Consider the following 109097-nt stretch of genomic DNA (forward strand, 5'->3'; position numbering starts at 1 on the left):
TGCATGAATTGAATTAATTGAAGAGTTTAGCTTAATGAAAATACAGCTTTAAAATCAGATTTGCATATCAAGCATGTTCTATGAATATAATAACGCTGAATTTTCTTATTTTTAGGTATTTACGTGAAAATTAATTCTTTCTCTTCATTACCTGAAGATAATGAAGAACTCTCTCTTCCTGAATTAGTCTATTGGGCTTCTTTGGGGGACTTAGATCAGGTAGAGCAATTGCTTTTAGAAGGGCAAGATCCCAATCAGGCAGATGATGAAGGCTATAGTGCTTTGCAAGCAGCTGCTGAAAATGATCATTTAGAGATAGTTAAACTCTTGGTAGAAAAAGGTGCTCAAGTCGCTTATAAAAGCGAATATACAGCGCTACAGCTTGCAGAAATGGCTGGTAATATAGACGTAGTAAATTATTTAAAAAGCTTATAAAAATAAAACGCCTCTATTTTGTTTGTAGAGGCCTTTTTTAAATTTAAGATAAGTGATATTTCTGTAGTTTCTCAACAATTGATTGAAGCCCTTTTACTTCAAACTCATTAGCTTCGAATTTTTCATCTTTATTGCGTTTAAAGATATCTCGTATCTCTATTACAGCATTGGGATCAATGATACTTAAACTTGAGGTGACTTGACGTATTTGGCTAATAGATCGAGAACCATTCGTTGAGCCATAACCAATAAATGCAGCTGGTTTACCACTCCATTCTTTGCCTACATAGTCCAGAGCATTTTTTAGAGCTGGACTGTAACCATGGTTGTATTCTGGGCTAATAAAGATAAAAGCATCTGCTTGAGCAATTTTGTCTGCCCATTCTTGTTGTTTAGGTTGATCATAAATTCCGGTAGCAGGTGGATGAGATCCTGAAAATAGAGGTAAATCCCATTCTTTTAAATCGACTACTTCGGTTTGGAAATCGTTTAGACCCAATGTTGGAATTGTTGATTCTACCCAATTGGCAATTTTAATTGCTGTACGTCCTTCACGAACACTTCCCACGACAATATAGACCAGCATGTATTTTTCCCAAGGATTTTTATACTTATAACTTAATTCATTACATGGGGAGCTGAGAATATAGAATTTGTAAGGATTCTTATGTTATGAAAAAAATTGGATAATAAAAAAGCCCTCATTGAGAGGGCTTTTTTATTTACATGAGTTTAATGCCTTGTTGGCCTTCAGGAGTAACCTTGAATATTTCTACTTCAAAGGTAATGTTTTTCCCAGCTAACGGGTGATTAAAATCAATTTCTGTAATGTCATCATTAACTGACTTCACTACGCCGAATAAAGTTGTTTTTGCCTTATCTTCAAACTCAATCATATGACCAGGAATAGGGCGTTGTTCAAACTTAACTGTATCGAAAGTTTGAATATTTTCTGGATTCCATGGGCCAAATGCATCTTCTGGTGGAAGATGCACTGTACGGCGGTCTCCAGCACGTAAACCAAATAATGCTTTTTCAAAGCCAGGTAAAAGATTTCCGTCACCAATAGTCAAGGTAACAGGTTCTTCACGGTTACGTGTATTATCGATTTCTACACCATTTTCAATAGCGACAGAAAAGTGTAGATCGACTTTAGAGCCGTCTGTAATACGAATTTCTTCGTTAGGTTGGATAATTTCGGTCATATTATGCATCCGAATTTTGGTTGCGTTGCTTCTCAAGGAAGAATGTATCGATGAGTAGCAAGATGGTACCTAAGGTAATAGCACTGTCCGCAATGTTAAAAGCTGGAAAGTGATGATTTTGGTAATAAACATGAATGAAATCGACTACATAACCTAGGGTAATACGGTCAATTAAATTGCCTAAAGCTCCACCTAAAATTAAAGCGATGGCTACAGGTAGCACCACTATTTTTTTAGGCATACGAAGCAACCAAAATACAAAAAGGATTGAAACTAAGCCTGCTAAAGATGTGAAGAAATAGCGCTGCCATCCTCCTGCATCTGATAAAAAGCTAAAGGCTGCACCATAGTTATGTAATAGTGTCCAGTTTAAAAATGGAAGCACAGGCACTGGATCTGCGTAGTTCAGATGTGTACTTGCAATCCATTTTGTCCATTGATCCAAAACAATGGCAAGGACAGAGAGTCCAAGCCAAATGAGATTGTGTGGATAAAACTGGAATAAGCCTTTTTTAGCTTGTGAATTAGGCATATTTTCTCACTTCGCCACGACCAGTGACGTTCACAATACAACGACCACATAAACCAGGATGATCGGCATGTGTATTTACATCTGGAAGGACGTGCCAGCAACGTGCACATTTTTCACCTTCAGCTGCAGATATTTGTACACGTAAGCCTTCCATTTCAGTTGCTTCACCTTGCTCAGCAAATGGATGTACTACTACTTGAGAAGTAATAAGAACAAAACGGAGTTCATCAGCCAGTTGGTTTAAAACTGTTTGTAATGATTCATTTGCCCAAAGTTCAACTTTGGCTGAAAGATTACTGCCGACAAGTTTAGCGTTACGAGCTGCTTCAATCTGTTTATTTACTGCAGATTTTACGCTAATCAATGTTTGCCAATCTTCTTCAGAAAGTAAGTTTGCTTTTGATGAAACAGGCAAGTCATACCATTCTGAAGTAAATACATACTTTTCAGTTTGTTCTGGAATCAGTGGCCAAGCTTCTTGAGCGGTAAAGCTTAAGATTGGGCTCATCCAACGGATAAATGCTTGGACAATATGATAAAGCGCTGTTTGTGCAGAGCGACGTGCTTGTGAGTCAGCCTTAGTCGTATATTGGCGATCTTTGATAATGTCTAGGTAGAAACCACCTAAGTCATTAATACAGAAGCTTGTTAACGCGCTACACACTACATGGAAGTTCATTTCTTCGTAAGCAGTGATAATGGTTTGTTGTACTTCATTCGCGCGTTGCAAGATGTATTGATCTAGAGCGATGAGGTCATCTACTGCTAAAGCATCTGTACTTGGTTTGAAACCATTTAGATTCGCAAGCAAGAAACGTAGCGTATTACGAATACGGCGGTAGCTATCACTTACACGGTTAAAGATTTCTTTAGACGCTGCAATTTCATAGCGATAGTCGCTAGAAGCTACATATAGACGTAAACCATCAGCACCAAGCTGTTTGATGATTTCTTCAAGCGGAATGTAGTTGCCTAAAGATTTTGACAACTTACGACCATTTTCATCCACTGTAAAACCATGTGTTAACAAGGCTTTATATGGTGCGCGATTGTGGATTGCCATAGACGTTAATAAAGAAGATTGGAACCAACCACGGTGTTGGTCTGAACCCTCTAAATATAAATCAGCAGGGCTTTCTAATTCTTCACGTTGCTCAAGTACAGCGTAATGTGTTGTACCAGAGTCGAACCATACATCGAGTGTATCGCGGACGGCGTTGTACTGTTCAGCATCTTCACCTATGAAGTCTTTTGCTTCACGTTTGAACCATGCTTCGATGCCTTCTTGTTCGATCAGTTGAGCAACTTCTTCGATGAGTTCAGGTGTACGGGGATGTAATTCATTCGTATCTTTATGAACGAAGAAAGGAATTGGAACACCCCAAGTACGTTGACGTGAGATACACCAGTCCGGACGACCTTCAATCATTGATTCAATACGGTTTTTACCCCAGTTCGGTACAAACTCGATATCGTTTTCAATCGCGTTAAGCGCGCCTTCACGTAAGCCTTTTTGATCCATGCTAATGAACCATTGTGGTGTAGCACGGAAAATAATAGGAGTCTTATGGCGCCAGCAGTGTGGGTAACTGTGTTTAATTGGTTGATGAGCCCATAAACGGCCTACAGCACCCAAAGCTTCAATAATCTTTGGATTGGCTTTATAGATGTGTTCACCAGCATAGATTGGAGCAGTTGGTAAATAAACACCGTTACCACCGACTGGATTATCTACTTTAAGGTTGTATTGAAGACCTACTTTATAGTCGTCTGCACCATGGCCAGGCGCTGTATGTACTGCACCTGTACCGCTTGTTGCAATAACGTGTTCGCCCAAAATCACTGGAACTTGACGATCAGTAAGTAGAGGGTGTTGTAAAGTAAGGTTTTCAAGAGCTGAACCTGTAAAGTCAGCTAAAACACCTGGGTTTTCAAGCTTGTAACGTTCAATTGCTGAAGCAACTAAGTCTTTAGCAAGAATGAAGTTTTGCTTACCGCGCTCAGTAGATACTTGTACCAATTGATATTCAATTTCGGCATGCAATGCAACCGCTTGGTTAGCTGGTAATGTCCACGGCGTAGTCGTCCAGATCACAATATCAGTTGGATCTTGAACTTCTACGTTTAAACGGGCACTTAAATCTTTAAGATCTACAACGCCAAAACCAACGTCAATTGCATCAGATTTTTTATCTTCATATTCAACTTCAGCTTCAGCAAGTGCTGAACCACAGTCCATACACCAGTTCACTGGCTTTAAGCCCGGCTGGATATGACCATTTTTCTGGATTAAGCCTAAAGTACGAACAATATCGGCTTCTTGTTTATAGTTCATGGTGAGATAAGGATTATCCCAATCACCTAAAATACCAAGACGTTTAAAGTCAGTACGCTGTAAATCAATTTGTTTTAGAGCATATTCACGGCAAAGTTTACGGAAGGTCGCTGCATCAACTTTTTCGCCAACTTTACCTACTTTTTCTTCAACTTTTAGCTCAATTGGCAAGCCATGACAGTCCCAACCTGGAACATAAGGTGCATCAAAACCTGCCAAAGTACGGCTTTTTACAATCACGTCTTTGAGTACTTTATTGACTGCGTGACCTAAGTGAATTGTACCGTTCGCATATGGAGGGCCATCGTGCAAAATATATTTTTTCTTGCCAATACGCGATGCACGAATCTGCTGATAAATGTTGTCGGTATACCACTCTTCTAACCATTTCACTTCACGTACTGCCAAATTTGCTTTCATTGCAAATTGAGTATCCGGCAGGTTTAGCGTGGCTTTGTAGTCCACTGCATTCTCAGGAGTTTGCTTATCGCTCATGCAAGTTTTCATCCAGTTTAATCAGCTAGGGAGCCGACATGTTTTACAATCAAAATTCGAATTAAAAAGGAAATTGTGTCGTGTCGTTACGGTATTGTCGTAACTGCTGCACGTCATTATCAATTCCTGCCTTAAGTGCCTCAAGCGAAGGGTAGTTCAATTCACCATGAAGATAGTGAAGGAAAGTCACCCGCATAAATAAGCCATACAGATTAGCAGAAACATCAGGGAAATGTACTTCTAATCTCCACTCTGGATGTTCTTGCTGAATGGCTGGACGTGTACCGACATGTCCTGCGCCATAGAGGCTGTTATCATGATATCCGGCAATTCCTGGTTTTTCGGGTGTATCTTGACGCACTTTTTGAGTAAGTGAGGTTGTTTCACAAATGACTTCAACACCATAAATCCCATTTAAACATGGCTTATGGCGGTTGAGGCGAACATTAATCGTTGGAAAATCGAGAGTTCGGCCAATCTGGTCGCCATATTGAACTCGTCCAGTAATACTGTAAGGACGACCTAATAATTTAGCAGCTAAGGCAAGATTTCCTACCTGAAGCACTTGGCGAATACGAGTTGAACTTACGCGTTCACCTTCAAGTTCAATCGTATGTAAATTTGTGACCCCAAATCCGTAATCTTTTAAAAATTCGCTGTTGCCTTGACGGTCCTTACCGAAATGAAAATCATCTCCTAAAACTAAAGACTGCGCGTTTAATTTATCTTTTAATAAGTCTGCAAAGGCAGACGCGCTCATACTACGGAAATGCTGATCAAATTTAGCAACTGCAATGTAATCAACCCCAAGCTCAGTTAGGTATTCAACTTTTTCTCGTAGTGAATTAATACGAGGAGGCGCATCGTAGCCTTTAAAGAATTCAAGAGGTTGTGGCTCAAAAATCATAACCAATGTTTTTAAGCCTTGTGCTGCAGCAATTTTTTTGAGTTGAGCAATCATCGCTTGGTGACCTAAATGGACACCATCAAAATTACCAATAGTTACCGCTGTTTGAGGTAACTGAAAATTGGGCGATAACGCATTAAGACGAAGCAGTTTCATGAACTTAAAATATGGCTATTTTTGCAAGGGCTATATATTGCCATAATCTCACAGATTCGTCTTGTTGTTGTGTTTTTACTCAGTTATTTTTCAACATGAATATTTGTATATCTAAAATATTGATGAATTAAATAAAAATAAATCAATTTTTCTTATTAATGGTTTGCTCTACTATATCTTTATCCACTCTTTGATTAGAGAACTAAAATGAAAAAACCCTTTTACCAATTAAATCATAGCAAAGATGTTATACGACATTTTACTCCAAATTGGTTTACAGCGACTATGGGTACTGGCGTGGTCAGTATGATTTTAATTCAGCTTCCATTTGCTCAATCATTTTTATTCACGTTAGCAACTTTGTTATGGCAATTTAATATTGTTTTATTCAGCGTTTTTTCAGTTCTTTATTTATTGCGGTGGTTTCTTTTCCCTCATGAAGCGAAGCAAATATTTAACCATCCCAATATGAGCTTGTTTTTAGGCGCTATTCCAATGGGGCTCGCTACAATACTAAATGGCTTTTTAAGCTTCGGTGTGGGGCTTTACGGTGAAGTTGCGATACATATTGCTCAAGCTTTATGGTACATGGATGTCTTTTTAGCACTAGCAATTGCGTGGATCGTACCGTTTTGTATGTTTAGCCGTCAGAACCATCAGCTACATACCATGACTGCAATCTGGCTTTTACCTGTGGTTGCATGTGAAGTAGCAGCAAGTTCTGCGGGCATGTTAGTAGCTCATTTACCAGCAGATTTGCATAGCTTTCATTTATTAATGGCGGGCTACGTACTTTGGGGGATTTCTGTTTTACCCGCATTCGCTATTTTGACAATTTTAATGCTGCGTATGGCTTTACATCAGTTACCGGAAAAAGAAGTCGCAATTTCTAGCTGGTTGTCTTTAGGACCGATTGGTACAGGTGCTTTAGGTCTCTTGTTGTTAGGAGAGCAGGCCCAAAGAGTGGCGCCAAACGTAGGATTTGAACAATTTGCGAATGTCTTTCAAGCTTTAGGAATTGTGGGCAGTCTCGTGCTTTTAGGCTTTGGGTTATGGTGGCTGGGTCTTGCAATTTTAACAACGCTTCGTCACGCAAAGACAGGTATCCCATTCAATTTGGGTTGGTGGGGCTTAACCTTTCCATTAGGCGTATTTATTCTTGCACTGTTTAATTTAGGGTATCAGGTTGAAATTGTATTTTTACAATACGTTGCTGTGGCATTGAGTCTTTTATTATTGACAATGTGGGGCGTGGTAATGAAGAAAACGCTAGCAGGCGCATATAGCGGCCAACTGTTCTTTTCTCCGTGTTTAATCGCCTTACAACAAAAAATGCAGTAATGATGAAAAGGTGCAAAAAGCTTTTGCACCTGATTTATACTTATTTTCTAATTTATTTAATTTTGATTTGAGCTTTTTGAATGAACACTGATATTGCTTTAATTATGGCACTTCCTAATGAATCTAAAGGTTTGTTTGAGCAGGCAGGTGTTGAAGTCCATTACAGTGGTATTGGTAAGATTAATGCTGCCTTTAAAGCATTTGAGGTTATTCAAAAAACTGGCTGTAAAACTTTAATTAATCTAGGTACAGCTGGAAGCTCTGCGTTTAATCGACATGATTTGGTCGAAGTAAAAACTTTTGTACAACGTGATATGGATGTTTCACCGTTAGGATTTGAAGTAGGTGTAACGCCGTTAGATGATCACTTGCCAGCTGAAATTCATCTTCAATCACATTTTGCTGATTTGCCAAAAGCAATTTGTGGAACTGGAGATTCATTTGAAACGGGGCAGCCAAAAGTAGCTTGTGATGTGGTAGATATGGAAGGGTATGCCTTAGCCAAAGTCTGCCATAAGTTAGGTGTACGACTGATTTCGGTGAAATATATTACTGATGGTGCAGATGACACTGCACATGTAGATTGGGAAGAAAATTTATTATTAGGTGCCCAAAAACTTTTAGCGCTTTATCAAAATCATTTCTAAAAAAGATCGGCAAATTTGCCGATCTTTTTTTGGTTTTAACGAGGCAATACGCCGTAGAGCATTAGGTGGACTGTATGCTCAATTGAGCGTTGGAACATGCTTCGGTTACGCAGTGTTTTTCCGGTCACCATTTCCATTTGGGTTGCAAAATCTGCATAGTTTTGCGTAAGGCCCCAAATATTTAAGATCAATAATTCTGGGTCGATATCTGGTGAAATCTTTCCTTCTTCTTGCCAAGTCTGAATGACTTTAGCTTTGCGCTTAAATAGTTTTTTTAATGGTCCTTTGAGTATAGGTAAAATATGCGGAGCGCCTTGAATGATTTCTAATGCAAACAATCTAGATGCTTTCGGTTGGCTACGAGACAGTTCGATTTTTTGTATTAAATAGTGAGATAAGGCTTCAGCTGGTTCTAATTCAGCTTCTAGAGTTTGTAAGGGAGCTAACCATTTTTGTAAAACGGTCGTGAGCACTTCTACGTATAAAGACTCTTTATTTTCGTAGTAATAGAAAATATTCGACTTATGCATGTCGGCGAGTTGGGCAATTTCATCCAGACTTGCGCCAGTGAACCCATAGACTGAAAATACGTCAAGGGCGGCAGCAAGAAGCTGATTGCGCTTTTGGGTACTCTTTTTTTGTTCCATCTGCTGCATAATTAAAAAAATAATACTCCCATTGTAAGGGAAATTGTTTGATTTGTGCACAGGTGTCTTGCTTTTTTAATCAAAAAACGGCTAGTTATTTGCGTAATAGATATACTATTGTGCAAAAAATAGAGAGATTCACTAGTTTATTGTTATTATTAAAAATATTTTTTAAATTTCGCCCTAAAAAAGAGCAATAAAACAGCAGTTTTATTGCTCGTAAATTGGGCATTTTTCGGCTGAGCATTTCTGATTACTCATCGCAATCTTAAGTTGCCAAAACTGCATCGAGTACTTGTTGTTCAAGTTGGGCAAAAGTAATGCTCTTTTTACGCGGGCGTGGAAGATTAACTTGGAAACTTTGAGCAATCTGGCCCTTATCTAATAAGATAATACGGTCAGCTAATTGCACTGCTTCACTTACATCGTGTGTGACTAAAATGGCAGTAAAACCTTGTTCTTTCCACAAGCGCTCAATCAAACTTTGCATCTCAAGCCGAGTTAGAGCATCTAATGCACCTAAAGGCTCATCAAGCAATAAAATGCGTGGCGTATGCGATAGTGCACGTGCTAAGGCTGTACGCTGACGTTGGCCACCTGAGAGTTGAGAAGGCCATTGTCCTGATTTTTCTTTTAAACCCACCTTTTCCAGTAATTCTTCTGCTAAAGCATGTTGGGCTTTAGGTAAACCCAGTTGAACATTTTGAAGGATATTCCTCCAAGGAAGTAGGCGTGGGTCTTGGAACATTACTCGAATATCATCGTTAGTAATCCCTTCACGCAAATGTCGAGCAGATTTGAATTTGATTTCTCCAAAACTGGCTTTTTCAAGTTGAGCAATTAAACGTAGTAACGTACTTTTGCCACAACCACTTCGACCAACAATTGCTAAAAACTCACCAGGCTGGATGTGTAGGTCAAGATCTTCAAGAACCTTTACCTCGCCATAGAATTTATAAAGTTGCTCAATCAGAATCTCTGCACCTAATACAGGTTCTTGAGATTCTGTTGGTTCTTCCGGAATGAACTGCACTTCATTCTGATTAATATTTAAATTCAGATTTGTCATGTTCTAAGCTCCCTTATTTCTGATATCCAGAGTGCCAACGTAGTAAATAGCGTTCTAAAAGCTGGGCTAAAACATCGGCTAGTTTGCCTAGTAAGGCATAAAGAAGAATACCGACCAGAACTACATCTGTTTGTAAAAACTCACGTGCATTCATGGTCATATAACCAATACCTGCTTGAGCTGAAATGGTTTCAGCGACAATGAGCAATACCCAAACCAAACCTAAAGCAAAACGTAGACCTACTAAAATAGAAGGCATTGCACCTGGCAGAATAATTTCTTTGTAAAGCTGCCAGCGAGAAAGGCCGTAACTTTTACCCATTTCGATCAATTGAGGGTCAACTGACCGAATACCGTGATAGGTATTAATATAAATCGGGAAGAAAACGCCTACTGCGACCAAGAATAATTTCGCTGTTTCATCAATACCGAACCACAAGATTACGAGTGGAATAAGTGCTAATGCTGGGATGTTACGAATCATTTGCAGAGTCGTATCGAGCAGGGTAGAGGCGAAGCGTGAAGAGCCATTAAGTAAACCTAAGAGCAGACCTAAGCCACCACCAACCAAAAGACCAATCAAAGCGCGACCAGCACTTACTTTAACGTGATGCCATAATTCTCCACTAACGAGAAGATGCCAAAAAGCGGAGACTACAGCAGTCGGTGCAGGCAAAATACGGTTCTCTAAAAGACCTGAGCTTGAGGCAATTTGCCAAACAACCAATAGAACAATTGGGAAAATCCAAGGCAGCAAACGCTGCCCGATTTGTTTTGTTCCACGTGAAACAATACTTTCGTCTTTGCTCATGCAGGCTCCTTGACGGAACTATTTTGCTTCTTCTCGTCTGGAACATAGTTATTGGCAATGATCTCACCGAATGGACCGGTTAAATTTGGCTGAGCAAGTTTGGCGCGAGTTTCGATTGGTAATAACGGGAAGACCAACTCTGCAAAACGGATTGACTCTTCAAGATGTGGATAGCCTGAGAAAATAAAAGTATCGATACCTAAATCAGCATATTCCTGAATGCGGGCAGCAACTGTTTCTGGGTCACCTACAAGTGCTGTACCAGCACCGCCACGGACTAAACCAATACCTGCCCAAAGGTTTGGAGATACTTCAAGTTTGTCTCGGTTACCGCCGTGGAGAGCTGCCATACGTTGTTGGCCTACAGAGTCCATTTGTGCAAATTTTTTCTGTGCTGCAGCAATAGTTGCATCATCAAGATATTGGATAAGCTCGTTCGCTGCTGCCCAAGCTTGTTCGTTGGTTTCACGAACAATCACATGCAAGCGAATGCCGTAAGTTAACTTACGACCTTTAGCCTCAGCTTTAGCACGAACATGTTCGATCTTTTGTTTTACGGCTTCAGGTGGTTCACCCCACGTAAGGTAAGTATCGACTTGCTCAGCTGCAAGATCGACAGCGACGTCTGAAGAGCCACCGAACCAAAGTGGTGGATAAGGCTTTTGCACAGGTGGGTAAAGTAGTTTTGCATCATCTACTTGTAGGCGTTCACCGTGGAATGTAAAAGCTTCACCCGTATGTGAACGCGTCAAAATTTCACGCCAGATTTTTACATATTCATTGGCAGTTTGATAACGCGTTGAGTGATCTTCATATAAACCATCGCCGCGTAGTTCGGCCTCATCACCACCAGTCACTAGGTTGAGTAACACTCGACCATTCGACAAGCGGTCAAATGTTGCAGCCATACGCGCTGCCAATGCTGGTGTTGTTACTCCTGGACGTAACGCAACTAAAAATTTAAGGTGTTGAGTTGCATCAATCAGGCTAGCTGCCGTAATCCAAGGATCTTCACATGAACGACCTGTTGGAATAAGTACACCTTCGTAACCTAAATTATCTACCGCCACAGCAATTTGCTTCATATAGGCATGGTCAACCTGACGAGCGCCTTTACTTGTACCTAAATAGCGACTATCACCGTGGGTAGGAATAAACCAGAAAATTTTCATGTGCATTACCTATATGTCTATTGAAATTACTTGGCAATCCAAACAGCTTGTTTGATGCTGATTGGTTTTGGAATGATGCCTTGTTGAGTAAAGATGTCTGCGAGTTGCTGCTGCTCAGCAATCACTTTGCTGTTCAGCGGAGCGGCTGATGAAGGACGAGGACGGCGTTTAATAAATAAGTCACTGGTTGCAGGCTTCAGTCCTGTGCTTTGGCCAATGGCTGTTGCCGTTTCTGCTTGATGGCTTTGAACCCATTTGTCAGCTTGATTAATTTGTTTGATGAGTCCAGAAACAGCTTTCGGATGTTGTTTAACAAAATCTGGAGCTGCTAAATAAAATGTATAGTTCGGGCTTAAGCCTTTACCTGATGCAAGAACACGAGCTTGATCTTCTAGTTGTGCTGAAGCGAAGTAAGGATCCCAAATGGCCCATGCATCAACAGCACCTTTTTGAAATGCTGCGCGAGCATCGGCAGGTGTAAGCCAGATCGGAGTAATATCACTCCAGTTTAGGCCTGCTTTACGTACAGCTTGTACAAGTAAGTAATGTGAACTCGAACCTTTTTGCAGCGCAATACGTTTACCTTTAAGATCTTTAAGTTGTTTGAGCTGCGAGTTTTTAGGAACTAAAATTGCTGATGCTAGCGGTTTAGCTGCTTCATAAGCAATGTAATATAAAGGCTTTCCAGCTGCTTGTGCGTAGACTGGAGGAGTGTCCCCAGTAACTCCGACATCAAGGGAACCGACAGCCAAAGCTTCTAAAATTTGTGGTCCAGCAGGGAACTCATTCCAAGTCACTTTGGCATTTGGAAATTCTTGTTCAAATAGTTTTTGCTGTTTGGCAATCGCAAAGTTAATCGAGCTTTTTTGAAAACCAATACGAAGTTCTTTTACAGTTGGATCAATTGCCCAAGCTGGCGCTGCGATTGTTAAACCTAATACAGCGACTGCACTGATGCGTTTAGCTAATTGTGCCCACTGACTCGTATTAAATAATGACTGATGTTGCATATTGATATCCTTGTTCCCCTTGAGGTCAGGCACAGCATTTATAGGATTATTTAAGCCGTGCCCAAGCTGGGTTTATTTCAGTTTTAAAATGGCGTCTTGAATGGTGAGCTTGTTAGGAATGAGCTTTTGCACATAAAAGGCATCAGCTACTTGTTGTTGTTCTTGTGCCACCTTGTCAGAGATTGGCTGAACTCCAAAACCCATACGTGAAATGGAAGTTTTGAGTACATCAAACTCAAGCGCTGTAGGTTTTTCGAGTAATTTGGCAGCTTCATCCTGATGTGAACTCACCCATTCAGTTGTCTGGTTAAGAGTTTGAACAACTGTATTGAGAACTTTTGGATTATTTTCTGCAAATTTACGGTCAGCTAGATAGAACTGATGATTGCTTACTAAATTTTCACCAGTCGCTAAAACTCGAGCTTGAATTTGATGTTCAGCTGCTGCAAAGAACGGATCCCAAATGACCCATGCATCTACTGCACCTTTTTCAAAGGCAGCACGAGCGTCTGATGGCGGTAAATAAACTGGTTGAATATCACTTAAGCTTAAGTTGTTGGCCTCTAGAACTTTTAATAATAGGTAATGAACATTCGAACCTTTATTAAGAGCAACACGTTTGCCTTTTAAATCTTTAATAGAGTGGATAGGAGAGTCTTTTTGTACCAATAATGCTTCGGCTTTTGGCGCAGCAGGTTGGTTTGCGACATAGACTAAATTTGGATTGGCCGCTTGAGCAAAAATAGGTGGTGCTTCACCTGCTTCACCGAGTGAAACGCTCCCTACATTTAAGCCTTCAAGCAATTGAGGGCCAGCAGGAAACTCAACCCATTTTACTTGCACGCCTTGTTCTTTTAGTACTTTTTCTAGGTCACCACGAGCCTTTAAGATAGGAAGAATGCCATATTTTTGATAGCCAATATTTAAAGTTGTAGTGGCCTGTTCCTCTTTTTTGGCACAACCACTTAACATCATCACTCCTGCAAGGCTGGCTGCGATGACTGAATATTTTGCCCATGAAGTGGTGTTGAAAAGTGCCATGAGATTTCGTGCTCCCCGAAAGAGAAAAAGAAAAAATAATTGGATGAGCAGATACCCTAAAGGGATTTTTATTTCAGAAAAAATAAGTATTCGGTCTTTATTTATGCAAAAAAAAGCTAAAAACAATAGGCTATAAACTTATGCAAAAAAGTGATTTATCTAATAGAAATATATTTAATAAATTAGGAGTAAGTTGATGTAAATAAAATAAAAAATATTAAAACATTAAAAATAGAGATTTAAAAAAAGTACAACCATAAATTAATAGCGTTTATGGTTGTACTTTTTTAACTAAGCTTATCTGAAATAAGAATATCTTAAAAAGAGCAAAGGCTAGGGAAGCAGTTTCTTAAAGACTAAAGAATTCCTTTGATAGTTATAGAGTGCCTGACGGGCATTAGGTAATTCATCAACGCTGACCTGATGAAAACCATGTTCCAAAAACCAGTGGGCGGTACGCGTTGTTAAAACGAATAACTGACGAATACCTTGTTCTTTGGCTTTTTCTTCAAGAAATTGCAGAATTTGGCTACCACGGTTTGATTTACGATAACTTGGATGTACTGCAACACAGGCAATTTCTGCAGAACGAGTTTCGTTAAATTCGGTTGGAATTGGATAAAGCGCAGCACACGCTAGAATCATACCGTCGCGTTCAATAACAGCGAACTGGCTGATTTCTTGTTCCAGACGTTCACGTGAACGATAAACCAAGATGCCTTCTTCTTCCAACGGACGCAATAAATTCATTAAACCACCCACATCTTTAATATGGGCGGTACGAACTTCTTCATAATGCGCATCTGTAATCATGGTGCCTATACCATCTCGAGTAAATAACTCTTCGAGAAGGGCGCCATCATAGGCATAGGAAATGAGATGAACGCGGTGTACACCTGATAAAGACGCTTTTTTTGCTTGTTGCAAATGCAGGGTTAGTGTTGGACTAATAGTTTGATATTGTTGAATATAGTAGTCTAGTTGATGTGGGCTTAATTCACGTAATATTTGTTCATCTTCATTCAGAAGACCTTGTTGCTCCCCAAGAAAAATCAGTTTATCTGCTTTTAAATAAGTTGCAGTTTTGGTCGCAACTTCTTCTGCTCGCAAGTTAAAGACTTCGCCTGTAGTGGAATAACCTGTTGGCCCCAGTAGCACAATATTATGATTATCAAGGTGTCGTTCAATTGCATCGGTGTCTATTGAACGAACCTCACCTGTAAGCTGGAAATCCATGCCATCACGAATGCCATAAGGTTTAGCAGTCACAAAATTACCTGATACGACATCGATTCGAGCACCGTACATGGGGGAGTTTGCTAAGCCCATAGAAAGCAATGCTTCAATTTCTAGGCGAATAGAGCCTACCGCACTCATGACACAGCTTAAAGATTCACGTGTGGTAATACGGCTGTTGTCATAAAAAGGGGTTTCAATTCCTTTCTCTTTAAGATTTTGATTAATTTGCGGACGTGCACCGTGCACAAGAATTAAGCGAATACCAAGAGAATGAAGTAACGCAATATCATGAATGATATGTTCGAAATTAGGATGACGAACTGCTTCACCACCGAACATCAGTACGAATGTTTTATCACGGTGAGCATTAATGTAGGGTGCTGAATGTCGAAACCAGTGTACATAATGCTGGGGGTTATTATGCGACTTTTCTAAAGACTTGCTTGGCATACCGATCTCGAATCAACAGCAAAAAGATATAAAGATGATTCTAAACAAAAAAGATTAAAGCCGCATGTTTTAGATAAAAAAACACCCAAATCTAAGTTTGGGTGTTTAAATTTTTTTTTAAATTAGTGAACCACTCTAATGATTTTATGGCTTTGTTCATTTACCAGCACATAATTTCCGTTCACCTTGTACCATTTTTGGTAGCGACCTGGTTTCGTTAATTTTTGATGCTGACGATAGTCAATCACGTAACGTGAGTGTTGATATTCACGGGGTACAACCTGACCTGCTCGCCAAACATTACGATGGTCGTCTTTTTTAATTACTTTAACGGTTTTTACTTCATGGTTTTGATAGTTGCCATGATGGTTATGATCGTTTGGTGCTGCCATTGCTGTTGTTGCAACTAAACCACTAAGTGAAAGAACAATCGCTGTTGTTAATTTTTTCATTGTAAACCTCGAGTGATGAATTAAATTTCAATAACTAAAGATTAGTGAACAATTACAGATAAATCGTGGAGGCTACGAAGAATAAATGTGAAAACTAATGATGAAATAAGAAGAAATTAAGAAAATACGAAATATTAAAATATAAAAATCTATTTATTTTTTAAATATATAAGTAATAAAAAAAGGATAAAACCATAAGGCTTTATCCTTTTTGCTCAGCGATAGCGAGGTTCTATCGCTTTAAAAACCACGAATACTCACAATACTATTAGAATCAGTGTCGACTAAAATATAGTCATTGTTGATTTTGTACCATTGCTGATTACGGTCTGGTTTTGGCAAGTTACTATCTTTATAGTCAACTTTATAGCCATTGCCACGATAGTGCTGTGGCATAACATAACCAGGCTGCCAGCGATGCTGTTTAAGCCGTTCAAAACCACGTTCTTCGCGCATACGGCGCTCGTCACGGACACGATCTTCATCATGATCACGTCCAAATCCTGGCCCACGATCGTTCCATTCACCGCGTGGTCCTCCACCTTTAGGACCTTTCGGGCCATGGCCTCGGTCAAAAGGAGGATCAGCAAAGCTTGCCATACTTGTGGTGAGTACAGCTATGGAAAGGGTTAAGATTGTGAACAACTTTTTCATGATGCATCCTCGTTTACATCTGATGTCTCTCATGTTGAATACTCTACGCGCAAAATGCAGAGAAACTGTGAAGATCATTTAATGGTTCAATTAAAATTACGGATAGATCAAGAGTTTTTATCAATAATAAAAAAGGCTTGAATATATCTTTTCAGGTATAGGCAAGCCAGATTTGATGATCGGCTGTAATTTTCTTTAGCTTTTCATCTTTAACTTTTAATCCTGTGCATCAATACTTTGACCATTGAGCGCCAAGCTATCTTCACCCATTAAATAGAGATAAGCAGGCAAGATCGACTCTGGTGTAGGTAGTGTTTTCGGATCTTCTTGTGGATAGGCTTTAGCACGCATTGCAGTACGTGTTGCACCTGGATTAATGCAGTTAAAACGGATATTCGGATAAGTATGTTCCGCTGCAAAAATTTTGCTCACCGCTTCAATTGCAATTTTTGAAACAGAATATGCGCCCCATAAAGCACGTGCTTCACGGCCTACACCTGAACTGGTAAATACAACAGAGGCATTTTCTGATTTTTGCAAAAGTGGTAATAATGCTTGAGTTAAAGCAAAAGGCGCGCGTAGGTTAACTGCCATGACATCATCCCAAGTTTCGGTTGGATAATGTGCGAGCTCTACGCGTTCACCTAAAATACCTGCATTATGTAAAATGCCGTCTAGACGCCCAAACTGCTTTTCGAGCGTATCGACTAAAAAGTCATAATCACGGTCAGAAGCACTTGAAAGTTGTAATGGTAAAATCGCTGGTTGCGGTGCACCTAGGCTTTCAATTTCATCATAAATAACTTCAAGTTTATTTAAGGTTCTACCATGCAGTACAACGGTTGCACCATGTAGGGCATAAGTCAGAGCGGCAGCTCGCCCAATTCCATCGCCAGCACCGGTAATTAAAATAATTCGATCTTTGAGTAGATCCGGACGAGGTTGGTATTCTGAATATTTCATTGGTAAACCTCCTTCTTTTTATATTGATAAAACAAACAACTGTTAAAAAAGCCTATAAAACTCTTATGTTAACTTATCATACGCTGATTTTCCTGTAGAGCAGGAAGCTTTTGACGTAACATATGGTGTAATTCTGTCACTGTATTTACAATCGAGTCGGCCTGCCATGCAGCGAGATCATCACGATGTTCGATTGGTAAATAGCCATATGCAGCCAAAATAGTATACATATCGGCATTGCGACCAGCATCAATATCACGTGGATGGTCACCCACATAGATAATTTCATTTGCTGGGATATTTAACTGTTTAGCCGCCAAATACATTGGTTCTGGATCTGGCTTGGTTTTACTGACATCTTCAGGACATACCAAAACCGCACAGCGTTCGGTCAGATTTAACTTTTCTAAAAGAGATTCACTTAATCCGCGTGGTTTATTGGTCACAATACCCCACGGAATTTGCTGAGCTTCTAACTCTTCTAAAAGTGGATACATACCTTCAAACAGGTCTGTATCAACCACAATATTATTGCCGTAAATATCTAAAAAGTTTTGACGATGCGCCAAGAAAATTGGATTGGCCACATCCAGCTCTGGATAGACCAATTTAACCATCGCACGTGCACCTTCAGAAACCTGAGTGCGAATGAGATCTGCATCAACAACTGGGCGTCTTTCATCACGGCACATTTGCTGAATAATACGAATGAAGTCGGCAGCCGTATCGATAAGAGTACCGTCTAAATCAAATAAAACAGCTTTCATCATGCACCTGTATTTATCGTGTGAACCATATAATTAACGTCAACATTTGGCGCTAACCAGTAATGCTTGGTCAGTGGGTTGTAGTGCAGTCCTGTCATTTCTTTTAGAGTAAGACCTGCATTACGAATGTCATGTGCCATTTCAGATGGTCGAATAAATTTATGATAATCATGTGTACCTTTTGGCAACATGCGTAGTACGTATTCTGCGCCAATAATGGCAAATAAATAAGATTTTGGGTTACGGTTAATGGTTGAGAAGAACACATGTCCACCTGGTTTAACCAAAGCCTGACAAGCTCTTACAATAGATGCTGGATCTGGAACGTGTTCCATCATTTCCATGCAAGTGACCACATCGTATTGACCGGCTTGTTCTTGTGCTAATTCTTCTACAGGAATTTGGCGATATTCAATATTTTGAACATTGTCTTGCTGAGCATGCAAACGGCCAACAGCTAGCGGTGCTTCACCCATATCAATACCAAGTACATCTGCGCCACGACGTGCCATGCTCTCTGCCAAAATACCGCCACCACAACCGACATCAAGTACTTTTTTACCAGCAAGGCCGCCTACACGTTCATCAATCCAGTTTAAACGTAGTGGATTAATTTGATGAAGTGGGCGAAATTCAGAATGTTGATCCCACCATTTGGCAGCAAGTGCTTCAAACTTTGCGATTTCTTGTAAATCAACATTCAATTGCGACATGGTGCTACCTCTAAACTTGGGTTATCTTTTTGGATATAGTTCGCCGTTAGTGTAGCGATTATTGGGAAAAAAGCGATAAACCCAATAAAAAACTTCACAGAAGCAAAACGAATTTAGCATATTTGTTTTATATTTAGAGCATAAGCTAATGCATAACAACTTAGAGGAAAAGCTGTAGCAATGAAAAAATTGGTTTTGGGTGGTTTAAGCGCAGCAATTATGGCCGTATCGGGTAGTGCAATGGCAGCAGATTTTGTTGCTGGTAAAGACTACACCGTGATTGCCAATCCAGGCAAAGTGGAAGTTCCGGGGAAAATCGAAGTTCGAGAGTTCTTTTGGTATGGATGTCCACACTGTTTTAAACTTGAACCGCATATGCAAACGTGGTTAAAACAGATTCCTAACGATGTGCGTTTTGTACGTACACCAGCTGCTATGAACAAAGTATGGGAACAAGGGGCGCGTACTTATTATACATCTGAGGCATTAGGTGTACGTAAACGCACGCATTTACCGTTGTTCCATGCGATTCAGGTGAATGGTCAGCAAATTTTTGATCAGGCTTCTGCGGCGAAGTTCTTTACTCGTTATGGCGTTCCTGAACAGAAATTTAATAGCACTTACAACTCATTTGCCGTGACTGCAAAAGTTGCCGAGTCAAATAAACTTGCTCAACAGTACCAATTAACAGGTGTTCCTGCGGTTGTCGTTAATGGTAAATATGTTGTACAGGGTGAAGATGGTAAAGTTACTCAAGTTCTTAATTATTTAATTGAGAAAGAACGTAAAGCAAAATAAGTTGTTTAGGCTTTACTTCAAAAATGGGCTTCATATGAAGCCCATTTTTATTTAATTAAAATTTATATTGATGTTCAATTTTTTGTTAATTATCACGAAATATTTCAATTAATTTTTGGGGTTTTCATCTTCAATTTGAAAATTTAAAACATCAAAATTAACAGTTTGAGTTGGCAGCGATAATGCCTGATTAATATATAAATTAATTAATTTTTGGCGAGAACCAATAGAGCGCTGGTAATACGTAGAATTTAAAAGCAGTGATGCTCCATAAGTCAGTGACCAGATATAAGACAAATAATCACGAATCGACATGTCATAATTTAATGATTTTAAATAATTTTCTGTAATATCTTTAATTGCTAAAATACGCTGTTGGCGGATTTCATAAAGCTCTTCGAAAAGATGCTTCAACTTAGACTCTGTCATTGTCAGATTTTCTTCAAGTTGATGCAATAAAATGGTTTTTCCAGGTGTAAGCAAATGGTGAAGCATGTAATGAGGGGCATACTCTTTGAAATCTGTATTATATTTCTTAGAAATTTCTAAAATTTGCTTTTCATTTTGAATAATGAGCTCAAGTAGAAGCTCATTTTTGCTTCTAAAATGCTTATAAAGAGTGCCTTTCGCAATATCTAGCTCGGCCACTAACTCATCTAGAGTAATTTCCTGATTGTTTTCTAGTAACAACTTTTCTGCCACGCTTAGAATTTTTTCTTTGCGCATCAAAAACTGTGTATGACGATCAAGATTCATAGGTATTCCCACACCAGTTTGGCCTAACTAATAATTTACTTCCTGTAAAAAGAAAAAGACTTTTCTCGAAATTTTTAGCCTTTTTCTTTCTCTCTTTACGTATTACCACATAACCTGTTTTTTGTCATTTGCCGCTTCTACCGTTCCCAGTTTGCAATCCCTCTAAACAGTAAGCGAACTTGTGTAGAAGCATTTTCAATAAAGGCAGTTTGTTGCAGCTTGAGCTGTTCACCTTGATATTGTTTTGATAGGTTGAGCCACGTCATTGCCCATGTAAATGACATGTTGGTCAAAATAGTGGATAGAACATTTAAGTCTTGAGGTTGTTGAATATGTTTAAAATTTTCAAGTTTAGTCAGATCAGTTGTTAGATCTTCAATTAGAAATTCGATTTCTCTAGCAATGGCTGCACGGACCGTTTCTGAACCGCCCCAACGCTCGGAAATCATAAATTGCCACTGCTTAGGGCTATGATTTACCGCCTGAACAAATAGCTCAATGCTGGTCTGTGTTTTGGTCGATTTATGTTGTAAATAACTTTGACCCAATTGATGTAAAACACTTTTTAAATGTAGGGCAACTTGGTCAACCAATTCCTTACCAAGTTCATCCATGTCTTGAAAATGACGATAGAACGCTGTCGGTACTAAACCAACTTCACGTGCAACTTCACGCAAACTGATACTACTGAACGAACGCCCAGACGTGCTCAGATGCAAGGCTGCATCTAGAAGTGCCTGACGACTTTGCTGTTTTCGTTCATCCCGTATCGACATTAAAAGAACCTATTTAAACCGTGAGCCAGAGTCTAACAAAAAAGAGCAAACTTTCATAAAAAAAATAGTGAACAAGTGTTGACTGAGTGAACAGTTATAAATATAGTGTACATATGTTCACTATACGAACATGTGTTCACTCAAATAAATAGCCAGATACAAAAGAGGAACGTATGAACGCAACACTCAGTTATCAGCCACATTTGGTTCGAGAAGATTTCGTTGATTTTGTTTTGCAGAAAATTAACGTGACTTGGGCTTGGAAACGTGTACTTGCAGAAGTTATCGCAGTTCAGTCTCTACATACTGATATGGTGCTTATTAAGCTTAAACCGAATCGTAATTTTAAGTTCGATCAGGTACGTGCTGGGCAAAGCATTCTATTAACGCTACTTATTGATGGAGTTTACCAACAGCGCAGTTATTCAATTATTAAAGTAACTCCTCAAGGTGAAATCTGTTTAGGTATTAAAGTACAAGGCTTGGTGTCTAGTGCAGCTCAACGATTGCATGTTGGGGAGTGCATTGAGATTTCACAGCCACAAGGTGAGTTTACTTTGCACCAAGGCCAGCAACCCGCGATTTTAATTGCGTCAGGTAGTGGTATTACTGCAATTTATTCACTTTTGCAGCAAGCTTTGAAGCAGCAGCTTAAACAGATTCATGTCATTTATTTTAATCGTGCAGAAATTTTTCATGCTGAACTAAAAGCTTTGGCAGAAAAGCATCCAGAGCTTCACTATCATTTTTTTAATACCGCCGAGCAAAAGCAGCATTTAACTGAAGACCTATTGCAAAAGTTGGTTCCTGATTACGCGCAGACCGCAACGTATGTGTGTGGACACCATGGCATGATGGAACAGGCAAATGAAATTTATGCGCAGCAAAGTGCTCAGTCGCAGCTTCATCAAGAGTTTTTCATGCCTGTTCAAGTCGAACAGTCTAATGAAGCACAACCCATCGTATTTCGTCGCTCGCAACAAAACTTTATTGCCACGACAACATTATTAAGCAGTGCAGAGCAAGCTGGCTTACGTCCACAGCATGGTTGCCGTATGGGTGTATGCAACCAATGTACGTGTACCAAAGTCAGTGGTGTCACCCAGAATATATTAACAGGTGAAATTGACGATCAACCAAATCGTGCAATTAAGTTATGTGTGAATCAGGCATTAAGCCCAGTCACTATTGATCTATAAAAACAAACATAAAAGAGATTTGAGGATACCATTATGAATATGGCAGTAGAACTTAAAGCAACATCAAAATCGGTACATTTAACCCCAGAGCAAACAGAAGCTTTTGGTCGCCGTATTGAAGAAATTCGTCTTGAAGTGATGAAAGATCTCGGTGAAAAAGATTCAAAATATATTTATAAAGTACGTAATTTTGTACGCTACACCGAAATTGCATCACGTGGCATGTTGATGTTTGGTGGTTGGATTCCACCAGTATGGTTGTTAGGTACGGCTATGCTAGGTGTATCTAAAATCGTTGAAAACATGGAACTCGGTCATAATGTGATGCATGGTCAGTTTGATTGGTTAAATGACCCGACGCTTAACGGTGCAACCTATGACTGGGATACGGTGTGTACTGGTGAAGACTGGAAATATACCCATAACTATAAGCATCATACTTATACCAATGTGTTTGGCATGGATCATGATATTAGCGGTTATGGTGTGATGCGCATGAGCCGTGAGCAAAAGTGGGAAACCCGTTTTTTATTCAACGTGCCAATGGGTTTTGTATTGTCAACGGGTTTTGAATGGCTATTAGCTTTGCAACGTCTAGAGATGGAAAAAGTGTTGTTTGATGGCACCAAAACTTGGAAAGAAGTATATGTAGAATCTAAAAATCTACGTAAAAAAATGGTACGTCAGTTTGGTAAAGATTATGTGCTGTTCCCACTAATTGCAGGACCAATGTTTCTGCCAGTATTGGCTGGTAACTTTTTTGCTAACTTGATCCGTAATTACTGGGCATCGACCGTGATTTATTGTGGCCATTTCACAGAAGACTCTGAAATTATCACTGACAATATTGATAATGAAACTAAAGCAGAGTGGTACTTACGTCAGATTCGTGGTTCAGCAAACTTTACTGGCGGTAAGATTATGCATTTCTTGAGTGGTAACTTGAGTCATCAAATCGAACATCATTTGTTTCCCGATGTACCTGCCAACCGCTATCAAGAGATGGCACCTAAAGTACGTGAAGTTTGTGCAGAGTTCGGTCAACAATACAATACCGCGCCCTTTGGATCTCAAATTGTGAGTGTGTATAAACGTCTGGCTGTTCACTCTTTGCCTGACAATGTGGTTGATCGTTTGGTGGCGACTAAGCGGACCTTTGTTGAGGCAGTGAAAGGCATGTTTGGCAAAGCTGCTTAATAAAGATAGAGCATTGTTTGAGTCATTAAGCGATGCTCTTTACCAATAAGTAAAAGGGAAAGTACGTGTAATTGAGATATACTACGGTGCAATTATATTTGTGCCATTGTTTTAAGGAATCATTATGCGTATTGACCAAAGAGCATTAGACCAGTTACGTGAAGTGAAAATCACACGTAACTATACCCGTTACGCAGAAGGTTCAGTTCTGGTTGAATTTGGTCATACCAAAGTATTGTGTACTGCAAGTATCGATAATTCGGTTCCACGGTTTTTAAAAGGAAAAGGACAGGGCTGGGTCACTGCTGAATATGGCATGTTACCGCGTTCAACACATTCACGTTGCGACCGTGAAGCAGCGCGTGGTAAACAGTCAGGCCGGACACAGGAAATCCAGCGCCTAATTGGACGTAGCTTACGTGCTATGGTCGATTTGAAAAAGCTTGGCGAAAACACAATTACCATCGACTGTGATGTGATCCAAGCTGATGGTGGTACGCGTACCGCTTCAATCACTGGCGCGGCTGTAGCGTTAGTTGATGCGATGAATGTTTTATTGTCTCAAAAGAAAATTAAGCATGATCCACTTAAAGGGTTAGTTGCTGCAATTTCTGTAGGTATGTATCAAGACGAAGTATTGCTTGATCTTTGCTATGAAGAAGATTCGAACTGTCAAACTGACTTAAACGTGGTAATGACACAAGCAGGCGAATTTATTGAAATTCAAGGTACAGCTGAAGATAAACCATTTACTCGTGCACAAAGCAATGACATGTTAGAAATGGCTGAAAAGGGAATTGCCGAGCTCATTAAAAAGCAACAAGAAGCTTTAGGCTGGTAATTTTACGCTGTCTAAAAACGCATCTTCGGATGCGTTTTTTTATGCCTTCATCAAATCGACATAAAAACATCACTTGCCTGTCACTTTTTCACTTTATTAGTAGTTCGCATTTAAACCGTTTGGAAAAAACCAATGCGAAAACTTTCACTTCTATTAATTACGTCTTTAGCACTTTTGCTCAGTGCTTGTAACGATGATAACGACTCAGATAATTCATCGCCAACAACACCGCCAACCAGCAATTGCAAAATGCACTGTGCACCATAATAAAAATTAAGGATGAAAAAATGAATCGTCGCGAATTTCTTTTAAATTCTACAAAAACTATGTTTGGGACCGCTGCTCTGGCGAGTTTCCCGCTGAGTATTCAAAAAGCGCTGGCTATTGATGCCAAAGTTGAAAGTGGAACTATTCAAGATGTTAAGCACATCGTGATTTTGACTCAGGAAAACCGCTCTTTCGATAATTATTTTGGAACGTTAAAAGGTGTACGTGGTTTTGGTGACCGCTTTACCATTCCAATGACCGAAGGCCGAAAGGTTTGGGAACAATATGATGCTAAGAAAAATAAAATATTGCCTTACCATTTGGATAGCCGCTTAGGAAATGCACAGCGCGTTTCAGGTACGCCTCATTCATGGTCGGATGGTCAAGCCGCTTGGGACAATGGTCGTATGAGTGATTGGGTGGCGCATAAAAAGCCGCAATCGATGGGTTACTACAAAAAACAGGAAGTGGAATATCAGTTTGCTTTAGCCAATGCTTTTACGATTTGTGATGCTTACCACTGCGCCATGCATGCGGGAACTAACCCAAATCGCAAGTTTATTTGGACTGGAACGAATGGCCCTACAGGCGCAGGTGTTGCAAGTGTAGTAAATGAATTTGATGGGATTGGACCATCAACAGAAGGTTATGAATGGACGACTTATCCTGAACGCTTACAGCAGGCTGGCGTGATATGGAAAGTTTATCAAAACATGCCAGATAACTTTACTGATAACCCGCTTGCAGGCTTTAAACAATATCGCCGTGCAAATGAACAATCGGGTCAGCCTGTCAGTAACGACACGCCAACATGCCCAGCATACGATGAAAAAATCGATGCGACTCAACCACTTTATAAAGGTATTGCCAATACCATGCCAGACGGTGGTTTTTTAGGAACTTTTAAAGCTGATATTGCGCAAGGTAAATTGCCGCAAGTGAGTTGGTTAGTCGCTCCTGCAACTTACAGTGAACATCCTGGACCATCTAGTCCTGTGCAGGGGGCGTGGTATATTCAGGAAGTATTAAATGCATTAACTGAAAATCCTGAGTTGTGGAGCCAAACCGTTTTATTGGTGAACTTTGATGAGAATGATGGTTTCTTCGACCATGTTCCTTCACCGAGTGCACCCTTTAAAGATATAAACGGTGTCGTATATGGAAAAACTACATTAAGTGATCAGCAAATATCTTATGAATACTTTAACCATCCAGCAGTAGCGACTTCAAAATCTCAACCCGCTGCAGACGGGCGGGTGTATGGGCCGGGGGTACGCGTTCCTATGTATGTGATTTCACCGTGGAGCCGTGGAGGATGGGTGAATTCACAAGTCTTTGACCATACCTCTATTTTACAATTCTTAGAAAAACGCTTTGGTGTGCAAGAACCGAATATCAGCCCATATCGCCGTGCCGTATGTGGTGACTTAACGACGGCTTTTAACTTCAAAACACCAAACCTCATGCCTATAGCCCAATTAGATGGGAAGAAAACAAAAGCTGAAGCCGATGCGATTCGTGTTGCTCAAGCCTTATTGCCACAAGTTCCTGTTCCGAGTCAGCAACAATTTCCTCAGCAGGAAATGGGAATTCGACCATCGCGCGCTTTACCTTATATTTTGCACACCAGTGCCAAAGTCGATGCAGCACAAAAGACTGTAAAACTGATGTTCTCAAACACAGGCAAACAAGCAGCCGTTTTTCATGTGTATAACCGATTAGATCTTACAGTAGCTCCTCGTCGTTATATGGTTGAGGTGGGTAAACAGCTTGATGACGTATGGACTACTATAAATGGACAGTACGATTTATGGGTACTCGGTCCAAATGGTTTCCACCGCGCGTTTAAAGGTAATTTGATCCAAGCCAATCAAACTCAAGCATTACCAGAAATTAGAGTCTGTGTGGAAGAGTGTGATGCGAATTTGTATTTAAAAGTTCGTCACGATGGTAATAAGTCAGTCAAGCTCACAGTCAAAGCAAATGCTTATCTTCCAAATAAGACGTGGACTATAGAAACGAATAGTTCTGAAAAAGAACTGATTTGGGATATGTCTGAATTTGGTGGTTGGTACGACTTCACTGTGACTTTAGCTGATGATGCTACTTTCAGTCGCCGTTTTGCAGGACGTATTGAAACTCAAGAAGATTCAATTTCTGATCCGTATATGGGTTATGTAGAGTCTTAAGTTGCTCTAATGGATGAATGATTAAGATCAAGTTTTAGGTTAATCATTATTTTAAATTAGCTAGCATGACGGAGTCTTATCGTTTATTTATCCAGTGGAAGTAGCTAATTTGTTACTTTGGTTTCGCCCAAAGTAACCAAATGCATTTGTCATCTACAAAACCTGTTCTCTTTCTGCATATATTTGATTTATTGCAAAAACAATATATTTATAGATTTTGGGCAGGTTGTAGATGACATCTAGCACAAGCTAAATTTGGGAAATATAACTAAAGGATGGCACCTGTGACTGCCATAAATATTAGGTTTGACCATTCTATAAAATTTTTAAAGGTCACATTCTGCTTTATAGATGAATAATAAAAATAAAGACTTACCTTTTGTAACAGAATCTCCTAAGCCTCGTCATATTTATCTTTTACCTTGAAACCCTGATTTTTTTAAAGTAATGGGGAAGATTTATGCTACAAGGTTTTATTGTATTATTAGCAGTAGTTACATTTGTTTTAATGGCTGCTGACCCACGTGATAGTGGAGCACAAGCGACTCAGTCAGCATGGCAAAAAACACAAGCAGCAGACATGACCAAGTCGCAAAAAAATACGAATAACGATGTGGACTTTATTTAAGCATTAAAACGCATTGATAAATCAACAGCTCTAACGTCTTTAGTCAGTACACCCATAGAAATATAGTCAACACCAGTAGTGGCAACTTCGCGCAAGTTTTCAATGGTGATATTGCCTGATGCTTCGAGTTTACAACGGCCTGCAACATGTTTTACAGCATCAATCATTTGCTGTTGACTGAAGTTATCGAGCATAACAATATCTGCACCAGCTTCAAGCGCTTGATTTAGCTCATCCCAAGTTTCAACTTCGACTTCAACAGGTTTACCCGGTGCAATTTCATGTGCTTTTTCAATTGCCTGAGCAATACCACCTGCCGCCATAATATGATTTTCTTTAATTAAGAATGCATCAAATAAACCAAGACGATGGTTCTGTCCGCCACCAATAGCCACAGCATATTTCTGTGCAATACGTAAGCCTGGTAAGGTTTTACGCGTATCGAGAAGTTTTGTCTTTAAACCTTCAAGATGTTGAACATATTCAGCAGTTTTTGTTGCAACAGCAGATAAAGTTTGAATAAAGTTTAAAGCAGGGCGCTCTACAGTAAGTAAGCTACGTGCAGAGCCTGCAAGTTTTAAAAAGGCTTCATTTGCGGCAACACGGTCACCTTCTTGTTTTAACCAAGTTACCTGTACAGTATTGTCATAAGCTGAGATGAGTGCATTTACCCAAGGCTGGCCAGCTAAAACCATATCTTCACGGCTAATAATGGTCGCGGTTGCCTGCTCATCTTCAGGTGTGAGCATCGCGGTAATGTCACCGTCCCCAATATCTTCTTGTAATGCTTGTTGAATATTGATTTGAATTGATTGTTCAAGCAAAGACTGAGGTATGCTCATACGGTTTCCATTTTGTAGATGACCCTAAAACTTGCGATATATTAGCACCGTCGACTTTAAAAATAAGCTGTTTTATGAGATTAATCGCGATAAACAATCGCATTTACTGCTTTGAAAAGTAGATAACTGCTTTAAACTAAAACAATTGGCAAGCAATTTATTGGCATCTCAATGAAGCAAATCACACCGTATGAAGTTATAGATGGACAATTAAAAGGGGCGAGACAAATCCCTTCTCCAAATTTTAACCAGCGGCCGACTGGTACCGAAATTCAAATGATCGTCGTTCATAATATTAGCTTGCCACCGTCTCAATTCGGAGGTGGATATATTGAGCAGTTTTTTCAAAATAAATTAGATTGGTCAGTGCATCCTTATTTCCAGACCATTGAAGGCATGCAAGTTTCTACACATCTGTTAATTTTACGAACAGGTGAAGTCCTACAGTTTGTTAATTTTAATGATCGGGCATGGCATGCAGGACGTTCGAGCTATTTAGCCAAAGTAGAATGCAATGATTATTCAATTGGGATAGAGCTTGAAGGAAGTGATGATTTACCATTTGACGAAGTACAATACGAAGTATTAACCGATGTGGTTAAGGCTATTCGTCAGGCTTATCCCGAAATTAAAAAACATATAGCAGGGCATTCAGACATTGCACCTGGCCGAAAAACTGATCCGGGACCTTATTTTAAATGGCAGCACTTTAGACAACTGTTAGTTCAGAAAAAAAGTTGAGTTCATTCATCATTTCACAACGAAAAGATTTTCTAGTTTCATTACAATAGCGTCTTTCGAATATAGCTGTAGGTGAGTACGATGGCATTGTGGCGATCGACTTTTATTGTCAGTGCAATGACGATGTTGTCACGAGTGTTAGGGCTTGTGCGTGACGTCGTATTGCTCAACGTGTTTGGTGCGGGTAAAGATTTTGATACCTTCGTCGTCGCTTTTCGTATTCCCAACTTTTTTCGACGATTGTTTGCCGAAGGGGCCTTTTCTCAGGCCTTTATTCCAGTATTAACTGAATATAAAACAGGTCGAGCCCACGCTGAAGTACAGATCTTGATTAGTCGAGTATTTGGTTGCTTGCTAACAGTGATGACCTTACTGACTTTTGTGGCTATGGTTTTAGCACCCGCGATCATTTATATGTACGCACCGGGTTTTCATAGTGATCCTGAAAAGTTCGATTTAGCAGTCAGCATGTTCCGCCTGACCATCCCTTATTTATTATTTATGTCACTAACTGCTTTTGCTAGCAGTATTTTAAATAGTTATGGTTCGTTTGCTTCACCAGCTTTTTCACCTGTTTTACTAAATGTCGCGATGATCGCAGGTGCATGGTGGCTTACGCCGTATATGGCTGAACCCATCAAAGCCTTAGGTTGGTCAGTGGTCGTGGCAGGAATATTACAGTTAGCTATACAAATTCCTGAATTGTGGCGTAAAAACCTACTGATTCCACCTAAAGTTGATTTTAAACATGAAGGTGTAGAACGCATTTTAAAATTAATGCTTCCAGCATTGTTTGGGGTATCTGTTACCCAGATTAACCTGTTATTAAATACGATTTGGGCCTCTTTCATGCAAGATGGTTCAGTATCTTGGCTCTATAGTGCAGAACGTATGACTGAGTTGCCGTTAGGTTTAATTGGCGTTGCGATTGGTACAGTGATTTTACCTTCACTTTCTGCCCGTCATGCAGAACAAGATCAAGCAAAGTTCCGCGGTATGATCGACTGGGCTGCAAAAATTATTGTATTAGTTGGCTTACCAGCAAGTATTGCTTTATTTATGCTTTCTACACCAATTATTCAGGCATTATTCCAGCGTGGAGAGTTTGACCTACGTGATACACAAATGACAGCGCTTGCACTGCAATGTATGAGTGCAGGCGTGATTGCGTTTATGCTGATTAAAGTCTTTGCACCTGGTTTTTATGCACAGCAAGATACTAAAACACCAGTACGTGTCGGTTTAATGTCGGTTGCAGCCAATGCTATTTTAAACGTTGTATTTATTGGTTTCTTTAAGCTGATTGATTGGCATGCAGAACATATGGCACTGGCACTGGCATCTTCAGGCTCGGCTTTGGTAAATGCGGGTCTACTCTACTTCTATTTACATAAACGTAATATTTTCCGATTTGATTCGCATTGGAAAAAATTAGGGCTTCAATATGGTTTGGCAAACCTTGCCATGATTGCAGCACTTTGGTTTGCATTAAATTGGTATAACGGCGAGCTTTCACAGTGGTTGCGTATTGCCGAAGTAGTGGGATTGTGTGTTGTTGGCGTAGTTGCTTATCTGGTCGTTTTAATCATTACCGGTTTTCGTCCTAGAGACTTAAAACACTAAAATAAAAAAAGCGATCTTAAATGATCGCTTTTTTTATATCTAATGAATTTATTTTGGTAAAACTTGTAGTAATTCAATATCAAAAATTAAAGTACTATTTGGACCAATCGTGTCACCAGCACCGACTTCACCATAAGCAAGATTGGCAGGAATAAAGAAACGCGTTTTTCCGCCTTCTTTCATGGTTTGTAGACCTTCTGTCCAACCTGCAATGACTTGGCTGAGCTGAAACTCAACTGGATGATTACGAGCAATAGAACTATCAAATACAGTTCCATCTAGTAAACGACCTTCATAATTCACTTTAACGCGAGAGGTAGCTTTCGGTTTTTGTCCATTACCTTCTTTTAAGACTTGGTATTGGAGACCAGATTTAGTCGTTATCACACCAGATTTTTTTGCATTGTCAGCAAGAAATGCCGCGCCTGCTTGAGCGTTTAATTGACCTGTTTTTTGAAATTCGACGAGTTGTTTGGCTTCTAATGTTTTCTTATAGTCATTAATCGCTTTCGCCATTTCTTCATCAGTTAAGCGTGCTGTTTTACTTTGAGCACCTTCTTGGAGACCTTGGTAAAAAATATCAAGATTCAGATCTGTTAGCGCATCCGTATTATTACGACCCATTAAATAGCCATAACTATAACTAAATTGTTCTTTTGCTGGACTTTTATTCGTTATAGGAGTTGCAGCAAAAACAGATAAACTCATTGTTGATGCTGCAATCATTAAACCGATTTTTTTCATGCTGTTTTCCAAAAAAAAAAGAGAGTAGTGTTCTACTCTCCTGAATGTTTTTATTTCACTGAAATAAGCTCTACATCAAAAATCAGTGTACTGTTTGCTGGAATGCCAGGAACTTCCTGAGGACCATAGGCAAGATTTGATGGAATGAAGAAAGTCGCTTTACCGCCTTCTTTCATTAATTGAAGTCCCTCAGTCCAGCCTGGAATAACTTGATTAAGAGGGAACTCAACTGGCTCACCGCGTTTATAAGAACTATCAAAAACCTGACCGTTAACTAAACGACCTTCATAATGTACTTTAACAATTGACTGAGCTGTTGGCTGTTTGCCAGTACCTTCTTTAGTAATGATATATTGCAAGCCAGAAGCTGTTGTTTTTACGCCAGCTTTTGATTTATTTTCTGCAAGGAATTGCACATCTGCAGCTTCAGGAGTAGCACCAGCAGCTTGCTCCGGTTTATTTTGTTGTTGCATTTTTTGCTGTAATTCTTTTTCATAAGCGGCTACAGCAGCTTTTAACTCTTCTTGAGTATAAGCACTTGGCTGCTTGCTGCGAGCATCATGAATGCCTTTCACAAATGCTTTTGTATCTAGCTCAGGTGGAGTTTGCTGAGCAACTTCATATCCAAGAACATAACTGATTTTTTCAATTGGAGAGGCATTTTTATTTGCCTTGCTTCCGACTTCTGTGGTCGGATGTTGGCTTGCATAATATACTGGTACAAGTGCAGCACCGCCTAAAACTACAGCGACAGCAATGGGTAAGGCTTTACTCATAAAAGGTTCCAAAAATAATCATTTGAGTCTAAAAGGCTGCTTTTGATCTTAGCATGCTTAAGCATAGAATGTTTAAGAAAAAAAACGAGTGGTTTTTTATATATTTTAGTTAGTTTTAGTAGGGATATACTTAAAAAAATCTTAAACAAAAAACCGGATCATTTGATCCGGTTCTCTTATCACTTTACGATTAATCTTCTTTTTGTGCTTTGTAAGCATAGGCATAGTTATAACCATAACCGTAGCCTGCGCTAGCACGTTGAATGTCATTGAGAATAAAGCCGTTGACTTTAACACCTGCTTGTTCAAAGCGATTAAGTGTTAATTCAAGCTCTTTCATTTGTGACTTAGCATAACGGGCAACAATTAAGTTCACACCAGTATATTGCGAAATAATAATACCATCGGTTACTGCCAGCACTGGCGGAGTATCAATAATGATATGGTCATATTCACTTTGAACCTTTTCTAGCAAATCTTTAAACTGATTAGAGCTTAAGATTTCTGAAGGGTTTGTTGGGCTCTTACCACGGGTAATTACATCTAAGTTAGTAACTTGAGTTTTGTGGAGAACCTGTTGAAAGGTTGCTTGTCCACTTAATAGTTCAGAAAGACCAGGTTTTACATCGACATCAAAGTATTTATGCATATAACCACGGCGCATATCGGCATCAATCAGTAATACACGTTTGTTACCTTGTGCAAAAATTGTTGCTAAGTTCGTCGAAATAAACGATTTACCTACTTCAGGAGAAGGGCCCGCAATCATGATGATATTATTTTTTGCTGATGTGAGGGCAAAATGAATAGCGGTGCGAATACTACGTAAGCTCTCAATTGCGATATCATCACTATTTTTAACTGCAAGAATTGGAATACTCTTCTTCTTCTTTAAAATCTTAATACGACTTTCTTGAATTGGTGAACGTGGTACCGTTGCATAAACTGGCAAATCCAATTCATTTTCGATTTGTCCAGAATCTTTAATACCTGTACGTAGCATATTACGTAGCAAGGCAATAAGAGCTCCAATAACTCCACCAACAAAAACAGATAAGATAAGAATCAAAAGCTTTTTGGGTTTAATAGGTTGAACAGGTTCAATAGCCGTATCAACAATACGTACATTTCCAATTTCACCCGCTTTGGCAATACGAAGTTGTTGATAAGAGTTTAATAGGGCTGTGTAGAGTTGAGTTTTTACTTCTACTTCACGATATAATTGCAAATATTGGCGTTGTACATCTGGAAGCTGTTTTAAGGTGTTATTTAACTCACCAATTTGTTTATTAATGGCTGCGAGTTGTCCATTAATTTCACGCATCGCAGGGTGTTCAGCAGTATATTTTGCTACCATTTCAGCTTGTTTTTGTTCAAGCTCAGCTTTTTTTGTTTCTAAAGTAATACTCTGAGTTAAATAAAGCTCTGACTCTTTAGTTACATCAACTGTGTTGTATTGCTGGCGAAATTTATTAAATTCACGCTCAGCATCATCAAGCTGTTTTTTTAGATCGGGTAGCTGTTCATCTAAGAATTTTAAGGTTTGAGCCGATTCAGCTGAACGACGTTCAATATTTTGAGCACTATAAGTTGCTAAAATCGCATTTAAAACTTTAGTAATATGTTCTTTATCTTGACCTTGATACGTTAGGCCTAAAACACCTGTTAGTTTTCCTTGCTCTGCTACAGAATAATTTGAGCTAATTGCCCCAACTGCTGCAGGTAAAGATAAATGCTTAATATTATAAGAAGTATCAAATTGATCTTTACTAAAAACAGCAACTTTCCAAGAGCCATGTGGTCCTGTGACTTGATTTAACTGATTAAGTGGTACAGTTAGAATAGTCTGCTCAGTACTAGCATCACTTAAACGCACGGATTGTTTATCAAAATTAAGGATTAAATTCCTATCTAAATAGTAAGCTGGAATTTCAAATTGACGGATTTCAAAACTCTTTAGCCCATCTTTAAATAAAACAGCATCTTTAGTGTATTCAGTTTTATAATCAGTATCACTCAATAGGCGATGAGAAAGAGTATCTTCTGTGCTGGAAACTTGTATATCAAGATGTAAGTTTTTAATTACAGAGCCTAGAACCAAACGGGATTGTAAAATCTCAATCTCCGCTTGGGCCGGTGATTTTTGCTCCATAACATTTGATAGTTCACCTAAAAGAGCGGCAGAAGCCCCTTTACTATCTTCAACCTGAACCAAAGCATCCACCGAATAGGTATCTGGCGTTACGCGTAAATACAGTAAAGCGCATACGAGGCTCAAAATAATGCAGAGCGCAATTAGTTTCCATTGGGCAATTAGTGAAAAAAACAATTCTTTTAAATCAATTGTATCTTCGGTATTTGTAGTTTGGTTCATAAGCTTAAAATCTTGGCGTTAAATATAAGGTTTCCAGTCAGCAATACACTGTTGAATAAGTTGGCAAGTTTCATCAAAAACAGCTTGATCGTGCTGATATGGATCCGGCACGTTTTTGTTCTGCCAATGCCCCAAGCGATAGGTTTTACCTTTTGCAAAGGGCCAAGTTTGCTCAATATGTTTTTGCTGGTTGAGACTCATGACCAAAATAAGGTCAGCTTTTTTAATATGTTCTGCATTTAGCTTTCTTGCGATATGGGGCAACATATCGATACCAAGGCGCTGCATACAAAGTTGCGCTTTATTGTCTGCTTGATGTCCTACGAGTCCTGAAATACCAGCAGACTCAATGTTTAATTGGGGATATTGTGCTTTCAAAAAATACTCTGCCATAGGACTACGGCAGATATTACCAATACAAACCACCAAAATATTTCTAATTTGCATAATATTATTGTCCCAAACGATCTATGTTGTATAAAGCATTTGAGAATGGAATAATCTGATTAACCACACGCTGCCAGCGAGTTAAGCCTGTTGCATCAACATAGACAATATCATTACTACGTAGTCTAAACTGATTAGCTAAACCAAAATCACCAATACTTAACAGATTTAAATGATAAATTTCAGTAGTGTGATCATTTGGATTAGTACGCACTACATAAATCTTGCTTGCACTACCAGAAGCTGGATTAATACCTAAACTTTCACCTAAGGCATCACTTAAAGTCATACCTTGATCACGCATTTGTAATGCTTGACTTTTCCCAGCTTCCCCCATCACATAAATCTTCTGGTTTTCACGAGTGCTGACATAAATGGTATCGTTAGGTTGAACTAGTAGTTTATGTAAGGAATATCCTGCTTTTTCTAAATCAATCGTATTTAAGTTATAGGTTCGGCCATTTCGAATGAGTTGAATATAGGTGTTATCACCCGTCGTAGTTACACCACCTGCTAACCCTAAAGCAGTATAAATACTGACAGGTTGATCACTTAAATAGAATTGTCCTCCTTTCGTCACACTACCTTGTACTGAGAAGCGTTGACCTTCATAAGAGACTACTCGAACTACAACGTCCGGATTCTTTAAAAAGCGAGCAAGTTGACTACGAAGTTCACGGTTTACTTGAGCAAGTGTTTTTCCAGAAGCTTTATATCGACCGACTAGAGGAAATTGAATGTAACCAGTTTGGTCAATTGGATAGCCATTGGCTTGAATGGATTGCTCGTTACTAATCCCATTAATAGGAGGCGTAATTTCAGGGTAGGCCCATAGTTGAATAGAGAGGACATCTCCTGGACTCAAGCGATAAATAGATTGCTGAGTTTTAAATAAACTTGAATAGTCGCGTTGATAGTCAATTTGAGCAGGTTGAATTGCTGGTATTGTTTCTTGAGAAATTTTAACCACATTAACTGTAGTGCCGAGATCTGTTTTATAAACCCCTTCACTTGGAATATCGTAAGTTTGTAAACCAGAAGTAACCGCGCAGCTGGCAGCACTCAAACTTAAGGCAAGAATAGAAAAAAACTGGCAATACTTCACACGCAACCCTTTGTGTATTTATCTTTAATTGATATCGTCCACTGCATAGTAACAAGTATCTATTAAACGCAGGATGAACAGATTCTAGCTGAAAAGAAATGAAAAAACACCGAAAAATAGTAGTGCTTTGTATGTTTAGTTTATCCAATTAGCAATTTCTATTTTTGTGTGGACTATACCGAATACTAGAATTATTTCGAATAAATTGATTTAAACTACTCCCTATAGGCTGTAAACACTTTTATACAATTGCATTACGGAGAATAAAAAAAAACTGCTATAGTTACGCTCGACTATATCCAGTTAACATGCAACATATATTTAATAGATACAATCTTGTAAGGAAAAAGGCTAACTTTTATGCAACTTGCCGATTTAAGAATAGCGATTATAGGTTTAGGATATGTAGGCTTGCCATTGGCAGTTGAGTTTGGGAAAAAAGGGCCAGTAGTTGGATTTGATATTAATCAAAATCGTATTAATGAACTAAAGAGTGGTCAAGACCATACGCTGGAAGTTACACCAGAAGAACTTCAAAAAGCAGAAAAATTAAGTTTTAGTGCAAATCTAGCGGATTTAGAAGAAAGTAATTTTTTTATTGTAACTGTTCCAACCCCCGTAGATCAGGTGAACCGTCCTGATTTAACTCCTTTAAAAAAAGCAAGTGAAACTGTAGGACAAGCTTTAAAGAAAGGCGATATTGTAGTTTATGAATCTACAGTATATCCAGGGGCTACAGAAGAAGTCTGTATCCCAATATTAGAAAAGATATCTGGTCTTAAATTTAACCAAGATTTCTTTGCGGGTTATAGCCCTGAACGAATTAATCCTGGAGATAAAGTTAATACCCTAACTAAAATCAAAAAGATTACAAGTGGCAGTACGCCAGAAGTGGCTAATGTTGTGGATGCTGTTTATGCAAGTATTATTACTGCTGGTACTCATAAAGCATCTAGCATTAAAGTTGCTGAGGCAGCAAAAGTTATTGAAAACACCCAACGTGATTTAAATATTGCTTTAGTGAATGAACTGTCTGTAATTTTTGATCGTATTGGTATCGACACTTTAGATGTATTGGAAGCAGCAGGTAGTAAATGGAATTTTTTACCATTCCGTCCTGGTTTGGTAGGTGGACACTGTATTGGTGTTGACCCTTATTATTTGACTCATAAAGCAGAAGAAGTGGGTTACCATCCCCAAGTAATTCTTGCAGGCCGCCGTATTAATGACAACATGGCACGTTATGTGGCGCGTAACACGATTAAGCTTATGCTTCAAAATGGTATTGATGTACCGCGTGCAAAAGTTGGTGTACTCGGAGTAACTTTTAAAGAAAACTGCCCTGATATCCGCAATAGTAAAGTGGCTGATCTTATTAAAGAATTAGAATTCTGGGGAGCGCAGGTTGTAGTGGCAGACCCGTGGGCAGATGCAGATGAAGTTAGACATGAATATGGTGTAGAGCTTGGAACAGTTGATGCTCAAAACCCTGTAGATAGCGTCATTGTTGCGGTAGGTCATAATGAATTCCGCTCACTTTCTGCAAATGAGCTGCGCAGTTATGTGAAGAGTGAAAAACCGGTATTGGCTGATGTGAAGAGTCTGTTTGACCGCATAGAAATGTCAGATGCAGGTTTCACCGTATTCCGTCTCTAATTTTATCTTATTATTAAATTGAAGTTTTGATCATGAAAAAATTTGCACTTATTGGTGCTGCTGGTTATATCGCACCACGTCATTTAAAAGCCATTAAAGAAACTGGTAATACCTTAGCGGTTGCTATGGACGTAAATGACTCAGTCGGGATTATGGATAGCCATTTTCCCGAAGCAGAGTTTTTTACCGAGTTTGAAGAATTTGAAGCTTATGTAGAAGACCAAAAACTAAAAGGTGAAAAGCTAGATTATGTGGCGATCTGCTCACCGAACTATCTTCATGCACCGCATATGAAATATGCTTTGAAAAATGGTATTGAGGTCATTTGCGAAAAACCATTAGTGCTTAATTCAGAAGACTTAAACATGCTTTCTGAATATGAAAAGCAATATGGTGCTAAAGTAAACTCAATTTTACAATTACGTTTACATCCTTCAATTATTGCACTACGCGATAAAGTTCAAGCTGCACCAGCCGATAAGATATTTGATGTTGATCTTACTTATTTAACTTCTCGTGGTAAATGGTATCTAAAATCATGGAAAGGGGTAGACAATAAATCAGGTGGTGTAGCAACTAATATTGGTGTGCATTTCTACGATATGCTGCATTTTATTTTTGGCAAAATTATTAAAAATGAAGTGCATTTCCGCGATGAAAAAACCGCTTCAGGTTATTTGGAATATGAGCGTGCACGTGTACGTTGGTTCTTATCAATTGATGCGAATAACCTTCCAGAAAACGCGGTACAAGGTGAAAAGCTGACGTATCGTAGTATTACTATTGAGAATGAAGAGCTAGAATTTTCAGGTGGTTTTACCGATTTGCATACACAAAGTTATCAGCGTGTATTGGAAGGCAAAGGTTACGGTGTTGAAGAAAATCGTGCAGCGATTGAGACAGTTGAAGTAATTCGTGTTTCTCCAATTGTTGAAAACCCAGAAAACCCACATCCACTATTGGCAAAGGTGAAAAAAGCATGAGCTTTTATCAACATGAAACTGCCATAGTAGATGATGGCGCACAAATTGGTGATGATTCGCGTGTTTGGCATTTTGTTCATGTCTGCGGCGGAGCCAAAATTGGTAAAGGTGTATCTTTAGGTCAAAATGTATTTGTTGGTAACCGAGTTGTGATTGGCGACCACTGTAAAGTCCAAAATAATGTATCCGTTTACGATAATGTATTTTTGGAAGAGGGCGTATTTTGTGGCCCAAGCATGGTCTTTACGAATGTGTATAATCCGCGCTCTTTGATAGAGCGTAAAGATCAATATCTTGACACTTTAGTAAAAAAAGGTGCCACGCTAGGGGCAAACTGTACGATTGTTTGTGGTGTTACTATAGGGGCTTATGCTTTTGTTGGTGCTGGTGCTGTAGTTAATAAAGATGTACCTGCGTATGCACTTATGGTAGGTGTACCTGCTAAACAAATTGGCTGGATGAGTGAGTTTGGTGAGCAAATTGATTTGCCTTTGCAGGGACAAGCCCAAGCTATCTGTTCTCATACTGGAGCAGTTTATCAACTCGATGGAACGACACTGACAAAGCAGGGTTAATATGATTGACTTTATTGATTTAAAAGCACAACAAAATCGAATTAAAGATAAAATTGATGTGGGTATTCAAAATGTTTTGACTCATGGTCAATATATTTTAGGTCCAGAAGTAACTGAATTGGAAGAAAAGCTAGCTGCCTATGTGGGGGCTAAGCACTGTATTACTTGCGCAAATGGTACAGATGCCTTGCAAATTGCACAAATGGCTTTTGGCATTGGACCTGGTGATGAAGTGATTACTCCGGGTTTTACTTATATTGCTACTGCTGAAACAGTTGCACTCTTAGGTGCAAAGCCTGTCTATGTGGATGTAAATCCGAAGACATATAATTTAGACGTTGAAAAACTAGAGGTAGCAATTACCCCTAGGACTAAGGCTATTATTCCTGTAAGTTTATATGGTCAGTGTGCAGACTTTGATGCAATCAATGCGATTGCTGCAAAATATGGCATTCCTGTAATTGAGGATGCTGCGCAAAGTTTTGGTGCAACCTATAAAGGCCGTAAAAGCTGTAATCTAAGTACAGTTGCTTGTACGAGCTTCTTCCCAAGTAAGCCATTAGGTTGCTATGGAGACGGTGGTGCTATTTTTACCAATGATGATGAACTAGCTAAAGTGATTCGTCAGATTGCAAGACATGGTCAAGATAAGCGTTACCACCATATTCGTGTGGGTGTGAACAGTCGTTTAGATACCTTACAAGCAGCTATTTTGTTACCAAAATTAGAAATTTTGGATGATGAAATGCAAGCACGTCAAAAAGTAGCTGAAATTTATAATCAGTTATTTAATCAGGCTGGTATTCATACTACACCATATCTTGAGTCACACAATACTAGTGCATGGGCACAATATACCATTCAGGTTGATAACCGTGCAGAAGTGCAAGAGAAATTAAAAGCTCAAGGTATTCCAACAGCTGTGCATTATCCAATTCCACTTAATAAGCAACCTGCTGTAGCGGATAGTGAAATTCATCTCCCTATTGGAGATGCGATTGCGGAAAAAGTGATGAGTTTGCCTATGCATCCTTATTTGAGTGAGCAAGAGCAAAAAATTATAGTAAAAAGTTTAAAGGGTACATTATGAGTACTTTAATAGCGCGTCTAATTGTAAAAATTATTACATGGGCTCAGTATAAAACACATCAATATAGAATTTCAAAATTTACTGGTGTATCCAAAAAAGCAACTATTGGTATAAATTGTATTCTTAATATATCGCCGAAAAATTTATTTATAGGTGATTATACTTATTTAAATCAGGCTCATTTATCTTCAGGAGAAAATTCAACAGTTACTATTGGGCAAGGTTGTGCAATTGGATATAATGTTTCTATTAAAGCTATTACTCACTCAAAAGAAAAACCAACTACAAATATAGATGGAAATAGTCAACATATTGAGAAAAATATTAAAATCGGAAATGACTGTTGGATTGGGGATAATGTTTTTATCCGTGAAGGAGTAAATTTAGGTAATAATGTTATCGTTGGAGCCAATTCTGTAGTAACGAAATCCTTTGGCGATAATTTAATTATAGCAGGGGTTCCGGCAAAAATTATTTCTAATTGATTCCCATATAAAAGGGTTCGTAAAAGAATTCAGTGAATCCTTTTATATAAAAAACTAGATTAAATTTTATTGTTTTTGCATATTCAACGGTAATATCGAATGACAAGTTTAGTAATATTGACAGTGAACTTTCCGTATGAGGGAGGAGAGCAATTTATAGAGTCGGAGATTTCTTATTGGGATAGTACAAAATTCGAAAAAGTATTAATATATCCAAGTAATAGACAAGGTTTAAAGCGTTTATATCCTAAAAGTATTAGTATTTTGAATGGACTTTCCCCTAATGTCAGTAAATTAGAGAAGCTATACTTTGCTTCATTAGGTTTTTTCTCTAGAATTTTTTGGAAAGAACTCAAATACCTTTTTTCTTCAAAGAAAATTAATTTTACTAACATATATTATGCTTTAGCTAAAGTTTCAGGTACATTAAAATATAGTAGGTATCTTAAGGAAAGTATTAAAGATATTGATGGTAAAATTATAATTTATTCTTACTGGAATGATGTTTCTTATTACGCTGCTTGTTGTTTAAAACGTAAAGGTATTGTTAGTAAAGTTATATCTAGAGCACATGGATTCGATGTCTATGAGGAGCGTAATCTTAATAATTATATGCCATTAAAAAGACAATTTAGGCATGATGTGGATAGAGTGTTCTTATTGTCAGATCGTGCTCTTAATTATTATAAAGATAAATATAGTTACCCATTGAATAGGCTGGCAGTGGCGAGATTGGGTGTTGTTTTGCCTATAAAGGATTATGAATATACTAATATCTATAATGAGTTAAATATTTTATCATTATCATATTGTGTGTCGTTAAAAAGAATTGATAAGATTATGGATGCTATAAATAATTTTTCAATTAAACATAATATAAAAGTTAAGTGGACGCATATAGGTGCGGGCGATTTATTTGATGAATTAAAACAGCGAGCATTAAATATAGTCAGAGAAAATGGAAATCTAAAAGCTGATTTTTTAGGTCAATTAAGTAATAGAGAAGTACATAGTTGGTTACTTGAAAATAATATTAATGTTTTTATTAATGCTAGCGAATCTGAAGGAGTGCCAGTTTCAATTATGGAAGCTATGAGTTATGGAATTCCAACTATAGCACCTAATATTGGTGGTATTTCCGATTTGGTTAATGAACAGAATGGCTTTTTAATGTCATCAAAGGCAGATATTTTAGAAATAATAACTGGTTTAGAAACTATTTTATTTTCAAAGGATATTACTTCATATAGAGAGAATGCACGTAAAACAGTTGAAGATAGGTTTAATTCAGAGAAGAATTATCATGAATTTGTTCATATCATTGAAGAATTGGCTTTAAATGAACAAATCTAAGATTTTAGCATACGCTATTGGGCCAATCGGTTCAGGACTCATCGGTTTAATAACTTTACCAATGATTACATGGTTTTATTCTGTTGAAGATGTTGGCCGTATTTCAATGCTCCAAGTCTGTACTAGTTTTTTTATATTACTATTTTGTTTAGGACTCGATCAGGCTTATGTACGTGAGTATCATGAATTAGATAATAAATTTTTATTATTTAAAGTTGTAATGTGGCCAGGCTTATTACTTGGTTCTATATCGCTTTTAGCCATAACTTTATATGATACATCTATTGTATCTAAATTATTGTATGGCATACCAAGTATATATTTAAGTATATTAAGTATTATTTGTTTTCTTGTCGCTTTAATAGCACGTTTTCTATCTCTTATTTTACGAATGCAAGAAAAGGCTCTAGCTTTTTCTATGAGCCAGTTATTACCTAAAATACTATTTTTGGTATTTGTGCTTAGTGTCGTCTGGTTTAATTTTGATAAAAATAGTTATACGCTTTTGACAGCAAATGCTTTGTCATTAATGGCTGCTTTTTTTGTATATGTATGGAATACGCGACAAGAATGGTTGCCGGCAATAAAAGTTAAATTTGATTGGCAACAGTTTAAAGTAAGTTTAGCTTTTGGATTACCACTAGTTGTAGGTGGCCTAGCATCTTGGGGCTTAAATGTAATGGACAGACTATTTTTACGTAGTATGTCAACTTATGCGGAGTTGGGTGTCTATTCTGTTGCAATGAGTATTGCTGCTGTTGCAACACTTATTTCAAGTATTTTTAATACCATTTGGTCACCAATGGTTTTTAAATGGATTAGTGAAGGAAATGTCGATTATAAGAAAATTGACGATATTTCAGAATATGTTCTCGCTGCAATCTATTTTGTCGTTGTTCTTGCAGGTATGTTTTCATGGATATTACCATTTTTATTACCTAAGACTTATGTAGAAATTCAATTTTTAATGTGTATTTGCTTGTTGGGGCCGTTATTCTTTACCTTATCGGAAACAACAGCGATAGGGATCACGATTGCGCGTAAGACAAAATTCTCTATGCTAGCTTCTATTTTGGCGATGTTAGTGAGTTTAGTAAGTAATTATATTTTAGTACCTTTGTATGGTGCTAGTGGGGCTGCTATATCGACGGCTCTGGCTTTTTGGTGTTTCTATCTATTTAGAACTGAACTTTCTAAAAAAGTTTGGAGAGATTTCGTTACCAAGAAAGCCTATGTTGTTACAGCTTTGTTGATAGTTTTGTCTATAATCAATATTTTTGCTCCATTTGAGATTTATGTGCGAATAGGGATGTGGCTTTTCGCATTATTCTTTGGTTTTTATTTATTTAAAAACATAAAGTTAAAATCTTTATTGCAGTTAGGTTAATTTTGAAGTTCTAGTGGTTCTGTTAGAGAGCGGTGTTATGAAAATTCTGACTGTATTAGGTGCCAGACGTCAGTTTATTAAGGCTTTTGTGCTATGAAAAAGTTACTAATTGTTGGATTACCTTTTTTTCCGCATAAATATCAGTATTTATTAGATTCATATAAAGATATAGGCGTTAATGCTAAGGTATTATTAAATGCCGAAAGAAATAATAATGATTCCTCTATTAATGAAGAGTTTTATTATGCAGGAACAAATAAACTTAAACGAGTATATACTTATTTAACTGTATTATATAAGTTTCGTCCGAAAAATATTGATTGTTATGATTATTCTATATTGTCAATCTTTTATATATTAGTTGCTAGATTGCTAGGCATTAATGTTAGATTTTGGCTTATTGGTGGGGAGCTTGTTGGCGACAAACAAGATGCAAATAATAATTCTTTATTTTTGCACCTTATTATTAATGCGAAGATGCATTTGTCAAGGCTTTGCTTGGTATTCACAAATACTATTTATGCAAAAGAACACCATCATATAAGAACAATAAAAGATATAAACCCTAAATTGTTGGATAAAATTGAAAAAATATATAACTGTGTTCCGGTCTTAGAAATTAATCCTGCCCTAGCTAATAAAGAAAGAAAAACTTTTATATATGCTAATGCTGTAATTGAGGGTAGACATGTTATGTCTTTGGTACAGGCTTTGGCTGATTTAAGGGATAATCATGTTGACTATTCGGCGGCCATATATGGATTTAATTCCATTTCAAATAATGTTTATGCTCCACGAGGTACCCCATATTCTGAAAAAACATTGAAATTATATAATGAGTTAAAATTAAATGATTTTGTTGATGTTTATGGGTTTGTTAAAAATATTAAAGATATAATGAAAGATTATAAATTTTTTATTTTACCTGCAGATGTAATATTAGCTAATTATGCCTTGCTTGAAGCAATGTCTTTTGGTCTTGTACCAATTATTTATCCAGGTGATGGTTATGAAGTTATAATAGAAGACGGTGTGAATGGTATTGTCGCTACGGATTTTGATTTAGCTAAAGCTATGATGCGTGCACTATCCCTTTCTCAAACTGAGTATGTAAAGATGTCTGATGCTGCTCATCTTAAGATTAAAAAAGACTTCTCACTTGATTTATGGAAAGAAAAACTTTCTAAACATCTATATTAGTTATTGAGCTTTGATACATTATGAAGATTCTATCAGTATTTGGTACCCGTCCAGAAGCTATTAAAATGGCTCCGTTAGTTAAAGCATTAGCTGCAGATGATTATTTTGAATCTCGAGTTGCTGTAACTGCCCAGCACCGAGAAATGCTTGATCAAGTTTTAAAGTTGTTTGAAATTCAACCTGATTATGATTTAAATTTAATGAGAGCTGGACAAGATTTATATGATGTTACAGCGGGTGCTTTGCTAGGTCTTCGCGATGTTCTTAAAGATTTTCGCCCAGACTTGATTTTAGTACATGGAGATACAACAACTACTCTATCAGCATCCTTAGCTGCTTTTTATCAGCAAATTCCAGTTGGACATGTAGAAGCTGGTTTACGTACAGGCAATATGTATTCACCATGGCCAGAAGAGGCAAATCGTGTATTAACGGGACGACTAGCTGCACTTCATTTTGCTCCTACAGAGCGAAATCAAAAAGCTTTATTACATGAAGATATATCTTTAGAAAAAATTAAAATTACAGGAAATACTGTAATAGATGCTTTGCAGTGGGTAGTAAAGAAAATAGAAAACTCTAGTGAAATGAAGATCTCTATTCGTTCAATTCTTGAACAAGCAGGTCTAAAAGATACAATTATAGATAAACGCTATGTTCTAATTACTGGTCATCGTCGAGAAAATTTCGGAGAAGGATTCGAGAATATTTGTAAAGCTTTATCTTCACTTGCTAAGGTGAACCCTGAAACTCATTTTATTTATCCAGTTCATCTTAATCCGAATGTACAAGAACCTGTGAAGCGATTGTTAGGTGGTTTGAATAATGTTCATCTCATTGCTCCATTAAGCTATGAGCCTTTTGTTTATCTGATGCAGCATGCTTATTTAGTACTTACAGATAGTGGGGGAGTACAAGAAGAAGCACCAGGACTTGGTAAGCCAGTTTTAGTTATGCGTGATACAACAGAGCGTCCAGAGGCTGTCGATGCTGGTACAGTAAAATTGGTGGGAACACACTATGAGGCCATTACCTTGGCTGTCCAAGAATTATTAGATGATCCTAAAATTTATCAGCAAATGTCTCGTGCAAATAATCCATATGGAGATGGCTTTGCGAGTCAGAGAATAATTGATTTTATTAAGGAAAATTTTTAATGGTACCTTATTTTACCTTATTATTTGCCATCATGTTTGGTACCCTATTTGATGGTAAAAAAATAGATAAAATTTTCTTCTTTATTTTAAGCTTATGGATGTTGATATTCTCTGCTTTTAGGGTAGGAGGAACTGGTACTGGTGACTATGATGCTTATTTACGGTTATATTCAGCAACGGATACTTTTGAAAAGGTAATAGATCCTGAGATACATGCAGAAATCGGCTTTCGACTACTTTCTTTTTTAGGTCATTCTTTGGGTCTTGGTGAGCAATATATTATTGTCGCCATGGCTACTTTAGCATTAATTCCAGTTACATATATAATTTACAAATATTCACCTTATAAAATATTATCTTTATTAATTTGGATGCCATACTTTTTAGCAATGAATATGCAAACAAGTCGTACTTCTGTTGCAGCGGCTTTTGGCTTGCTTTTTATGATTCTTTATTATAAAAAAAGATGGCTTGCAGCATTATTGGCTTTGGTGATTGCCGCTTCATTTCACTCTTCAGCTTTAATATTGGTTTTAGTATTTTTAGCTAGAGTGAGTTTGAAAAAATTATTTTATGCCACAATTATTGCTTTTGCAATGTTAGTCTTTGTTTCTCCCTTTCAAATTTTGCTAAAAATATTCGAAATTTTACATTTAACTAGATTGTCAGATTTTCTATTAAGTTATCTTGCTTCAGATGATTATGGATATCCTATGGCAATATATGACCCTCGTATTATATTAGCTATGGGAGTGGTCTTTTTGATCTTTAAGTGTCAACAGCATATTCCTAAATATTTTGATATGTATTATTGCAAATTATATATAATTGGTGCTTTGCTGATGGTTATTTTTTCACACGTTGTAATTATGGCTTGGCGTGTTAGTTATTTATTTTTGCTTATAAGTGTAGTTACTATTCCATGGTTGGCTAAAGTATACAACCTTTTAATAGAGAAAAATATGGGATCAAAAAGGGTAATGTCTTCGGTGTTTATTTTTCTCTATTTTTTATATACTGCATCTTTAATTTTAAAAGCTCAACCTTATGCATTTTTTTGGTAGAAAATAGAGATGAAAAAATTTTTACTAATAGATACAACTTGGCCAATTAATTCTAGAACTGAGCGATTTAAAAATTCTTTTAAGAAATACTTTGAAGTGATTGTGGTTGCTTGGAATCGAGGTTTAGCAGGGGGCAAAGAAGAATTGGAAGGAACTTATATTTTAGATACGAATATAGGTTATGGAAATCAATTAAAAAAATTATTAAAACTTCCTCTTTTTTTTATTCATATTTATTCAGTTTGTAAGAAAGAAAAACCAAATGTTTTTTTTGCAAGTCATTGGGACTCATTAATTTGTGCCGTGCTATTAAAGCTCATTTGGAATTGGAAAGTAAAGATAATCTATGATTGCTTAGATTTACCTACTTTATCAAATAATATAATAAGAAAAATAATTATTTATGTTGAGAAAATATGTTTAAAGTTCGTAAACTTGACAATTTTTGCTTCACGACACTTTAAACCTCTCTATTCAAAAAAAGTAAAGTCTTATATCTTTGAAAATTATCCATCGACAGAATTACTTAATAGTACATCAACTGAACCAGATTGGATAAAGCGTTATGATGATAAAATTCCTAAAGGCTCTAAAAATGTAGCGTGGATTGGAGTGGTTCGGTATTTTGATATTATTGAAAATATATTATTAGCGATAAAAGATACAAATATTTGTTTCTTTGTCTTTGGTGACGGTCCGGATCTTGATAAATTAGTGAAGGCTGTTAATTTTTATAAATTGGAAAAGCAGGTTTTCTTTTTTGGAAGATATAAGCCTTCTGATCTTAAATATATTTATGAAAAGTCGGATTTAGTTTGGGCGGCTTATCCTACAAATGATTTCAATGCTGTTTATGCAATTTCTAATAAGTATTTTGAATGCTCTTTCTTTGAAAAAAGAATTGTTTTATCTAAGAAGACAAAAATGGCTGAGGATTTGCAAGACAACCCTAGTGTTATTATTGTTGATGAATACTCACCTAGTGATATTAAAGAGAAATTACAGTCTAATACTACAGTTTTTTTTAATAAATATAGTAAATATGAAAATGACATGACCTGGGAGGATCAAGAAGATAAGCTTATTGATTCTATAAAAAAGGTATTGTAATTTTTTAATTAAATGAAATTTATTAAGTTTAAGTTTTATTTAAGTTTTTTTCTTAGGTTTTATATGAATGCTATGTACCATTATCTATGTTTATCAGGATATTAATTAATGAAATTTTCTGTACTAATTTCCATTTATTTTAAAGAGCAGCCAGAACACTTTAATGCGTGTATGGAAAGTATTTGGAATAATCAAACAGTGAAACCTTCTGAAATTATTATGGTAGAAGATGGCCCATTAACTCCTGAGTTAGATCTAATAATTAAATATTGGGAAGAGAAATTAAAAGATATTTTAAAAGTTACTAAACTTGCTGAAAATGTAGGTACAGGTAAAGCAAAAAATATTGGTCTAAAGCAATGCACTAATGAAATAGTTTGTATTGTGGATACTGATGATATCAGTGTTCCAGATCGTTTTGAAAAGCAAATTAAAATTTTATCAGGTGATCCTGAATTAGTAATTTTAGGTGGTCAAATTATAGAGTTTATTGAGGATATCTCTTCACCTTCTGGTATGCGAAATGTTCCATTGACAAATTTAGAGCTTCGCCAATACGCAAAAAAACAAAGTCCTTTTAATAATATGACAATTACTTATAGAAAAACCAAAATTTTAGAGGTGGGTGGGTATCAACACCATTTATGGATGGAAGATTACAATCTTTTTTTACGTGTGATTGCCAAAGGGTATAAGGTTCAGAACTTGCCAGATGTATTAGTCTATGCTCGTATCGATAACGGCATGCATGGACGTCGTAAAGGTTTACAATATATTAAAAGTGAAAAACAGTTACTAGATTTAAAAAAACAACTAAAGTTACAAAATCCTCTATATGCTAACATACTGTTTCTGGTACGGTCTGCGTTTAGACTGCTACCAGCAAATTTATTGGGTACAATTTATAATACCTTTCTTCGTAAAGATATTAAAAAATGAGTGAATGAAAATATGAAGCGTTTAGTAGACATAGTCATTTCTTTAATAGCTTTAACCGTTCTGTCGCCAATATTTCTGGTCGTTGCTTATAAGGTCCGTAAAAATTTAGGATCACCCATATTCTTTTATCAAGAAAGACCTGGGAAAGACGGAAAATTATTTAAAATGATTAAATTCCGTTCAATGAAAGATGCTTTTGATGCACAAGGAAATCCATTACCAGATGAAGCCCGCATTACTCCATTTGGCCAAAAATTGCGCTCTACAAGCCTAGATGAAATGCCGCAATTGATTAATGTGCTTAAAGGTGACATGAGTGTAGTTGGACCTCGTCCAATGCTTAAAGACTTTGTTGCATTATATTCACCAGAGCAGGCACGTCGTTTAGAAGTACGTCCTGGAATGACTGGTTTGGCTCAGGTAAGTGGCCGTAATGAACTAGATTATGAGGAACGATTTAAATGTGATGTTTGGTATGTCGATAATCACAATGTTTGGGTCGACTTTAAAATTATGTTTAAAACAGTCAAAGTGATGACTAAGCGTGAAGGCATTAATGCACCAGGGCATGTTGGACCTTCTTTGTTTAAAGGCAATAATACCCAAGAAAATATCGACTCGTCTGTAAAGTAAATTTTATATCTTGAAAACTACCGTATGATCAAAAAAGCAGTTTTACCAGTAGCTGGTTTAGGTACACGTTTTTTACCAGCAAGTAAGTCAATTCCAAAAGAAATGGTAACAGTTGTTGACCGTCCAGCTATTGAATATGTAGTGCGTGAAGCAGTTGATGCTGGAATTGAGCAAATTATTTTGGTGACTCACTCTTCAAAAGCATCGATTGAAAATTATTTTGATCGAAACTTTGAATTAGAAACTACATTAGAGCAAAAAAAGAAATTTGATTTACTTGCAGAAATTACACAAATTGTTCCGCCCCATGTGAGTGTTGTAAGTGTAAGACAACCTCAGCCTTTAGGTTTAGGACATGCGGTTTTATGTGCAAAGAGTATTGTTGGTCAAGATAATTTTGCTGTGTTATTACCGGATGTTTTGGTGAAAGACGACTCGGGCCGAAATGATTTATCTCGTATGATTGCACGTTATAATACAATTCAAGCTGCACAGATTATGGTAGAAGCAGTACCTGATAACCTTGTGGATCAATACGGGATTGTAGATGTAGCGCATACTCCTAATGAGGGTGAAAGTATTGCTATGCAAGGCATTGTTGAAAAACCTGCTGTTGGCTCTGCACCTTCTAATCTTTCTGTAGTTGGTCGCTACGTTTTGCCTGCAAAAATTATGCAGCTTTTGGAAAACACACCCAAAGGTGCAGGTAATGAAATTCAGTTAACAGATGCGATTGCGATGTTACAAGAAACAGATATTGTTGAAGCCTATCGTATGCAAGGCCAAACATTTGACTGTGGTAGTAAACTTGGATATTTAAAAGCTGTACTACATTATGGAATTCAACATCCTAAATTAGGCCCAGAATTTAAACAGCTAATTCAAGAGCTTAAGTTGTAGTATTGTGTAGTTCTGCTTAAGTATTTGTAAAAACTGCTGAATATAATAAACAATCAATATATTCTCTTCCTTGAATGGGAAGAGAAATCTATAGAATATTAAAAAATCAGGTGTGCAATGAAAATCGCAGTGTTTGGAACCACCTTACACGCTGGTGTAATGGCAGCATTACTAGCTGAATATGGCAATCAGATTTATTGGTGCACAAGTGTCACCTGCGAAGAAAATATTTCTGTACTTTCTTACCAAGATCAAGAAGTTAATAATTATTTGAATAAGCAAAGAAAATCGGGCTTTCTACAAGAAAGTCCTTTTTCTACTATTCCACTTGATGTTGAAGTTTATTTATTCTGTTTTAGTCCCACACAAATCCAGCTTGCTTTAAATACAGTTGAGAAGCTAAGCCAACGTCCTATCGTTCATCCTAGATTAATGGTAAATGGTTCTACGTTTGGCTTACATGGAACTGATCAGTTAAAACAATATTTACCAAAAGACGAGTGGGTCTATTTCCCTGATGTAATTCAAGAAGGGAATGCTATTAATAGTGTATTGCATGTAAAACATGTCATTGTTGGTGTTGAGTCCAATCATGCGCGGGATACAATGCAAGAGCTGTTACGCCCATTTTTCCGTTTTAGTTATCAATATTTATTTATGCCGATTTTGGACGCTGAATTTACCAAACTTAGTATTTCTGGCATGTTGGCGACCCGTATTAGTTATATGAATGACTTAGCTATGGTAGCAGAGAAACTCGGTATTGATATCGCTAATGTGAAGCATGGTATTGCGGCCGATACACGTATTGGTGCGGCTTATTTGTCCGCTGGAGTTGGTTTTGGCGGTGAAAATTTTTCGCATGATATTTTAACCCTTTCGAGTACTGTTTCTGGAACTGGGGCGAAAAGTCGTCTTTTAGAGCAGGTATGGGCAATTAACGAACAACAAAAAGAAATTTTATTCCGTAAGCTGTGGAATTATTATCATTGTAATTTGAATGGTAAAACCGTGGCTATTTGGGGTGCATCCTTCAAAGAAAATACCTCAAGCATACATAACTCCCCAATTCATATTTTATTAGCTGCATTATGGGCACAAGGTGTAACAGTACGTTTGCATGATCCTCAAGCATTAGATGAAATTGCCGCTACATATGGTGACCGTAAGGATTTAGTACTGTGTACTGATCAATATGAGGCTGCTCGAGACGCACACGCCTTATGTTTAGTTACCGCATGGAAACAATACTGGAGTCCAGACTTTAAGCAATTACAACAGATGATGCAGCATCCTTTAATTTTGGATGGGCGTAATATTTATGACCCAGCATATGTAAAGGCTAAGGGCTTTGCTTATGAAGGAGTAGGTCGTTTATGAGTAAATCTATCGAGAAATTTCCTAAAGAGTTGGTTTCACCTTTACTAAAATTACAGGCGATGGGTGAGAAAAATTCAAAACTACATATAAAAGAATTGTTCGCTTCAGAACCGGATCGCTTTCAACAATATTCTATAAAATTTGATCCATTAGTTTTTGATTATAGTAAGCATCGTGTTACTAAAGACATTTTGGAACAATTGACTGCTCTTGCGAAAACCAAACAATTAAATCAATGGATTGAACGTCTTTTTTCACAAGACAAAGTAAATTGTACAGAGCAACGCGCAGCAATGCATTGGGCACTACGCTTGCCAGTTGACTATTCGAAGTTTCCAGAGTTAACGGCTCAAGTCCATAGCCAGTTACAACGTATGTATGCCTTAGTAGAAAAGATACATGTTGGTCAATATCGCGGGGCAACCGGTGAAGTGATTCAAGATGTTGTGAACATTGGTGTGGGTGGTTCTGATTTAGGGCCACAAATGGTCACCCATGCGTTGTCAGATTTTAAAGTGAAAACGGCTAAACCTTTAAATGTTCACTTTGTATCGACTATGGATGGTAGTCAGTTGTCGGAGTTGCTCCACCAACTTCGTCCAGAAACAACACTATTTATTATTTCTTCAAAATCTTTTGGAACGATTGATACTTTATCAAATGCCCAAACGGTACGACAGTGGCTTGAAAAAACTTTGGGAACACATGCCCGAGTTTTAAAAAGTCATTTTGTTGGAGTATCAACAAAAGCAGATAAAATGACTGAATGGGGGATTGCCCCAGAAAATCAATTACTGCTTTGGGACTGGGTAGGTGGCCGTTACTCATTATGGTCATGCATTGGTTTACCTATTGCGTTGAGTATCGGGGTTGAAGGTTTTCAGCAACTCTTAGCTGGTGCTCATGCAGTAGATGAACATTTTCAAAATACAAGTTATGAGCAAAATATTCCTGTTTTAATGGGATTATTAGGCGTTTGGAACAATAATTTTTTAAATATTCAAACTCATGCAGTATTACCTTATGATGGTCGATTAAAGTATTTTGCTGCTTATTTGCAGCAACTTGAAATGGAATCTAATGGTAAATCGGTACAACGTGACGGTCAAAAAGTCGAACTCGATACATGCCCAATTGTATGGGGTGAAGTTGGACCAAATGCTCAACATGCCTTCTATCAGTTATTACACCAGGGAACTCAAGCAGTAAGCTGTGACTTTATTGCGCCAGTCCAACGCTATAACGCTGACCATTTTACCTATGTTGAAAATGCAGAGGCTTTAGTCGAGCAGCATCATCTTGCGTTATCGAATTGTCTGGCCCAATCAAGATTATTGGCCTTTGGTAATGAAGCTTTAGACTCAACTGAATTAGAAAAACTGCCGATTTACAAACAATATGAAGGTAACCAACCGAGTTCAACCCTATTATTGAAAGAGTTGAATCCATATAGTTTGGGAATGTTAATTGCTTTATATGAGCATAAAGTTTTTGTGCAGTCTGTAATTTGGAATATTAACCCGTTTGATCAATGGGGCGTCGAAAAAGGCAAACAGATTGCTGATCAACTATTACCTATTTTAAATGGGGTTCAAAATGATCTTTCATCATTAGATGCCTCAACACGTGGATTAATTAAAATATTATTAGGAAAAGTAGATGGCTAAAATCCTAGTTACTGGTGGTGCTGGTTATATTGGTTCACATACCTGTGTAGAGCTTTTAAACGCTGGTCATGAAGTTATTGTTTTTGACAATCTATCAAACAGTTCTGAAGAGTCGTTAACGAGAGTCCAAGATATCACACAAAAGAGTTTAGCTTTTGTTAAAGGTGATATTCGTAATGTAAATGAACTTGATCGCGTATTTCAAGATCATTCAATTGATGCTGTAATTCACTTCGCAGGCTTAAAGGCAGTAGGTGAAAGTCAGGAAAAACCGCTGATTTATTTTGATAATAATATTGCTGGTAGTATTCAACTCGTTAAGTCGATGGAAAAAGCAGGTGTCTATACGCTTGTGTTTAGCTCTTCTGCGACAGTATATGACGAGGCCAATATATCTCCATTAAATGAAGATATGCCAACAGGTATGCCAAGTAATAACTATGGCTATACTAAACTGATTGTTGAGCAATTATTGCAAAAACTGTCAGATTCAAATTCTAAATGGTCGATAGCTTTACTACGCTATTTTAACCCAGTTGGTGCGCATAAGAGTGGCCGTATTGGTGAAGACCCACAAGGTATTCCAAATAATTTAATGCCTTACGTGACTCAAGTTGCTGTAGGACGTCGTGATAAGCTGTCTATTTATGGTAATGACTACAACACAGTAGATGGGACTGGGGTACGTGACTATATTCATGTGGTCGATTTAGCGAATGCACATTTATGTGCTTTAAATAACCGATTAGAAGCGAAAGGTTGCCGTGCATGGAATATTGGTACAGGTAATGGTTCATCCGTGTTGCAAGTTAAGAATACATTTGAGCAAGTTAATGGTGTGCCTGTTGCTTTTGAGTTTGCACCACGTCGAGCTGGCGATGTAGCAACATCTTTTGCCGATAATAGCCGTGCAGTTGCTGAACTAGGTTGGCAACCTCAATTTGACTTAGAAGATATGCTTGCTGATAGCTGGAATTGGCAGAAGCAGAATCCTAATGGATATAATTAAATAGCAATAAAAAAGGAGCTTATAGCTCCTTTTTTATTATGAATTAGTTCTGAATCAACCCAGTCAATTCATCTACATAATGTTGCATTGGCTGAGCTTGGCGATCTGCACGGCTTTCAATGTTAAGACGTAGCAAAGGTTCAGTATTTGAAGCGCGTACATTAAAGCGCCATGCACCAAAGTCTAGACTTACTCCATCGGTACGGTCAATTTCTGGGTTTTGCTTGGCATAGAAATCGAAAATCTTTTGAATAGTGATTTGTGTATCGGCTACTTTAAAGTTGATTTCACCGCTACAAGGGAACTTGGTAATCATATTTTCAACGAGCGTTGAAAGTGTTTGTCCTGTTTCAGAGAGTAGGGCAACAGTGAGTAACCAAGGAATCATGCCGCTATCGCAGTAAGCAAAGTCACGGAAATAGTGATGGGCACTCATTTCACCGCCATATACAGCATTGTGTTCACGCATAACGTCTTTAATGAATGCATGTCCAGATTTTGACTGTACAGCAACACCTTTGTATTCATCTACGATATCAAATGTGTTCCACACTAAACGTGGGTCATGCACAATTTTTTCACCCGACTGTTTAATCAAGAAAGCTTGAGCTAATAGACCAACAATATAGTAGCCTTCAATGAACTGACCTTTTTCATCAAACAAGAAACAGCGATCAAAGTCACCGTCCCATGCAATACCCATATCTGCTTTATGCTCAAGAACAGCATTTCGAGTACTGTCACGGTTTTCAATTAAAATTGGGTTAGGAATCCCATTTGGGAAAGTGCCATCTGCTTCATGGTGAATTTTAATAAATTCAATAGGTACGTTAAGCGTTTTAAATTTTTCTTCGATTGCATCAATCACGTGACCAGCTGCACCATTACCCGCGTTTACCACTAACTTAAGTGGGCGGATTTTTGCTGGTTCAATATAAGTTAATAAGTGATCAACGAACTCAGGCAAAATGTTATAGCTTTGAGTTGTACCTTTTTGACTAACTTCTTCAAAGTTATTGGTTTCTGCTAAAGCCTGAATTTCTTTTAAACCAGTATCTGCACTAATTGGACGAGCATTTTCTCGAACTAATTTCATGCCGTTATAGTCCATTGGATTATGGCTAGCAGTAACTTCGATACCACCTTGCACATCTAAATGGAAAGCGGCGAAGTAAACTTCTTCAGTACCTGTCATGCCTAAATCAAGAACATTGACACCCGCGTCATTTAACCCGCGGATAGTCGCTTGTTTTAAAGCCTCACTGCTTAGACGAATATCACAACCGACTACTACAGTCTTTGGTTTATAGATTTGTCCGTAAGCGCGGCCAATTTTATAGGCGATTTCTTCATTCAATTCGGTGCCGAGTTTGCCTCGGATATCATAAGCTTTAAAACACGTTAAAGTAGTCATTATTCAATTCAATACATGTGGTTTGAGTTGTGTGCACATTATACATAGATCATGAAATAGGTATGTTTATAGTTTTTATATTCAAATTTTACGCTTCATTTCTGTAGCTCAAATTTAAATTTATAAGAATACTTTTTTACGACTTTAGTCTAATAAATGGAACCATAAACTCGAAATGGCTTGATTTTACTTGGTGTTATTGGTCTTACCAATTATTGTGGTTATTTAATGATTGATCTTGCCAATATCTGTGCTTATGATGCGATCTGTGGTTTAAGGAATAACATTTGCACTTAATTTTTAATTGGTCATACCAATTGTGTTAAATGTTTAAGAATTTAAGGTACAAAAATTCGCCCCGGCATTTCAAGGAGATGACAATGCTCAATATGTGGCAACAACTTTATGACCCTTTAAATAATATTTGGCTGTCCAGTGCGGTTGCATTAATCCCGATTATTTTCTTCTTTTTGGCGTTGGCTGTTTTTCGTTTAAAAGGCAGTATCGCGGGTACGGGCACAGTCATTATTGCATTATTGATTGCTCTCTTTTTCTATCAAATGCCGGGTCAAATGGCCTTTGCGTCAATCATTTATGGTTTCTTCTATGGTCTATGGCCAATTTCATGGATTATTATTGGGGCAGTTTTTCTATACAAGATTTCGGTAAAAACAGGCCAGTTTGAAGTTATCCGCTCAAGCATTTTGTCAATTACCGAAGACCAACGCCTGCAAATGTTACTCGTTGGTTTTGCATTTGGTACTTTCCTTGAAGGGGCTGCGGGTTTTGGTGCTCCTGTGGCAATTACCGCTGCACTCCTTGTCGGGTTAGGGTTTAAGCCACTTTACGCCGCTGGTTTATGTTTGATTGTAAATACAGCGCCAGTTGCTTTTGGTGCAATGGGTATTCCAATTATTGTGGCGGGGCAGGTGTCAGGCGTAGACACCATGGAAATTAGCCAGATGGTGGGTCGTCAGTTGCCATTTTTAACGCTGATCGTGTTGTTCTGGATCATGGCGATTATGGATGGCTGGCGTGGTGTTAAAGAAACTTGGCCTGCTGTATTAGTGGGTGGTGGCGCTTTTGCGATTGCCCAATATCTTACATCTAACTTTATTGGCCCTGAATTACCAGATATTACCGCTGCAATTGCTTCATTGGTCAGCCTGACTGTGTTGTTCCGTTTCTGGAAACCAAAACATATTTTCCGCTTTGAACCTGAAGCTGGCCAAACTCTAATTCAGCAACCTACAACGGTTCAACGTTACAGTATTGGGAAAATTGCTAAGGCATGGTCTCCATTTGCCATCTTAACAGTCATGGTGACCATCTGGAGTGTTAAGCCATTTAAAGCATTATTTGCAAAAGATGGTGCTCTTGAGCACTGGATTTTTAAACTTGAAGTGCCGTACTTGCATAAATTGGTCGAAAAAATGCCGCCGATTGTGGCAGAGATGAAACCATACGAAGCGATTTATAAGTTTGACTGGTTCTCTGCAACCGGTACGGCAATTTTTATTGCTGCAATTATCACTGCTATTTTCTTGAAAATGAAAGCAAGTGAGGCAGTAACGACTTTTGGTGAAACACTCAATGAGTTGAAAACACCGATTTACTCGATTGGTATGGTGTTGGCGTTTGCTTTTATTGCGAACTATTCAGGTTTATCTGCAACTTTAGCTTTGGCTCTATCGCATACGGGTCATGCGTTTACTTTCTTCTCGCCATTTTTGGGCTGGCTTGGTGTGTTCCTTACGGGTTCAGATACATCTTCAAATGCTTTGTTCTCGGCACTACAGGCGACTACGGCTCAGCAAATTGGTATTCCAGAAGTGTTATTGGTGGCTGCCAATACCAGTGGTGGTGTGACAGGTAAGATGATTTCTCCGCAGTCGATTGCGATTGCGTGTGCAGCAGTAGGCTTAGTTGGAAAAGAATCTGACTTGTTCCGTTTCACGGTAAAACATAGCATCATATTCACTGTCTTTGTTGGCATCATTATTACGGTTCAGGCTTATCTGGTTCCGTGGATGATTCCATAACTCCAGTGAAGGAAACGCGATGAGAATCTCCGATCAAGTGGTCATGAAATTGCAGGCATTAATTGAAGAGCGGCACATGAAAAAAGGTGACCGTTTGCCTGCTGAGCGCCAGCTTGCAACTAGCTTAGGGGTTTCTCGTCCGTCTTTGCGTGAAGCCATTCAGCAGCTTAATAGTCAAGGGGTGCTCAGTAGCCGCCGTGGAGATGGGACTTATATTCAGCAGTTACCTGAACAGTGGCCACAGCAACTGATTGTGAACCCAATTAGCAACCTGATTGAAGAAGATCCGTTATACCGTTTTGATGTGCAAGAAGCGCGGTTATTACTTGAAGGTGGCACGGCATGGTATGCCGCATTGCGCTCAACGCCTGAAGATCGCGCCAAAATCCGTCATTATTTTAATGAAATTAGTCGCCATCAAAATGCGGGTGACTCAGCACAGGCTGCTGTGGCCGATGCTGAATTCCACTTAGCGATTGCAGAGGCATCTCACAATGTGGTGCTGATTCAAATGATGCGTAGCTTGTTTGATTTGTTGCAATACAACGTCTTGTTAGGACGTAAGAAAGTTTATAACGACCCCGTAAATGGTGACTTGCTGAGCGAGCAGCATTTTCAGGTGATGGATGCTATTGATCGTAAAGATCCCGAGGCCGCACGCCAAGCTGTCTGCGGTCATATTGAATTTGTGATTAATCATGTGCGTTCTCTGGATGAAGACGAAGCTCGCCAGAAACGTGCAAATCGTTTAAGTAGAGTTGATTCAAAATGATTATTTCTTCTGGCAATGATTATCGTGCTGCGGCACAACGTCGCTTACCCCCATTTTTATTTCATTACATTGATGGTGGAGCGTATTCGGAATATACCTTAAAGCGTAACGTACAAGATTTGTCAGAAATTGCTTTGCGTCAACGTGTGCTCAATGACATGTCAGCGTTAAGTTTAGAGACAAAACTGTTTAACGAAACCTTGTCTATGCCGGTTGCATTAGCGCCTGTAGGTTTAACAGGCATGTATGCACGCCGTGGTGAAGTGCAAGCCGCGATGGCAGCCGATAAAAAGGGCATTCCATTTACACTTTCAACGGTTTCGGTGTGTCCGATTGAAGAAGTTGCACCTGCAATTAACCGTCCAATGTGGTTCCAGCTTTATGTATTACGCGACCGTGGTTTTATGCGTAATGCTTTAGAACGTGCAAAAGCGGCAGGCTGCTCAACACTGGTATTTACCGTCGATATGCCTGTACCAGGTGCGCGTTACCGTGATGCACATTCGGGGATGAGTGGACCAAATGCTGCGATGCGCCGTTATATGCAGTCTATGTTCCATCCACATTGGTCGTGGAATGTCGGCTTAATGGGGCGTCCGCATGACTTGGGTAATATCTCTAAATATTTAGGTAAACCGACTGGGCTTGAAGACTATATTGGCTGGTTAGGCTCAAACTTTGACCCATCGATTTCATGGAAAGACCTTGAGTGGATTCGTGAATTTTGGGATGGCCCAATGGTCATTAAGGGCATTTTAGACCCTGAAGATGCCAAAGATGCCGTGCGTTTTGGTGCAGATGGCATTGTGGTATCGAATCACGGTGGTCGTCAGTTAGATGGTGTGATGTCGTCTGCTCGTGCGTTGCCTGCAATTGCTGATGCGGTGAAAGGTGATTTGGCGATTTTGGCTGACTCAGGCATTCGTAATGGTTTAGACGTGGTGCGGATGTTGGCGCTCGGTGCCGATACAGTCTTACTTGGCCGTGCATTTGTTTATGCCTTGGCAGCAGCAGGTGGGCAAGGGGTGTCGAACTTGCTTGATTTGATTGATAAGGAAATGCGTGTTGCGATGACGCTTACAGGTGCTAAGTCGATTTCGGATATTAATGCAGATTGTTTAGTGCAGGCGATGAAGCTCTAACATTTTCTTATTAACTTTGATGATATTGGCACGACGGAGTCTTATCGGAAAAGGTTCAATGTAAGTAGCTAATTGACGTTACTTTTTTAAAAAAGTAACCAAAAACCTTTGTTTCGATGACGGTACGTCCTTGCTACCGCATCGAAACGGCGGCATCCCTGCCGCCAACCACGATAGTAAATATAGGGCTGATTCACATTAGAGAATGAGCTAATTAAATTATAAATTACAAACGGTAAGATACCGTCGTGTTGGTCTAATTTGATAAATGGATGACCAAAAGGAAACCATCATGCAAACATTTTCTCTTCAAGCAGTGATTGAACGCTTACAAAATATTGTGGGGCATTCTTATGTTTTGACCGATGACCAAAGCACGCGTCAGTACCGCCAAGGTCGTCGTTTTGGTGAGGGGAAAGTGCTTGCTGTGGCGGTACCAGGAACCTTGCTAGAGCAATGGCAGGTGCTCCAAGCTGCGATTGAGGCAGACTGTATTGTGATTATGCAGGCAGCCAATACAGGACTTACAGGTGGTTCAACCCCATATGGTGATGATTATGATCGTCCTGTTTTAGTCATGAGTACTCGCCGATTAAAGGGCATTCAAGTTATTCATGACGGTAAGCAAGTGATTTGTTTACCGGGCGCGACTTTAGATAATTTAGAACAAATTTTAAAAGGCTATGATCGTGAACCGCATTCAGTAATTGGTTCATCTTGTATTGGGGCATCGGTACTTGGCGGTGTGTGTAATAACTCTGGTGGTGCGTTGGTACGCCGTGGTCCTGCGTATACTGAGCTGGCGTTATATGCTCAGGTGAATACTGCTGGTCAATTAGAGCTGGTGAACCATTTAGGGGTGAATTTAGGCTCGACTCCTGAAGAAATTTTGATGCGTTTAGAGAAGCAGAAATATCAAGCCATAGATATTTTAGATGATGGCGAAAAGCAGGCATCGGACTATCGTTATGCGCACGATGTGACGCAAGTTGATGAAGATACACCCGCGCGTTTTAATGCAGACCCGTCACGATTGTTTGAAGCATCGGGTTCGGCAGGTAAAGTCTGTGTGTTTGCGGTACGTCTTGATACTTATGAAAAAGTAGAAAGTAATGTCTTTTATATTGGTACTAATGATGCCGATGATTTAACCGCTATTCGCCGTTACTTACTAACCTCACTGCCAAGCCTACCAATCGCTGGTGAATATATTCACCGAGATGCTTACTTGATTGGTGAAAAGTACGGAAAAGACACGTTCTTATTTATTGAAAAATTTGGCACAGCCAATGTTCCCAAAGCTTTTGCGATGAAAGATAAAGTCGATGGTTTCTTAGAAAGATTTAAAATTAAAGGTTTAACGGATCAGATTTTACAGGCGATTACCTTCTTTTTACCGAGTCATTTGCCTAAGCGTATGACCGAATATCGAGATCGTTATGAGCACCATTTAGTGCTACGTGTCGAAAATAATTCAAAAGCTCAGACCGAGCAGTTTTTAAAAGAATATTTTGCAGTGCATCAGTCAGGTAGCTATTTCGTATGTAGCGAAGGGGAAGGCCGAAAAGCGTTCTTACACCGTTTTGCGATTGCAGGAGCTGCAATTCGTTATCGTGATACGCACCGTAGTGAAGTTGAAGATATTGTGGCGCTTGATATTGCGTTACGTCGTAATGACCGTGAGTGGGTAGAGCAACTGCCTGCCGAAATGGAAAATAAAATCATCCATAAACTCTATTATGGGCATTTCTTTTGTCATGTGTTCCATCAAGACTATATTCTTAAAAAGGGCCATGACCCTTTAGAAATGGAACATCAAATGTGGAAGTTACTCGATGCGCGCCGTGCTGAATATCCGGCAGAGCATAATGTTGGGCATCTTTACATTGCCAAGCCTGCCTTAGCTAACTTTTATCAAAAACTTGACCCAACCAATAGCTTTAACGTAGGTATTGGACATACCTCAAAACTGAAATATTGGGGCAAGGCTAAATCTTAATACCGAGACATAAAAAAGGCGCCGAAGCGCCTTTTTTAATAGATGTATTATGCTGCTTCTGTTGATTTAGCAAGCACTTCTGCAACTGCTTTAGCAACAGTGTAAACATTATTCATGTTTAAACCTGCTACACAAATACGGCCACTACGTACTAAGTAGATTGCATATTCTTCACGCAAGATATCAACTTGCTCAGCAGTTAAACCTGTGTAACTGAACATACCTTTTTGGTTTACAAGGTAGCTAAAGTCACGGTCTGGTAATGCTTTAGTAAGTTCATCTTTCAAGATGCTACGCATTTTAATAATACGCTCACGCATCTCTTTTACTTCACCTTGCCATTGCTGGTTAAGTTCAGCGTCATTTAACACTTCATCAACTAACCAAGCACCTGTTGTAGGAGGGCTAGAGTAAATACGGCGTACAGTCGCTTTTAACTGACCGAATGTGCACTGAGCAGCTTCTGCATCATCACATACGAAAGTTAAGCCGCCAACGCGCTCGCCATATAAAGAGAAGATTTTAGAGAACGAGTTGCTCACAATGAAGTTTAGACCCGCTTGGTCTAAAGCACGGATTGCATACGCATCTTCTTCCATACCGTCACCAAAACCTTGGTAAGCGATGTCTAGGAATGGAATAAGGTTACGATCTTTTAATACTGCAATCACTTGATCCCACTGCGCTGGGTTTAAGTCAGCACCCGTTGGGTTGTGGCAGCATGGGTGCAATAACACAATGCTTTGCTCAGGCAAAGTTTTAAGTGTTGAAAGCATACCGTCAAAATCTACACCACGCGTTTCGTTATCGAAATATGGGTAGAAATGAGTTTTGATGCCAGCGCCATTGAAAATCGCAACGTGGTTGTCCCAAGTTGGTTGGCTTACCCAAACGTCAGAATTTGGGAAATAAGTTTTTAAGAAATCTGCACCAACTTTCAATGCACCTGAACCACCAAGCGTTTGGATGGTTACAGCACGGCCAGCTTTAACTGCTGGGCTGTTTGCACCAAATAAAAGTGCTTGAATTGCTTCACGGTAAGGTTTGAAGCCTTCCATTGGCAAATAAAGTTTGGTTTTACCGTTTTTAGGCTCGATACGCTTTTGCGCTTCAATAATGGTCTCTAACTGAGGAACAATACTGTCTTCGTTATAATAAAGACCAATACTCAAGTTCACTTTTCCAGAACGAGTATCAGCATTGAACTGTTCCATTAAAGATAAAATTGGGTCGCCTGCGTATGGGGGGATATGTTGAAACATCAAAAAAGTCCTTTCATTCAACAATATGCATAGTGCTGGGTTTTTTCTGTCTCGAAAAATACGCCACAACTATGTCGATGTTCAATAATGTATCAATAAAGCTACCGTGAAGCACCTGATAATTTCACTAATATCGATATTTTCTGGATGAAAATGATAAAAAGATTTAAAAGAAATTACGGTAAATAGATACTAATTTATAACTCATGCTTTCATTCAAGCAGATTGTCTACAATCTTGCTGTAATACATTGGTTGTAGACTAAAGTTTGAAACAAAAGATTAGCGGTCGAAAAGCAGCTAAAAAAGTGCCATAAATCTATAGGTAAAACAATATTAAATAACTGTTTTACAAGTACTAATTGGTAATTGGTTTAATGGTTTAAATATAAGGTGAAATAACAGGTCAAACGATAAAAATTGACCTGATGCGTTCTGTAAAGTGTCAACAATCACCTTGATTTTTTTCATTCATACCGCTATAAAAGCCATAATTGATTAAAAATTGTCGACAATATGCAAGATTTGACCTTCGCACCAGAGCCATTACAAAGTCAGGGAAGAACACTGACCGAGAATGTATTTAAACAAATACAGACGGCGATTGTTTTGGGTCAAATTCCGGCAGGTAGCAAGATTTCTGAGCCTGAGCTAGCACGTACTTATGGCATTAGTCGTGGGCCTTTACGTGAAGCGATTCATCGCCTTGAAGGGCAGCGTTTGGTTGAGCGTACTGCACATGTGGGCGCGCGCGTGGTTTCATTATCCTTGCAACAGTTTAAAGAGCTTTATCAGATTCGTGCGTCTTTAGAGGGTTTGGCTTGCAAACTTGCGGCACAGCATATTGATAAAAAGCAAATCTTGGCATTACGTGATGTTTTGCGTATGCATGCCGAAGATGAAAACTTTAAAGCAGGTAAAGGATATTACTTGCAAGAAGGGCAGGACGATTTTCACTACTGCATTATCAAAAGTAGTGGCAATAAAACCCTAGAAAAAATGCTATGCGATGAGCTTTATCACCTCATCCGTATGTACCGAATTCAGTTTTCAAACACACCCGATCGTCCGAGCAAAGCTTGGGACGAACACATCCGTATTTTAGATGCAATTGCAGAAGGTGATGGTGAACTTGCCGAGCTGCTCATGCATCGACATATCAATGCTTCTTACAAAATTATTGAGCAAACACTGCTACAAGCACAAGGAGAACATAACAATGGCTAAACAATCCGCAGGTCAGCTATTTCGCGATGCAGTAGCCCAAGAAAAGCCATTACAAGTGGTTGGAACCATTAACGCCAATCATGCACTTTTGGCAAAACGTGCAGGTTATAAAGCGATTTACTTATCAGGTGGTGGTGTAGCCGCTGGTTCTTTAGGCTTACCTGATTTAGGAATCAGTAACCTTGATGATGTGTTGACAGACGTACGCCGTATTACCGATGTATGTGATCTTCCATTATTAGTCGATGCGGACACAGGTTTTGGCGCTTCTGCATTTAACATTGCTCGTACTACAAAAGCACTTATCAAGTTTGGTGCTGCGGCAATGCACATTGAAGACCAAGTGGGCGCAAAACGTTGTGGACACCGTCCGAACAAAGCCATTGTGACTCAAGAAGAAATGGTTGACCGTATTAAAGCTGCGGTCGATGCACGTGGTGATGACAGCTTCGTGATTATGGCACGTACTGATGCATTGGCCGTAGATGGCTTACAAGCTGCAATTGACCGTGCGGGTGCCTACATCGAAGCGGGCGCAGACATGTTGTTCCCTGAAGCAATTACCGAGCTTGATATGTACAAGCAATTTGCTCAGAAGACAGGCGCACCAATTTTGGCAAACATTACCGAGTTTGGTTCTACACCACTATTTACGACTGAAGAGTTAGCATCTGCCGATGTAAGCCTTGCGCTTTATCCGCTTTCTGCTTTCCGTGCCATGAACAAAGCAGCCGAAACTGTGTATGAAACCTTGCGTAAAGAAGGCACGCAAAAGAACGTGGTTGATATTATGCAAACGCGTAAAGAGTTATATGAACGCATTAACTACTATGCGTTTGAAGACTACTTAGACAACGCATTTGCTAAAAAGAAATAAGAAGTAAAACACGGTACATATGCCGTGTTCCCCAAATAATTTAAATAGATAGGAAAGGACATTCTTATGAGCTCAAATGAAACAACAACAGGCTTCAAACCAAAAAAATCAGTTGCACTTAGCGGACAAGTTGCAGGCAACACAGCACTGTGTACCGTAGGACGTAGTGGTAACGACTTGCACTATCGTGGCTATGACATTCTTGACCTTGCGGCGGGTAGCCAGTTTGAAGAAGTTGCTCACTTGCTTGTACATGGCAAATTACCAAACAAAGCTGAACTCAAAGCGTATAAAGCAAAATTAAAAGCACTTCGTGGCTTACCAGCAGCACTTAAAACTGCACTTGAGCAATTACCACCGTCTGCACACCCAATGGATGTGATGCGTACAGGTGTATCAGTGTTAGGTTGCTTAACGCCAGAACACGAAGACCATAACGAAGCTGGCGCAAAAGACATTGCTGATAAATTAATGGCAAGCCTAGGCTCAATGCTGCTTTATTGGTACCACTTCAGCAATAACGGTCGTCGTATTGAAGTTGAAACTGATGACGACTCAATTGCAGCGCATTTCTTACATTTACTTCATGGCGAAAAACCATCTGAAGAATGGATTCAAGCAATGCATACATCTCTTATTTTGTATGCTGAGCACGAGTTCAACGCGTCTACATTTACCTCACGTGTGGTTGCAGGTACAGGTTCTGACATGTACTCGGCAATTACAGGTGGTATTGGTGCGCTTCGCGGACCTAAGCATGGAGGTGCAAACGAAGTTGCATTCGTAATTCAACAACGTTATGACAACGCAGATGAAGCAGAAGCTGACATTCGTAAGCGTGTTGAAAATAAAGAAGTCGTAATTGGTTTTGGTCATCCTGTATATACAGTTTCTGACCCACGTAACGAAGTAATTAAGAAAGTGGCGCATGACTTAGCACAAGCACAAGAGAATACCAAAATGTACCTCATCGCTGAACGTTTAGAAGCAGTGATGAAAGAAGTGAAAAACATGTTCCCGAACCTCGATTGGTTCAGTGCAGTGAGCTATCACTTAATGGGTGTTCCAACTGCAATGTTCACACCATTGTTCGTGATTGCACGTACAGCAGGCTGGTCAGCGCACGTGATTGAACAACGCCAAGACGGCAAAATTATTCGTCCAAGCGCGAACTACACAGGCCCTGAAAACCTCGAATTTAAACCATTGGCGGAGCGTGGTTAATGAACACAAAATACCGTAAACCGCTGGCAGGTACCCAGCTTGAATATTACGACGTGCGTCAAGCCGTTGAAGATATTCAGCCAGGCGCATACGAAAAACTGCCTTACACGTCTAAAGTACTCGCAGAGCAATTGGTACGCCGTGCCGATGCCGAGAACTTAACTGCCTATTTAACGCAGTTGATTGAACGCCGTCAGGACTTGGACTTTCCTTGGTACCCAGCGCGTGTGGTGTGTCATGACATTTTGGGTCAAACTGCATTGGTTGACCTTGCAGGCTTACGTGATGCGATTGCTGACAAAGGCGGCGACCCATCTAAAGTTAACCCAGTTGTACCGACACAGCTCATTGTCGACCACTCTTTAGCGGTGGAATACGGTGGTGCTGACCCAGACGCTTTTGCAAAAAACCGTGCTGTTGAAGACCGCCGTAACGAAGACCGTTTTCACTTTATTGAGTGGACTAAAACAGCATTTAAAAATGTCGATGTGATCCCTGCGGGGAACGGCATTATGCACCAGATTAACCTAGAGAAAATGTCTCCGGTGATTCAGGCGCGTGATGGCGTAGCATTCCCAGACACATGTGTCGGTACAGACTCACACACACCACATACAGACGCTTTGGGCGTAATTTCTGTGGGTGTAGGTGGTTTAGAAGCTGAAAACGTAATGTTAGGCCGTGCATCTTGGATGCGTTTGCCAGACATTATTGGCGTTGAGTTTGTAGGTCAGCGTCAGGCAGGCATTACTGCAACAGATATCGTACTTGCTTTAACCGAGTTCTTGCGTAAAGAGCGTGTGGTTGGTGCTTACCTTGAGTTCTTTGGTGAAGGTGCAGACAGCATGTCTGTGGGCGACCGTGCAACCATTTCGAACATGACACCAGAGTATGGTGCTACTGCTGCGATGTTCTACATCGACCAAAACACAATCGATTACTTACGCCTAACAGGCCGTGAAGATGCTCAAGTGGCATTGGTTGAACAGTACGCAAAAGAAATCGGTCTTTGGGCATCTGACATGACCAAAGCAGAGTACCCACGTGTACTTCGTTTTGACCTATCAAAAGTGACACGTAACATCGCTGGTCCATCAAACCCACATGCACGTGTTTCAACTGCGGACCTAAAAGAAAAAGGTATTGCGGGTGTTGTCGAAAACCGTTCTGACGGCTTAATGCCAGATGGCGCAATCATTATTGCTGCAATCACTTCATGTACTAACACTTCTAACCCACGTAACACCGTGGCGGCAGGTTTGTTGGCACGTAAGGCAAATGAACTTGGTTTGGTTCGTAAACCTTGGGTGAAATCATCATTTGCACCGGGTTCAAAAGCGGCTGCACTTTACCTTGAAGAAGCAGGTGTTCTAAAAGACTTAGAGCAACTTGGTTTTGGTATTGTGGCTTACGCTTGTACGACCTGTAATGGTATGTCAGGCGCGTTAGATCCAGTTATTCAACAAGAAATTATTGACCGTGACTTGTACGCAACAGCAGTACTCTCTGGTAACCGTAACTTCGATGGCCGTATCCATCCATATGCAAAACAAGCATTCTTGGCATCTCCACCGCTTGTCGTGGCGTATGCAATTGCGGGTACGATTCGTTTTGATATTGAAAAAGATGCTTTAGGTCATGACAAAGACGGTAAACCGATTTACCTCAAAGACATTTGGCCATCTGATGCTGAAATTGATGCGTTAGTTAAAGAAGCTGTGAAGCCTGAACAGTTCCGTAAAGTCTACATTCCAATGTTTGACTTAGGTGTAACGGAAGAAGCTGAAAGTCCACTTTACGACTGGCGTCCACAAAGTACTTACATCCGCCGTCCACCATATTGGGAAGGGGCGTTGGCTGCACCACGTACTTTGGCGAACATGCGTCCACTTGCGATTTTGGGTGACAACATCACCACCGACCACTTGTCGCCTTCAAACGCGATTTTGATGGACTCGGCTGCGGGTGAATACCTTCACAAAATGGGCTTACCAGAAGAAGACTTCAACTCATATGCAACGCACCGTGGCGACCATTTGACTGCACAACGTGCAACATTTGCCAACCCGAAACTGTATAACGAAATGGTAGTGCGCTCAGACGGTACCATTAAGCAAGGTTCAAAAGCGCGTGTAGAGCCAGAAGGCGAAGTGATGCGTATGTGGGAAGCGATTGAAACCTACATGAACCGTAAACAGCCATTAATTATTGTTGCGGGTGCTGACTACGGTCAGGGTTCAAGCCGTGACTGGGCTGCAAAAGGTGTGCGCCTTGCAGGTGTTGAAGCGATTGTGGCAGAAGGTTTTGAGCGTATTCACCGTACCAACTTAGTAGGTATGGGTGTGTTACCGCTTGAGTTTAAACCGGGTGTAAACCGCAAGACTTTAAAACTAGATGGTACTGAGCTTTATAGTGTGATTGGTAATATTGCGCCACGTTCGACTTTAACCTTAGTGATTGAACGTGCCACAGCGGATGGTAAAGAAGAGATTCTTGAAGTGCCAGTGACTTGCCGTTTAGATACAGAAGAAGAAGTTTCTGTATATGAAGCGGGCGGTGTATTACAGCGTTTTGCACAAGACTTTTTAGAAAGCCAAGTGGCTTGATATTGAGTTAAAAATAATTGATACGGTTTTAAGAGCCCCACTTTAGAGTGGGGTTTTTATTTGTTTATACATATCTAATTAATTATAAAAAATGACTGTATATATTATATTTTTTTAAAATTATTTTGTTTTTGTCATCAAATTCTCTTTAACTTACATTAAGATACGCGGCGCTTAGACTTAAATATAAATCACAATAGATTTCTTGGAAAATATCAATGCGTAACTTATTCATTATTTCAATTTGCTCTCTTATATTAACTGCTTGTGGGACAATGCCTTACGTAAGTACAGAGTACCCTCTACGTGCAGGTTTAATTCAACCTGTGAAGGTTATTGGTAAGGCAGATGTGACCAATGCTCAAACTTCAGATGAACGAGTGATTGTATATTCTTATATGGGCACAAAACTGGACTCTAGTATTAAGTCTATTACAGAAACGATGGTACAACAGACTCAAAAGGAACTATTGAAAAATGGTCAACCTGTTGATGGTAATGGATCGAAATCGATTGCGATTAAAGTAAATTCATTACGTAGTACCTACACCAATCTGCTTTTCTGGCGCAGTAAAATTAAATTCGAAGCGACTTTAGGAAATGGACAAACTATTCCATTTACCGTTCCTCATACGAGTGGTGTGTTAGTACAAGATTTAAATGGATGTATTGCAGAAGGGGTAATGACTTTACTCAATGATGCACGTGTAAGAAGTTATTTAGCAGAAAAATAAGAATATAAAAAAAGCCCGACATCCTGTCGGGCTTTTTCGTATTTGGTTGCTAGATATGACTCCTGTCGTATCTCACGTCCTGATGCATGAACCTATTATTGTTGTTTTGTGTTCCGGAACATCCTGTTCCTGTATGAACTCATCTTAGGAAAAAAGAAAGGTGTCGCCAATCCGCAAAATCCCTAAAAGTTTGTAAGATAAATCGTACAAATAACATTTTTTGCATTTATGCCATCATCATCGGGCGAAATGGACAATTGACATTCACTTTAAGTGGGTTATATTCCTGTTTAATATCTATACGATTATAGGAATGCAATCATGGTAACAGCTGGCGAAAAACCCGGAACAGGCTTCTATTTCTGCGCTCAATGTGGCCAGAGAGTGTTTTTAGAAATTAATACAGATCGTTTACCACCATGCACTAAATGCTATTGCACTGAGTTTAAACGTTAAGAATAAAATAATATTTGCGTTCGCATTTAACAAAAAGCCCTGTCACCCGATGGGGCTTTTTGTTAGTTTAAAATAAGACTTACATAACAAGACCCGCGATGGGCATGAAAAAGGAAACCGTTATGGAAACTATATTAGGTTTATGTATTGGCGTGGGGCTGAGCGCTGCCTGCGGTTTTCGGGTGTTTGTGCCATTGTTGGTCATGAGCATTGCAACAATGATGGGATGGTTTGAGCCATCGAAGGGTTTTGAATGGTTAGCTCTGCCATCGGTTTGCTTGGCTTTAGCTGTGGCAACAGTCTGTGAAGTTGCCGCTTATTATATTCCTTGGGTCGATAATGCTTTAGACACAGTCGCGACTCCTGCGGCCATGATTGCGGGTACGTTAACGACCATGGCCGTGAGTAGTGGTGAAATGTCACAGTTCGCAGGTTGGGCGGCAGCGATTATTGTGGGCGGTGGTACGGCAGGTGTGGTGCAAATGAGTACAGTCGCTGCACGTGGTGTTTCAACTGCAACCACAGGCGGTTTAGGGAATTTTGTTGTTGCTACAGGGGAGTGGATTGGAGCAATCTTACTTTCGGTTTCAGCTTTGTTAGTTCCCGCCCTTGTTGCCGTTGTGGTGGTTATTGCTGTTATTTTGGCAATACGTTGGATACGTCATAAAAAGCAAGAACAGGCGCATAGTCCTCTATAGGTTTAGCCTAAACATATTTTAAACAGCAATAAAAAAAGCCCAACATCCTGTTGGGCTTTTTCGTATTTGGTTGCTAGATATGACTCCTGTCGTATCTCACGCTCCTGATGCATGAACCTATTATTGTTGTTTTGTGTTCCGGAACATCCTGTTCCTGTATGAACTCATCATAGGAAAAAAGTAGGAAGTCGCCAATCCGCAAAATCCCTAAAAGTTTGTAGGTTAAAGCGTACATTTAGAAATAATTTAACTTTTCAAAGTGAATATGAATAATAGCCCCCTTGTTACTTTAAGAAAAAAATCAAATGCGTATTAGAAAATCTTCAAGATTATTAGTTCTTAATGAAAATCATCAAATTTTGTTATTTCAGTTTACTCATACAAATGATGCATTGGCTGGACAATCATATTGGGCAACCGTAGGTGGCGGGCTTGAAGACGGGGAAACTTTCGAACAAGCAGCTTGCCGAGAGCTTTATGAAGAGTTGGGCGCAGTCAGACAAAATGTAGGCACTCATGTTGCAACACGCAATTTTGAAATGATGTTGCCGAGTGCAGAAGTTGTGATTTCTGAAGAAAGGCTTTTTATTGTTTTTATTAAAAATGAAGAAGTGAATACAGCAAACTGGTCAGAACATGAAAAGCTTGTGATTAGTAAAAGTCGTTGGTGGACATTTGATGAACTAAGCCAAACAGATGAGATTGTTTACCCAAATAACATTCCTCATATTCTTGCAGATAGCTTGCCTGAAATTTTTAAACCCTAAATATTCAGATATAAAAAAAGCCCAACATCCTGTTGGGCTTTTTCGTATTTGGGTACTAGATATGACTCCTGTCGTATCTCACGCTCCTGGTGTATGAACCTATTATTATTGTTTTGTGTTCCGGAACATCCTGTTCCTGTATGAACTCATCATAGGAAAAAAGAGGGATGTCGCCAATCCGCAAAATCCCTAAAAGCTTGTAGGCTAAAACGTACAAGAATGGGTAGGGTTATTCTTATATAAACGGATTTTCAGTTTCCCAAGGCTTGCTGCTAAAAATGATCTGCCCATTTTCAACACAAAGAATCCATGTATAGAAATACTCTTCTCCTAACCCTCGACATTCAAAATTCGCATTTGGAAATAGAGCGGTAATTTTTTCTATGAGTTGTAAGCAATAAACGGGATCGACATTAAGGCCTGCCTGACCATCAGAAAAGGCATCTACTAAAGCGTCATAAACATCTTCGTGGATTGAATCCTCCGTTAATATTTCTAGGATCTTTTGCTTTTCAGTAGATAAATCAATCGTATCAAAATCTGTATAACGGACTTGTAATTCTGTATAAAAACTCATTTTTATTAGCTCTATGATATTAATGATAAAAAATATTAATTATTAAACATGACTTTATCGTTAAAAATGAGCTGAGTATAGAAATATCTAAACTATAAGAGTTCAAATTTCTTAAAAATATTCTTCTTTAGGCCCCTGCGCCGCAACAGACCTTAATCTTTTGCGCTGATTTAAAGTAATAAACCATTGCAACACAGAGATAGAGGGGCCAAGCCAAACGCTTAACCCATACTACTTTTGTCACACCGCTGCATGATGCTCAGAAAAGTAGGGGCAAAGTCCTGTTCTCCCACAGGACTTTGCAAACTGACATGTTCTAGCTGCTGCATCAGCTTGGGTGAGTAGGTTTGTTCAAGTCGCTGATAAATACATTCACAACTGGTTTTGCTGTGCCCACCCGATAGGCAAATTTTTTCAAATTCCTGTTGGGTGTGTAAGTTACAACCCGAAATTTCCAAGCTCGCTACAACCAAACTTAAAGCCAAAATAGATTTATAAATTGTCATATTATTCTCATAATGATTTATATCTATGAGTAGAATAAAAATATAATTGGTTTTAAGGGTTAAAATAATTTTTAGGTAATAATTAATCCTCCCATGCATATAGGAAAATAAAATAATTAAATTTTTAAAATAAAAATAATTTATAAATTTAAAAAATAGACAATAGAAAACCTAAATTTTAAATAAATAAAATAATTAATCTAAAGAGGGAATAATTTTGAAAAGTGTCATGGCCAACTCCTTAAAAAATGGAGTCCTACCACCAGATTACCGCGAATTAATTTATGGTGGTAGAACGAAAGAGGGTTGACAGACTGGAAACAAAGGAACCAGCACACACAAAGGTGTCCCCCTTCCGCCCTACCATAGAGAAAAAGGGGGCGAACGAGTTCCCGACACACAAAATAAGAATTTTGCACATCGTCTTTGTTATTCGCGGTCTGTCATAACCGACTGGCAATGTAGGCCAGCAACGAGATAATAATCGGTGATTTTAATTACGTCAATTTAATATTTAGAATATTTTTGATTTAATAATAAAACTAAATGTATTTTTAAAATAATAGAATTAATATTTATATTTAATTAGAAAAAATAAATAATAAAATGAGTTATAAGTGTAATGTTGTTAATAATAGAGATTCATCATCTTATAAATAAAATATTATAAAGATGGTTGTCTTATTCTAAACTTTTAAGCATTTTTTTGGCATCTGCATCGCCTGCATCGGCAGCTTGCTGAAACCATTTCTTTGCCAGTTGTAGGTTTTTCGGCGTGCCTTCACCATTTAAATACATTTGGGCCAAGTTGTACTGAGCATCGCTTTCATTGTGCTCAGCCGCTTTGGTGTACCACTTAAGGGCTTGCTCATCGCTTTGAGCGACGCCGTGACCTTTTTTATATAGATGAGCTAAATTATATTCTGCGGGTGGGTAGCCTTGGTTGGCAGCACGACTGAACCACTCAAACGCCTTTCCATAGTCTTGCGCAGTTCCTTCCCCTCTGTCATATAACACCCCTAAGTTATATTGCGCTTTAGCATGGCCCTTGGCCGCAGCTTTGGTGAAATAATCAAAAGCGCGCTTGGGATCTTTTTCGACACCCGTACCTGTGTAATACAGCATTCCTAAACTATATTTTGCCCCCACGCTTCCATTTTGGTCAGCCGCGGTTAACCATTTAAACGCTTGTTCATAATTTTTAACCACACCTTGTTCGCCGCTTAAAAGCATCATCCCTAAATGATATTGAGCAACAGCTTGTCCTTGTTCTGCACGATATTGAATATCGGCCACACTCGGTTCAGCAAATGCAGGAGAATGAAGTGAAAAAATCACCGTAAATATATAAAAAGCAGACTTTTTTATTTTCATATCTCATCCTGAATTTTATTAATTTAAATATTTATTTTTCTTTAATATCTATTTGAATATAAAAGGAAAATATTAAATATCTTTAGGTGGTTTATAGCACTTTAAAATGAGTAAATTTTACGGATTAAATACCCATTTAATAACAAATTAACCTAAAACCGCATATTTAGACTAGTTACATTTTGAAAATGAGTATAGATAGACAGATTAGTCTTTTTTTAATTAAAATGCGGCCTAAATATAAGTTTGATTGATAATAAAAATGCAGATGAGTGTGTCGAGTATATTGGAGCGTTTAGGCCTTGTTTCACAAAATCGCGCTGTTCATATCCAATTCTCAAATCAGTCTTTAAATCAGCAAGTCTTCTTACAACGTGTTGAAGGCGAGCATACGCTCAATCAGGGCAGCGTTGCTGAATTACTGTGTCTGTCGACAAACGCACATATTGCATTAAAACAATTTATTGGCTGTCAGGTTGCCGTCGATCAGGTGACGGATGCAGGCCAATTTTTTAGAACTACAGGCATTATTACTGAAGCGAGCCAAGGGCAAAGCGACGGCTCACTCACGATTTATAATTTAACCTTAAAAGACCCAACTGCACTTTGGCATAAACGTCGTAATAGCCGCGTGTTTATGAATAAAAGCGTGCGCGATATTAGCGAAATTCTATTTAAAGAATGGCAGGGCAAAAGCCCACTGTTTGCTTCAAGCTTAACGCTCGACACATCTGGCTTAACCAAAGATTACGATGTGCGTCCATTTGTGATGCAGTCAAACGAAAGCGATTATGACTTTTTAACCCGTCTGTGGCGTAGCGAGGGCATTAACTGGCTAGTCGACGAATCACAGCTTTTAGTAGCGGATCCGAATGCTTCCATTCAGCCACAAGTGTTACGTTTAATTGACGATAACCAAAATTATCAGGCGCTTGAACGTCGTAGCCTACGCTACCAGCGCAGCAGTGCCACAGAGCAGTTCGATACTATTACCCAAGTTAAAGCTGAGCGCCGTTTACAACCAACTTCGGTTCATGTGCAACGCTGGCAAGCCGATGCCCTACAACAAGAAGAAGGCAGCGGTAGCGTACAAGGCACGCAGAAACACAGCGAACACTATGACAATGCCAGCCTAAACCTTGAAGATGCATGGCATGTTAGCCCAGCGTGGATGCAGGACTTAAATGGCGAAGACCAAGCTACAGCTTCAGGCAATAGCCAGATTGAACAGCTTAACCAGCATATCAATGCTTACCATCACCTGAGTTCTAAACAATTTACCGTTTCAGGTAACGTCCGTGATGCACAAGTGGGTTATTGGTTTGAACTCAATGACCACCCAGAACTCGACCAACATGACAGTGCTGATAAAGAATTCTTAATTTTAAGCAAGCACTACTACAACCAGAATAATTTACCGAAAGAATTACAACAGCAACTTGAGCGTCTGTTGCCAAAAGACAAACTCAAGGCAGCTCAACTCGACAACCAAAACCCTGAGCAACGCCACTTTGCTGAGCTGAATGTTGTTCGACGTAATATTAAAGCTGTCCCTGAATATAGCCCGCTAGAACACCGTCCAGCTGCCCACCCGCAGCGTGCTAAAGTCGTAGGACTGGAAGGCGAAAGCATCCATGTCGACCAGTGGGGGCGCATTAAAGTCCGTTTCCTGTTTACCCGAACTGACGACCATAGCCATGACGGTGGAGCAGGAAGTAACGACAATGACACTGACTCGGCTTGGGTCGATGTACTGACCCCGTGGGCAGGTGCAGGTTATGGCGCACGCTTCTTGCCTCGTGTGGGTGAGATCGTGGTGATCGACTTCTTTGACGGCAACATTGACCGTCCATTTGTTGTGGGCCGTATTCATGAAGCTGAACGTCACCCAACGCAATTCGACCAGAAAGGCCAGCTACCTGACACTAAAAAACTCAGTGGTATCCGCTCCGAAGAAGTCGACGGTAAAGGCTTTAACCAGCTACGTTTTGATGACACCACAGGTCAAATCAGTGCCCAGCTACAAAGCAGCCATGCGGCCAGTCAGCTCAACTTGGGTAACTTAAGCCATCCAAAAGACAAAGCGGAAAGTGATGGCCGAGGTGAAGGTTTTGAACTCAGAACAGACCAGTGGGGAGCGGTAAGAGCTGGCAGTGGTTTACTCGTTAGCACTCATAAACAAGACCAAGCTCAAGGCGTACATCTCGATGCAAATGAGGCCAAACAACAAATAGAAGGCGGCCTTAACAATGCCAAAGCACTCAGTGAAGTAGCTAAAAATCAGCAAACTGACCCGTTAGAAAATTTAGAAAACCTAAAATCCTTTATTGAAAAACTTGAGCAGCAAGACAACGCAAAAGCCAAATCCTTTAAAGAGGCGATTATGTTGTTGGCGAGCCCAAATAGCATCGCGCTAAGCACTAACGAAGATATTCACGTAAGCGCAGATGGGCAGATAAACCAAACTGCTGGAGACAGCATTAATCTGTCTACCCAAAAGAATTTAATCGCGCATGCCCAAAATAAAATTAGCCTTTTTGCGGCTCAAGAAGGGGCAAGACTCTATGCAGGTAAAGGCAAAGTTGAGATACAAGCACAAGGTGACGGAGCAGATTTAATTGCTCGTAAAGCTGTACAGATTATTTCGGCAGAAGACAAAATTGAGGCGACAGCGGCCAAAGAAATTGTACTCACCGCAGGCGGTTCTCAAGTCAAAATTACTGGGTCGGGCATTTTTATGACCACCGGCGGTAAGTTTGAGGTGAAGGCTGGACAGCATTTGTTTATGGGGGGCGGGAGTGCGAATGCAAATGTTCCTGCGTTGCCTGTATTAGGAGAAATTAATAAATATAACTTGAGATATTTTTTGCAAGATAAAGATGGCAATAACTTTGCAAATCATAAATATATCGCTTTCTTACCTAATGGAGATATTGTAGAAGGTCGTACGGATGATAAGGGATATACAGATCTATTTAAATCCTACCAACCAGAAGAGATATCACTTCATTTATTTAAAGATGAAAAAATTGATATAGAGTAAAAATAATAATGGCAAAGTATTATCCGTATGTTGTTTTGGAAACAAATGTAAAACCTACCTTATTAAAGTATAGATTGTACGTTTACAATACCGTAAAAAATAAGGCAGAAACTTCGATACTTTTTACAAGTAAGGAATTCAAAAAAGTAGGAAATAATCTTTATCAAACAAGATCTGCCGAGATAGATGGTAGTAAGTTAGGTATTGAAAATATAAGAGACTGTGTAATTCTTTTTGACTTATATCGATTGAGTATCAGTGGAAAAGAAGCTTTAGTATTAAGTAATTATATTGTGCCAGATAAGATCGAGTCTTATCCTTCTGCAAGTTTTAGCCAAAATAATAAGATATCTAAAGTGCAATACAATGAAGCAAGTAAGGTCACTAAAGTTGTTGAAGAGAGTAAGTCTAAAAATACGTTCCAGCTAAATTTGAGCAGAGAAAGAATTTTTCAATGTATAGATCCTGGCTGTAGGCCTGGGGAAGCGAAAGACCCATTTTCAAAAATACAAATTGAAGCAGGTTTACAAGCTAGATTAAATGAACCTTTTCCAGATCAAGATTTTACTTCATTATGTGGCCCAGCAGCATACTTTTTTTGTCTGCTCAATTTAAGTCCTGTGAAATATAAGGTAGCAGTAAAGCAACTTTGGGAAAATGGTAGTACAAAAATAGGCGGACTTGAAATTAAGCCCTCTCCCAATGGAAGTCGAAGAGTTAAAAATTTTTATCGTAAAAATGATATTCCTAAAATTCCACCAATTGATTGGATAACTTTAGCTAGTTTAAGGGAGTCTGAAAATATAGCTTTATCGCTAAATGATCCAGATAAGGAAGTGGCAGGTATTACTACTTGGATGGAGTTAGGACGATGGTTCAAAGTCACTGGTTTTAAAGATGTCAAAACTTTTCCATTTTATATAAATGGATATAACCCTAGTTTAGTGAATGAACTGAACCAGTATGCTGGAGCAGACTATTATGTTATCAGTTTGATTTCTGCAAGTATTTTAGATAGTGGTACTAGTTCAGGAACGCAAATTTTTCCAGATCATTGGATAGTTTGGACTGATAAATTAAAGGATATAAATGGAAAAATTATTGACGGTACAGCCGACCCCTATAAAACTGAAGTTAGATTAAAAATGTTTACATGGGGTGAAAATAGACAAAGACTTAGAAAAAATCTTTCACTTTATGATTTTGAAAAGAAAGTATTTTTCTCGTTGGTGGTAAAAAAGGAGTTTTTTTAATGAAAATTAAGATATTAGGTTTAACCCTTATAGCTTTAAATGTGGCTGGTTGTGGAGAAAAATATACTATTCAGCCGAATGAGCTCTCTATAGCTCATGTTAATAAATCATATTCCCAGAATATAAAAATTACTGGCGGAAAAGTAGTGGATAAGTACTTTGAAATAGAGACTAATATGCCTGATGATTTAGGATTGAAAATTCAACCGAACAATGATACTAGCGGTTTTAATGACTTCTCAATTAAAGGTATTCCCAAATATAAAGGTGAATATACAATAAATATTTCAACAGGTTTTTATGGCGGTGGTAGTGATGAACTGAATAAAAAATATAAATTAATTATTGTAGAATAAAATGGATGTATAAATATTTTTTAATAATTTTATTGATTTTATTTTCAGGTTGTAATCATGAATATACAATTGAGCCTGATAGTCTTCCCGTAGCCTATGTAGGAAAAGCATATAATCAGCAATTGAAAATATCAGGTGGTAGAGTGATACCATATTCTTTTGAAGTTAAAACTAATTTCCCTAGTGATATGAATATCTCTATTGAGTCAATAGATCAAAATGAAGCAGATGCTTATAATAATTTAAAAATTTCTGGAGTTCCAAAGTATAAGGGAACTTTTACGATTCATATATATGCGGGTTTTTATGCTAGTGGGGATGGGAAGTTAGATAAGACCTATGAATTCATTGTAAATGAATAAGATATTTAATCATATGATTTTATTTGGTTTAAATAAGAGATAAGTATGAAAAAGAATTTATTAATTACCGTACTAATTTTACTTTTCATCATACAGTCCTTAATAAACTATTCCTTCTGGAAAAGTACAAAAACACCCGAAATTCATGTTCTAGAAAAACCTTTGCGGATAGCATCAAATTTCGATAACTATGCACCATATACAATTCTTCCAGCAGGGACAGTTTTATATGATGATAGTGACTCTTTGAACAGAAGGGTTATGGTTTACTTTAATTTGCAAGGTGTAGATTTTAAATTTGAAGAACAAGATCCAGATATCTTAAAACAACCTAGTGAAGTCAGTGGTATAAGGTCGAAGGACTTGCCTGATTTACTAAAAGAAATTCCTCTGACTAAAAAAGATATTTATTTAATTATTAAATATGATGACAGTATAAATGATTCTGTACGCTCTATTTTATTTAAAAAATACAAAATTGATCCTTCAGAGTATGAAAGTAATTAAAAAATTATAAATTTAAAAAGTAGAGGGAGCATAATAAATTATGCTCCCTCTCTTATAAGAAATTATTTAGGCAGCTTGAATTGCTTCACCGCAAAGAGAGACAGTTTCTTGTTTTCGTTGATGTAAATACCAGAACTGCTCAGCAATCGTTTCTGGATGTACTGTGTAGCTTTTATCTTGTGCGCCCGGTGTTCCATCTACGAAACCATTCACAATCACTTGGCTCACGTAAACATTTGAGTCAGCGAGACTATGAGCAAGCAAGTTGGTGGCTTTGTATTGAGCGGCAGCCGTAGTTGCTAATGATGAATATTCTTTGGCAACTAAATCGATGCCCACTGCATCGAAAGCAAAAATTCCGTTTGTCGATAAAATGCTACCGTGATTCTTCTCTAAATCACCTAAGCAAGCTTGCACCGTCGCAATATAGCTCGAAACACGAATATGAAAGCTTTTAGTAAGCTCTAGTGGAGGGGTTTTTAAGATATTGCCTTCAATATCATGGAAAGCATTCCAATGAATATTTTTAATCTCTCCGAATTGGTCTTTAATACGTTTAACTAGGTTTGGTATATCTTCAAGAACCGCTAAATCACATGTAAAAGTGTAAGCTTCAATACCTTGTGTTTTAAGTTCTAAAATGGCTTTTTCGAGTTTTTCAGCATTACGTGCCACTAAACCGATTTTATAGCCTTCTTTACCAAACTTATGTGCTATGGCTTTGGAAATACCTGTTCCATAACCAAAAATTATAATATTGTTGTTCATTATAAAGTTCCAAAAAACCAATTATTTGGTTAGAAATAGTTTATAATATGTTTTTATAATGTATTCAAGCGAAAAAATTAAATCTAAAAATAATGCAGAAAGAACAAGACAAAAATATGAAAAATACTAATTAAGTCAGTTGGTTTTGAATGGTCCAGCTAGCATAGCTTTTATTAAATATTTTTAATTTTATAAAAAATATAGAGTCGCAATTTTCAAATTGAAAAAATCTTTGCTGATAAAATAATTTTTTAATTTGACTTCTCTATCTTCCTATCATAAATTAATTGGAATGATCGTTCCTAATAAGTGTGTTTTATGCGAACTAAAGAATTTGAAACTGATGAAATTGCTGATGCAGCCATGCATGTTTTTTGGCGTCATGGATATGCAGCGACTTCAGTTCAAGACTTAGTCGATGGTACGGGATTATCTAGAAGTAGCCTTTACAGTACTTTTGAAAGTAAGAAAGGGCTTTATCAAAAAGCGTTACAACGCTATGAACTTTTAACCACGCTTAACAATGTGAAGTTGTTGTCTGATTCAGGCTCGCCAAAAGCACTGATTCGGCAATTACTGATTAATGTAGTTGAAGATGAGCTAAATGATGCAGAACACAAAGGCTGTCTGGTTGCAAATGCATGTTTAGAGCTGGCTGGCCATGATGAAGATGTCACTCAATTTGTTATAAGTAACCTACAGAAACTACAGCATGCTTTAGAGAGTTTATTAATTAAAGCTCAACAATCTGGTGAAATTGCTTCTACTCAAAATCCACGTGCATTAGCAAGTTTCTTTCTAAATACTATGCAAGGTTTGCGTGTTTTAGGCAAAGGCAGCCCGCTTAAACAAAGAAAGCAATCTTTAATGGATGTGGTCGAGGTTGCTTTAAACGTTTTATAAAACTCATTTAAACCTTAACTATTGTTGAGCTGAATAGTTAAGGTTTTTATTTAACTTAAACTGGAATGATCATTCCGTAATGGCGATTTTTAGTTCACATGGAGAATAAATGTCTTCCTATCCTAACGTTGTAAAACAAGCGTATAGCTATGCAGAGCATGGTGAGAGTAAACCCTTATGAATATTAAGAGTGATGAAACATCTCATCAGTTAAGTGAAGAGTTCTCTGCTCAATTACCGATTTGGAAACTGTTGGCTTTTACTGTTGCAGGTTTTCTAACCATTATGACAGAAACCATGCCAGCAGGGCTTTTGCCCCAAATCAGTCAAGGGCTAAATATTTCAGAGGCATACACAGGGCAGCTTATTGCAGTGTATGCCTTGGGCTCAGTTTTAGCGGCAATACCTCTCATTAGTCTTACCCGTAGTTGGAATCGGAGACCCTTGTTACTCAGTGCTATTGCAGGTTTACTTTTATTTAATGCGATTACTGCCTTATCAAATGATTATATTTTGACTTTGATTGCTCGTTTCATTGCAGGTATGGCGGCGGGCGTTATATGGGGGCTTTTAGCGGGTTATGTAAGGCGCATGGTATCTGCATCTTATCAAGGTCGAGCTTTAGCAATTGCTGGGGTTGGGCAGCCAATTGCTTTATCGATTGGTGTTCCTTTAGGTGCTTGGTTAGGAACGCTGTTTGAGTGGCGTGGCGTATTTTGGATAATGTCTTTACTGGCATTGATTTTATTTGTCTGGATTCGTTTTAGTATTCCTGATTTTGTGGGACAGTCAGCACAAAAAAGGTTGCCCATTTTAAAAGTTCTTTTAATGCCCGGCATTAGAGCTGTTTTAGTAGTCGTATTCCTTTGGATATTAGCCCATAGCATTCTTTATACTTATATTTCGCCTTTCTTAGTTTCAACAGGGCAGGCATACAAAGTCGAGACGATACTTTTTGTATTTGGTATTTCTTCAATTGTAGGCATTCTCATTACAGGGATGTTTATCGATCGATCATTAAGAAAAATAACGCTTTTAAGCTTATTTTTATTTGCTATTGCAACAACACTGTTAGGTGCTTACAGCTCTTCGAGTTTTGTAGTTATAACTGGCGTTGTGCTGTGGGGAGTAACTTTTGGCGGTGCTCCAACATTATTACAAACAGCCTTAGCAAATACTGCGGGTCATGAGGCAGATGTCGCACAGTCCATGTTAGTCACTATGTTTAATCTTGCTATCGCATTCGGTGGAGTGGTTGGCGGGGGATTACTTGAAAGTCTTGGCGCAGCGTCTTTTCCATGGATTATGTTGGTGTTTGCTCTCATCGCGTTATGCACTGTTTACAGTGCTCGTAAGCATGGTTTTATATCTTCATAAAAGATTTTTGCCCTTCATGACTGAAGAAGTGAAGGGTGATTTAATTTTTATATTTTGATGCAATGCTATAAAAAATAGCTAATGAGTTGGTAAAATAAACCGTAAAATACAAATAAAGTGGAATTTAAATTTAACTAATTATGATGAAATGGGAATAAATTCTTTTTAATTTACTTAATGGCGTAAAAATTTCCAAAAATAGTTAAAATTAGCTGTTCTTAGAAAAACAATCCCGCAGGGTGCTGGCTAAACTATATCTCAAGGGTGTGATAGGGATCGAAAAGAGTAGCATGCACCAAAACGTATAACGTTAGTGTGTACTCACCCAAAAGGTCTCGATTCGGCTTAGGACGCTATAGATCAAAAGTTTATAGGCATAAGGTTCTAACTTACAAAGTTATAATTGTTGAAGTAAACCATAGATGTTTTCCCTTGACACCCTAAAAAATTCTCTATAATAAAAACGATACTTTACAAGAATATAATTTATGAATAAGCCTTATCTTTCTGCCTTGCCGCATGACAGCCAAATCTCATCCCAATTGAACAATGCTTACTTCCACGACTCGTGGAGTATTGTGCTTGGCCAACCAGACCTGAATGTATTTCAGCAACTTATTAAACTGTTCCATCACACGCCTCAATGGATAGAATGGAGTATGAATTTACGTAATAAAATTACTTCAAAGATTGGGCTTAAAGATTTAGGAAGTTTTAAGCAAATTGATGCGCATAAAAAAGAAAATGAATATGTAGCTGGTGATCGAATTGGAATTTTTACCTTGTTACAGCGTACCGAAAATGAGTTAGTGGTTGGCGATGACGATAAACATTTAAATGTGACTTTATCTATTTATAAGAATGAAAAGACTCAAGTACTGACCATAACCACAGTAGTGCATATTAAAAATTTGCTTGGAAGACTCTATATGGTGCCAGTGAGTCCTGCCCACCGAAAAATAGTACCGGCCACTTTACAGATATTGGGTTAGAGCACTATTTTTATTTACGATATGTTAGGCCGAAATCGTTTATATACTAATCTTATTATCATAATAATGGGCTGAATAATATGGACAATAAAAACCAGTATCGCCAATGCGCCGTTTGTGGAAAAAATTTTCCCTTAAAAGATCTGGTCTCTGGTGAAGTCATTCGAGATGTAATTGGTGAAGAAATCTTGAAAGATTATCCGGAGTGGTCTTTTTCAACCTTTATTTGTCGCAATGATTTGGCGGTCTACCGTATTAAATATGTGCAATCACTATTGCGTTCAGAAAAGGGTGAGTTAACAACTTTGGAGAATGAAGTGATTGGCAGTATGCAACGGCATGAACTGATTACTCGTAATACAGAGACAGAGTTCGATCAAAATTGGACTTTGGGTGAAAAACTGGCAGATAAAATAGCTTCATTTGGTGGAAGTTGGGTCTTTCTAACTTGTTTTGGGCTATTTTTAGTGGTTTGGATCCTTTTTAATACCGTAGTGATGGTAGTGCATCCTGTCGATCCTTATCCTTTTATTTTGCTTAATCTGGTGTTGTCGTGCTTAGCTGCAATTCAGGCACCTGTCATTATGATGAGTCAAAATCGTCAAGAGGCAAAAGATCGCTTACGTTCTCAACATGACTATCAAATTAATCTAAAAGCTGAACTGGAAATTCGGCATTTACATGAAAAAATGGATCATCTTTTATCACATCAATGGGAAAGACTTGCACATATTCAAGAAATTCAGCTCGATCTTTTATCTGAAATGAATAAAAAACGGTAAAAACTGAATCTGAGTTTCACGTGGAACATGGTGAGTTTTATAGAATATTTTGCGGTAAATTGGAAATTTCTTTATGATCTGCCGCCATGCTCACTTGCTGTTTCTACGACAATGCCTTTAAACGACAACTTTGTTTATGCTCCGCCACAAGATCCGCTTTCAATCCTATTTGAAGATGACGATTTAATAGTGGTTGATAAACCTGCGGGCTTGTTGTCGGTAATGGGACGTTTACCTGAACATCATGATAGTGCCTATTTAAGAGTGCTTGAAAAGTTCCCTTTAGCCAAAGTGACTCATCGTCTAGATATGGCGACTTCGGGGTTGCTTATGTTTGCAAAGCATCGTGATGCAGAAGTCGCGGTGAGTAAAATGTTTCAGGCGAGAACGGTCAAAAAACACTATATTGCCGTGGTACAAGGGCGAGTAAATCAAGAAGGGAGCGTCGAGGTTCCGCTCATTACCGATTGGGAAAATCGACCTAGACAAATCGTGCATTTTGAGTTGGGCAAACATGCCAAAACCTTATTTCAGCCTTTGGTTTATGATGCCCAAACAGATCAAAGCCGCGTCTTACTCGAACCAGTGACAGGGCGTTCGCATCAGCTACGTGTCCACATGATGCATATTGGACATCCGATTATGGGTGACAAGTTATATCACCCTGAACCTAAATGTTTTCACTTAAACCGTATGGCGTTACATGCCGCATATTTGGCTTTCCAACACCCATTAAATGGAACGGATGTGGTGATTGAATCGAAGGTGCCTTTTTAAAATTTATATACAATTAAAAATTCAATTTGGTGCAATTGGGAACGGAATATATACCCAAATTGCAATAAAAGTCGGGTATTCTTGATGTCGAATAATATTAATACTGCGACAACAACAAGGATCACTTTATGACTCGTGACTACGAACAATTTCCAGATGACGATAACGGCAATGTACTTTGGCAAATGGCTGAAGATGGGGACGATTTAACCGAGCTGCATGAAATTGAATTTTCTATTGCTTTTCAAGATCAAAAGAATGCAGAGCAATGTGCGCTGTATTTACTTTATCAAGAACAAAAAGTTTCACTTTTCCAAGATGACTCTGTTGAGCCAAACGAGTGGGTGATTACCATCTTTGTCAATATGGAACCTGAGTATTCAGATATTGTTGATTTGGAACAATGGTTTGCTAGCATCGCTGAAAAATTTCAAGGCGAATATGATGGATGGGGCTGTATGGCCTATGTCTTCGAGGAAGGCGACGACGAAGATGACCTGCTGCAATAAGGTCTAAAATAAAGAGTAGGAGATAATTATGAACTTATCTCAAAAACAAATTGCAGTACAGTTTTTAGAGCTTGCCGCAGCTGGTGAAGTCGATGAAGCCTATAGCAATTACACCGCACCGAACTTCAAGCATCACAACCCTTATTATGCGGGTGATGCAACTTCTTTGAGGGAAGGAATGCGTGAAAGCGCGGCTGAAACTCCAAACAAAGTCTTTGATGTTCAACATGTCATTGAAGAGGGCGATTTGGTTGCTGTGCATTCAAAACTTGAAATGCAAATGAATGGGTTAACCACTTTGGCTGTGGTTCATATTTGTCGTTTTGAAAATGGAAAAATTGCTGAGTTTTGGGATATTGGCCAAGTACAGCCCGACCCGCTCGTCAATGAAAATGGCATGTTCTAGTAAAAAAGCCCGAAATAATTCGGGCTTTTTATTTATGTATGAATTAAAACTTCCACTGTGCCGAAATTGAAGCGTTGAGTGGTTCCCCTGGTTGAACCCATAAATCGCTATAGCTTGAAACATAGTAAGTTTTATCAAACAGGTTGTTCACATTCAGCTGATAGCGTAAGCGGTCAGATGGGGAATAGTAGCCATTTAAATTGACCAGTGTATAACTTGGTAAATTAAAGCCATTATCAAGATTATGTCCACTGCGTTCGCCTACATAAGTAAGGTTGGCACCTACGCCTGCTTTTCGTGGACCTTCTTGTAGAAACTCATAGTTAGTACTTACAGCGCCTTGGTGTTTTGGAACATTGCTTAAACGAGCGCCTTTTGCCAAGTCTTGGTCTTTTTCAATTTGAGCATCGGTATAACTATAGTTGGCATTGACGAACCAGCGGTCAGTGATTTGACTATTTAAGTCGAACTCAATTCCTTTACTGCTCACTTCGCCTGCTGCGGTTTGAAAGTTACTGTCGACTGGGTCGGTTGTGAGTACATTCTGCTTTTTCATTTTAAACAAAGCCAGACTAAGCACACTTTGGTCGTTTATTTTATATTTGGTGCCGACCTCATAACTTTCGCCTTTTTCAGGAGCAAAAGTCTGTCCATTTCGGTTCATACCACTATTCATGGCAAATGAGCGACCATAGTTGGTATAAAACGCCCATTGGTCAGAGGCTTTAAAATTTACTCCGAAACGCGGACTATTTTGGTGAAGTGTCTGGTTGCTTTCAGTTTGAGTCAGGTGATTTTTAAAGTCTTGTTCGACCTGATCAAAACGATTGCCGAATAGCACACTCCACTGGTCATTAAAAAAGATCTGGTCTTGTAAATTAAGCGCAAAGTAACGCTGCTGTTCTTTGGTGTTGGTAAACGGAGCTAAGTTCGGTAAATATTTGCCGTATTCAGGTTGGTAGATATCAATTGTGTTTGTTGAGCTTGTGCTGTGATTGCGACGAAGCTGGTTTTGCTTATAGTCGAGTTGACCAAGTTCAGTTGAAAGTAAAATTTCATGGCGAGCCCATGAAGTATCAATCTTGCCAAGTAACTCTGTCTGAGCCAGAACATCTTCACTTGTATAATCACGATAGCGACGTTGACGTTCTAAAGTACGTCCATCTGCTTGCATACGCCGAGGTTCGGTCGCAAAGCCGACCATTTTGGCGTCTTTATAGCTGACAGCACTATTTAGCTTCCAGTCAGTATTAAACTCGTGACTCAGACGTAATTGGTAAAAGTAATCTTTTATTTTCAAATCGCCATCGTCAGGTTCACCTGTAAAGGTTTTCGGGTCCATCACAAACTGATGATTGACGGTGCTGACACCGCGGTCAAAGGTTCCTTTATGCTCCGTAAATTCACTGTCAAAGTCGAGTTGTGTCTGGTCTGAAATTTTCCATGTGAGCTGTGGTGAAAAGAACCAGCGTTCACTACTGACATGATCACGGAAGCTTTGATTATCTTCGTGAGCCACTGCTAAACGATAAGCCAGTTCATCGTTAATAGGCGCGGTATGCTCTAGACTAATTCGATATTGTTCTTGAGTATTGGCACGTAGGTTAACTTCACTTTCTCTTTCCCACTGTGGTTTTTTACTATTGAGGTTAAGCAAACCTCCTGTTTCGCCGCGGCCATATAAAGCTGCCATCGGCCCTTTTAAAAACTCTAAAGATTCAATATTCACAACATCTTTTGGCGCACTAATCCCTCGGTTGACACTCAAGCCGTTACGGATCATAGCGGCACCTAAATTGGGATCGGTACTAAAACCACGGAAAGAGTAATTATCCCAAAAGCCGCCACCAAAACTGTTTTGATGAAAAACCCCGCTCACCAAGCTTAATGCGTCATCAATCCGTTGAACGTCTTGTTGTTCCATCATTTGTTTTGAAACATAAGCACGGTTAAAAGGTACGTCTAAAACATCGTGAGAAAATTTAGTCGCCGAGCTATTTGGGCTCACACCTTCTTGAGTGCTTTCAGCCTGAACGCGTATGGTCTCAAGTACCGTTGACGTTTCTTCTGCCCAAGTGAATGTCGATATAAATGATAGACCCAACGAAGACAACAATCCTAATTTGTGTTGCATAAATAATCAGCCATGAAAGACAAAAGAACTATAATGTAATAGTATAACGTTACATTATTTTATTGATTACTGCTATGTCTTTAGAAAAGAATATTGAACGTTTACAGTCGATTGATGCATTGCGTGGTTTGGTTATCCTCATTATGTTGCTCGACCATGTAAGAGAAACTTTCTATTTACATAAACAGGTTACCGATCCAATGGACGTAACAGTAACAGAACCAGCATTATTTGGTAGTCGATTATTGGCACATATTTGCGCTCCGGTTTTTGTACTTTTAACGGGTATTTCTGCATTTTTATTTCAATCAAAAAAACAAGACTTACAACAAACGCGTGCCTTTCTATTAAAACGCGGCTTATTTTTAATTGTGTTAGAGCTTACCCTTGTGAATTTTGCATGGACAGCAACTTTTCCACCCGAAGTCATTTATTTACAGGTGATTTGGGCAATAGGTATTAGCATGGTGGTGCTAGCTTGTTGTGTAAGTTTGCCTTTGCCAGTTCTTGCTAGTGTAGCTTTGGTCATTATTTTGGGGCACAACCTGCTAGATTCTGTGCACTTCTCACAAGGCATCCTACAGAATATATGGTTCATTTTACATGAACGTGGCTGGATTGAATTTGCGGGTATCAAGCTTCGTACAAGCTATCCTGTTTTACCTTGGATTGGGGTGATTTTATTAGGCTACGTTTTAGGCCAGTTCTTTAGTTCAAAATATACAGCAAAGCAAAGAAGCCGCACTTTACTCAGCCTTGGTTTGGCAAGTATTGGGTTATTTATTTTACTGCGTTTTATCAACGTCTATGGTGATCAGCCGTGGCAACATTTTGAGTCATTACAACTGAGTTTGATGAGCTTTTTTAACCTCACCAAGTATCCACCGTCTTTGTTATTTATTTTGCTGAATGTTGGAATTGGTTTGATTGTGTTGGTTGCTTTTGAACGTATGCAGCAATATTCATTTTTAAAACCATTGGTGGTATTTGGCTCGGTGCCTATGTTCTTTTACTTATTGCATTTATATGTGCTGAAACTGATGTATGTGTTTGCACTCAGTGTATGGGGAACTAATTATGGAAATTACTTATCGGTCAGCCATGTGTGGATGTTGTGGTTAATCACAATTGTACTGTCTTTTGCACTCTACCCAGCGGTTAAGTGGTTCTCAAAGTTCAAACATCAAAATAAACATATTTCGATTTTAAAATATTTCTAATTTCTAAAATGTGAGTAAAGTGAGTTCAATAATGCTCGCTTTACTTGCTTACATCTAAATACAGAGTTTCTTTCACTTCTTCCATGACCACATAACTGTGTGACGATGCCGATGCGGGGAGTTTCTTTAATAGATCGCCTAATAAGCGGCGGTATGCGCTCATTTCTTTTAAACGCGCTTTTACAAGGTAGTCAAATTCACCTGAAATGAGGTGACATTCGAGTACTTCAGGAATCTCAACGAGGTCTCTGGCTACTTGGTCAAATACATCACCAGATTTGGCAGATAACTTAATTTCTAAAAAAACGAGAAGGTTACGGTCTACGTAGGCTGGGTTTAGACGGGCGTAATAACCCATGATAATGCCATCGCGTTCGAGACGTTTTACACGCTCTGAACAAGGGGTGGTAGAGAGGTTGACTCTCGATGCCAATTCACTAATCGCAATTCGTCCTTCGCGCTGCAAAATGTCCAGAATCATGCGATCTATACGATCTAAGGGGCGCATAGATATTTCCTCTTTTTTTAAAATTCTCGCGAGAAAAACATAAATTTACCTAGATTATACCCTGAAAAACAGTGAAATAAACTATTGAAGCAGAAATATACTAGTTAAATAAACTGGTGTGCGTGAGGGAATGGAAATGCGCGTAATTGTTTTAGGTAGCGGCGTTATTGGAGTGGCAAGTGCCTATTATCTAGCTCAACAAGGAGCTGAGGTTACTGTTCTCGATCGCCAGTCAGGTCCTGCTGAAGAAACAAGCTTTGGTAATGCAGGTCAAATTTCGCCTGGGTATTCTACCCCTTGGGCAGCACCAGGAATTCCTTTTAAAGCTGTGAAATGGATGTTTCAACATCATGCACCGCTTGCGATTAATTTAGATGGCAGCATGTGGCAGTTACAGTGGATGGCTCAAATGCTGAAAAACTGTAATCCGCAAAGTTATGCTGTAAACAAAGAACGTATGATGCGCGTGGCTGAGTACAGCCGTGACTGCTTACGTGAACTTAGAAAAGATACAGGCATTAATTACGAAAACCGTGCAAAAGGCACGTTGCAGTTATTCCGCAAAGAAGCACAAATGGAAGCGGTTCAACGTGACATTAGCGTGCTACAAGAATGCGGCGTAAGCTACGAATTATTAAATGGCAATGAACTTGGTCGTGTAGAACCAGCGTTGGCAAATGCGCAAGATAAATTGGTCGGTGGTTTACATTTACCAAACGATGAAACAGGTGACTGTTATTTATTTACCAATGCTTTAGCTCAAATTGCTAAAGAGTTAGGTGTTAACTTCCAGTTCAACCAAAACGTAGAAAAATTGATTGTTGAAGGCGATGAAATTAAGGGCGTTCAGGTCAATGGTAAGGTCTTAACCGCAGACCGTTATGTTTTAGCGTTTGGTAGCTATTCACGTGATTTCCTGAAACCACTTGATCTACAGTTACCTGTATATCCTGTGAAAGGTTATTCGTTGACGATTCCAATTGTTGACCCTGCTTTTGCTCCGCAATCTACAGTGCTTGATGAAACCTACAAAATTGCGATTACTCGTTTTGACCAACGTATTCGCGTAGGCGGTATGGCAGAGCTAAGCGGTTTCAATTTAGGTCTGAACGAAGACCGCCGTGCAACCTTGCAAATGGTCACTCAGGACTTGTTCCCGGGCGGCGATATGGCACAGGCGTCTTTCTGGACGGGTCTACGTCCAATGACACCAGACAGCACTCCAATTATTGGAGCGACTCGCTTTAAAAATCTGTTCTTGAATACAGGTCACGGTACTTTAGGTTGGACCATGGCATGTGGTTCTGGAAAATTAATCAGTGACATCGTATTGAATCATAAGACTGAAATCAGTACAGATGGTCTTTCAATTCAGCGTTATTCACACGCACATGCTGCATAACGGACGTTAGGAAAGTAATCATGCCTCGTCCTATTACCGCAGTGATCCACCGTCAAGCCTTACAAAAGAACTTGGCGGTGGTACGCAAGGCTATGCCAAATAGTAAGGTCTTTGCCGTTGTAAAAGCCAATGCTTATGGACATGGAATTGAACGTGTTTATGAAGCATTTAAAGCAGCAGATGGCTTTGCCTTACTTGATCTTGATGAAGCAAAACGAATTCGTGCTCTAGGTTGGACAGGTCCAATTTTATTGCTCGAAGGGATTTTTTCTCCTCAAGACTTATTCGATTGTGTGCAGTATCAACTCAGTTTCACCATTCATAGTGAAGCGCAAATCGAGTGGGTAGAAAAGCATCCTTATCCAGCTCAATTTGATGTTTGCCTAAAAATGAACAGTGGTATGAACCGTCTTGGTTTTAAACCACAGCACTATGTTCAGGCTTGGGAACGTTTAAACAACTTGGCGAACGTATCCAAGATTACGCACATGATGCATTTTTCTGATGCAGATGGTGATCGTTTCGGCCAGCAGGGTATTGATTATCAAATCACTGCTTTTGAAGAAATTGTAAAAGATTTACCGGGTGAAAGGTCGGTAAGTAATAGTGCGGCAATTTTGCGCTATCAAGATCAGCTCAAATCAGATTATGCACGTAGCGGCATCATGCTCTATGGCAGCTCGCCAGACTACCCGACGCATAGTATTGCGGACTGGGGCTTACAACCGACCATGAGCTTACGCAGCGAAATTATTTCCGTTCAGCATTTAGAGCCGAATGAAAGCGTAGGTTATGGCTCAAACTTTGTCGCAGAGCAACCCATAACAATTGGGATTGTCGCTTGTGGCTATGCCGATGGTTATCAACGTATTTCACCAACAGGTACGCCTGTTTTAGTGGACTCTGTCCTCACTCGTACAATTGGCCGCGTGAGCATGGATATGTTGGCAGTCGATTTAACAGGTATTGAAAGTGCCAAAGTCGGCAGTGAAGTCGTGCTTTGGGGCCAATCAAGTACAGGCGTCGTTTTACCTATTGATGATGTCGCAGTTTCATCCGGTACGGTGGGCTATGAACTGATGTGTGCTGTCACCGCCCGTGTTCAATTTATTAATCAGGTATAAGGAAATCCGAATGTCTAATTCAGATATACAAAAGATTAACACTAACGAAGTCATGAGCGCCGTGACTGTTTTTAACAAAGTGGTTTATCTGTCAGGTCAGGTACCTAAAAATACCGAGCAAGACGTGGCAGGCCAAACTCGTGAAATTCTTGCAACGATTGATGAACTTTTGGCATTAGCCAGTACCGACAAATCTCGCTTGCTCTCTGCACAGCTCTATTTGAAAAATCTTTCTGACTTTTCAACCGTAAATGCAATTTGGGTTGACTGGTTAAAAGGGTGTGTTGCTCCATCGCGTGCCACAATTCAGGCCGATTTGGTCAATCCAGATTGGTTAATTGAAATTGCCGTGACGGCAGCACAAAAGTAATTCGTTTTTACTCCGAAAATGATGATGTATCTAACAGAAGGAAGATAGATACGGTTTATCCAGTCATTTTTGGTGAACAGATTCAGTGACCTATGGCATACGGTTCGATTTTCGCCATAGGTTGCTGATCTTAACAAAGGAATTCAAAAAGGAATTTTAATATGACAACGGCTCGTCATTCAGATACGGAAAACTCTCCTGATCATCTGCAACGAAAACTGTCTAACCGTCATTTACAACTGATTGCAATTGGCGGTGCAATTGGAACCGGCCTATTTATGGGTTCGGGCAAAACCATCTCCCTCGCAGGTCCTTCAATTCTTTTAATCTATATGATTATTGGAGGAATGTTCTTTTTCTTAATGCGTGCAATGGGCGAGTTGCTTCTTGCAAATCTGCATTACAAATCTTTTGTTGATATGGCTCATGACTTAATTGGTCCTTGGGCCGGTTATTATTTGGGCTGGACCTATTGGTTAGGCTGGGTACTGGTGGGTATTGCGGACCTTTCAGCGGTCATTAACTATTTGAGCTTCTGGCTGCCGGATGGCACGAGCTTTTCACCAACGCAACAAGCCATGATTAGTGCAGGTTGTGTGATGTTTGTCATGGGTCTTAACCTACTGACTGTACGCCTATTTGGTGAAATTGAATTTTGGTTCGCACTCATTAAGATTTTAGCCATTATTGGCCTGATCGGAGTGGGTGGCTATATGATTTTCAGCCATTTTCAAGCTCCACAAGGCACTGTTGCAAGCATTAGTAATGTTTGGTCGCATGGCGGTTTATTCCCGAAAGGTACAGAAGGCTTCTTGGCAGGATTCCAGATTGCCGTATTTGCCTTTGTCGGGGTTGAACTGGTTGGTACAACAGCTGCTGAAACCAAAGATCCAGAGAAGAATTTACCGAAAGCAATTAACGCGATTCCTGTACGTATTATTTTGTTCTATGTACTAGCACTCTTTATTGTGATGTCAGTAACGCCTTGGGATCACATTCGTGCAGACAAAAGTCCGTTTGTTGAGTTGTTCTTAAATGCGGGTATTCCTGTTTCTGCCATCATCATGAACTTGGTGGTACTGTCTTCGGTGATGTCTTCAATGAACAGCGGTGTGTTTTCAACCAGTCGTATGCTGTTCGGCTTATCAAAAGACGGTCAGGCTCCGGGTGCATTTGGTCGTTTATCAAAACGTGCAGTACCTTCAAATGGTTTGATTTTCTCTTGTATCTTTATTATGGGTGGTGCAGTACTTCAGTACTTTGTTCCAAACACGATGGAAGCATTTACTTTGGCAAGTTCACTCTGTGTGATTCTATTCATTAGTGTCTGGAGTCTTATCATGGTGTGCTATTTACGCTATCGTAAATTACGTCCTGAATTACATGAAAAATCTACTTTTAAAATGCCCGGTGGCATTTGGATGAGTTATATCGTTTTGGCATTTATGCTTTTCACTTTAGTCATCTTGGCACTTGAGCCAGATACATTGAAAGCACTCTATGTCAGTCCAGTATGGTTAGTTATCTTAGGTGTTACCTATCATATGCTCTATAAACCACGCATGAAAAAACTAGGACGCGAACTCGTCAACGATCATTAAGTTTTATTAAAAGCCAATCAAACATGATTGGCTTTTTTTATTTTCTTTCGATTTTTTATCGGAATAATGTTGTTTATTTTTAACTCAATAGAGCAGTTTAGAGGGGGGCGTAAAAGCGACATCTAGCATTATCACATGCTACACTCCGGCTAATCTGGAGAATCCAGATATGTTAATTAAAATTGCCGTGAAGGCAGTACATAAATAATGTGACTTAAAAAAACAGGACAAACGATTTATCAATTAAGGAAAAAATATACTTGAACATCTTGTCCTGAGGTATAGACTCAGCAACCCACGATATACGGTTCGTTTTTCTCCCTATAGGTTGCTGATTTTAAGTTAAGCAAAATATAAAAAGGACTTCTAATATGACAATGGTTCATCATCCCGATGAGGCAGGCTCCCCTGATCATTTACAACGGAAATTAAATAATCGCCATCTACAAATGATTGCAATTGGCGGTGCAATTGGAACCGGCTTATTTATGGGCTCGGGCAAAACCATCTCCCTCGCTGGTCCTTCAATTCTCGTGATTTACATGTTAATTGGTGGCATGTTTTTTTTCCTTATGCGTGCATTGGGTGAACTACTACTTGCTAATTTGCATTACAAGTCATTTGTCGATATGGCATATGATTTGATTGGCCCATGGGCTGGTTACTATATAGGCTGGACTTATTGGTTAGGCTGGGTACTGGTCGGTATTGCCGATCTTTCTGCGGTCATTAACTATTTAAGTTTCTGGCTGCCCGAAGGCGCCAGTTTCTCACCAACACAACAAGCCATGATTAGTGCAGGCTGTGTACTATTCATTTTAGGGCTTAACCTTCTTACGGTGAAGTTGTTTGGTGAAGTTGAATTCTGGTTCGCACTCATTAAGATTCTAGCGATTATTGGCCTGATTGGAGTCGGTGGTTACATGATCCTCACTCATTTTCAAGCTCCGCATGGTGAGGTTGTGAGTGTAAGTAATGTGTGGTCGCATGGTGGCATATTTCCAAAAGGCGTAAGCGGATTTTTGGCAGGTTTCCAGATCGCCGTATTTGCCTTTATTGGCGTCGAATTGATTGGTACAACAGCTGCTGAAACGAAAGATCCAGAGAAAAATCTACCGAAGGCAATTAACGCGATTCCTGTACGTATTATTCTATTCTATGTGTTGGCACTCTTTGTGGTGATGTCAGTAACACCTTGGGATCATATTCGTGCAGATAAAAGTCCGTTTGTTGAGTTGTTCTTAAATGCGGGTATTCCTGTTTCAGCCATCATCATGAACTTGGTCGTACTGTCTTCAGTGATGTCTTCAATGAACAGCGGTGTGTTTTCAACCAGTCGTATGCTGTTCGGTTTATCGAAAGATGGTCAGGCACCAAGTGCATTGGGACGTTTATCAAAACGTGCCGTACCTTCAAATGGTTTAATCTTCTCATGTATTTTCATTATGGGCGGGGCAGTGTTGCAGTACTTCGTGCCTAACACGATGGAAGCATTTACTTTGGCAAGTTCACTCTGTGTGATTCTATTTATTAGTGTATGGCTTCTGATCATGGCGTGCTATTTACGTTACCGTAAGTTGAGTCCAGAGTTACATGCTAAATCGACTTTTAAAATGCCGGGCGGGGTGTTGATGGCGTATGTTGTCATTGCATTTTTCTTGTTTACTTTAGTGATTTTGGCACTAGAGCCAGATACTTTGAAAGCACTCTATGTTAGTCCATTGTGGCTAGTTGTTTTAGGCGTTAGCTATCATGTGTTTTATAAACCACGCATGAAGAAACTAGGTCAAGAAAGTTTTGATTAATTATTACTAATTTCAAAAAAGCCAATCATCCGTGATTGGCTTTTTTATTTACACTCTCTAATCAACCAACAAATGCTGATATTTATCGGCTTGTTTACGCAAATAGTCCCAGACGAGTTTAATGCGTGGTTCATGTTGTAAATCAACAAAAGTCAGCATCCAGAAGGTATGAGTAAAGCGAACTTGCTGCTCTAAAACGACGTCTAGTTCTGGTTTATCATCTGCTAAAAACTTGGGCAAAATCGCAAGTCCTGCACCAGCACTCACCGCAATTTGTTGGGCTAAAATACTGCTGCTACGGAAGTTCGCGTTAAGCTTTAAGGGTAACCGTTCTAAACAGTACAACTCAGGGCTATAGACCAGATCATCAATATAGTTCACAAAGCGGTGTTGGGTTAAATCTTCTAAACCACGAATGGGTGGGTTTTGCGCTAGATAGTTTTGGCTGCCATAAATTTTTAAGCAGTAGTCTGATAACCGCGTAATGATGTAGGGTCCAGACGTTGGACGATCAATTGACACCACAATGTCTGCTTCACGGTGTGAGAGTTTAATCATTTTCGGCACTGGAATCAGATCGATGGTGAGCAGTGGATATTGAATCGAGAACTCAGCCAGTAAACGGGCTAAAAACGCAGTGCCAAAACCTTCAGGTGTGCCAATTCGCACACGACCTTGCAAAGGTTGATGTGGTTTCTCAATTTGTAAGAAAGCTTGTTCCATTTGCTCAACTCGAGGAACAAGTGCCATACCTTCGAGTGTCAACTCATAACCAGTCGCTTCACGCTTAAACAGCGTTGTACCCAAAGCAAGTTCTAGTGCCTGAATCCGTCTAGCTACTGTACTGTGCTCGACACCAATGATCCGCGCAGCGTTGGTCAATGTTTTAGTCCGAGCTAAAACCAGAAAAAAATGTAGATGATCCCAATCCACTTTCATTTTTGTTGTAATCCTTGTGCATATTTGCACAACAATCGTGCATGAATTTCCGTTGGTGGTCAAAGTTTTCTTTGCTAGTCTCAATTGAAACTGGAATAAAGAAAATACAATCAAAAAGTATTTTCTAATAATTGAACACAATAAAAATATGGCCTACGGAGAGGTTATGAACACAATCCAAAAAATCGAATTGGAAACCGCTAAATTACTCATTAACGGAAATTTTATCGAATCTGAAACACAGGAATGGCAAGACATTGTTAACCCTGCGACTCAGGAAGTGATTGGTCGTGTACCATTTGCAACGGTTCAAGAAGTTGACGCTGCTATTCAAGCTGCACAAGATGCTTTTGCTTCTTGGCGTCAAACCCCAATTCAGGCACGTATGCGCATCATGCTTAAGTTACAAGACTTGATCCGTGCCAACATGAAAGAAATTGCACAAGTATTAACGGCTGAACAAGGCAAAACCTTGGCCGACGCAGAAGGTGATATTCAACGTGGTTTAGAAGTGGTTGAACATGCTTGTTCGATCGGCACTTTGCAAATGGGTGAATATGTTGAAGGTGTTGCGCGTGGTGTAGACACGTATACCTTGCAGCAACCTTTGGGTGTCTGTGCGGGTATTACGCCGTTTAACTTCCCTGCCATGATTCCACTTTGGATGTTCCCAATGGCAATCGTGTGTGGCAATACATTTGTCTTAAAACCATCAGAACAAGATCCGTTATCAACCATGATGCTGGTTGAGCTTGCGATTCAAGCAGGTGTTCCAGCAGGTGTGCTCAACGTTGTGCATGGCGGTAAAGAAGTGGTTGACCGTTTGTGTACCCATAAAGATATTAAAGCGATTTCATTTGTGGGCTCAACTGCTGTTGGCACACATGTTTATAACCTTGCAGGGCAACATGGTAAACGCGTGCAGTCGATGATGGGCGCAAAAAACCATGTGGCTATTATGCCAGATGCCAATAAAGAGCAAACCTTAAATGCCTTGGTCGGTGCAGCATTTGGTGCAGCGGGGCAACGCTGTATGGCATTGTCGGTTGCGGTAATGGTGGGTGAAAGTAAACAGTGGATTCAAGAGTTAGTTGAAAAAGCGAAAACCTTAAAAGTAAACGCAGGCCATGAGCCAAATACTGACATTGGCCCAGTCATTTCAAAACGTGCTAAAGCGCGTGTGCTTGATTTAATTAATAGCGGTGTTGAGCAAGGGGCAGAGTTGCTACTCGATGGCCGTGATGTTCAAGTTCAAGGCTATGAATCGGGCAACTTTGTAGGTGCAACGATTTTTAGCGGCGTAAATACCGACATGCGTATTTATAAAGAAGAAGTCTTTGGCCCTGTACTTTCCATTATTTGTGTAGACACTCTTGAGGAAGCGATTGCTTTAATCAATGCCAACCCATTTGGTAACGGTGTAGGTCTATTCACACAAAGTGGCGCGATTGCGCGTACTTTCCAAAACTTAATTGATGTTGGTCAAGTTGGTATCAACATTCCAATTCCTGTGCCAGTGCCTTTCTTTAGTTTTACCGGTTCAAGAGGTTCAAAACTGGGTGATTTGGGACCATACGGCAAACAAGCTGTGCAGTTCTATACCCAAACCAAAACCATTACCAGTCGCTGGTTTGAAGATAGCCATGAAGTTGGCGGTGTAAATACAACCATTAGTTTACGTTAAGGGGATCACGGATGAATATCGCCTTTATCGGTCTAGGGAATATGGGCGGCAGAATGGCCCATAACCTACTTAAAGCCGGACTCAATGTTTATGGATATGACCTCAGTGAAGTTGCTATTCAGCACTTCGCCGAGGCCGGTGGTGTGGTCTGCGACAGCCCGCAGGCAGCAGCAAAACAAGCTGATGTGGTCATTAGCATGCTGCCTGCGGCCAAGCATGTTAAAGAAGTTTACTTGGGTGAAAATGGTGTATTGGAAGTGCTAAAAGCAGGTAGCTTATGCATTGATAGCAGTACCATTGACCCACAAACCATTAAAGACATTGCCGCTGTTGCGCAAAGCAAAAATATTAAAATCTGTGATGCACCCGTTTCAGGTGGAACCATTGGTGCCCAAGCAGGAACTCTAACCTTTATGGTAGGTGCCGATGATCAAACTTTTAACGAAGTGAAACCTATACTTAGCCACATGGGCAAAAATATTGTTCATTGTGGTGATGTTGGCGCAGGTCAAATTGCCAAAATCTGCAACAACCTGATTTTAGGTATTTCAATGGCTGCTGTTGCCGAAGGTATGGCACTCGGTGTAAAGCTAGGCATCGACCCACAAGCATTGGCAGGCGTCATTAACACCTCAAGCGGTCGTTGCTGGAGCTCGGATGTGTGTAACCCATGGCCGCATATTAACGAAAATGCGCCAGCATCTCGAGGTTACCAAGACGGCTTTGCGACTCAGCTGATGCTAAAAGATTTAGGACTCGCTGTAGAGGCTGCGGGCCAAGTCAAACAGCCAGTTGTATTAGGTGGCATGGTACAGCAGCTCTATCAGCAAATGTGCATGCGCGGGAATGCCAATCTCGATTTTTCGAGCATTATTCAGCAATACCTGCCACAAGAGGCATAACGGTAAAGCCAAAGGATGGCTTTAAACACATTAAACCCTGTCGTGAATAACAACAAATCCGGACTGAGGGAAAAGATATGATGGATTATCAAAATGCTGCACAGGCTTTCGATTTGAAAAGTACTGCAAAACACATGTTATCAGGTTCACTTGATGCCTTAAATGCTTGTTATGAATGCTGTGATCGACATGCAGATGGGGACAAAATTGCGCTGTATTGGCAAGGAAAAGACGGACGAAAAGAGCAATATACCTTCCGTGAACTAAAAGAATGGTCGAGTCAGTTTGCTAACTTTTTAAAATCACAAGGTGTGAAAGCGGGTGACCGTATTTCAGGTCTATTACCAAGAACACCTGAATTGATCGTGACGATTTTTGCAGCTTGGCGAATTGGTGCAGTCTATCAACCACTCTTTACTGCATTTGGCCCAAAAGCGATTGAGCACCGTATTCAGCTTGCACAAAGTAAGCTGGTGGTGACCGATGTAGGTAACCGTAGCAAGCTTGATGAAATTGAAAATTGCCCTGCAATTGTGACGGTGGCCGATACACAAGGTACTCCGCTTAAAGCAGGCGATTTTAACTTTTGGAATGAAGTGAAGCAGCAGTCAGATCAATGTGATCTGGTCATGCGTAGCATCCAAGATCCTTTCTTGCTCATGTTTACTTCAGGTACTACAGGTCCTGCCAAACCATTGGAAGTGCCTTTAAAAGCACTGATTGCCTTTGGTCGATATATGCAAGATGCCATTGGTTTAACCGAAGAAGATTCATTCTGGAATATTGCCGATCCGGGTTGGGCGTATGGTCTGTACTATGCGATTACTGGGCCGTTATTCTTAGGTCACGCTACTTTGTTCTATGAAGGTGGTTTTAGTACAGATAGCCTATGCCAAATTGTGAAAGATTATAAAATCAACAACTTAGCAGGTGCTCCGACTGCTTACCGCATGATGATGGCAGCTGATCCAGCACAAATGGCGCCGTTAAGAGGGCAGTTCCGTGTTGTGAGCAGCGCAGGCGAGCCGCTTAACCCAGAAGTGATTCGCTGGTTTAAACAAGTGCTTGATGCTCCGATTTATGATCACTATGGGCAAACTGAAGTAGGCATGGTGGTGTGTAATCACCATGGTTTAAAACATGAGATTCATGCTGGTTCAGCAGGTTTCCCAAGTCCGGGCTATCGTGTTGCGATTGTCAATGAACAAGGTGAAGAACTTCCGCCAGATACACCGGGAATTTTAGCAGTCGACATTAGCCAGTCTCCAATGATGTGGTTCGGCGGCTATAAAGAAAGCCGAAAATCGCCTTTTGTGGGTCATTACTATTTAACTGGTGATACTGCCGAGTTACATGCCGATGGCAGCATGAGCTTTGTAGGGCGCAGTGATGATGTAATCACCACATCGGGTTATCGGATTGGGCCATTCGATGTAGAAAGTGCTTTGCTTGAACATGATGCAGTAGTTGAGGCTGCAGTGATTGGTGTGCCTGACCCAGACCGTACCGAAGTGGTTAAGGCATTTGTAATTTTAGCTACGGATGCTCAACCTTCTGATGCACTTGCTGAACAACTCAGCCAATTTGTTAAAAGACGACTTTCTGCACATGCGTACCCACGTTTAGTTGAATTTGTGAGTGAATTACCTAAAACTCCAAGTGGTAAAATTCAGCGCTTTTTATTGCGTAATCAAGAAATTGCTAAACAACAAGCTAAAGCAGGGTAAAGGAAATAACAATGCAATTTACCGAAGAACAATTACTTATCCGTGACATGGCGAAAAGTTTCGCCCAAGAACAAATTAAGCCTCATGCCAGCGATTGGGATCGAGATGGGACATTCCCAAAAGAAACTCTATCTCAAATGGGGCAACTCGGTTTTATGGGTATGCTTGTTTCAGAGCAATGGGGCGGTTCAGACACGGGTAACTTAGCCTATGTACTGGCCCTCGAAGAAGTTGCGGCAGCAGATGGCGCAACCTCAACCATCATGAGTGTACATAACTCGGTTGGCTGTGTGCCTATTTTAAAATTTGGTACCGATGAGCAAAAAGAGCGTTTTTTAAAACCTCTGGCACAAGGTGAAATGATCGGTGCTTTTGCTTTAACCGAACCACATACTGGCTCAGATGCGGCAGCTCTTAAAACCCGAGCGGTGAAAGATGGCGATGATTACATTTTAAATGGTGCCAAGCAGTTTATTACCTCGGGTGATAATGCGGGTGTCATTATTGTGTTTGCAGTGACTGATCCGAGCGCGGGTAAAAAGGGCATTAGTGCATTTTTAGTCCCACGTGAAACTCCGGGTTATGAAGTGATTCGTGTTGAAGAAAAACTCGGTCTGCATGCTTCAGATACGTGTCAGATTGCCCTGACCGATGTGCGCATTCATAAAAGCCTGATGCTTGGCAAAGAAGGTGAGGGCTTGAAAATCGCTCTTGCCAATTTAGAAGGTGGTCGTATTGGTATTGCTGCGCAGGCAGTCGGTTTAGCACGTGCGGCACTCGAAGAAGCGACTCGTTATGCCAAAGAGCGTATTACTTTTGGAAAACCAATTTTTGAGCATCAAACCATCGCTTTTCGCCTTGCCAGCATGGCAACTGAAATTGAGGCAGCGAGACAACTGGTTCACTACGCTGCGCGTTTAAAAGAAGCAGGTCAACCGTGTCTCAACGAAGCTTCAATGGCCAAGTTATTTGCTTCAGAAATGACTGAGCGTGTGTGCTCAAGTGCGCTACAAGTGTTTGGTGGCTATGGCTATCTCAGAGATTTTCCAATTGAACGTATTTATCGTGATGCGCGTATTTGTCAAATTTACGAAGGCACAAGTGATATCCAGCGGTTAGTGATTGCACGTAGTCTATAAAATCAGAACAAGGAATAAATAATGCAGTGGCAAAGTATTTTATTAGAAAAGCGTAATGGGGTTGGACTGATTACATTAAATCGCCCTCAAGCGCTCAATGCTTTAAATAGCGAATTAATTAGTGAAATTAATCAGGCATTAGATCAGCTCGAAAAAGACCGCGAAATTGGTTGCATCGTATTGGCTGGTTCTGAAAAAGCTTTTGCCGCAGGCGCAGACATTAAAGAAATGGCTGATTTAGCATTTCCTGATATTTATTTTGATGACTTTTTCCATCTTGCAGACCGTATTGCACAGCGCCGTAAACCTCTAATTGCAGCAGTGAGTGGCTATGCGTTAGGTGGTGGCTGTGAATTGGCACTTATGTGTGACTTTATTTATTGTGCTGACAACGCCAAGTTTGGCTTACCTGAAGTCACCTTAGGGGTAATTCCGGGTATTGGTGGCACACAACGCTTAACCCATGCCATTGGTAAAGCCAAAGCAATGGAAATGTGTTTTACCGCTCGTCAAATGGGCGCTGTAGAAGCAGAACAAAGTGGTTTAGTTGCACGTGTGTTTAGCAAAGAAGAATTACTTGAACAAACCTTGCAAGCAGCTGAAAAAATTGCGGCACGCTCTTTAACTGCAAACATGATGCTTAAAGAAACCATCAATCGAGCTTTTGAAGTAAACCTTACTGAAGGCTTGCGTTTTGAAAGACGTATGTTCCATTCAATATTTGCAACATTTGACCAAAAAGAAGGAATGCAGGCATTCGTTGAAAAACGAAAGCCAAATTTTAAAAATCAATAAGAGATCAATAAAATGAATACAGAAAATCACTTAATGATTGAGCGACAAGGTAAGCTTGGCGTGATTACCTTAGACCGTGTGACTCATCTCAATGCATTGTCGCTAGATATGATTAAAAGTATTGGTGCCCAATTGGAACTGTGGCGAAATGATGCTGCTGTTCAGGCAATCTTAATCAAATCAAATAGCCCAAAAGCTTTTTGTGCAGGTGGTGATATCCGCTATCTCTACGACAGTTATAAAAATGGCACGGCCGACTATAAAGGCTATTTTAGTGCCGAATATAAAATGTTGAATGTACTGCGTGAATATGCAAAGCCAGTCATTGTTATGCTTGATGGCTATGTATTAGGTGGCGGTTTTGGCTTGGCACAAGCTTGTCACATTGTGGTGAGCAGTGAAAAGTCCAGATTTGCTATGCCTGAAACAGCGATTGGCTTTTTCCCAGACGTTGGTGCAACGCATTTCTTGTCTCGTCTTGATGATATTGGTGTTTATATGGCCATTACGGGTGAGCAGATCAGCAGTAGTGATGCGCTTTACCTCGATTTAATTGACTACCATGTGCCAAGCGAGCAGTTACAAGCTTTGCAAGATGCTCTCGTTGAAGCGCCAAGTTTAAGCAAAGAGGGAATTGAACACATCATTACCCGATTTATTACTCGTCCTGCTGAAAGTGAGCTCAAACAGTTGGCAGAAGGTATTCGTAAACACTTCGGATATCAGCATTTAGATGAAATCGAGCAAAGTCTTGAAAATGAACAAGATGAAAGCTTAAAAGCTTGGGCAAGTAAGATGCTTAGTATTTTACAACAGCGCTCATTTATAGCCAAACAAACCAGTTTGAAACTGCAACATTTAGGCCGTGGGCTTTCTTTACCGCAGTGTATGCAGCTTGAACGTGATTTACAGGATATCTGGTTTGACCATGGTGACTTTATTGAAGGTGTCCGTGCTCTCATTGTCGATAAAGACAAACAACCACAGTGGCAAGAACGTAATTCGAAATTTGAGCCAATTTTAGAAAAATTGAGCTAAATCGCATTACAAAAACATAAAAAGCTTAAGGAGATAAAGCGAGACCTGAAAATGCTTATGGTCAGGGCTGGTCATAAGCATAAAAAAGATAGAACAAGAAAATCTAAAAAGGATATTACGATGCAAACAGTACATGGAAACGGTTCAAATACTAAAAAGTCGTCACATCGATTAGCAGGCATCTCAAGCATGGTCGGCACTACCATTGAGTGGTATGACTTTTTTATTTACGGTGCGGCAGCAGCGCTCATTTTTAATAAATTATTTTTCCCAAATCTAGATGCCCTTACTGGCGTGCTCGCTGCATTTGCCACCTATGCCGTTGGGTTTATTGGGAGACCATTAGGCGGCTTAGTCTTTGGTCACTTTGGTGACAAGATTGGCCGTAAATCGATGTTGCTACTGACCTTGATGCTCATGGGGATCCCAACCGTACTGATTGGCTTATTACCGACTTACGAATCAATTGGTTACTGGGCTGCAATTTGTTTGGTTGTCTTACGATTCATTCAAGGGATGGCAATGGGCGGTGAATGGGGCGGTGCTGTGCTTATGGCCGTTGAACATGCACCCGAAGGCGGTAAAGGCTTCTGGGGAAGTTTACCTCAAGCCAGTACAGGTGGCGGTTTAATGCTAGCCTCAATTGCACTAGGACTAGTGTCGTTATTACCTGAACAAGCACTGTTTAGCTGGGGGTGGCGTTTACCATTTCTTGCCAGCATTATTTTACTCGCAGTAGGTTGGTACATTCGGGTGAAAGTACCAGAGTCACCAGATTTTGAAAAAGTAAAACAGCAGTCAGAAGAAGTCAAAGTTCCTGCCTTACAAGTTTTTAAAAACCATCCAAAGCAACTCATCACCATTATTTTGGCTCGCGCTGCCGAGAATGCGTGGTTCTATATTGCTTCAACTTTTACATTGGCTTATACCACTGCACAACTTGGGATCGCACGCCAAGACATTTTGTTTGCTACCATTTGCGGTGCAATAGTCATTCTATTTATGACACCATTATGTGGACATTTGTCAGATAAAGTCGGTCAACGCAATATGTTCATGTTTGGTTTATGCATATTGGCACTTTACTGCTATCCATTTTTCACCATGCTCAACACAAAAGACCCAGTATTAGTCTGGACCGCAATTGTTTTAGCAATTGGCGTGGTCTTTCCAATTATGTACGCACCACAAGCTCAGCTTTTTGCCCGTCAATTTCCGGCAGAAATTCGATATAGCGGAATCTCAATTTCGGTACAGTTGGCTGGGGTGCTTGGTGGTGGTTTAGCGCCGTTAATTGCGACCAAACTTTTAAGTATTGGGCAGGGTAATCCTTATTTAATTATGATTTATATTGGATCTATGGCTATCGTTGCGATCATATCGACTTCGTTTATGCCACGTGATTGGCAGACTAAAACTGATGAGGCTTACCATAAGAAATCAGAATTAAATTTGAAAACCAAAATTACTGAGCAGTCTTAATATTCAGTTTGAATCTTCAAATAAAGAAAAGCCCTAATCTTTTGACTAGGGCTTTTAAAATTGAGCTAGTGAAACGAGATTCGGGCTTAAGACCTTCATCTTTGCTATGTCACCAATATCTTAGACTTTGATTTAGCAAACTAAACTTCAATCAAGCATGCAAACATGGCATATCCATCGATAACCATTGGCGGTCCGGCACGATGGGCGCGAAAACCCGCGGCACGTAATAACCGCTCTACCCCAAGAGGTGAGGTCGTAATGAGTTGTTTTGCACCTTGTTTTCTTGCAAAGTTGATCGCTTCTTGCAGAATTGCAATAGAGACTGGGGATGACACTGCTTGATTAGCAGAGGTCGGCGGATTTGAGAAATCTACGGCTGAAAATCTTGATAATTCCCAAATTTCTGGTGAGCAAGGAATAGGCATTCCATTCATTAATTGAGGAAATATTTCACCCAGTAAATAGGGCTGAGTCGTGGGTAGTAGTCTGGCACAGCCAATAATATTGGATTCTCTATCTTGAGCGACGACGTAAGCTGTATCGATTTTATCAAATTGATCTAGTTCTTCATTATTTGGACAGTTCAACTCCCAACCCAAATGTTCAACAAATACCTTGTAGCGGTAACTTTTAAATTTGGTATATAGGACTTCTGAAAAATTGTTTTGGAATCCAGCAATAACATTCATTACAAGTGCTTCCACTTATTTTTCAGGCGACTTTACTCGACAGCTGAAAAGGTGGTAACTGTAAGAATTTACAGGTTTCTACGAGAAATTTGGACTTAGTTTAGTCTTTGTTTGCGTTGTATTGATTTGAGCATAAATGAACTGTTCCCAAAACAAAGAATCTATTTTTTTTTCGATTAATGTTTCAGTAACCTCAAATCCAATATCTGTACCCGATAAATCAACAATCATGATATTGCTTCGAGGTAGCCCAATTCGTTTTAAGCTAGCAATTCCATTGTTCTCAATAAATTCCCAGTCCCATCCGGTACTTAAAGCTGGGCTCCGTGATGTTGCCCATTCAGTAAACCCACAATATAGAATTCGAGAGTCTTCAATTTGTGTAGTTTCAACAATAGATATGAGGTGTTGGAGGGGGTAACTCATAAGCTGGATTTCATTCATCCGAATAAAACCATCTGTTGAGATTGAAAAATCAGGGGGGATTGTGACCATGCTACCTATTCAAGTGACTTGAATTACAGTTCTATAGATAAATAACATAAATTATTGCCAACAAAATACTGTTAAGTTTTACAGGTTAGCCGTAATCTGGTGATACACAACGTTAAGCTGTTCTTTAGAAAGTACTTCAGGTAGGGAGTTTTACTTACGCGGAAATTGACCCATCTATAGCTTCAATATGAGAGTTGCTTGTTTCAAGATTATCAACAGTTTAAGTTTTTCATATGTATTGTAGATAATATTTATACTATTATTAAAATCTTATTTTAGAAATCATTATCATTATTATGCGTTTCATTAAATAATAAATAAAAATTTATAATGCTAGTATCAATAATAGACGTTATTCTTTAGTTAAATTAATAGAAATATACAAAAAAGAAGAAATAATGGGCTCCTTTTGAAAATAAAAAATACTCATTTTTGGAATAAAATGCATCCTGTAAATTTGAGGCTTTCAAGCATAATTCGCATGTGCAATATAACAACCTTAAAAAGCTTTCTGAAACCAGTTTATCCGGAAAATTTACCACCCTCTCAGGCTCAAAAATGTTGTTAATTGGATTATGAATTCACTATATGCAACTAAATAAAAATGATTTATGCATGAGGTTTAATGAGAGTAAATGGAAAATTGGCAAGAAGATCTACTATCAGCATCTCTGATGGTAAAAAATGAATATCAGCTATTTGAGGTAGTCAAATCTACAGCTTCAAAGCTTGGATTTGATTATTGTGCTTATGGTATGCAGTCGCCGTTATCTATTGCTGAACCAAAAACGATTATGTTGAATAATTATCCCGAAGCATGGCAGAAGCGTTATGTTAAACAGCAATATGTCAGGGTGGATCCAACGGTACAGCATTGTATGCTATCACTTCAACCTCTTGTCTGGTCGAGCCAATCTGCAAACACACAATCTCAAAAAGATTTTTGGGAGGAGGCGCGTTCTTATGGTTTAAACGTCGGTTGGGCACAGTCAAGCCGTGACTTTATTGGTACAAGGGGAATGCTAACACTAGCAAGGTCCACTGACCAATTATCAGAAAAAGAGCAGAAAGCTCAATATACCAATATGTTTTGGCTATCTCAGACAGTACATTCCAGTATTGCTAAAATTGTGAATGAAACAGAATTTGCTCAGTTTAATCTTTATTTAACGAATCGGGAAAAAGAGGTTCTACGTTGGACTGCGGAAGGAAAAACGTCAGCAGAGATTGCTCAGATTCTCGGGGTAACTGAAAGAACAGTAAATTTTCATCTCTGTAATTCAATGCAGAAGTTAAATGTGAATAATAAAATTTCAGCAGCGATTAGAGCTGTCATGTTAGGAATTTTATAAAGTTATATATATAGGAATATAATAATTAATTTTGATAAAATAAAT

103 protein-coding genes and 1 pseudogene are annotated in these 109097 nt (G+C 39.2%); 67 read left to right on the forward strand and 37 right to left on the reverse strand.

Annotated features, from left to right (window positions below; genetic code table 11):
* Window positions 1–123: 123 nt before the first annotated feature.
* Entirely contained in the window at window positions 124–435 is a 312-nt protein-coding gene (locus I7H67_RS14625; RefSeq protein ID WP_198308170.1) for an ankyrin repeat domain-containing protein, read from the forward strand.
* Window positions 436–478: 43 nt separating this feature from the next.
* On the opposite strand, the gene I7H67_RS14630 is transcribed toward I7H67_RS14625, so the two are convergent.
* The 5 genes from I7H67_RS14630 to ribF all read right to left on the reverse strand — a co-directional run bounded on the left by I7H67_RS14630 (window position 479) and on the right by ribF (window position 6065).
* Window positions 479–1021: an NADPH-dependent FMN reductase gene (locus tag I7H67_RS14630; protein WP_151823193.1), complete on the reverse strand. Its 543-nt coding sequence runs from the start codon at window positions 1019–1021 to the stop codon at window positions 479–481.
* 136 nt (window positions 1022–1157) lie between these two features.
* Window positions 1158–1640: an FKBP-type peptidyl-prolyl cis-trans isomerase gene (locus tag I7H67_RS14635; RefSeq protein WP_004640310.1), complete on the reverse strand. Its 483-nt coding sequence runs from the start codon at window positions 1638–1640 to the stop codon at window positions 1158–1160.
* Window position 1641: 1 nt separating this feature from the next.
* A complete protein-coding gene (gene lspA / locus I7H67_RS14640) occupies window positions 1642–2172 on the reverse strand; it encodes a signal peptidase II (RefSeq protein ID WP_198308171.1) in 531 nt (176 codons plus the stop codon).
* Window positions 2165–5002 (reverse strand): isoleucine--tRNA ligase, encoded by a 2838-nt coding sequence (gene ileS / locus I7H67_RS14645; RefSeq protein WP_198308172.1) that lies wholly within the window; start codon window positions 5000–5002, stop codon window positions 2165–2167. The genes lspA and ileS overlap by 8 nt, the downstream gene beginning before the upstream one ends.
* A 61-nt stretch (window positions 5003–5063) precedes the next feature.
* Window positions 5064–6065, reverse strand: coding sequence for a bifunctional riboflavin kinase/FAD synthetase (gene ribF, locus I7H67_RS14650; protein ID WP_005308893.1), 1002 nt, complete (start codon window positions 6063–6065; stop codon window positions 5064–5066).
* Window positions 6066–6272: 207 nt separating this feature from the next.
* Between ribF and I7H67_RS14655 the strand changes: the two genes are divergently transcribed.
* Entirely contained in the window at window positions 6273–7406 is a 1134-nt protein-coding gene (locus tag I7H67_RS14655) for a TDT family transporter (RefSeq protein WP_198308173.1), read from the forward strand.
* Window positions 7407–7486: 80 nt separating this feature from the next.
* Entirely contained in the window at window positions 7487–8053 is a 567-nt protein-coding gene (locus I7H67_RS14660) for a 5'-nucleosidase (RefSeq protein ID WP_013199285.1), read from the forward strand.
* Window positions 8054–8088: 35 nt separating this feature from the next.
* Here the strand turns inward: I7H67_RS14660 and I7H67_RS14665 are convergent, their stop codons facing one another.
* The 12 genes from I7H67_RS14665 to ubiG form a co-directional block, all read right to left on the reverse strand.
* On the reverse strand, window positions 8089–8709 hold the full coding sequence (locus tag I7H67_RS14665) for a TetR family transcriptional regulator C-terminal domain-containing protein (RefSeq protein WP_013199284.1): 621 nt from the start codon (window positions 8707–8709) through the stop codon (window positions 8089–8091).
* Window positions 8710–8968: 259 nt separating this feature from the next.
* Window positions 8969–9769 (reverse strand): ABC transporter ATP-binding protein, encoded by an 801-nt coding sequence (locus I7H67_RS14670; RefSeq protein WP_198308174.1) that lies wholly within the window; start codon window positions 9767–9769, stop codon window positions 8969–8971.
* A gap of 13 nt (window positions 9770–9782) precedes the next feature.
* Complete coding sequence (ssuC, locus tag I7H67_RS14675; protein ID WP_005308906.1) at window positions 9783–10580, reverse strand: aliphatic sulfonate ABC transporter permease SsuC; 798 nt, start codon at window positions 10578–10580, stop codon at window positions 9783–9785.
* Window positions 10577–11752: an FMNH2-dependent alkanesulfonate monooxygenase gene (ssuD, locus tag I7H67_RS14680; RefSeq protein WP_005071784.1), complete on the reverse strand. Its 1176-nt coding sequence runs from the start codon at window positions 11750–11752 to the stop codon at window positions 10577–10579. Before ssuD ends, ssuC begins: the two co-directional genes overlap by 4 nt.
* Window positions 11753–11778: 26 nt before the next feature.
* Window positions 11779–12762 (reverse strand): sulfonate ABC transporter substrate-binding protein, encoded by a 984-nt coding sequence (locus I7H67_RS14685; protein ID WP_013199283.1) that lies wholly within the window; start codon window positions 12760–12762, stop codon window positions 11779–11781.
* A gap of 72 nt (window positions 12763–12834) precedes the next feature.
* Window positions 12835–13803 (reverse strand): sulfonate ABC transporter substrate-binding protein, encoded by a 969-nt coding sequence (locus tag I7H67_RS14690; RefSeq protein WP_013199282.1) that lies wholly within the window; start codon window positions 13801–13803, stop codon window positions 12835–12837.
* A gap of 333 nt (window positions 13804–14136) precedes the next feature.
* Window positions 14137–15492 (reverse strand): amino-acid N-acetyltransferase, encoded by a 1356-nt coding sequence (gene argA / locus I7H67_RS14695; protein ID WP_107882288.1) that lies wholly within the window; start codon window positions 15490–15492, stop codon window positions 14137–14139.
* A 122-nt stretch (window positions 15493–15614) separates the two neighbouring features.
* Window positions 15615–15944, reverse strand: coding sequence for an RcnB family protein (locus tag I7H67_RS14700; RefSeq protein WP_004640333.1), 330 nt, complete (start codon window positions 15942–15944; stop codon window positions 15615–15617).
* Window positions 15945–16184: 240 nt separating this feature from the next.
* Entirely contained in the window at window positions 16185–16598 is a 414-nt protein-coding gene (locus I7H67_RS14705; protein WP_004795500.1) for an RcnB family protein, read from the reverse strand.
* 216 nt (window positions 16599–16814) lie between these two features.
* Complete coding sequence (locus I7H67_RS14710) at window positions 16815–17561, reverse strand: YciK family oxidoreductase (protein ID WP_004795498.1); 747 nt, start codon at window positions 17559–17561, stop codon at window positions 16815–16817.
* A 68-nt stretch (window positions 17562–17629) separates the two neighbouring features.
* Window positions 17630–18331 (reverse strand): HAD family hydrolase, encoded by a 702-nt coding sequence (locus tag I7H67_RS14715; RefSeq protein WP_107882287.1) that lies wholly within the window; start codon window positions 18329–18331, stop codon window positions 17630–17632.
* Window positions 18328–19041: a bifunctional 2-polyprenyl-6-hydroxyphenol methylase/3-demethylubiquinol 3-O-methyltransferase UbiG gene (ubiG, locus tag I7H67_RS14720; protein ID WP_003655787.1), complete on the reverse strand. Its 714-nt coding sequence runs from the start codon at window positions 19039–19041 to the stop codon at window positions 18328–18330. Before ubiG ends, I7H67_RS14715 begins: the two co-directional genes overlap by 4 nt.
* A gap of 180 nt (window positions 19042–19221) precedes the next feature.
* On the opposite strand from ubiG, the gene I7H67_RS14725 reads away from it, so the two are divergent.
* Window positions 19222–19839 (forward strand): thiol:disulfide interchange protein DsbA/DsbL, encoded by a 618-nt coding sequence (locus tag I7H67_RS14725; protein ID WP_049838330.1) that lies wholly within the window; start codon window positions 19222–19224, stop codon window positions 19837–19839.
* Between the two features lie 108 nt (window positions 19840–19947).
* Here the strand turns inward: I7H67_RS14725 and I7H67_RS14730 are convergent, their stop codons facing one another.
* Together I7H67_RS14730 and I7H67_RS14735 are read right to left on the reverse strand one after the other, a co-directional pair.
* Window positions 19948–20595, reverse strand: coding sequence for a TetR/AcrR family transcriptional regulator (locus I7H67_RS14730; protein WP_005037677.1), 648 nt, complete (start codon window positions 20593–20595; stop codon window positions 19948–19950).
* Window positions 20596–20732: 137 nt separating this feature from the next.
* A complete protein-coding gene (locus I7H67_RS14735) occupies window positions 20733–21371 on the reverse strand; it encodes a TetR family transcriptional regulator (protein ID WP_005308931.1) in 639 nt (212 codons plus the stop codon).
* A 173-nt stretch (window positions 21372–21544) separates the two neighbouring features.
* Between I7H67_RS14735 and I7H67_RS14740 the strand changes: the two genes are divergently transcribed.
* From I7H67_RS14740 to I7H67_RS14760, 6 genes are all read left to right on the forward strand, one after another.
* On the forward strand, window positions 21545–22570 hold the full coding sequence (locus I7H67_RS14740) for a ferredoxin reductase (RefSeq protein ID WP_198308175.1): 1026 nt from the start codon (window positions 21545–21547) through the stop codon (window positions 22568–22570).
* Between the two features lie 33 nt (window positions 22571–22603).
* Window positions 22604–23767: a fatty acid desaturase family protein gene (locus I7H67_RS14745; RefSeq protein WP_013199275.1), complete on the forward strand. Its 1164-nt coding sequence runs from the start codon at window positions 22604–22606 to the stop codon at window positions 23765–23767.
* Between the two features lie 124 nt (window positions 23768–23891).
* Window positions 23892–24608 (forward strand): ribonuclease PH, encoded by a 717-nt coding sequence (gene rph / locus I7H67_RS14750; RefSeq protein ID WP_004795487.1) that lies wholly within the window; start codon window positions 23892–23894, stop codon window positions 24606–24608.
* Between the two features lie 132 nt (window positions 24609–24740).
* The gene (locus tag I7H67_RS19785) at window positions 24741–24875 is read left to right on the forward strand and encodes a hypothetical protein (protein ID WP_262409250.1); all 135 of its coding nucleotides are present in this window, start codon (window positions 24741–24743) and stop codon (window positions 24873–24875) included.
* Window positions 24876–24895: 20 nt separating this feature from the next.
* The gene (locus I7H67_RS14755) at window positions 24896–27064 is read left to right on the forward strand and encodes a phosphocholine-specific phospholipase C (RefSeq protein WP_198308176.1); all 2169 of its coding nucleotides are present in this window, start codon (window positions 24896–24898) and stop codon (window positions 27062–27064) included.
* A gap of 460 nt (window positions 27065–27524) precedes the next feature.
* Entirely contained in the window at window positions 27525–27692 is a 168-nt protein-coding gene (locus I7H67_RS14760) for a hypothetical protein (RefSeq protein WP_005049256.1), read from the forward strand.
* Here the strand turns inward: I7H67_RS14760 and nadC are convergent.
* A complete protein-coding gene (gene nadC, locus I7H67_RS14765) occupies window positions 27689–28534 on the reverse strand; it encodes a carboxylating nicotinate-nucleotide diphosphorylase (RefSeq protein ID WP_198308177.1) in 846 nt (281 codons plus the stop codon). The genes I7H67_RS14760 and nadC overlap by 4 nt on opposite strands.
* Window positions 28535–28705: 171 nt before the next feature.
* Here nadC and ampD point away from each other — a divergent pair, with 171 nt between their 5' ends.
* Window positions 28706–29275: a 1,6-anhydro-N-acetylmuramyl-L-alanine amidase AmpD gene (gene ampD, locus I7H67_RS14770; RefSeq protein WP_013199271.1), complete on the forward strand. Its 570-nt coding sequence runs from the start codon at window positions 28706–28708 to the stop codon at window positions 29273–29275.
* 72 nt (window positions 29276–29347) lie between these two features.
* The gene (gene murJ, locus I7H67_RS14775; RefSeq protein WP_171056862.1) at window positions 29348–30898 is read left to right on the forward strand and encodes a murein biosynthesis integral membrane protein MurJ; all 1551 of its coding nucleotides are present in this window, start codon (window positions 29348–29350) and stop codon (window positions 30896–30898) included.
* A 48-nt stretch (window positions 30899–30946) separates the two neighbouring features.
* Here the strand turns inward: murJ and I7H67_RS14780 are convergent, their stop codons facing one another.
* The 5 genes from I7H67_RS14780 to I7H67_RS14800 all read right to left on the reverse strand — a co-directional run bounded on the left by I7H67_RS14780 (window position 30947) and on the right by I7H67_RS14800 (window position 36344).
* Window positions 30947–31642 (reverse strand): FKBP-type peptidyl-prolyl cis-trans isomerase, encoded by a 696-nt coding sequence (locus tag I7H67_RS14780; protein WP_005308951.1) that lies wholly within the window; start codon window positions 31640–31642, stop codon window positions 30947–30949.
* A 50-nt stretch (window positions 31643–31692) separates the two neighbouring features.
* Window positions 31693–32418 (reverse strand): FKBP-type peptidyl-prolyl cis-trans isomerase, encoded by a 726-nt coding sequence (locus I7H67_RS14785; protein ID WP_013199269.1) that lies wholly within the window; start codon window positions 32416–32418, stop codon window positions 31693–31695.
* 190 nt (window positions 32419–32608) lie between these two features.
* Window positions 32609–34792, reverse strand: a complete 2184-nt coding sequence (locus I7H67_RS14790) for a polysaccharide biosynthesis tyrosine autokinase (protein WP_013199268.1) — start codon at window positions 34790–34792, stop codon at window positions 32609–32611.
* Window positions 34793–34810: 18 nt separating this feature from the next.
* Complete coding sequence (locus I7H67_RS14795) at window positions 34811–35239, reverse strand: low molecular weight protein-tyrosine-phosphatase (RefSeq protein ID WP_013199267.1); 429 nt, start codon at window positions 35237–35239, stop codon at window positions 34811–34813.
* 4 nt (window positions 35240–35243) lie between these two features.
* Window positions 35244–36344: a polysaccharide biosynthesis/export family protein gene (locus tag I7H67_RS14800; protein ID WP_013199266.1), complete on the reverse strand. Its 1101-nt coding sequence runs from the start codon at window positions 36342–36344 to the stop codon at window positions 35244–35246.
* Between the two features lie 360 nt (window positions 36345–36704).
* Between I7H67_RS14800 and tviB the strand changes: the two genes are divergently transcribed.
* From tviB to galE, 17 genes are all read left to right on the forward strand, one after another.
* Window positions 36705–38000 (forward strand): Vi polysaccharide biosynthesis UDP-N-acetylglucosamine C-6 dehydrogenase TviB, encoded by a 1296-nt coding sequence (gene tviB, locus I7H67_RS14805; RefSeq protein ID WP_013199265.1) that lies wholly within the window; start codon window positions 36705–36707, stop codon window positions 37998–38000.
* Window positions 38001–38032: 32 nt separating this feature from the next.
* Window positions 38033–38983 (forward strand): Gfo/Idh/MocA family protein, encoded by a 951-nt coding sequence (locus tag I7H67_RS14810; protein WP_013199264.1) that lies wholly within the window; start codon window positions 38033–38035, stop codon window positions 38981–38983.
* Entirely contained in the window at window positions 38980–39558 is a 579-nt protein-coding gene (gene wbpD, locus I7H67_RS14815) for a UDP-2-acetamido-3-amino-2,3-dideoxy-D-glucuronate N-acetyltransferase (RefSeq protein WP_013199263.1), read from the forward strand. The genes I7H67_RS14810 and wbpD overlap by 4 nt, the downstream gene beginning before the upstream one ends.
* Before the next feature lies 1 nt (window position 39559).
* The gene (locus I7H67_RS14820; RefSeq protein WP_013199262.1) at window positions 39560–40648 is read left to right on the forward strand and encodes a DegT/DnrJ/EryC1/StrS family aminotransferase; all 1089 of its coding nucleotides are present in this window, start codon (window positions 39560–39562) and stop codon (window positions 40646–40648) included.
* Window positions 40645–41133 carry an acyltransferase gene (locus I7H67_RS14825; protein ID WP_198308178.1) on the forward strand — a complete coding sequence of 163 codons (489 nt, stop codon included), beginning with the start codon at window positions 40645–40647 and terminating at the stop codon, window positions 41131–41133. Before I7H67_RS14820 ends, I7H67_RS14825 begins: the two co-directional genes overlap by 4 nt.
* A gap of 99 nt (window positions 41134–41232) precedes the next feature.
* Complete coding sequence (locus I7H67_RS14830) at window positions 41233–42486, forward strand: glycosyltransferase (RefSeq protein WP_013199260.1); 1254 nt, start codon at window positions 41233–41235, stop codon at window positions 42484–42486.
* Window positions 42473–43873 (forward strand): lipopolysaccharide biosynthesis protein, encoded by a 1401-nt coding sequence (locus I7H67_RS14835; RefSeq protein WP_013199259.1) that lies wholly within the window; start codon window positions 42473–42475, stop codon window positions 43871–43873. The genes I7H67_RS14830 and I7H67_RS14835 overlap by 14 nt, the downstream gene beginning before the upstream one ends.
* 93 nt (window positions 43874–43966) lie before the next feature.
* Window positions 43967–45073, forward strand: a complete 1107-nt coding sequence (locus I7H67_RS14840; RefSeq protein WP_198308179.1) for a glycosyltransferase — start codon at window positions 43967–43969, stop codon at window positions 45071–45073.
* A gap of 20 nt (window positions 45074–45093) precedes the next feature.
* Window positions 45094–46230 (forward strand): non-hydrolyzing UDP-N-acetylglucosamine 2-epimerase, encoded by a 1137-nt coding sequence (wecB, locus tag I7H67_RS14845; RefSeq protein WP_013199257.1) that lies wholly within the window; start codon window positions 45094–45096, stop codon window positions 46228–46230.
* The gene (locus I7H67_RS14850) at window positions 46230–47294 is read left to right on the forward strand and encodes an EpsG family protein (protein ID WP_013199256.1); all 1065 of its coding nucleotides are present in this window, start codon (window positions 46230–46232) and stop codon (window positions 47292–47294) included. Before wecB ends, I7H67_RS14850 begins: the two co-directional genes overlap by 1 nt.
* Before the next feature lie 9 nt (window positions 47295–47303).
* Window positions 47304–48404, forward strand: a complete 1101-nt coding sequence (locus I7H67_RS14855) for a glycosyltransferase (RefSeq protein WP_013199255.1) — start codon at window positions 47304–47306, stop codon at window positions 48402–48404.
* Between the two features lie 108 nt (window positions 48405–48512).
* Window positions 48513–49343, forward strand: a complete 831-nt coding sequence (locus I7H67_RS14860; protein ID WP_013199254.1) for a glycosyltransferase — start codon at window positions 48513–48515, stop codon at window positions 49341–49343.
* Window positions 49344–49355: 12 nt separating this feature from the next.
* Window positions 49356–49976 (forward strand): sugar transferase, encoded by a 621-nt coding sequence (locus I7H67_RS14865; protein WP_023274345.1) that lies wholly within the window; start codon window positions 49356–49358, stop codon window positions 49974–49976.
* Window positions 49977–50000: 24 nt separating this feature from the next.
* A complete protein-coding gene (gene galU / locus I7H67_RS14870; protein WP_013199252.1) occupies window positions 50001–50876 on the forward strand; it encodes a UTP--glucose-1-phosphate uridylyltransferase GalU in 876 nt (291 codons plus the stop codon).
* A 117-nt stretch (window positions 50877–50993) separates the two neighbouring features.
* Entirely contained in the window at window positions 50994–52256 is a 1263-nt protein-coding gene (locus tag I7H67_RS14875; protein ID WP_013199251.1) for a nucleotide sugar dehydrogenase, read from the forward strand.
* Window positions 52253–53923, forward strand: a complete 1671-nt coding sequence (pgi, locus tag I7H67_RS14880; RefSeq protein WP_013199250.1) for a glucose-6-phosphate isomerase — start codon at window positions 52253–52255, stop codon at window positions 53921–53923. Before I7H67_RS14875 ends, pgi begins: the two co-directional genes overlap by 4 nt.
* Entirely contained in the window at window positions 53916–54932 is a 1017-nt protein-coding gene (gene galE / locus I7H67_RS14885) for a UDP-glucose 4-epimerase GalE (protein WP_198308180.1), read from the forward strand. The genes pgi and galE overlap by 8 nt, the downstream gene beginning before the upstream one ends.
* A gap of 43 nt (window positions 54933–54975) precedes the next feature.
* Here galE and I7H67_RS14890 read toward each other — a convergent pair whose 3' ends face one another.
* Window positions 54976–56346, reverse strand: a complete 1371-nt coding sequence (locus tag I7H67_RS14890; RefSeq protein ID WP_198308181.1) for a phosphomannomutase CpsG — start codon at window positions 56344–56346, stop codon at window positions 54976–54978.
* Window positions 56347–56720: 374 nt separating this feature from the next.
* Here I7H67_RS14890 and lldP point away from each other — a divergent pair, with 374 nt between their 5' ends.
* The 4 genes from lldP (at window position 56721) to dld (ending at window position 62301) form a co-directional block, all read left to right on the forward strand.
* A complete protein-coding gene (gene lldP, locus I7H67_RS14895) occupies window positions 56721–58388 on the forward strand; it encodes an L-lactate permease (RefSeq protein ID WP_171056861.1) in 1668 nt (555 codons plus the stop codon).
* Between the two features lie 19 nt (window positions 58389–58407).
* Window positions 58408–59160: a transcriptional regulator LldR gene (lldR, locus tag I7H67_RS14900; protein ID WP_151989237.1), complete on the forward strand. Its 753-nt coding sequence runs from the start codon at window positions 58408–58410 to the stop codon at window positions 59158–59160.
* The gene (gene lldD / locus I7H67_RS14905; protein ID WP_002050500.1) at window positions 59157–60302 is read left to right on the forward strand and encodes an FMN-dependent L-lactate dehydrogenase LldD; all 1146 of its coding nucleotides are present in this window, start codon (window positions 59157–59159) and stop codon (window positions 60300–60302) included. The genes lldR and lldD overlap by 4 nt, the downstream gene beginning before the upstream one ends.
* A 292-nt stretch (window positions 60303–60594) precedes the next feature.
* Window positions 60595–62301, forward strand: coding sequence for a D-lactate dehydrogenase (dld, locus tag I7H67_RS14910; protein WP_198308182.1), 1707 nt, complete (start codon window positions 60595–60597; stop codon window positions 62299–62301).
* A 47-nt stretch (window positions 62302–62348) separates the two neighbouring features.
* Here the strand turns inward: dld and I7H67_RS14915 are convergent, their stop codons facing one another.
* Together I7H67_RS14915 and I7H67_RS14920 are read right to left on the reverse strand one after the other, a co-directional pair.
* Complete coding sequence (locus I7H67_RS14915) at window positions 62349–63563, reverse strand: aromatic amino acid transaminase (protein WP_013199242.1); 1215 nt, start codon at window positions 63561–63563, stop codon at window positions 62349–62351.
* 335 nt (window positions 63564–63898) lie between these two features.
* Complete coding sequence (locus I7H67_RS14920; protein WP_081399227.1) at window positions 63899–64033, reverse strand: hypothetical protein; 135 nt, start codon at window positions 64031–64033, stop codon at window positions 63899–63901.
* A gap of 45 nt (window positions 64034–64078) precedes the next feature.
* On the opposite strand from I7H67_RS14920, the gene I7H67_RS14925 reads away from it, so the two are divergent.
* The 8 genes and pseudogenes from I7H67_RS14925 (at window position 64079) to I7H67_RS14960 (ending at window position 72151) form a co-directional block, all read left to right on the forward strand.
* Entirely contained in the window at window positions 64079–64789 is a 711-nt protein-coding gene (locus I7H67_RS14925) for a GntR family transcriptional regulator (protein ID WP_001153627.1), read from the forward strand.
* Window positions 64782–65666, forward strand: coding sequence for a methylisocitrate lyase (gene prpB / locus I7H67_RS14930; protein ID WP_004706036.1), 885 nt, complete (start codon window positions 64782–64784; stop codon window positions 65664–65666). Before I7H67_RS14925 ends, prpB begins: the two co-directional genes overlap by 8 nt.
* A gap of 66 nt (window positions 65667–65732) precedes the next feature.
* Window positions 65733–66890 (forward strand): 2-methylcitrate synthase, encoded by a 1158-nt coding sequence (gene prpC / locus I7H67_RS14935; RefSeq protein ID WP_002120737.1) that lies wholly within the window; start codon window positions 65733–65735, stop codon window positions 66888–66890.
* Complete coding sequence (acnD, locus tag I7H67_RS14940; protein ID WP_013199241.1) at window positions 66890–69496, forward strand: Fe/S-dependent 2-methylisocitrate dehydratase AcnD; 2607 nt, start codon at window positions 66890–66892, stop codon at window positions 69494–69496. The genes prpC and acnD overlap by 1 nt, the downstream gene beginning before the upstream one ends.
* 218 nt (window positions 69497–69714) lie before the next feature.
* On the forward strand, window positions 69715–70230 hold the full coding sequence (locus I7H67_RS14945; protein ID WP_013199240.1) for a hypothetical protein: 516 nt from the start codon (window positions 69715–69717) through the stop codon (window positions 70228–70230).
* Window positions 70231–70551: 321 nt separating this feature from the next.
* Window positions 70552–70686 (forward strand): zinc ribbon-containing protein, encoded by a 135-nt coding sequence (locus I7H67_RS14950; RefSeq protein ID WP_004640417.1) that lies wholly within the window; start codon window positions 70552–70554, stop codon window positions 70684–70686.
* Between the two features lie 122 nt (window positions 70687–70808).
* Window positions 70809–71384 (forward strand): DUF4126 domain-containing protein, encoded by a 576-nt coding sequence (locus I7H67_RS14955; protein ID WP_198308183.1) that lies wholly within the window; start codon window positions 70809–70811, stop codon window positions 71382–71384.
* Between the two features lie 265 nt (window positions 71385–71649).
* Window positions 71650–72151: pseudogene (locus I7H67_RS14960) on the forward strand (NUDIX hydrolase).
* Between the two features lie 235 nt (window positions 72152–72386).
* On the opposite strand, the gene I7H67_RS14965 reads toward I7H67_RS14960, so the two are convergent.
* From I7H67_RS14965 to I7H67_RS14975, 3 genes are all read right to left on the reverse strand, one after another.
* Window positions 72387–72728 carry a hypothetical protein gene (locus I7H67_RS14965; protein ID WP_198308185.1) on the reverse strand — a complete coding sequence of 114 codons (342 nt, stop codon included), beginning with the start codon at window positions 72726–72728 and terminating at the stop codon, window positions 72387–72389.
* A gap of 221 nt (window positions 72729–72949) precedes the next feature.
* A complete protein-coding gene (locus I7H67_RS14970; protein WP_198308186.1) occupies window positions 72950–73234 on the reverse strand; it encodes a hypothetical protein in 285 nt (94 codons plus the stop codon).
* A 681-nt stretch (window positions 73235–73915) separates the two neighbouring features.
* Window positions 73916–74608 carry a tetratricopeptide repeat protein gene (locus I7H67_RS14975; RefSeq protein ID WP_198308187.1) on the reverse strand — a complete coding sequence of 231 codons (693 nt, stop codon included), beginning with the start codon at window positions 74606–74608 and terminating at the stop codon, window positions 73916–73918.
* 262 nt (window positions 74609–74870) lie between these two features.
* On the opposite strand from I7H67_RS14975, the gene I7H67_RS14980 reads away from it, so the two are divergent.
* The 5 genes from I7H67_RS14980 to I7H67_RS15000 are packed head-to-tail and all read left to right on the forward strand — an operon-like array spanning window position 74871 to window position 80129.
* Window positions 74871–77651: a DUF2345 domain-containing protein gene (locus tag I7H67_RS14980; RefSeq protein ID WP_198308188.1), complete on the forward strand. Its 2781-nt coding sequence runs from the start codon at window positions 74871–74873 to the stop codon at window positions 77649–77651.
* Window positions 77652–77659: 8 nt separating this feature from the next.
* Window positions 77660–78904 (forward strand): hypothetical protein, encoded by a 1245-nt coding sequence (locus I7H67_RS14985; protein ID WP_198308189.1) that lies wholly within the window; start codon window positions 77660–77662, stop codon window positions 78902–78904.
* Window positions 78904–79260, forward strand: a complete 357-nt coding sequence (locus I7H67_RS14990) for a hypothetical protein (protein ID WP_227602589.1) — start codon at window positions 78904–78906, stop codon at window positions 79258–79260. The genes I7H67_RS14985 and I7H67_RS14990 overlap by 1 nt, the downstream gene beginning before the upstream one ends.
* Before the next feature lie 5 nt (window positions 79261–79265).
* Window positions 79266–79622 carry a hypothetical protein gene (locus I7H67_RS14995; RefSeq protein WP_198308190.1) on the forward strand — a complete coding sequence of 119 codons (357 nt, stop codon included), beginning with the start codon at window positions 79266–79268 and terminating at the stop codon, window positions 79620–79622.
* A gap of 45 nt (window positions 79623–79667) precedes the next feature.
* The gene (locus I7H67_RS15000; RefSeq protein WP_198308191.1) at window positions 79668–80129 is read left to right on the forward strand and encodes a hypothetical protein; all 462 of its coding nucleotides are present in this window, start codon (window positions 79668–79670) and stop codon (window positions 80127–80129) included.
* A 66-nt stretch (window positions 80130–80195) separates the two neighbouring features.
* Here the strand turns inward: I7H67_RS15000 and I7H67_RS15005 are convergent, their stop codons facing one another.
* A complete protein-coding gene (locus I7H67_RS15005) occupies window positions 80196–80897 on the reverse strand; it encodes an SDR family NAD(P)-dependent oxidoreductase (protein ID WP_198308192.1) in 702 nt (233 codons plus the stop codon).
* A gap of 318 nt (window positions 80898–81215) precedes the next feature.
* On the opposite strand from I7H67_RS15005, the gene I7H67_RS15010 reads away from it, so the two are divergent.
* From I7H67_RS15010 to I7H67_RS15040, 7 genes are all read left to right on the forward strand, one after another.
* A complete protein-coding gene (locus I7H67_RS15010; RefSeq protein ID WP_198308193.1) occupies window positions 81216–81800 on the forward strand; it encodes a TetR/AcrR family transcriptional regulator in 585 nt (194 codons plus the stop codon).
* A 177-nt stretch (window positions 81801–81977) separates the two neighbouring features.
* On the forward strand, window positions 81978–83177 hold the full coding sequence (locus I7H67_RS15015) for an MFS transporter (protein ID WP_198308194.1): 1200 nt from the start codon (window positions 81978–81980) through the stop codon (window positions 83175–83177).
* Between the two features lie 488 nt (window positions 83178–83665).
* Window positions 83666–84169: a DUF2867 domain-containing protein gene (locus tag I7H67_RS15020; RefSeq protein ID WP_198308195.1), complete on the forward strand. Its 504-nt coding sequence runs from the start codon at window positions 83666–83668 to the stop codon at window positions 84167–84169.
* Window positions 84170–84249: 80 nt separating this feature from the next.
* Entirely contained in the window at window positions 84250–84951 is a 702-nt protein-coding gene (locus I7H67_RS15025) for a DUF1003 domain-containing protein (RefSeq protein ID WP_045436953.1), read from the forward strand.
* 111 nt (window positions 84952–85062) lie between these two features.
* On the forward strand, window positions 85063–85728 hold the full coding sequence (locus tag I7H67_RS15030; RefSeq protein WP_198308206.1) for an RluA family pseudouridine synthase: 666 nt from the start codon (window positions 85063–85065) through the stop codon (window positions 85726–85728).
* A 128-nt stretch (window positions 85729–85856) separates the two neighbouring features.
* A complete protein-coding gene (locus tag I7H67_RS15035; RefSeq protein ID WP_004795383.1) occupies window positions 85857–86237 on the forward strand; it encodes a ribonuclease E inhibitor RraB in 381 nt (126 codons plus the stop codon).
* A 28-nt stretch (window positions 86238–86265) separates the two neighbouring features.
* A complete protein-coding gene (locus I7H67_RS15040) occupies window positions 86266–86643 on the forward strand; it encodes a nuclear transport factor 2 family protein (protein WP_192836837.1) in 378 nt (125 codons plus the stop codon).
* Between the two features lie 43 nt (window positions 86644–86686).
* On the opposite strand, the gene I7H67_RS15045 is transcribed toward I7H67_RS15040, so the two are convergent.
* Entirely contained in the window at window positions 86687–88777 is a 2091-nt protein-coding gene (locus I7H67_RS15045; protein ID WP_198308196.1) for a TonB-dependent receptor, read from the reverse strand.
* Window positions 88778–88851: 74 nt separating this feature from the next.
* Between I7H67_RS15045 and I7H67_RS15050 the strand changes: the two genes are divergently transcribed.
* On the forward strand, window positions 88852–89997 hold the full coding sequence (locus I7H67_RS15050) for a DUF1624 domain-containing protein (RefSeq protein ID WP_198308197.1): 1146 nt from the start codon (window positions 88852–88854) through the stop codon (window positions 89995–89997).
* 40 nt (window positions 89998–90037) lie between these two features.
* Here I7H67_RS15050 and I7H67_RS15055 read toward each other — a convergent pair whose 3' ends face one another.
* The gene (locus I7H67_RS15055; protein ID WP_001247568.1) at window positions 90038–90505 is read right to left on the reverse strand and encodes an Lrp/AsnC ligand binding domain-containing protein; all 468 of its coding nucleotides are present in this window, start codon (window positions 90503–90505) and stop codon (window positions 90038–90040) included.
* A 136-nt stretch (window positions 90506–90641) separates the two neighbouring features.
* Here I7H67_RS15055 and I7H67_RS15060 point away from each other — a divergent pair, with 136 nt between their 5' ends.
* From I7H67_RS15060 to I7H67_RS15080, 5 genes are all read left to right on the forward strand, one after another.
* Window positions 90642–91907 carry a D-amino acid dehydrogenase gene (locus tag I7H67_RS15060; RefSeq protein ID WP_004795376.1) on the forward strand — a complete coding sequence of 422 codons (1266 nt, stop codon included), beginning with the start codon at window positions 90642–90644 and terminating at the stop codon, window positions 91905–91907.
* A gap of 20 nt (window positions 91908–91927) precedes the next feature.
* A complete protein-coding gene (alr, locus tag I7H67_RS15065) occupies window positions 91928–93031 on the forward strand; it encodes an alanine racemase (RefSeq protein ID WP_198308198.1) in 1104 nt (367 codons plus the stop codon).
* Window positions 93032–93041: 10 nt separating this feature from the next.
* A complete protein-coding gene (locus I7H67_RS15070) occupies window positions 93042–93401 on the forward strand; it encodes a RidA family protein (RefSeq protein WP_198308199.1) in 360 nt (119 codons plus the stop codon).
* Window positions 93402–93562: 161 nt separating this feature from the next.
* Entirely contained in the window at window positions 93563–95002 is a 1440-nt protein-coding gene (locus I7H67_RS15075) for an amino acid permease (protein WP_151989259.1), read from the forward strand.
* A gap of 377 nt (window positions 95003–95379) precedes the next feature.
* Window positions 95380–96807, forward strand: coding sequence for an amino acid permease (locus I7H67_RS15080; RefSeq protein WP_081399393.1), 1428 nt, complete (start codon window positions 95380–95382; stop codon window positions 96805–96807).
* Window positions 96808–96864: 57 nt separating this feature from the next.
* Here the strand turns inward: I7H67_RS15080 and I7H67_RS15085 are convergent, their stop codons facing one another.
* Window positions 96865–97746 (reverse strand): LysR family transcriptional regulator, encoded by an 882-nt coding sequence (locus tag I7H67_RS15085; RefSeq protein ID WP_004640467.1) that lies wholly within the window; start codon window positions 97744–97746, stop codon window positions 96865–96867.
* Window positions 97747–97912: 166 nt separating this feature from the next.
* Here I7H67_RS15085 and I7H67_RS15090 point away from each other — a divergent pair, with 166 nt between their 5' ends.
* From I7H67_RS15090 to I7H67_RS15120, 7 genes are all read left to right on the forward strand, one after another.
* On the forward strand, window positions 97913–99430 hold the full coding sequence (locus I7H67_RS15090) for a CoA-acylating methylmalonate-semialdehyde dehydrogenase (RefSeq protein WP_198308200.1): 1518 nt from the start codon (window positions 97913–97915) through the stop codon (window positions 99428–99430).
* Window positions 99431–99441: 11 nt separating this feature from the next.
* The gene (mmsB, locus tag I7H67_RS15095) at window positions 99442–100332 is read left to right on the forward strand and encodes a 3-hydroxyisobutyrate dehydrogenase (protein WP_198308201.1); all 891 of its coding nucleotides are present in this window, start codon (window positions 99442–99444) and stop codon (window positions 100330–100332) included.
* A gap of 77 nt (window positions 100333–100409) precedes the next feature.
* A complete protein-coding gene (locus I7H67_RS15100) occupies window positions 100410–102059 on the forward strand; it encodes an AMP-binding protein (RefSeq protein WP_198308202.1) in 1650 nt (549 codons plus the stop codon).
* Window positions 102060–102070: 11 nt separating this feature from the next.
* Entirely contained in the window at window positions 102071–103198 is a 1128-nt protein-coding gene (locus I7H67_RS15105; protein ID WP_107882160.1) for an acyl-CoA dehydrogenase family protein, read from the forward strand.
* Window positions 103199–103219: 21 nt separating this feature from the next.
* The gene (locus I7H67_RS15110; RefSeq protein WP_005309095.1) at window positions 103220–103993 is read left to right on the forward strand and encodes an enoyl-CoA hydratase; all 774 of its coding nucleotides are present in this window, start codon (window positions 103220–103222) and stop codon (window positions 103991–103993) included.
* A gap of 12 nt (window positions 103994–104005) precedes the next feature.
* On the forward strand, window positions 104006–105031 hold the full coding sequence (locus tag I7H67_RS15115) for an enoyl-CoA hydratase/isomerase family protein (protein WP_198308203.1): 1026 nt from the start codon (window positions 104006–104008) through the stop codon (window positions 105029–105031).
* 120 nt (window positions 105032–105151) lie between these two features.
* Entirely contained in the window at window positions 105152–106513 is a 1362-nt protein-coding gene (locus I7H67_RS15120; protein WP_151828301.1) for an MFS transporter, read from the forward strand.
* Window positions 106514–106653: 140 nt separating this feature from the next.
* Here the strand turns inward: I7H67_RS15120 and abaI are convergent, their stop codons facing one another.
* On the reverse strand, window positions 106654–107220 hold the full coding sequence (gene abaI, locus I7H67_RS15125) for an acyl-homoserine-lactone synthase AbaI (RefSeq protein ID WP_080632436.1): 567 nt from the start codon (window positions 107218–107220) through the stop codon (window positions 106654–106656).
* A gap of 63 nt (window positions 107221–107283) precedes the next feature.
* A complete protein-coding gene (locus I7H67_RS15130) occupies window positions 107284–107700 on the reverse strand; it encodes a DUF4902 domain-containing protein (protein WP_198308204.1) in 417 nt (138 codons plus the stop codon).
* A gap of 635 nt (window positions 107701–108335) precedes the next feature.
* Here I7H67_RS15130 and abaR point away from each other — a divergent pair.
* Window positions 108336–109052, forward strand: a complete 717-nt coding sequence (gene abaR, locus I7H67_RS15135) for a LuxR family transcriptional regulator AbaR (protein WP_107882155.1) — start codon at window positions 108336–108338, stop codon at window positions 109050–109052.
* The last annotated feature ends 45 nt before the right edge of the window (window positions 109053–109097 follow it).

Source organism: Acinetobacter sp. ACIN00229, assembly GCF_016106645.1.
GTDB classification, from domain to species: Bacteria; Pseudomonadota; Gammaproteobacteria; order Pseudomonadales; family Moraxellaceae; genus Acinetobacter; species Acinetobacter oleivorans.

Coding starts and splice junctions, on each gene's coding strand:
- I7H67_RS14630 (WP_151823193.1), bottom strand. CDS start 1,021: ATGCTGGTCTATATTGTCGTGGGAAGTGTTCGTGAAGGACGTACAGCA.
- I7H67_RS14635 (WP_004640310.1), bottom strand. CDS start 1,640: ATGACCGAAATTATCCAACCTAACGAAGAAATTCGTATTACAGACGGC.
- lspA (WP_198308171.1), bottom strand. CDS start 2,172: ATGCCTAATTCACAAGCTAAAAAAGGCTTATTCCAGTTTTATCCACAC.
- ileS (WP_198308172.1), bottom strand. CDS start 5,002: ATGAGCGATAAGCAAACTCCTGAGAATGCAGTGGACTACAAAGCCACG.
- ribF (WP_005308893.1), bottom strand. CDS start 6,065: ATGAAACTGCTTCGTCTTAATGCGTTATCGCCCAATTTTCAGTTACCT.
- I7H67_RS14655 (WP_198308173.1), top strand. CDS start 6,273: ATGAAAAAACCCTTTTACCAATTAAATCATAGCAAAGATGTTATACGA.
- I7H67_RS14660 (WP_013199285.1), top strand. CDS start 7,487: ATGAACACTGATATTGCTTTAATTATGGCACTTCCTAATGAATCTAAA.
- I7H67_RS14665 (WP_013199284.1), bottom strand. CDS start 8,709: ATGCAGCAGATGGAACAAAAAAAGAGTACCCAAAAGCGCAATCAGCTT.
- I7H67_RS14670 (WP_198308174.1), bottom strand. CDS start 9,769: ATGACAAATCTGAATTTAAATATTAATCAGAATGAAGTGCAGTTCATT.
- ssuC (WP_005308906.1), bottom strand. CDS start 10,580: ATGAGCAAAGACGAAAGTATTGTTTCACGTGGAACAAAACAAATCGGG.
- ssuD (WP_005071784.1), bottom strand. CDS start 11,752: ATGAAAATTTTCTGGTTTATTCCTACCCACGGTGATAGTCGCTATTTA.
- I7H67_RS14685 (WP_013199283.1), bottom strand. CDS start 12,762: ATGCAACATCAGTCATTATTTAATACGAGTCAGTGGGCACAATTAGCT.
- I7H67_RS14690 (WP_013199282.1), bottom strand. CDS start 13,803: ATGGCACTTTTCAACACCACTTCATGGGCAAAATATTCAGTCATCGCA.
- argA (WP_107882288.1), bottom strand. CDS start 15,492: ATGCCAAGCAAGTCTTTAGAAAAGTCGCATAATAACCCCCAGCATTAT.
- I7H67_RS14700 (WP_004640333.1), bottom strand. CDS start 15,944: ATGAAAAAATTAACAACAGCGATTGTTCTTTCACTTAGTGGTTTAGTT.
- I7H67_RS14705 (WP_004795500.1), bottom strand. CDS start 16,598: ATGAAAAAGTTGTTCACAATCTTAACCCTTTCCATAGCTGTACTCACC.
- I7H67_RS14710 (WP_004795498.1), bottom strand. CDS start 17,561: ATGAAATATTCAGAATACCAACCTCGTCCGGATCTACTCAAAGATCGA.
- I7H67_RS14715 (WP_107882287.1), bottom strand. CDS start 18,331: ATGATGAAAGCTGTTTTATTTGATTTAGACGGTACTCTTATCGATACG.
- ubiG (WP_003655787.1), bottom strand. CDS start 19,041: ATGTCGCAATTGAATGTTGATTTACAAGAAATCGCAAAGTTTGAAGCA.
- I7H67_RS14725 (WP_049838330.1), top strand. CDS start 19,222: ATGAAAAAATTGGTTTTGGGTGGTTTAAGCGCAGCAATTATGGCCGTA.
- I7H67_RS14730 (WP_005037677.1), bottom strand. CDS start 20,595: ATGAATCTTGATCGTCATACACAGTTTTTGATGCGCAAAGAAAAAATT.
- I7H67_RS14735 (WP_005308931.1), bottom strand. CDS start 21,371: ATGTCGATACGGGATGAACGAAAACAGCAAAGTCGTCAGGCACTTCTA.
- I7H67_RS14740 (WP_198308175.1), top strand. CDS start 21,545: ATGAACGCAACACTCAGTTATCAGCCACATTTGGTTCGAGAAGATTTC.
- I7H67_RS14745 (WP_013199275.1), top strand. CDS start 22,604: ATGAATATGGCAGTAGAACTTAAAGCAACATCAAAATCGGTACATTTA.
- rph (WP_004795487.1), top strand. CDS start 23,892: ATGCGTATTGACCAAAGAGCATTAGACCAGTTACGTGAAGTGAAAATC.
- I7H67_RS19785 (WP_262409250.1), top strand. CDS start 24,741: ATGCGAAAACTTTCACTTCTATTAATTACGTCTTTAGCACTTTTGCTC.
- I7H67_RS14755 (WP_198308176.1), top strand. CDS start 24,896: ATGAATCGTCGCGAATTTCTTTTAAATTCTACAAAAACTATGTTTGGG.
- I7H67_RS14760 (WP_005049256.1), top strand. CDS start 27,525: ATGCTACAAGGTTTTATTGTATTATTAGCAGTAGTTACATTTGTTTTA.
- nadC (WP_198308177.1), bottom strand. CDS start 28,534: ATGAGCATACCTCAGTCTTTGCTTGAACAATCAATTCAAATCAATATT.
- ampD (WP_013199271.1), top strand. CDS start 28,706: ATGAAGCAAATCACACCGTATGAAGTTATAGATGGACAATTAAAAGGG.
- I7H67_RS14780 (WP_005308951.1), bottom strand. CDS start 31,642: ATGAAAAAAATCGGTTTAATGATTGCAGCATCAACAATGAGTTTATCT.
- I7H67_RS14785 (WP_013199269.1), bottom strand. CDS start 32,418: ATGAGTAAAGCCTTACCCATTGCTGTCGCTGTAGTTTTAGGCGGTGCT.
- I7H67_RS14790 (WP_013199268.1), bottom strand. CDS start 34,792: ATGAACCAAACTACAAATACCGAAGATACAATTGATTTAAAAGAATTG.
- I7H67_RS14795 (WP_013199267.1), bottom strand. CDS start 35,239: ATGCAAATTAGAAATATTTTGGTGGTTTGTATTGGTAATATCTGCCGT.
- tviB (WP_013199265.1), top strand. CDS start 36,705: ATGCAACTTGCCGATTTAAGAATAGCGATTATAGGTTTAGGATATGTA.
- I7H67_RS14810 (WP_013199264.1), top strand. CDS start 38,033: ATGAAAAAATTTGCACTTATTGGTGCTGCTGGTTATATCGCACCACGT.
- wbpD (WP_013199263.1), top strand. CDS start 38,980: ATGAGCTTTTATCAACATGAAACTGCCATAGTAGATGATGGCGCACAA.
- I7H67_RS14820 (WP_013199262.1), top strand. CDS start 39,560: ATGATTGACTTTATTGATTTAAAAGCACAACAAAATCGAATTAAAGAT.
- I7H67_RS14825 (WP_198308178.1), top strand. CDS start 40,645: ATGAGTACTTTAATAGCGCGTCTAATTGTAAAAATTATTACATGGGCT.
- I7H67_RS14830 (WP_013199260.1), top strand. CDS start 41,233: ATGACAAGTTTAGTAATATTGACAGTGAACTTTCCGTATGAGGGAGGA.
- I7H67_RS14835 (WP_013199259.1), top strand. CDS start 42,473: ATGAACAAATCTAAGATTTTAGCATACGCTATTGGGCCAATCGGTTCA.
- I7H67_RS14840 (WP_198308179.1), top strand. CDS start 43,967: ATGAAAAAGTTACTAATTGTTGGATTACCTTTTTTTCCGCATAAATAT.
- wecB (WP_013199257.1), top strand. CDS start 45,094: ATGAAGATTCTATCAGTATTTGGTACCCGTCCAGAAGCTATTAAAATG.
- I7H67_RS14850 (WP_013199256.1), top strand. CDS start 46,230: ATGGTACCTTATTTTACCTTATTATTTGCCATCATGTTTGGTACCCTA.
- I7H67_RS14855 (WP_013199255.1), top strand. CDS start 47,304: ATGAAAAAATTTTTACTAATAGATACAACTTGGCCAATTAATTCTAGA.
- I7H67_RS14860 (WP_013199254.1), top strand. CDS start 48,513: ATGAAATTTTCTGTACTAATTTCCATTTATTTTAAAGAGCAGCCAGAA.
- I7H67_RS14865 (WP_023274345.1), top strand. CDS start 49,356: ATGAAGCGTTTAGTAGACATAGTCATTTCTTTAATAGCTTTAACCGTT.
- galU (WP_013199252.1), top strand. CDS start 50,001: ATGATCAAAAAAGCAGTTTTACCAGTAGCTGGTTTAGGTACACGTTTT.
- I7H67_RS14875 (WP_013199251.1), top strand. CDS start 50,994: ATGAAAATCGCAGTGTTTGGAACCACCTTACACGCTGGTGTAATGGCA.
- pgi (WP_013199250.1), top strand. CDS start 52,253: ATGAGTAAATCTATCGAGAAATTTCCTAAAGAGTTGGTTTCACCTTTA.
- galE (WP_198308180.1), top strand. CDS start 53,916: ATGGCTAAAATCCTAGTTACTGGTGGTGCTGGTTATATTGGTTCACAT.
- I7H67_RS14890 (WP_198308181.1), bottom strand. CDS start 56,346: ATGACTACTTTAACGTGTTTTAAAGCTTATGATATCCGAGGCAAACTC.
- lldP (WP_171056861.1), top strand. CDS start 56,721: ATGACAATGCTCAATATGTGGCAACAACTTTATGACCCTTTAAATAAT.
- lldR (WP_151989237.1), top strand. CDS start 58,408: ATGAGAATCTCCGATCAAGTGGTCATGAAATTGCAGGCATTAATTGAA.
- lldD (WP_002050500.1), top strand. CDS start 59,157: ATGATTATTTCTTCTGGCAATGATTATCGTGCTGCGGCACAACGTCGC.
- dld (WP_198308182.1), top strand. CDS start 60,595: ATGCAAACATTTTCTCTTCAAGCAGTGATTGAACGCTTACAAAATATT.
- I7H67_RS14915 (WP_013199242.1), bottom strand. CDS start 63,563: ATGTTTCAACATATCCCCCCATACGCAGGCGACCCAATTTTATCTTTA.
- I7H67_RS14920 (WP_081399227.1), bottom strand. CDS start 64,033: ATGAAAAAAATCAAGGTGATTGTTGACACTTTACAGAACGCATCAGGT.
- I7H67_RS14925 (WP_001153627.1), top strand. CDS start 64,079: ATGCAAGATTTGACCTTCGCACCAGAGCCATTACAAAGTCAGGGAAGA.
- prpB (WP_004706036.1), top strand. CDS start 64,782: ATGGCTAAACAATCCGCAGGTCAGCTATTTCGCGATGCAGTAGCCCAA.
- prpC (WP_002120737.1), top strand. CDS start 65,733: ATGAGCTCAAATGAAACAACAACAGGCTTCAAACCAAAAAAATCAGTT.
- acnD (WP_013199241.1), top strand. CDS start 66,890: ATGAACACAAAATACCGTAAACCGCTGGCAGGTACCCAGCTTGAATAT.
- I7H67_RS14945 (WP_013199240.1), top strand. CDS start 69,715: ATGCGTAACTTATTCATTATTTCAATTTGCTCTCTTATATTAACTGCT.
- I7H67_RS14950 (WP_004640417.1), top strand. CDS start 70,552: ATGGTAACAGCTGGCGAAAAACCCGGAACAGGCTTCTATTTCTGCGCT.
- I7H67_RS14955 (WP_198308183.1), top strand. CDS start 70,809: ATGGAAACTATATTAGGTTTATGTATTGGCGTGGGGCTGAGCGCTGCC.
- I7H67_RS14965 (WP_198308185.1), bottom strand. CDS start 72,728: ATGAGTTTTTATACAGAATTACAAGTCCGTTATACAGATTTTGATACG.
- I7H67_RS14970 (WP_198308186.1), bottom strand. CDS start 73,234: ATGACAATTTATAAATCTATTTTGGCTTTAAGTTTGGTTGTAGCGAGC.
- I7H67_RS14975 (WP_198308187.1), bottom strand. CDS start 74,608: ATGAAAATAAAAAAGTCTGCTTTTTATATATTTACGGTGATTTTTTCA.
- I7H67_RS14980 (WP_198308188.1), top strand. CDS start 74,871: ATGCAGATGAGTGTGTCGAGTATATTGGAGCGTTTAGGCCTTGTTTCA.
- I7H67_RS14985 (WP_198308189.1), top strand. CDS start 77,660: ATGGCAAAGTATTATCCGTATGTTGTTTTGGAAACAAATGTAAAACCT.
- I7H67_RS14990 (WP_227602589.1), top strand. CDS start 78,904: ATGAAAATTAAGATATTAGGTTTAACCCTTATAGCTTTAAATGTGGCT.
- I7H67_RS14995 (WP_198308190.1), top strand. CDS start 79,266: ATGTATAAATATTTTTTAATAATTTTATTGATTTTATTTTCAGGTTGT.
- I7H67_RS15000 (WP_198308191.1), top strand. CDS start 79,668: ATGAAAAAGAATTTATTAATTACCGTACTAATTTTACTTTTCATCATA.
- I7H67_RS15005 (WP_198308192.1), bottom strand. CDS start 80,897: ATGAACAACAATATTATAATTTTTGGTTATGGAACAGGTATTTCCAAA.
- I7H67_RS15010 (WP_198308193.1), top strand. CDS start 81,216: ATGCGAACTAAAGAATTTGAAACTGATGAAATTGCTGATGCAGCCATG.
- I7H67_RS15015 (WP_198308194.1), top strand. CDS start 81,978: ATGAATATTAAGAGTGATGAAACATCTCATCAGTTAAGTGAAGAGTTC.
- I7H67_RS15020 (WP_198308195.1), top strand. CDS start 83,666: ATGAATAAGCCTTATCTTTCTGCCTTGCCGCATGACAGCCAAATCTCA.
- I7H67_RS15025 (WP_045436953.1), top strand. CDS start 84,250: ATGGACAATAAAAACCAGTATCGCCAATGCGCCGTTTGTGGAAAAAAT.
- I7H67_RS15030 (WP_198308206.1), top strand. CDS start 85,063: ATGCCTTTAAACGACAACTTTGTTTATGCTCCGCCACAAGATCCGCTT.
- I7H67_RS15035 (WP_004795383.1), top strand. CDS start 85,857: ATGACTCGTGACTACGAACAATTTCCAGATGACGATAACGGCAATGTA.
- I7H67_RS15040 (WP_192836837.1), top strand. CDS start 86,266: ATGAACTTATCTCAAAAACAAATTGCAGTACAGTTTTTAGAGCTTGCC.
- I7H67_RS15045 (WP_198308196.1), bottom strand. CDS start 88,777: ATGCAACACAAATTAGGATTGTTGTCTTCGTTGGGTCTATCATTTATA.
- I7H67_RS15050 (WP_198308197.1), top strand. CDS start 88,852: ATGTCTTTAGAAAAGAATATTGAACGTTTACAGTCGATTGATGCATTG.
- I7H67_RS15055 (WP_001247568.1), bottom strand. CDS start 90,505: ATGCGCCCCTTAGATCGTATAGATCGCATGATTCTGGACATTTTGCAG.
- I7H67_RS15060 (WP_004795376.1), top strand. CDS start 90,642: ATGCGCGTAATTGTTTTAGGTAGCGGCGTTATTGGAGTGGCAAGTGCC.
- alr (WP_198308198.1), top strand. CDS start 91,928: ATGCCTCGTCCTATTACCGCAGTGATCCACCGTCAAGCCTTACAAAAG.
- I7H67_RS15070 (WP_198308199.1), top strand. CDS start 93,042: ATGTCTAATTCAGATATACAAAAGATTAACACTAACGAAGTCATGAGC.
- I7H67_RS15075 (WP_151989259.1), top strand. CDS start 93,563: ATGACAACGGCTCGTCATTCAGATACGGAAAACTCTCCTGATCATCTG.
- I7H67_RS15080 (WP_081399393.1), top strand. CDS start 95,380: ATGGTTCATCATCCCGATGAGGCAGGCTCCCCTGATCATTTACAACGG.
- I7H67_RS15085 (WP_004640467.1), bottom strand. CDS start 97,746: ATGAAAGTGGATTGGGATCATCTACATTTTTTTCTGGTTTTAGCTCGG.
- I7H67_RS15090 (WP_198308200.1), top strand. CDS start 97,913: ATGAACACAATCCAAAAAATCGAATTGGAAACCGCTAAATTACTCATT.
- mmsB (WP_198308201.1), top strand. CDS start 99,442: ATGAATATCGCCTTTATCGGTCTAGGGAATATGGGCGGCAGAATGGCC.
- I7H67_RS15100 (WP_198308202.1), top strand. CDS start 100,410: ATGATGGATTATCAAAATGCTGCACAGGCTTTCGATTTGAAAAGTACT.
- I7H67_RS15105 (WP_107882160.1), top strand. CDS start 102,071: ATGCAATTTACCGAAGAACAATTACTTATCCGTGACATGGCGAAAAGT.
- I7H67_RS15110 (WP_005309095.1), top strand. CDS start 103,220: ATGCAGTGGCAAAGTATTTTATTAGAAAAGCGTAATGGGGTTGGACTG.
- I7H67_RS15115 (WP_198308203.1), top strand. CDS start 104,006: ATGAATACAGAAAATCACTTAATGATTGAGCGACAAGGTAAGCTTGGC.
- I7H67_RS15120 (WP_151828301.1), top strand. CDS start 105,152: ATGCAAACAGTACATGGAAACGGTTCAAATACTAAAAAGTCGTCACAT.
- I7H67_RS15130 (WP_198308204.1), bottom strand. CDS start 107,700: ATGGTCACAATCCCCCCTGATTTTTCAATCTCAACAGATGGTTTTATT.
- abaR (WP_107882155.1), top strand. CDS start 108,336: ATGGAAAATTGGCAAGAAGATCTACTATCAGCATCTCTGATGGTAAAA.